Below are 115,343 nucleotides of genomic sequence, written 5' to 3'. Positions count from 1 at the left end.
TCAAGATTTTCAATAATTTTGCTCAAAACAATCACCACTTTTTTTGAATAGTTTAACTTACAATTATTCATTTTATACACATAGAAATTAAAAAACCCCCACTTAAATGAGCGGGGGACAGTAATAGTATTATTAATTTGTTCTCGCTTTATAATTTCTGATAATGATTTTGGTATAGCTTATTCTGAAAGATAAGATTTGGAGGTAAACATTTTGTTAGACTAATTATTATAACAAATCTCTGTCACCTAATATGCAAGACTACTCAGTTAAAAACCTCACAAAAACATTCCTTAAATTTAGCTCAGACAAGTAAAAGTGATCAAAATGTGGTCAAATTAATTGTAACCTCTCTACAAAATAATTACATCACACGCTTAAACATTTTCTCCATTTCATAAGTAGAATAATGCACAATAATCGGTCTACCATGCGGACAGGTAAATGGATCGGATGTTGTTCGAAGTTCGTCCAATAAACTTTGAATCTCATCATTTCGCAAATGGCGATTTGCTTTAATGGATCCCTTGCAGCTCATCATGATGGCAGCTTCTTCTCGTAAAAGCTTGATATCTACTTTTCGCATCGAGAGTACTTGTTCAATCATTTCTTCGATTGTTTCTTTTTCTTCTCCTTTAGGGAACCATTGTGGATGGGAGCGTACTAAGTAGCTTTGCTGGCCAAATGGTTCGAGAAATACGCCGACTTTTTCGAGCTCAGCTTTATTTTCTTCTATTTTCATCCATTCATCTAAGGAATAATCTAATGTTAATGGGATAAGCATTTCTTGTAATTCCTTATGGACTTCGCCAACCTTTTCCCGGAAAAATTCGTATTTGATTCGTTCTTGAGCTGCATGCTGGTCGATAATATATAGGCCTCTTTCGTTTTGTGCAAAAATATAAGTTCCATGCATTTGCCCAATTGGATAAAGGGGCGGAACTCTCGGACCCTCTGCCACGTCAGCTATTTCTTCCTCTTCCCATGTTTCCTCTATCTCTTCTTCTGTTGCAGGAGGGATACTACTATTCCCTTCCTGTCCAAAGAAAAAGGCTGTGCCATCTGTTATGGTTGATTCTTCTTCACTTTCTCCAGATGGCCAACTGCTTGGTGTGTCTTCAAGAGGTTCGCTCCAACTCGGCTTTTCTACCTGTTCTGTTGTTGGATTGGAAAAAGTAGGCTCCATTTTGGGAACAGATACTGGCATTGCCGATTCGCGAATCGTATCAAAGCTAAAGGCCGCTTGCTCTTCTTTCGGAGCTGGCTTTTTCTCGCGGATAAGTCCTGCTGGAATAAGCTCCTTTTTCTTAAATGCCGATTTAATCGTATTACTGACAAGTTCGTATAATTCTTGTTCTTTGCTAAAGCGCACTTCCATTTTCGATGGATGAACGTTAACATCAACAAGGATTGGATCCATTTCAACATTTAAAAGAACAATCGGATATCTGCCAATAGGCAATAACGTATGATAGCCTTCCTGAATACTGCGGACAAGAGAATAGTTCTTAATAAAGCGGCCATTAATCATTGTGGAAATATAGTTCCGTGATGCCCGCGTAATTTCTGGCAGCGCCATATAGCCGCTTAGTTTAAAATCAAGAGTACTTGCTGAAATTGGTATCATTTTTTTGGCTATATTTAAGCCATAAATACCCGCAAGTACTTGTCTTACATCCCCATTACCATTTGTATGAAGGAGCTTGCGGTCGTTATGCACTAAGCGAAAACTAATATCAGGATGCGCAAGGGCAAGGCGGTTGACGATATCGGTAATATTACCTAGCTCTGTATGAATCGATTTCATATATTTCAATCTTGCTGGCGTATTGAAGAACAAATCGCTGACAATGATCTCTGTTCCCCTTCTTCCCGGCGCTCCTTCCTGTTTCACTAAATGTCCGCCTTTAAGCTCTACTGTTGTCCCTTTTTCTCCGGTAGAAGTGGTCAAGGTGACTTGAGAGACAGAGGCAATACTCGGTAGTGCCTCGCCTCTAAATCCAAGGGTACGGATTCGAAATAAGTCATTTTCGTCTTTTATTTTACTTGTTGCATGTCTGGAAAAAGCAGTTAAAACATCCTCTTCGTCAATTCCTTGTCCATTATCAAGAATACGAATGCTTTGTAAACCAGCTTCTTCGATAAAAATTTCAATTGAAGTACTTTTTGCATCGATACTATTTTCTACTAATTCTTTTACAACAGAGGCTGGCCGCTCAACAACTTCACCTGCAGCAATTTTATTCGAAAGTGCATCATCCAGTTGAATAATCTTTGCCATTTTTTCTCCTCTTTTCTTTCTTACTTTTTTCTGTTTTCATGTGTTGGGCAGTGTATCAGCTGAAATGGTCGAATTTGTAGCTATCTTCTTGCCTATGAACACCGTTTTTTCTAGCGCTTCTTGGTGTTTCGGCTTTCATCCTGCTTATGAACACCGTTTTTTCCAACGTTCCTTGGTTTCATGGCTTTCACTCTCTTTATGAACACCACTTTTTCCAATGTTCCTAGATTTTTCGACTTTCATTCTCCTTATGAACACCATTTTCCCCCAACGTATTTCCATTTCTATGCGTTCATACCACTGACTGTACACTCTATCACCCTAACCCACTTTATCGATCATTTCGGACTTTTTTATGAAGTTCATATAATGTATTTAATGCCTGCATTGGCGTCATTTCTAATATATCTAAGTCTTTTAGTTTATTGACGATTTGCTTTTCTTTCGTAGAAATCGCCTTTTGCGGTTTTTTCTCTTCTGTTTCAAAGAAGGATAATTGTGCCTCTTCTTCGGCTATTTCAGCTTTCACAACCGGTTTTTCGATTACTGCCACTGCTGTTTCTCCAGCAAATTGATCCTTTTGCTCAAGGCTTGTTAATAGCTCTTGTGCTCGTTCAATCAATGCTTCTGGCAATTCAGCAAGCTGTGCAACGTGAATCCCGTAACTCTTGTCTGCTGCGCCCTCTTTTATTTTATGCAGGAAAACAACTTTTCCGTTTTGCTCCATTGCACTGACGTGAACATTGCTTAATGATGGAAGTTCGTCTGCAAGCACAGTCAGCTCATGATAGTGAGTAGAGAATAAAGTCTTTGCGCCAACTTCATGATGAATGTACTCGATAATCGCTTGGGCCAGTGCCATTCCATCATATGTGCTTGTGCCCCGACCAATTTCATCGAATAAAATTAAACTATTATTAGTAGCATGCAGGAGTGCGTTTCTTGCTTCCAGCATCTCCACCATAAACGTACTTTGGCCAGAAATAAGATCATCTGCCGCTCCTATTCTCGTAAATACTTGGTCAAATAACGGCAGCACTGCATCATCTGCTGGTACAAAGCAGCCGATTTGCGCTAAAATGCTTGTTAAGGCAATTTGGCGCATATACGTACTTTTACCAGACATATTTGGTCCAGTAATTAACAGCAATTCTCTATCTTTATGCATGGTGCAGTCATTTGCTACATAGCTTTGCGCGTTCATTACCTTTTCTACTACAGGATGTCGGCCATTTTTGACAGAGAGCGTACGATCATTTGAAAAGACAGGCTTCACATAGCGGCGGTCCTCACTTACTGTTGCGAAACATTGGAGCACATCTAGTGTGCTTACAGTTTTTGCAAGGTTTTGTAAGCGTGGAATATACTCTTTAATGGTCTCCCGGATGGTTGTAAAAATCTCGTATTCTAATTCAACCATTTTTTCTTCAGCTTGCAGAATTAGACTTTCTTTTTCTTTTAATTCTGGCGTGATATAACGCTCCGCATTAGCAAGGGTTTGTTTACGCTCATACTGTCCTTCTTGTAAAAGATGGACGTTTGCTCTTGTTACTTCTATATAGTAGCCGAATACACGATTATAGCCGATTTTCAGCGATTTAATGCCTGTTTTTTCCCGTTCTTCTCTTTCTAGCTGAGCAATCCATGTTTTGCCGTTTCGACTTGCATCGCGGTAACTGTCTAATTCAGGATGGTAGCCGTCTAAAATAATATTTCCTTCTTTAATAGACAACGGTGGATTTTCAACAATAGCTCGCTCCAGTAAATCAGTGATATCTTCACAAGGATCTAGGTCTTCAGCCAATTTTATAGCTTCCTTTGAACCAAACGATGCAACAATTTGCTGAATAATCGGTACTTGTTGTAACGATTTTTTTAGCTGGACAAGATCTCTCGCATTAACATTTCCAAAAGCAACTCGTCCTGCTAAACGTTCTAAATCATATACTTCTTTTAATTTTTCCCGCAAATCTTGGCGTTCAAAGTAATGTCCGATCATCGTCTCGACGAGATTTTGGCGATATTTAATCTCTTCCTTATTTAAGAGTGGACGATCAATCCACTGTTTTAAAAGTCGTCCGCCCATCGCGGTTTTCGTTTCATCCAATAACCAAAGAAGTGATCCTTTTTTTCCTTTTGAGCGAATCGTTTCCGTTAATTCTAAGTTCCGCTTAGAAAAATAATCAATCTTCATAAATTGATCAATCACATAGATCGAAACCGGTTGTAAGTGATCCAAGCTTCTCTTTTGTGTGCGATATAGATAATTAAACAAGCGGACAACCGTATTTCTTAACTGCTGTTCTTGAATACCTTGCAATAATGGCAGATGCACATCTTTTTCATCCAGCTCATTTTCAATCGAAAGAGTTAACGTACCTCTTTCCTGTAACCGTTTCTGATACTCTTTCGAGAAATCATCAGAAATTACTACTTCTTTTGCTCCCGATAAGGATAGTTCATTTAATAGAGAGTCTATTCCCTTAAGAAGAGTTGCTTTGCTTTCTCCTGTCGATAAATCGCTATAAGCAAAGCCAAATTGCTCTTCTGCAAATAAAGAGATAGTGGCAATATAGTTATTTTCTTTATCGGAAAGGTTCTTTCCTTCCATCATCGTTCCAGGGGTAATCAGCTGAACGACCTCTCTTTTCACAACTCCCTTTGCTTGTTTCGGGTCTTCTGTTTGTTCACAAATAGCCACTTTATAGCCGCGTTCGACTAGCTGTTCAATATAGTTGGCAGCAGAATGATGCGGAACACCGCACATGGGAATTCGCTCTGCTCCTCCGCCTTCTCTGCTTGTTAAAGTGATTTCAAGCTCCTGTGATGCTTTGATGGCGTCATCAAAGAACATTTCATAAAAGTCTCCTAAACGAAAAAATAAAAAGGCATCCTGATAATCTGCCTTCACTTGTAAGTATTGTTGTATCATGGGCGTATATGTTGTCATAACTTCCTCCAAAATCCTGTCCAAATCTATTATTCTCCCATTATAACATAAAGAAATAGAATATTTCAGTGGGTGGTATTGGGAAAAGACTATGAATATCTCTGAAAAAACACTTGCTTTTTTGTATGAAGTTAGATGTGATAACTAGTTCATTCCATTGTGCTCCATTCCAGTATTATTTTTAAAAATAATACTAGTAATTCGCGGGCAAATCTTTTATAATTTAGCTTGCAATAAAAGTTAATTTTAGGAAAAGGAGCAATTATCTTGAAACGTATTCTATCTATTCTTTTAACAATTGTTCTTATGGTCAGTTTTATGCCACATTCAAGTGCTGAAGCAAAAACGAAGGTTAAAACGTATAAAAATTGTACAGCCCTAAACAAAGATTATAAGGGTGGCGTTGCTAAATCCAAAAGCACCAAAAATAAGGGTGGAAAAACAAAGTACAAACCGTATGTATCTAAAGCCTTATATAACGCAAACAAAAAAAAGGACCGTGATAAAGACGGAATTGCTTGTGAAAGATAATCTTCCTGCCTTTTTCTTATGCGAATTGGAAAAAGGCTTTTCTATTATTGATTATTAATGAATCATTAATAGAAAAAAAGACTAGGAAAAGCTCCTAGCCTTTACTCTTCTTCCCCGCCTACAAGGAAGTCTGGATTTAATTCCTCAAATTCTTCATCTTCTACTTCATCTTTAAACCAGGCATCGTCATCTTCCTTGCCACATTCGTCTGTGCAAACCTCCACACAGATTTTTGTTTCTCCGATAACTTCCACGATAAATTCTTTTTCTACATGGACAATGATTTTATTGCCATTTGGCGAAATCACTGCTTCAATGCAGTTTGGTTGTTGCAAAACGCGTGCAATAACATCATGGTCTTCTAAGCAGTCAGGATCACGATATTTTAATTTAATGACATCTGTATATTTCACACGCTCTGTTACTACTTCCGTTTGTGTATTATCATTATAAGAATACCAAACGTTAATATCAAAGTATCCACAAATTTCTACTGTTTTACCAACCTTTTCTGCTTCATACGTATGGTTGATAATCCAGCAGCCCAAGATACTTGATGGGCTGTTGTCTGGGCAGATAGTATGATTGGATTTTGTAAATTTACGTCCTTTCGCTACGACTGCCTTTGTAATAATCTCTCTATATTCTCCCATGTTCGAGCGAAACCTCCTCATTCATTTTCATTTCATCCTATGCGGGATAGGAGTCTAGTGTGCGACAATTTTTAAAGACGATAAGTAATGCTTAAATCTACTTCATTGTATGTAAAACTTGGGTAAGTGTGCCGATATTAGCCATTTTTCTAGACATCTATCCTTCTTTTTATCAATTCTAAAAAGCACTTTCCTTATTTCTTTATTAATAAAAAAAACCTTATCTATTCAGCTCTTTTTTTTGCTTTTAAAAAAATATGCGTTTGTATTAATACATTCGCGGATACAGCTTGTTCTAATCTCTATATACTGTAGTATACGGTAAGGGGGTGAGGAAGTTGGCAGGGTTATTTAATAAAAACGATCAGTTTGATTTTAAATTCAATGTTAATGGTAAAGAGGTTACTGGCGAGGACAGAGCTAAATACGCACAAGAATTAATTACTAAATTATCTTCAGAGATGGGTGGATTAGTCCAAAAGTTAACCAAAGGTGTTTCTGAGAATGTAGCTGGAACTACAATGGATGCAATGAAGGAGAAAGTTGCAAGTACGGTTGATTTAGATTCAATTAAAGAAAAAGTAAAACCACATCTTAATCCTGAAACGCTAAAAAGCATTGTAAGTGAAGACACCCTAAGCAAGCTACAAGAGAAATTACCTGTCATTGATGCTTCAAATGATGATGGGAACCTTAAATTAAATGTTAACGGCAAGCCTATTTTTTCACTAGATCTTTCAGATTTTATCAAAAAATAAGTAATCAATCTTTTCTTTGAAAGGAGGTGAAGTCAAATGTTGTCTAAATGCACATCTGATTGTCACAAAGGTAACGGTTCTGGCGTTGCTGGTACTGATGTTACTGCTAAAGGTAAAGGCATTGGAAACAAAGGAGCAGAACTTCGCGGATTTACTAATGCTACTCAAGGTAACGGTAACCTAGCTAACCAATTTTCTGCTTCTGGTGCTGCTGGTGGTGCTGCTGTAGGTGTTAACTTATTAAACTTCTTTGTTGGTGGTATTTTAGTTAATGCTAACGTTGCTGGTGCTGCTACTGCTGTATCTTTCAACCAAAATAGCCCTGAAATGGTGAACGAAGGTTAATCACCTTTAAAATAAGCACTCCTATAAGTGATAAGCATATAATAAAGGGCAACATCTTCTTGATGATTGCCCTTTTCTTTTACATACCTAATAGAAGGAGGCTAAAGAATGGCTAAAGATAAAAATATTGGGTTAACTGCTGAGAAACTAAAAGAGCTTGGGGTACCAGAGGAGCTTATTGATAAAATTCTAGAAACGGGAGGTCCTTCTGTTAACACCCATGCAGAAGGAGGAAACGGTGGAAGTGCCGTCAGCTTAACTTATGTAGACAATTACTCTGTCTTATTTCTTGTTTATACATTTCTATTGCAAACAGTTAATAACGGAAATGCCAAAGATAAAGAAACAAAGCAGCTTAATAAAGCATTGCTTTCAACCTTGCAAACAGCTATGAAGGAACAACAGGAATATCGGAAAGCATTCTTACGAGCGATCAATATTTTAAACAATCAAAACAAGTAAAACCAAGCAAAGATATGCTTGGTTTTTACTTGTTTACATTCTATTTAAAAAATATGCTACCCATTGCATTACACCACAAGGAAGCTTTACGATCGCTCGTTCTTGGATCTCAGCCTCTTATTGTTCTTTCTTCTTCTCAACGGAAGAAAGGATTTCTGTTTCTACTGTGTCTGCGATCGTTTTTGTTACCATTTGCAGCATATCGTTAACAATTTCTTGTGATTCTTTAAATTCACTGACAATTGGCAGTTCATCGATTTCTTTTTGTAAGGCATCAATTTTTGCTTCAGTATCTTTTAAAGCAGCAATTTTGCCATAGTGCTGAAGATTAACTGCTTGTTTTTGAAGCTTTTTAATCTGGGCAATTCGATCATTTACTTTTTGGTTTTGATTGATTTGTTTTTCTGCTCGTTGGTAAAATTCCACTTCTTCTGTCTCACGAATCATTTTGGCAAGCTGCTCTGTTCGTTCGATAATTTCTTCTCGTGTGAATTTCGCCATTAGTTTGCCTCAACAGCTTCTGCTTCTAATACCTCAATCATTTCTCCGTTTAATGACCATGTTTTTGCATCGGTAATTTTCACAGAAACAAGTTTGCCAATAGCCGATTTTGGTCCGACAAAGTTTACTAGCTTGTTTTTACGTGTATAACCAGCAAGCACATCTGGGTTATTCTTGCTTTCTCCTTCTACAAGAACCTCTACCGTTTGGCCTTGATAATTCTTCATGGAATTAGCAGAATACTCATTAACTAAAGCATTTAGGCGCTGTAAGCGTTCCTTTTTGACTTCCATCGGAACATTATCTTTCATTCGTGCTGCAGGTGTTCCTTCACGTGGAGAATAGATGAATGTATAAGCAGCTTCAAAACCAACCTCTTTATAAAGAGATAATGTTTCTTCAAATTGCTCATCTGTTTCATTTGGATAACCAACAATAATATCTGTTGTAAGAGTTAAATTAGGAATAGCCGCTTTCATTTTGCGAACTAATTCTAAATACTGCTCTCTTGTATATTTACGTGCCATAATTTTCAACACATCAGATGAACCCGACTGAACTGGTAAATGGATATGTTCCACTAAGTTACCGCCTTTAGCAAGCACCTCAATTAAATGATCATCGAAATCACGTGGGTGACTTGTTGTGAAACGAACACGCGGAATATCAATTTTGCGCATTTCTTCCATTAAATCTCCGAAACGGAAATCAATATCTGTAAAGTCTTTTCCATAGGCGTTTACGTTTTGACCAAGCAATGTAATTTCTTTATACCCTTGTGCTGCTAAATGACGCACTTCTTGGATAATATCTTCTGGACGGCGGCTTCGCTCTTTTCCGCGAGTATATGGAACAATACAATAGGTACAAAACTTATCACAGCCATACATAATGTTTACCCATGCTTTAATTTTTCCATTACGTACTTTAGGAAGGTTCTCGATCACATCCCCTTCTTTAGACCAAACTTCTACGACCATTTCTTTTGACATATATGCTTCGTGAAGAATATTTGGTAAACGGTGAATATTATGTGTACCGAAAATCATATCTACTTGTGTGTATGTTTTTAAGATTTTGTTTACGACAGATTCTTCTTGTGACATACATCCACAAACACCTATTAAAAGGTCTGGCTTTTCCGTTTTTAAATGCTTTAAATGTCCTAATTCACCAAATACTTTATTTTCTGCATTTTCACGAATCGCACAAGTATTAAGAAGAATAACATTGGCGTCATCGACTGAATCTGTTGCCTCATAGCCTAAAGCTAAGAAAATCCCTGCCATTACTTCTGTGTCATGTTCATTCATTTGACAGCCATATGTACGAATGTAGAATTTACGCCCTTCACCCATTCCGCGGAACTGCTCGGAAATGGAGAAATCCTTCTCATAGCGGACTTCCTCTTTTCCTCGTCTTTTGGCATCTTTTAAAGAAGGGGCTTTGTATACTGTTTCGAAATATTTGCTATAATCCTTTTCGGATTTTTTGTCCGAAGAATTATTGCTTCCGATTTGCTGTCCTTCTAAACGTTGGTTTTCGTTCATTTCAACTACTCCTCTCTTATCGATGATTTTGGTTTCATCCATAAGTTTGTTAATATACATGTTTAGGCTTCTTATAGATTGGTGTTTTCTCCCCACCATCGATTCAAATTGAACCGATAAAAACTACTTTGACAAGAAAAACATCCATCCATATAATAGCTGCTTTTTCATATGTACTATTCTTTATAGACATATTTTCATTATTCTAGTATAAGCCTTTCATCTTTTGAAAACAATAGCAACGTCTTAAAGATATCATTCTACTATTTTCTTGTTGTTTAACTAAAAAGATACTTTCTCCCTCTTCCGCAAAGGAAAGAAGATAGATGATCTTCTTTATTTCGGAAACCTTTTTGTCATATTCGTATATAAGAATTTCTCTACTTGCGTACTTGTATAATATCTTGTTAGCTCATTTATTAGATTAGGATAATCGACAGCGGAAGCTAGACCTTTTACCGTTTGGTCGATTCCATCAAAATCAGAACCAAAGCCGACATGATCTTCACCTCCAAGCGAACATATATAATCAAGATGGCGTAGAATATCTGTAATAGTTGCTGTGTTGGTTCCACTTAAAAACTGTGGCACAAAAGTAATGCCGATTACACTGTCTGCTTCTATCATTGCTTTAATTTGGTCGTCGCGTAAATTACGAGGATTTGGACAAAGATTATATGTATTCGAGTGTGATGCATATGGATACTCTGCATGCTCCATAACATCCCAGAAGGCATTTTCCGATAAGTGGGAAACATCTACCCAAATTGCTTGCTTATTCAAAAGCTTCACTGTTTCCCTTCCGAATAAAGATAAACCAGCACCTCTAGGTTCTAGTGCTCCATCCGCAACAGCATTCGCATAGTTCCAAGTAAGTCCTACTGCTGAAACACCTAATCGAAGCAATGTTTTTAATTTTAGCAAATCTCCTCCAATCGCATCACAGCCTTCTAATGTTAGGAGTGCACCAATTTCACCATTTTTTAATTCCTTTATATCTTTTTGTGAGCGTATAAATTTTAAATCTGCATTCGGCTGTAAGATTTTATCATAAAAGATAGTTGCCATGGATAAAGCTGCTTCAAACCGTATATCAGGATGGACAGATTCTGGAACATAAATAGCAAAACATTGAATCTTTGCCCCCCCTTTTTGTAAATTACTCTTAGTGACATGAAGTTTATCACTATTCTGAAAATTTATCGTTTTATCTATAAACATTTTATATAATACATCACAATGACCATCGAAGTAATTCAAACCATTCACTCCCCTACAAATATGTTTTTTATGTAAATCTTGTGGCTATTTCTCTCCCTCAAGATATCACTTGACTATAGTTATAAAAAAAGGATGCCTCACTCATTTGGTTTATTCTCCACAGTTTCAAGTTAATAGCGGGAGAAAAGTTCATTCTCCAACTTAATTTTTTCTGTGGGACCTAAACCTATTGAGGAGACATCCTCCTTCTTTTTTTAAGGTTTGCTCTATTCAGTTTCCAAAAGATCAAAGGAACACAAACAAGCATACCAATCTCAGAAGGAATACAGTGAAACTAAGTCAGAGAAGATTTTTTTCTTCTCCATTTATCTTAGTTAATCATTCAGTCCTATACAGACAGCTGACTTCACATCTGCTTCTACAAATATCCAAAAGTTCTACCGCCATACTGTCCAATTAAGATCAAAACAAATGGAAAAGCATGTAATTACATGCTTTTCTACTTTTTATCAAATCTTGTTTTCTCTTTATCTAGGCTCCACAATGAGCTTGATGGCCGTTCGTTCCTCACCGTCAATGACGATATCAGTGAAGGCAGGAATACAAATTAAATCCACTCCGCTAGGTGCTACAAACCCTCTTGCGATAGCAACTGCTTTAACCGCTTGATTTAATGCACCTGCACCAATAGCCTGGATTTCTGCTCCACCTCTTTCACGTAGAACACCTGCAAGCGCACCAGCTACAGAATTGGGACTAGACTTTGCTGAAACCTTTAATATCTCCATTTCTAGCTCCTCCTTGTTTAACCCCCCCGCATGTTACATTAAATAATAATGAACATATCAGGATATATATCATTCCAATGTTACTATATTCCAAGTTTCATACACATATTCCAGCTTGGACATAAAAAATTAGAAAATATTTGTTTATACAAGATAGCTATATCCTCAAATAATTATCCTTTTATTACGAGAAAAATGGATGATCATCATTGATTAATATACGTTCTATTTTCTTTGCTTTCCCAGTCTTTTTATCTACTTCAATTAAACAGCCGCTTAATTGTGCTCTCCCACTTTTTGGCGGCTCGAAACGTGTTGGCAAATTGGTTAAGAAACGATTCAATACTAATTCCTTTTGCATTCCAAGAATCGCATCATATGGCCCTGTCATCCCAACATCGGCCATAAAGGCAGTTCCATTTGGAAGGATACGGTTATCAGCTGTTTGCACATGCGTATGTGTTCCCACAACAGCTGTTACTTTTCCATCTAAATACCATCCCATTGCTTGCTTTTCACTTGTCGCCTCTCCGTGGAAATCAACAAAAATAATATCAGTACGTTTTTTTGCTTCCTCCACTAAGCCATCAATCACAATAAATGGATCATCACTCGGATTCATAAATGTTCGCCCTTGTAAATTGATGACAGCTACTTCTATATCATTAATTTTAACAAACACCATGCCTTTTCCTGGATTATTTTCGGGAAAATTTGCAGGTCGTACTAAGTATTTTGCCTGATCGATGAATTCAAATATTTCGCGATTATCCCATGTATGGTTTCCCATTGTTATTGCTTGAGCACCAATTTCTAAAAAGCTTCGATAGATTTTTTCGGTGATACCTTTTCCGCCAGCAGCATTTTCGCCATTTATTATCGTCATCTGCGGACGGTATTTCTCCTTTAGCTTTGGTACGTACTCTTTAATCATATCTCGACCCATAGAGCCTACGACATCTCCAACAAATAAAATATGCATGTCTTTTTTCCTACTTTCTAATCTTCACTATGTAACAGTGTAACATATAATTGCCTGCGTTCCTAACTCGATTTTCCTTCTAAAAACTTTTGGAAGATAATGTTGCCAAACATAAAAAAACGGTGCAAACGCACCGTTTTTATTTTGCATATTCAACCGCTCTTGTTTCACGAATGACGGTTACTTTGATATGACCTGGATAATCTAATTCCTCTTCGATTTTCTTACGAATATCACGAGCTAATCGATGAGATTCTAAATCATCCACAAGATCAGGTTTCACCATGATTCGAATCTCACGACCTGCTTGAATAGCGAATGATTTCTCTACTCCATCATAAGACTCTGAAATTTCTTCTAATTTCTCAAGTCGGCGAATATAGTTTTCTAATGTTTCTCTTCGCGCTCCTGGTCTTGCAGCTGAAAGTGCGTCAGCAGCGGCTACTAGTACAGCGATAATTGAAGTTGGTTCTGTATCACCATGATGGGATGCGATACTATTGATCACAACTGGATGTTCTTTATACTTGGTAGCAAGTTCGACACCAATTTCCACATGGCTTCCTTCGACTTCATGGTCAATTGCTTTCCCTATATCATGAAGTAAGCCAGCTCTGCGGGCAAGAGTTTGATCCTCACCAAGTTCAGCAGCTAAAATTCCTGATAATTGTGCCACTTCCATACTATGCTTTAATACATTTTGTCCATAGCTTGTACGGAATTTTAGACGGCCGAGAATTTTAATTAAATCTGGATGTAATCCATGAACTCCGACCTCAAACGTAGTTTGTTCTCCGATCTCACGAATATGTTCATCCACTTCTCGACGAGCTTTATCAACCATTTCTTCAATACGAGCTGGATGAATACGTCCATCCTGGACGAGCTTATCTAACGCAAGTCTAGCAGTTTCACGTCTTATTGGATCAAAACCAGATAAAATTACTGCTTCTGGTGTATCATCAATAATTAAGTCAATTCCTGTTAATGTTTCAAGCGTTCGAATATTTCGCCCCTCACGGCCGATAATTCGCCCTTTCATTTCATCATTTGGAAGGTTAACAACGGAAACTGTAGTTTCTGCAACATGATCAGCTGCACAACGTTGGATTGCAAGTGACAAAATTTCTTTAGCCTTTTTATCTGCTTCTTCTTTCGCTCTAGTGTCACTTTCTTTAATCATTATCGCAATATCATGAGCAACTTCTTGCTCTGTACGCTCTAAAATGATGGATTTCGCCTCTTCTCGAGTTAATCCAGAAATGCGCTCTAGTTCTGTTTGCTGCTTGCGAACCATCTCGTCCACTTTGCTTTCCATCTCTTCCATATGCTGTTGTCTTTTATTAAGAGAATCGTCCCTCTTTTCTAACACTGATTCACGTTTATCTAACGCTTCTCCCTTGCGATCAAGATTTTCCTCTTTTTGCAATAAACGATTTTCTTGTTTTTGTAGTTCATTTCTTCGATCACGAACTTCTAGTTCTGCTTCACTACGAAGCTTGTGAATCTCATCCTTTGCTTCTAACAAAGCTTCTTTTTTCAATGCGTCTGCTTCACGCTTTGCATTCTCCATAATTTGTTCAGCAGTCAACGTTGCATTGCTAATTTTTGCATTAGCATTGGACTTTCGAATAAAATATACAACAAAGCCAACAACGGCAATAACGATTAGAATAAGCAAAATGGAGATGATTTTTATTAAATCCATCATTTTCACCTCCTCTTGCTATCAAATTGTGTTTGTTACGATTTTAAAAGTATTGGCTTAAAATGTTCCTTTTTTCAATCGAAATTTCCCTAGTCTTATAAAATGTTTTCTAGGTTTTCATACTTATAAAAATGTAAAATATACAATTTAATTGTATAGTTGTACCAATTTATTGTCAAGGCTTTGAACTAGTAGGATTAACCTAATTCTCATTGGCTATCTCCGTTATCATCTTCCTCTAACAATTGCTCTTTACTTCCTATATATGTATGAAATATCACCTTATTTAAAGCTAAACCTAACCTATCATCCGTATTATAGTCAGAAACTAAGCTTATTAAACCTAGGAAGTCCTTTATCCCACAGCCTCTTTTAAATACTTAAGTGGATTGAGAAGATTTTTTTACTTTCCAGATTACTAGATGGACAATAATTGCGTTTTTTGGGATCAGTCAGCTTGGAGCACCCAAAGAACGCTATCGAATACTTTTATAGAATAGCAACAAAAAAGATGGCAAACGGAAAAACCCGTCTCCCATCTTTCTTAACGATTAATCGATTAATTCAAATTGTTCATTCTCATCATTTTCAGGCTTTAATGTAACTTCTTTATCCAGCCCGTAATGATCGCGAATTTTCTTTTGAATTTCTAGGCGCATTTCTGGATTTTCTTTCAAGAATTGCTTCGCATTTTCACGGCCTTGCCCTAATCTTTCGTCATTGTAAGAATACCAAGCACCACTTTTTTGAACAATATCAAGTTCAGAACCAAGGTCAATGATCTCTCCTTCTTTTGAGATACCTTCACCATACATGATATCGACTTCTGCTACTTTGAAAGGTGGTGCTACTTTATTTTTTACCACTTTGATTTTTGTTTTGTTTCCTACCATATCTGTTCCTTGTTTTAACGTTTCAGCACGACGAACTTCTAGTCGGACAGATGAATAGAATTTTAGCGCACGTCCACCAGGAGTTGTCTCAGGATTTCCGAACATTACTCCAACTTTTTCACGAATTTGGTTAATGAAAATAGCAATCGTTTTTGATTTATTAATAGCACCAGATAACTTGCGAAGTGCCTGTGACATTAAACGCGCTTGAAGTCCAACGTGAGAATCTCCCATTTCGCCTTCAATTTCTGCTTTTGGTACAAGTGCTGCTACAGAGTCAATAACTAAAATATCAACTGCACCACTTCGTACTAATGCTTCCGCGATTTCTAACGCTTGTTCTCCGGTATCTGGTTGAGAAAGTAATAATTCATCAATATTAACGCCAAGCTTTTGGGCATAAACCGGATCCAATGCATGCTCTGCATCAATAAATGCTGCTTGTCCGCCATTTGCCTGAACCTCAGCAATAGCATGAAGCGCTACTGTTGTTTTCCCTGAACTTTCAGGACCATAAATTTCTACAATACGACCTCTTGGATATCCACCAACACCTAGGGCTGCATCTAAAGCTAAAGATCCACTTGGACTAGTAGAAATGACTCTATCTGCTTGCTCTCCCAGCTTCATGATACTACCTTTACCGAATTGCTTTTCTATTTGTTTTAACGCCATTTCTAATGCAGCTTGACGATCACTCAAATACGTTCTCCTCCTTATATAAAAAATGAATCTCACCAATCATGATTCATTCGTTGTTTAAAAGATTATATACTTAATATACCTTTTTTCCTTTCATTTGTACAGTAAAAAATCGAACATTCATTCGTTTTTTTATTTTCCAGCTGAAAGCAACCTTTCAAGGAAAAGATATCCTATTATTTATCTTCTAACATTTTCAATAAGAAATATTGACCGTATCTCACACTTCTAACTCGATTACCAGCTCTTGTTCCACTTAATGCTAACTTCTCTACTTTTGTCGGTTCACCGCTTTTAGCAATCCCAATATAAACGGTACCTACTGGGTTTCCTTCTAATTCATTTGGGCCTGCAACTCCTGTGAAGCTTATCCCAATGTCAGCTTTTAATAGACGTGCAACATTCTCCGCAAGTTCTTTCGCACATTGCTCGCTTACGACACCATGTTCTTTGATCGTCGACTCTTTTACTTGCAAGATTTGATGCTTTACTTCATTTGTATAGCAAACAATTCCGCCTTTAAAAATATTCCCAGCGCCTGGAATTCCTGTTATCTCTTGCTGAAACAGTCCTCCTGTCAGACTCTCTGCGGCTGCTAATGTTAAATTTTTCTTTAATAAAATATGAGAAAGCTCATTCATTAAAGTAGTGTCCTCATACCCATAGAAAAATTCTCCTACACGTGCGAATATTTCTTCTTCTGTTTTTACAATCAATTTATCTGCTTCTTCTATAGAATCATGCTTACATGTGATACGTAATGTTACCTCTCCATCTCCTGCGAGCGGGGCAATAGTCGGATTGGTCTGGGCATCAATTAAATCTTCTATTTTTGTTTCTAGCAGGGACTCCCCAATGCCAAAGAAGCGAAGCACGCGTGAAACAATGACATCTTTGCTTGTCATTTGCTTTTGTATTGCAGGAAATCCATATTTAACAAACATTGGCTGAATTTCTTTCGGTGGTCCTGGTAAAAGCATGTAAAAGCGACTGTCTTTTTTTAAAAACATCCCCGGTGCCATACCATGGTCATTTGGAAGAACGTCGCTTCCTTCTAATACTAATGCTTGCTTTTTATTATTTTCCGTCATCGTGCGTTTCGTTTTGACAAAATAGTCTTCAATGGAATCTAAAGCTGTTTTATCAAAAACCAACTCTTTCCCTATATGCTTGGCAATCGTTTCTTTCGTTAAATCGTCCTTTGTTGGACCTAATCCACCGGAGAAAATAAGCAATTGTGCTCGGCTTTCAGCGACTTTTATTGCTTCCTCTAAGCGAGCTGCATTATCTCCAACAACTGTATGATAATAAACATTTACTCCTAAGTCGGCTAAATGCTTGGATATAAATTGAGCATTTGTATTAGCAATTTGTCCAAGTAATAATTCTGAGCCAACAGCAATAATCTCTGCATTCATATAATGCTCCCCCTTTTTGTCTGTTCATAAAGAAAGGACGTCTCTTTATAAAGCAATATACGCTTGTCATAAATAGATGTCCTTATTTTTATTCCTCTATTTTATTTGGATGAAACAAAAGCCTGTTTATTTTTTGCAAAATAATCCCAGCCAGACCAAATCGTAAAGATCAAGGCAACCCATAGGGCAAGGATATCAAAAGGCAGTGAAATAAGTTCAAAAATCATATTATGTAATAAAAGCGCAGAAATCGCAACTATTTGGGCCCACGTTTTAATTTTCCCAAGCATATTTGCTGCAACTACCTCTCCGCCGCCAGCTAATATTAAACGTAAACCGGTTACTGCGAATTCTCTGCTAATAATAACAATCGTAATCCACGCAGGTGCCATCTGCAATCCTACTAAAACAATTAATGCAGATGAAACTAATAATTTATCTGCTAAAGGATCTAAAAACTTCCCTAAATCGGTTACTAGATTATACTTTCTCGCAAAGTGTCCATCAATCCAATCCGTTGTCGATGCTAGGATAAAAATCAAGGCACCGATAAAATGTGTCATCGGTAAGGTAACACCTAAAAATGTTAGTTCTCCCCATTGAAAGTCCACTAGCATGATGACTAGAAAGACGGGGATTAATAAAATTCTTGCTACGGTAATCTTATTTGGCAAATTCATCTTACATCCTCCATTACCATGACGTTAATCGCCACTTTCATTAAAAATAAATTAAAAACATTAGTATTATAACCTAAATACGATATAATAGCGAAAAATAGTCATCGAATCGATGACTATTCTTCTTTTATATTTTTAATAACAAGATCTTGTCTAGAAGATGAATCACCAAGGTCTATTTTTTCATCGTTGACAAAAACATCTACTTGGCTGTTTCCAATTACAATACGTGCTTCTGTCTCTTTTGATAAATCTTCTTCGTGTGATTCAGTTCCATCTTTTTCAAGGATACCTTGGAAAAAGGAATAGTTTTTGCCATTTTGGATATCAACCCAAACTTTTCCTGTTGCTACAAGCTTAACAACAAACTTCTCTGCATTTTTCACTTCATATGTTGTCTTTTTTCCAACTGTTTCTTTTTTGGTAATCTCTTGTTTTGGTGCCTCTTCTTCTACTTTCTTCTCTTCTTCTTCTACTACTTGTTCTTTCTCTTTATTAGCATCCTTATCAGTTACCTTTTCTTTTTCCTTTTTATTTAATGCATCTGATTTCATATAAACAGAATTCTGTTCCGCACCGCTATTAGACTGTTTTTCTGGATTTGAATCTTTCGCATACACAAAATACCAAACCAGAAAAGCAACAGCCAATACAAGAATAGCAATAAGAATAGTTGGCAAGATATCGAATACCTTTGAAGTGGCTCCGTCTATTGCGCTTCTTGAATTCACTCTCGATAAATTTTGCGGCAACTCATCATTTACCGTTGTTGGTACCTCAGCTTTATACTCTTCAAATATTTCTTCTGGAACCAAATCTACCGCTTCTGCGTATTGTTTGATAAATGCCCGTGTATAAAATTTACCTGGCATCATACTATAATTACCTTCTTCAATGCCAACTAAATAACGGACTTGAATTTTGGTAATCTCTTGTAATTCTTCTAACGTTAGTCCTTTAGCTTCTCTAGCTTCTTTTAATCGATTTCCTAATTCACTCACAAGATAACACCTTCCAACTTACTAAAAATCAAAACCCTCGAATTCACTTTCTAAGGCAAGAGTATTCTTTTTATGAACATCATAAAGAATCTCCTCGTCTGGCTCATGTCTTAGCTCAATAATATAATCAAAATCATCTAAAGTGTATTCTGTATTATGTACAAAGGCATCGGGATGTTCTACTACTTTTATACATGGCAGGCGCATCACTTCTCGAACAACCGCCCAATGTCGCTCATTAATCTGTTTGGAAGAAACAATACCATCAATGATAAATAAATTATTTTCATTATATTCTCCCTGCATTAAAGAATGGCGGATAGTCTGCTTTAGCAAAGTAGAACTCACTAAAAGCCATCTCTTATTTGCACAAACGCTTGCAGCCACTATGGACTCCGTTTTGCCTACCCGCGGCATCCCTCTAATACCTATTAATTTATGGCCTTCTGTCTTAAATAATTCCGCCATAAAATCTACTAGCAATCCAAGCTCATAACGAACAAAGCGAAATGTTTTTTTGTCATCTGCATCTCTTTGAATATAACGACCATGTCTTACTGCAAGTTTATCTCTTAAAGAAGGTTCTCTAAGCTTGATTACTTTTATTGTGTCCATTGTATAGAGAATAGATTCTAACCTTTTTATTTGTTCCTTATTTTTCGCTAACATTAATAAGCCGCGCCGTCCATCGTCTACCCCATTAATGGTGATAATATTAATTGAAAGCATTCCTAGTAATGAGGAAATCTCCCCTAGTAGGCCAGGTCGGTTTTTTTGAATTTCGTATTCTAAATACCATTCCTTCTGTTCCAAAAAAATCCTCCTACAACTAGCAAGTGAAATTTTCTAGTCTTTTAACTTCTATCATATAGGAATAGTATAAATAATCAAGAAAAAAGGGGTCAAAATAGAAAAAAAGATGGACTTTTTATAAGAAGGGTGCATTCTAGGAAAATAAAGCATTCATTTTAATCTAAAATCATTGTTTCAAAGCTATTTTTACTTGATTTATTTGCATGCTGCTTATGTTTGATCCGCCTCTTTTCTTCTACACTTTCTTGCTTTTGGTCACAGACAGGCTTCCCTTCTATTATCTAGATGCTCTTTTTCGAAGCACGTCATCACATTTTGGAATATTTTTCTGTTCCGAAAGGAAAGAAGCTCAATAAATAGCTTTTCTATTTATCGAGCTTCTTTGATTGCCACTAATAATTATTTTGTTCCGTTATTATGCACTAATTTTACCATCATATTTGCAATCGCATGTTGTTCTTTTTCATCTGCAACTGACCATAAATCGGATAAAATCTTTTCTTGTTCATTTTTAGGCTGAACTTGATTAGACAGATAATCTCCAATTTGAAAAGCAAGATCTCCTATTGCTTCTTGGTTCATTCCTTCATTTTCGGCATGATGAAGACGATCTGCTAAAAAGTCTTTCCATTGATCCCAATTTTCTAAAATAGACATCATGAATTACTCCTTCCATTGCTTAAGTGAATTACATCATTATTTTGGTTCGTTCGATGTAATAATATGCATGAAAATCTTTTGGAAAAGCTATCTATACATACCATCCCCCATTAAGAGAAAGGACTTGTCCTGTCATATAAGAAGATTTTTCCGATAATAGAAAGGCTACACTTTCTGCTACTTCTTGGGGACTTCCCAATCTCCCCATTGGGATTTCCTCTGCCATCAGCTGCATTTCTTCAGGCGAAAAAGATTGAAGCATGTTCGTTTCAATAGCGCCAGGAGCTACTGCATTCACCCGAATACCATTAAAGGCTACCTCTTTACTTAAGGCCTTCACAAAGCTAATTTGGGCACCCTTTACAGTAGAATAGGCAACTTCCATTGCTGCTCCTACTTGACCCCATATACTTGTGATCACAATAATATTACCATATTGTCTCGAAAGCATTTTTGGTAATAAAGCTTTTGTTATACACATTAATGAATGGATATGGACATTCCATAGGGCTTTCATTTCTCCCTCTTCCATATCTGTAAATAAACCATATGTACTTATGCCACTTGCGTGAACAATTCCATCTATTGTGAAAATACTTTCGAGAATTTTTTGGTAGTCATTTTCTTGTTGTAATTCTGCTTGTATGGGTAAGTATTCTCCCCCATTCACTGCTAGCACTTCTAACAGTTCCTTTATTGCTTTTTCATTTTGATGATAGTGTAAGTAAAGCGAATAGCCTTCTTTTGCTAATTGTTTTGCAATCGCTTGTCCAATTCCACCAGATGCACCGGTAATTAAAATCCATTTCCCCATTGTCTTTTTCACTCCATTTACTTTTACCTATAAACCTAAACAGCAACAGACACAAAGAAATAAATTTCTTTGTGTCTACTTATCATTATTTCGGCACTACTTGGCAAGATGTTATTCTTTCTTCTGCTAATAATTTATTAGCCGCATTTTTTATATCCTCAACTGTAATTTCTTCAACTGCAGGTACCACATCAAATAAATTCATTTCATTGAAAGCATAGCGTGTAAATTGGTTAGCGATATATTCTGGTGAATTAATCGCACGTAAGAAAGCGCCAATTTTCTTTTTCTTCGTTCTTTCTAACGTCTCGCTGGCGAAATCGGTTGTTTTAGCTTTCATTAAAATTTCTTTAATTGCCGTTTCTAACCGATCAGGATCACTCGTATCTCCGCCAATCATCGCAAATCCAAATCCGTGTTCCTGTGTGTAATCATAAGAAAAAGTATCATCAATTAAGCCTTCTTGGAAAAGATTTTGGTAGTTTTCAGAGCTTTCACTAAATAGGAAATCTAATAATAAATTGATGCTCCACTCTTGTTTCATCATTTCCTTTCCGGAATGCTCTACATCGATTCCTTTTATTCCAACAAGACATTTAGAAGTGTGGACATTCATTTTTAGTACTTGCTTGTCCTTATTAACATGTGCAGGTTCTTCTTTAAATTTGCGTTGAATTTCACTGTGATTTGTATAATCTTTTTTGCTTTGATTTTCTCTTATCTGAGCCATATACTCTTCTGGATCAACTGGTCCCACAATGAAAAGAAGCATATTGCTTGGGTGGTAGAAAGTATTATAGCACTCATATAACATATCTTTTGTGATATGTGAGATGGATTCAATCGTTCCAGCAATATCAATTTTCACAGGATGATGGACATACATATTTTCAATTAGTCCAAAATATAGACGCCAATCTGGATTATCATCATACATCGTAATTTCTTGCCCGATAATTCCTTTTTCTTTTTCTACCGTTTTTTCCGTAAAGTATGGTTCCTGTACAAAATTAATAAGTGTTTCCAGATTATTAGCTACATTAGAGGTACTAGAGAACAAATAGGCTGTTCTTGTAAAAGACGTAAAAGCGTTAGCGCTTGCCCCCTGTTTACTAAAATCTTGAAAAACATCACCGTCTTCTTTTTCAAAAAGCTTATGCTCTAAGAAATGAGCAATTCCATCAGGAACTTGAGTGAATTCAGATCCCTCAAGAGGAATAAAGGTGTTATCTACAGAACCATAATTTGTTGTGAATGTACAAAACGTCTTATTAAACCCTTTTTTCGGCAAAATATATACCTTTAAGCCATTTGCTAATTTTTCATAATATAGTTCTTCTTGCAATTGAGCAAATTCTATTTTTTCCATTATGCATTCCCCTCCGATCCCGTTAAGAAATAAATGGTGTCTAGTTCGATCTTCTTAGCGGCAGCAATGATTTCCTCTCGGGAAACTTTACTCATATATTGAAGCCAATCGCCCATCTCTACATAATTATCACTTACGCTATTATGGTAGAACAGTTCAATCATGCCACGGGAAGTATCTAATGTTTCCAGCATTTGATTATGAATCACCGCTTTTGTCTGCATTATTTCTTGATCGGAAAATTCGCCTTTTTTCATTAACTCCATTTGTTCCTTAATAATCTTAACTGCCTTATCGTAATTGTTATTATCTATTCCTGACATTACTAAAAGCAACCCTTTATGACTTTCTAAACGACTTGCTGCATAATAGGCAAGGCTTTCTTTTTCCCTGACATTAATAAATAGCTTGGAATGCGAGAACCCGCCATAAATGCCATTGAGTACTTGAAGGGCAAAATATTCTGGATCTCCATAAACAATATTTGTGCGAAATCCCATATTTAGTTTTCCCTGTTTAATATCTTGTACTTCACGAACTTCTTTTACTTTCTTAGTTTCATATGATTTTCTACGATCAATTGATTGTGCCGTTCTTTCTTTAAATGGAAATAATTCCTCAATATAGGCTCCTACCTCTTCTTCTTTAATATCGCCGACCATATACAAATCAATCTGATCTTCTGCTAACGCTTTTGTATAATAGTCGTAAAGGGATTGTGGGGTAATGCTATCAACCTCGTCTTTTTCACCGTAAACACTTAGTGCATAAGGCTCGTTTTCACACATAACATCAATTACTCGTTGATTCGAATATCGCATTTTATCATCATAGATGGATTGAATTCTTTGCTTTAATGCACGTTTTTCATTATCTATGACATTCTGGTCAAAACCACTTTCTGATACATTTGGCTGAAAGATAACCTCCGATAAAAATTCCAACCCTTTTTTTAATAAAGGAGCTGGGTCTGAGAGAAACTTTTCGTTTGCAATTTCTAAAGAGAAAGAAACAATGTGGTATTCCCCTTTTTTAGCAAGATCGATAAAAAAAGTAGCTCCATACAATTCTTCTATAAAGGAACGAAGCTTTGCCGTTGTCGGAAATTTCTTCGTACTATTTTGCATCACATAAGGAAGAAGAGCCCTGTGTGTTGAATTTTCTTTTGTAATAGGGGTTCGCCATTTCATCACAATCGTATTCGTTTTAAATTTTTCTGTCTTTACTGTATGTAATTGAAAGCCGCTATATTTTGTAATTTTTTCCGTTGCTACACTCATAACATACCTCCTCATATACTTACACTCATCATACACTACTTACTAGTATTTACTCTATTTATAAGGTTATTCTCATAAAGTCTAGATTAGGTGATTTTCCTTTAAACTTACATCATCTCCTTTGCTTATTTCTATTCCTTCTTTATTGTATAACCTAAACTCATACTGATAGGATTTCGCCTCTATTTCTGAAAGTCTTTCATCAAACGTTTCCATTGAAAATTTGTTTAAAGATACCTTTTTTCTCTCCTTCCAGTCATTATTTATGATTAAGTCAATCGAACATACACTTCACTTGTCCCATCTGATAGGAAAAGAAAAAGTGGTGTGCGCTCATCCTCTATCGGAACAGTGTAGGTAGTAACTCCATAAGATAGGTATAGTTCCCTTTGGAATCTTTTTCAAACTTAATAATTCCCTGTCCCTCCCCATTTGTAAAAGCAGCGATTCTAGTCTTTTCTATATCAAAAATATCAATAATTTTAATATTAGTTTTCTCTTGCAATAAGTCACTTTTCATAATCAACTTTGTAATAGAAGCTTCATCATTGCCATAAACAGGACGATTATTCCATAATAGTCCGATTACAAGCATAAGCAATACACTACTAAATAAAATTAATAGATTCTTTATGCTCATTTATTTTCCTGGCTTTATAAAAAATTCTCATTATTATCAAAATATCATTCAAAAGAAGCTTATTCAATAAAAAACAAGAAAATAATTCCAGATTATACTTTTTCCTTTAAAGAGACGATTATTTCTCATGAAAACAGGAAAAAAATAAAGAAAAGAAGAAAGGGAGAGGTGCACAATGCCAAAACTTGTTTTGATTCGCCATGGAGAAAGTCTTTGGAATGTGGAAAATCGTTTTACTGGTTGGACAGATATTGAACTGTCAGAAAAAGGGTTAACAGAAGCAAGGGAAGCTGGAATTATTCTCCATCATAACGGCTACACATTTGATATTGCATATACATCCTATTTAAAAAGAGCAATTCGGACATTATGGATTATTCTCGATGAAATGGACAGTATGTGGATTCCTATACATAAAACGTGGAAATTAAATGAACGTCATTATGGTGCTTTGCAAGGACTCAATAAAAAAGAAACAGCTGATCAATATGGGCTTGACCAAGTTCAAAAATGGAGAAGATCCATGGATATCAGACCGCCAGCTTTAAATAAAGATGATCCCCGTTACAATATCGACGATCCAAGGTATCAACAGCTCGAAGAAGGCGACTTTCCTTTAACGGAAAGTCTTGCCGATACGGAGAAAAGAGTCTTAACTTTCTGGGATCAAGAAATTGCACCTATGTTACGCAACAATAAAAAAATAATAATTGCAGCGCATGGTAATACAATTCGCGCTATTATTCATTATTTAGATAACGTTTCACCAGATGGGATTGCGTCTTTAAACATTCCAACAAGCATTCCATTAGTATATGAATTAGATGATAACTCTTTAAATCCTATGCGCCATTATTATTTAGATATGAATGGCGAAGTTCCTGCAGATGTGATTCCTAAACATATTCCAATTGAATTATTAGATAAAGAATTTAAAACCAAGGCAATTAATACACATGAAGAATAAGAAGCATCAGGTAAATTACTAAGTGAAATGAATAAATAAAAAGAGACTCCACTTGTGCTGCACCCTAAAAAGTCAGAATTGGTTCGTCTAACTTTTGGGGTGCACATCAGCTTGAAGTCTCTTTTTCATTTCCTAAAGGATTATCTGCTACCTTTAATATAAGGAACACCAGAAGCTTTTGGTGCATCTGCACGACCGATAAAGCCTGTTAATGCAACAATAGTTAATACATATGGGGCAATTAACAAGTAAACGCTCGGAATGTTTTCTAAGAACGGTAGGCTGCTTCCAACAATACTTAAGCTTTGAGCAAAACCGAAGAAAATCGCAGCTCCCATTGCTCCAAGCGGATTCCATTTTCCGAAGATCAGGGCGGCAAGTGCCATGAACCCTTGTCCGCTAATGGTCGCATGGGTAAAATCATTTGTAATCGACTGGGCAAAAACACCGCCGCCTATTCCACCAAATGCACCAGAGAGAATAACTGCAACATACCGCATTTTAGTTACGTTAATACCCATTGTATCTGCAGCCATCGGGTGTTCTCCAACAGAACGAAGGCGTAACCCGAATGGCGTTTTATACATAACAAACCAAACAATAATAGCAACAACAATAGCTAAGTAAGAAGTCCAATAAGTATTAGAGAAAAATAAGTCTCCAATCACAGGGATGTCCTTTAATAGCGGAATATCAATTTTCTTAAAGCTATAACGAATGGTACCTGTTTGTCCCTTTCCATCATAGATTAATTTCACTAAGAACATAGCAAGACCAGCTGCTAGTAGGTTAATCGCTACACCAGAAACCGTTTGGTCGGCACGGAATGTAATACTTGCCACCGCATGAAGGATGGAAAATAAAGCTCCCACAACCATTGCGACAAGTAAAGAAACCCAAGGTGTCCAAGCGCCCAGACTATCAGCAAATGTTAAATTAAAAACAATGGAGGAGAAAGCTCCCATTACCATTAAACCTTCTAATCCAATATTAACTACCCCTGCTCTTTCAGAAAAGTTCCCGCCAAGTGCAGTAAAAATTAGTGGAGCAGCAAACAATAGCGAAGAAGGTATGACAATTAATAATACGTCCATTAATCCCATTTACTTCTCCCCCTTTTTACTTTTATTTTTACTTAATCGTTCTAAAAATAAGCGAATCATATAGCTTGAAGCAACAAAGAATACGATTAAAGCAATAATGATATCAACCATCTCATTCGGTACTCCAGCTTCAAGCGGCATATTTAATGCCCCTACTTTTAAGAAACCGAACAAGCATGCAGCAAGCAAGATTCCGACTGGGCCATTTGCTCCAAGTAAAGCAACGGCAATCCCATCAAATCCAACCCCTGTAAATCCACCTTTATTACTCACATATTCAAATGTTCCTAAACCTTCCATCGCTCCTGCAAGACCCGCAAAAGCACCAGAAATGACCATGGAAAGAATAATATTACGGTTAACATTCATACCAGCATATTGGGAGGCATTCTGATTAAATCCAACAGCCTTTAATTCATATCCTTTTACTGTTTTTTCTAAAATAATCCACATAAGAATAGCGCATCCAATTGCGATTAAGATTCCCCAGTGCATCCGGGAATAGTCTGTTAAGCTTTCTAAGAACCCAGAACGCAGACTAGCAGTGGGCGCAATATTTTCTGTACGGTCTGCTTTATCTGTAAGCACATTTCGGATTAAATAGTTGGATACATGTAATGCGACATAGTTCATCATAATACTTACGATAACTTCATGTACTCTAAATCGTGCCTTTAAAAAGCCTGGTACAAATGCCCACAGCGCACCAGCCGCAGCAGCAGCTAATACAGCAAGTGGTAAATGAATAATTTTGGGTAAATCAAAGGAAATCCCTACCCAAACTGCAGCAAGCCAGCCAACAATTAATTGCCCTTCAACCCCAATATTGAATAATCCAGTACGAAAAGCGAAGGCAACTGCAAGACCTGCAAGAATTAACGGAGTAATTTGGCGTACTACTTCTCCAGTAAAATAAATATCACCAAATGCTCCATTCCAAAGGGCTGTATATGCATCCGCAGGATTATAACCTGTTGCAAACATGATAATCGTCCCAACAATAACCCCTAATAATACGGCAATAATTGGAATACTAATTTTCTTTATTGTATTAGACATTATTCTCCACACCCACTTTTTTAGCTTTCGATCCTGCCATTAATAAACCTAGCTCTTGTTCTGTTGTTGTTTTTGGATCCACTGTTGCAATAATTTCTCCATCAAAAATAACAGCAATGCGGTCACTAACATTTAAAATTTCATCTAATTCAAAGGAAATCAACAATACCGCTTTTCCTTTATCTCTTTGTTCGATTAATCGTCGATGAATAAATTCAATCGCCCCTACATCCAGTCCCCTAGTAGGCTGGGCTGCGATAAGCAAATCAGGGTCACGATCTACTTCTCTACCAATGATTGCCTTCTGCTGGTTCCCCCCAGATAGAGCTCTCGCTGGTGTGTGAATACTTGGTGTTCGAACATCAAATTCTTCGATTAATTTACTCGCTTTTTTCTCAATTTCGCCTTGGTTCAAAAAGCCATATTTAGAAAATGGGGTTTTGTAATAGGTCTGTAAAGCCATATTTTGTCCAATCGAAAAGTCAAGAACTAAACCGTGTTTATGGCGATCCTGCGGAATATGACCAATCCCACTTTCCGTAATTTTTCTTGGAGAAAGAACACTGATTTCTTTGCCGTTAAGTGTAATGCTTCCACTGTTTTTCTTCATTAAACCAGTAATCGCCTCAATCAGCTCTGATTGACCATTGCCATCTACCCCAGCAATCCCGACAATTTCACCTGCTTTAACATCTAGGTTAAGAGAGTTGACTACATGGACACCACGACTATCTTTTACAGTTAAATCAGAAATTTTTAATACTGTTTCTTTCGGATTTGGTGCTTTCTTTTCTGTTTTAAAGGAAACTTCACGACCAACCATTAAGTTCGCAAGTTCATTTGGGTTTGTATCTTTTACATTATAAGTGCCAATACCTTCCCCTTTTCTGATAACCGTAACACGATCACATACTTCCATAATTTCTTTTAATTTATGGGTAATAAGGATAATGGACTTGCCCTCTTGAATTAACTTACGGAAGATACCAATTAATTCGGCAATTTCCTGTGGAGTTAAAACAGCTGTTGGCTCATCAAAAATCAAAATTTCCGCTCCGCGATATAACGTTTTTAAGATCTCTACTCTCTGTTGCATTCCAACAGAAATATTTGCAATCTTCGCCTTCGGATCAACTGCCAATCCATAACGCTCTGAAATTTCCTGTACTTCTCTTTCTGCTTTTTTTAAATCAATTTTTCCTTTGCTGACTGTTTCTTTTCCCAAAATAATATTTTCTGTCACGGTAAAGGTATCAATTAACATAAAATGCTGATGAACCATTCCGATTCCTAAATCATTCGCAATATTTGGATTAGAAATATTTACGACCTTCCCACGCGCACGAATTTCCCCTTTTTCTGGCTGATATAAGCCAAAAAGAACGTTCATTAGCGTAGATTTTCCTGCACCATTTTCCCCTAAAAGTGCGTGAATCTCACCTTTTTTTACTTGAAGGGTAATATTGTTGTTGGCAACAATACCAGGGAATTCTTTACGAATATTTAACATCTCGATTACATATTCCATCTAATCCACTCCTTCTTACTTACCTTACAAGATAAATGTTTTAAAGCTTAAAATACACGTATGATGTCAAAGAAATTTATTTTCTAAAACAATCCACAAAGGAAATTATGTAATTTTTATATTACGATAATTTCGACATATAAAATTTTTAATAAAGACTAGAATAAACTTCTACTCTTTAGTTAAAATTCTATTTTTTGTCGTAAAAAAGGAATAAGTGTTTGCCATGCAAACCACTTATTCCTGGAAAATTAGCAATTGCTATTTACTTAACAGTATCAGGAACAGTGTACTCACCGTTTTTAATTTTAGCAGTCCATTCTTTAACAGCTGCATCAATTTCTGCTTTCTTTTTAACTTCTTCATTAATTGGTGCAAGACCTACACCATCTTCTTTTAAACCATAAACAGTAGTTTCTCCACCTGGGAATTTACCGTCTTTTGCTTTAGTAGAAATATCTTGTACCGCTGTGGAAACACCTTTTAATGCAGAAGTTAACACAATGTTATGATCTCCTACAACACCTTCTGCTACCTGATCAGAGTCAACACCGATTGCCCAAATATATTTTGAAGGGTCTTTTTCTTTTAAATCACGAGCTTCAGAGAATAATCCAGCACCAGTACCACCAGAAGCATGGAATACTACATCCGCGCCTGAAGAATACATTTTGCTTGCAATTGTTTTACCAAGTTCAGGTTTATCAAATGCACCAGCATATTGTACGTCTACCTTAATATTAGGGTCTACCGCTTTAACACCATCAACAAATCCAGCTTCGAAGCGTCCAATTACATCTCCTTCAACCCCGCCAATAAATCCAATTTTTTTAGATTCCGTTGCATGAGCCGCTGCAACACCAGCTAAGAAAGAAGCTTCTTGTTCTTTAAAAGTAATGCTTGCTACATTAGGTTGGTCAACTACAGCATCAACAATTGCAAAATGTGCATCTTTTTGTTGTTGAGAAATTTCTGAAATTGCACCTTCCATTAAAAATCCGATTCCAAATACCAAATTATAGCCTTGACGAGATAAGTTATTTAAATTAGTAGCATAATCTGAATCTGACTGTGATTGTTGGTAATCAATACCATTACCTTTTGATAAGCCATTCTCTTTACCAAATGCTTGTAAACCTTCCCAAGCTGATTGGTTAAATGATTTATCATCAACACCACCGACATCTGTTACCATTGCAACTTTAAATGAGTCTTTCTCTTTATTTCCATCTGCTGCTTTATCGTTATCCTTGTCATTACTTCCACAAGCACTTAATACAGTTCCAGCAGCTAGTACTAAAGATAGTGCTAAGCCAAATTTACGCTTCTTCAAAGCTTGTACCCCCTAGACTTTTTTGTTATTTAGTTAAACTTTTTACGATTAGTTTGTTCAGCTTCTACGAGTAAATTCGTTTTCTTAAAACTTGAAAGCTAAACTTATCGGATCGAAAATAATTTACTGAATAAAGAATCGGTTCATCCTTCTCATCATAATGCATCTGTTTTAAAACAAGCAGTGCAGTTTCTGGTTCACATTGCAGAATGGGAGATACTTTATCGTGATATCCTATCGGCTCGATTTGTGCAACAGCGTATGTAATATGTCTTTGGCTATCCGATTCCAAGAATTGAAAAATTGATTCTTGATCGTATGAAAATCGTTCAGGCAAAATTTTCTGTGGCAATTTATCCATACAATATACAACCGGTTCGCCATTAGCTGTTCGAACTCTTTCGATAACAAGCATTTCCTCCCCTTGTGATGCAGAGAAGCGTGTCGAGTCTTCTTCAGTAGCGAACATCGTATTTGAGCTTAGAAATATGGTGCCTGGATTCATACCTGCCTGCTTAATCATATTCGTGACACTATTCAATTGTTCTATGCCAGAATTAAACAATGGTTTACAGTTAACAAAAGTGCCAACACCGTGTCTTCTGACAATGACATTTTCTTCTTCCAATGTGCGTAGTGCCTCTCTTAAAGTGGCCCGACTCACACCTAAAGTTTTTGCAAGTTCGAATTCTGAGGGGAATTTTTCTTTTTCTTTATAAATTCCTAACTCAATATCTTTTTTTAGACGATCTACTACTTGCAAATATAAATGTCTCGTATCCGATTTAATTAGCATATGATGTTCCTCCAAACATTTCTAAGACATCAGACCTCTGATGTTCAATCATTCCTACTAATCGAAAATACTATAACACTTTTTTCCTAATAAATAAATAGACTTTTAAGAATTTCGTCGAAAAAATACAGAAATGAGTAATTGTTCGGAAATCAACCGTTTTCTTTTGTATATTATTGTAAAAATAATACTTAATTTTGCTATTTTTCTTATACACCCTGAATGAATGTTTTGAATATACGCTAAAAAAGGACTTAAAATAGGTTATACTATTTCAAGTCCTCTTTTAAAAAATTGATTATTTTTCCGCATAACTGAATCGTTTTGTGTCCTTTATGGCGGATGATATCGATTCATCCATACTATTGACCATACTACTGCATATTTATTTCTTCGGAACCTTTTGGCACAAGAACTGTTCTTGGTTTGCTGCCCTCATATGGTCCAACCACACCGCGGGCTTCCATTTCATCGATTAATCTTGCTGCTCTCGTATAACCGATGCGGAACCTTCTTTGTAACATACTAACGGAAGCTGTTTGCATTTCGACAATTAATTCAACTGCTTCATGATACAGTTCGTCTTCTACAGCTCCAGTAACTTCCACAATTTCATCTGGAATCATTTCCTCTTGGTATTGTGCTTTTTGCTGGCCAATAACAAAATCAACCACTTCCTCTACCTCTTCATCGGACAAGAACGCCCCTTGTACTCGCACAGGTTTGCTTGCCCCATAAGGGAAGAATAGCATATCTCCTCTTCCTAATAGCTTTTCTGCTCCTCCCATATCTAATATGGTACGAGAATCAGTCTGAGAGGAAACTGCGAACGCAATTCGCGATGGAATATTTGCTTTAATGACTCCTGTAATAACATCAACAGAAGGTCGCTGAGTGGCAATAATTAGATGAATTCCGGCTGCACGGGCCATTTGTGCAAGGCGTGTAATGGCATCCTCTACATCAGATGATGCCACCATCATTAAGTCAGCAAGCTCGTCTACAATCACCACGATAAATGGCAGTAATGGCTGCTTCTCTTGTTCCTCTGCATTTATTCGTTTAATATACTCATTATACCCTTCTATATTTCTTGTCCCTGTATGGGAGAATAAATCGTATCTTCTCTCCATTTCACTAACAACCTTCATTAATGCCTGTGATGCTTTTTTCGGATTTGTGACAACTGGAGCAAGCAGATGAGGAACACCATTATATACATTTAATTCAACCATTTTTGGATCAATCATCATTAGCTTTACTTCATGAGGCTTAGCTCTCATTAATATACTTGTAATAATCCCGTTAATACAGACAGATTTTCCGCTACCTGTTGCTCCGGCAACAAGTAAATGGGGCATTTTATTTAATTCTGCGCACACTGCTTCCCCTGTAATATCTCGTCCAAACGCAATCATCAGCTTCGAATCTGGCTTATCATTTTTACTTGATTCCAATACTTCTCTAAGTGACACAACAGCGACTTCTGAGTTTGGAACTTCAATCCCGATTGCTGATTTCCCAGGAATAGGAGCTTCAATGCGAATATCCTTTGCTGCAAGAGCTAAAGCTAAATCGTCGCTTAAATTAACAATTTTACTTACTTTGACTCCTTCACTTGGATGAACTTCATACTTCGTTACCGCAGGTCCTAAATGAACCTCTGTTACTCTAGCTTTTACGCCAAAGCTATGAAAAGTTCGTTCTAGTTTAGCAGCGTTTGCGTGAATTTGCTCATATTCCCCACTCTGATCTGCCTTTCTCGGTAACTTTAATAGCTTTAAAGGTGGGAGTTCATAATCCTTATTTTCTACTTCTGTAAAAGTTATTGGCACGACATCACCTAAATCGGTTTGTTCCTCTGGCGAATCTGCCATCAAGTCTTCCTGAATGGCTTCCTCCTGATAGGCTCTTTCGGCAAAGGTGTTGATAATTGGCTCTTGTATGTATGGCTCGTCCTCTTGAGGCGGAGTGTTCACAATAATAGAAGCATTCGTATTTTCCTCAGACTGCTGATTTTCGCGTCTTGCTTGTTTTTCGGCCTTCCGCTTTTCTTTATTTTTTTGGATCGATTCTTTCCAATCTTTCATATCTTGCTTAAACGCTTCCCATTGATCTTGGAAAAAACTCCAGATACTTGATATAACTTTTTTAAAAGCACCACTTAACGTTTTACCAGTAAGCAAGATAAAGCCTATTATAATCACGATAAAGCTGATAATCTGTGTACCTACCGTATCGAATAAATAATGGAATAATGCAAATAAAACGGCACCAATCATGCCACCGCCTAAATCAACATTAGTAGCCTCTTTCTTGACTTCCATCCAAAATAATTCCCATGTATTTAATATAACACTAGGGTTTTGAAAAGCACCTTGACTTGCTAGCAACTTAAATAGTGTTACATGGCTAAGTAATAAAATAGCACTAACAATTAAATAAATTCCATTCAATTTCGTATGAAACATATAAGGCTTTTCTCTTTTCCACATTAAATAACCACTGTATACGATAAGGCCTATTAGGCAAAGCATATACCACTCTCCGAAAAAGAACCGGAAAAAAGAAACCATTGTTTTCCCAACCGCACCGAGTTGTAAAATAGAGATAAAACTCAATGCCATAAGGAGCAAAGCTACAAGTTCATATTGTATCGTTAATTTAAGATGTTGTTTTTTTCTTGTTTTTCTTTTTTTCCTTTTTGCCATTTGATCACCTAATATTTAAAAATTATCTTTCTCTTTTGTAGTAAAGAAGCAGCCTTAGGCTGCTTCTTTATTGTTCCTATATTATAACATAGTTTATAAAGGGAAACTTCTATCCGAAGGTTTTTTTATCCTTTGCTGTTTTTATAGAAAAAGGTATGCTTTTTGGTTTGGCTGATTTGTTGTGTGCTTTGGCTGATATTTCGCTCGTTTGGCTGATTTGCTGTCTACTTTGGCTGATTCTCCGCTCAGTTTGGCTGATATCCTGCCTACTTTGGCTCCTTTGGCTGATTCTCCACTCAATTTGGATGATATCCTGCCTACTTTGGCTGATTCTCCGCTCAGTTTGGCTGATATCCTGCCTACTTTGGCTGATTCTCCGCTCAGTTTGGCTGATATCCTGCCTACTTTGGCTGATTCTCCGCTCAGTTTGGCTGATATCCTGCCTACTTTGGCTGATTCTCCACTCAGTTTGGCTGATATCCTGCCTACTTTGGCTGATTCTCCGCTCAATTTGGCTGATATCCTGCCTACTTTGGCTGATTCTCCACTCAGTTTGGCTGATATCCTGCCTACTTTGGCTGATTCTCCGCTCAATTTGGCTGATATCCTGCCTACTTTGGCTGATTTGCCGCTCAATTTGGCTGATATCCTGCCTACTTTGGCTGATTCTCCGCTCAATTTGGCTGATATCCTGCCTACTTTGGCTGATTTGCCGCCAACTCTAACTTAAAAATCATAATACTAGACAAGTTTTTTCCCTTATCATTCCCTTTTATCAACTTTTTTAGTAAAAAGCAATTAAAGGGTTGGAATTTTTGCTCCTGGCTGCATATCTGTCTGGAGAAAATGATTGGGATCGGTGCTAAGTATTCTTATGACTTCATATTCATTTGACTCATTTCTCGCAACTAATAAAGGAATGCCATTATAATGAATAACTTGGTGTTTTTCATAGATGTCTTGGCTCATTGGAAAAATCAATTCTTCTGGCATCATTGTATACATAATCATTGGATAATCCCTTCATTCTGTTCTTTATTGACATCAATCAACTCGTTGAGCTTTTTCATCGCATCCCCGACTCCGCCAACAGAGTCAATAAGTCCAGAAGTAACGGCATCATTTCCAATTACATTCGTTCCAATATCTCTCGTTAAATTTCCTTTTGCAAACATCAGATCTTTAAAATTTTCTTCTGTAATTTTAGAATGCTTGGTCACAAAATTAACAACTCGCTCTTGCATTTTATCTAAGTATTCAAAGGTCTGCGGTACTCCAATAACCAGACCTGTTAAACGAATAGGATGGATTGTCATTGTTGCTGTTTCTGCAATATAGGAATAATCACAGGAAACAGCAATTGGAACACCAATTGAGTGTCCACCTCCTAAAACAAGGGAAACAGTTGGTTTAGACAGAGAAGCAAGCATTTCAGAAATAGCTAATCCTGCTTCTACATCCCCTCCTACTGTATTCAAAATGACAAGCACCCCTTCAATCTTAGGATTTTGTTCAATTGCTACAATTTGTGGAATCAGATGCTCATATTTCGTTGTTTTATTTTGAGGCGGTAATTGTAAATGGCCTTCGATTTGACCAACAATGGTTAAACAATGTATTTTTGAATCTTGAGAGAGCTGAGGTACATTAGTTTGTCCCAGCTGTTGAATTTTTTCCATTAAGCTTGATGGTTTATCCTCATTCGGCTTTTCATCTGGCTGATTATTATTGTTAACTGAAACCATATAGTTCTCCCTTCCTAAAACCATAATAATCTTAGTATGAAGCGAGATACACTATTTCATGCGGCGAAATTGAAAAGTCAATAAGTCACTTTTACATCCAGAATAAATTGAAAACATTTCGGAAAATTTCTTGCCAATCATGCTTTCACGCTAAGCCACAGAGCCTGCGGTTCATCTAAATCCCAAGGAATCTTCTCCTTTATCAATTCCAACGCTCCAGAAGTTTTTCCCAAACAAACGAAAAGCCCCCTTATCTTAAGGAGGCTCTCACTTTTATCTTCTAACTGGCTTAACTTCCATTATAATTGGCAAGATCATTGGTCTACGTCTTGTTTTTTCATATAAGAACTGGTTTAGCGTATCTCTAATATCTTGCTTAATTCCAGTCCAATCAAAGCTGTCCTTACTAATACTTTTCTCTACAATATCTCTTACACGGTCAGCTGCTTCTTCTAGCAATTTCTCGGACTCGCGAACATATACAAAACCTCTTGTAATGATTTCGGGACCAGCAGAAATCTTTCTTTCCGCTTTATTTAATGTTACGACAACTGTTAAAATTCCGTCTTGTGATAATAACTTCCGGTCTCTTAAAACAATATTTCCAACGTCACCAACACCGCTGCCATCAATTAATACATTCCCAGCTGGAATTTTTCCGCCTACACGGAGGGTATCTTCTTTAAATTCAAGCACCTCTCCTTGTTCTGGAAGGTAGATATTTTGCGGTGGTACGCCACATTCAATCGCAATTTTTTCATGTGCCTTTAACACGCGATACTCGCCATGGATCGGCAAAAAGAATTTAGGCTTCATCATATTAATCATAAATTTTAATTCTTCTTGACTGCCATGATTGGAGCTGTTAAAGGTTTTATAGCCTGCTAGAAGTGTTGCACCTGCTCTGTATAATTTATCAATTGTTTTTCCAACAAATACTTCACTGCCTAGGAAAGAAGATGCTGCGAATAAAACGGTATCTCCTTCCATGATGCTTACTTGCTTATGATTTTTTTTGACCATTTTTTGCAGTGCTTCAATTGGTTCGCCTTTTGTACCAGTAGTAATAATTACCATTTGATCTTGTGTATATCCTTGAAGCTCGTTATAGGTAACGATCGTTTCTTCATCAACATCTAAATAATTGTGTTTTAACGCAATTTGCAACACTCTTTGTAAATTCTTGCCGATAATCGCGACTTTTCGATTTGTTTTTTCAGCTGCATCAATAATATGTTGAATTCTATTTAAGTCAGTTGCAAAACATGCTGCAATAATCCGACCCTTTGTGTGTAAAAACGCCTCAATTAAGCTTTGAGTTACAACAAAATCTGTTGTAGAATAACCTGGTTTATCTGCATTCGTACTGTCAGATAATAACGCTAATACTCCCTCTTCCCCGATTTTTGCCATCTCGCCATAATCTGGCTTGTAAAGATCACTGGCTGTTTGATCGAATTTGAAGTCGCCAGTATGTACGATTGCACCTTCTGATGTATGAATAACAATCCCAATGCTATCAGGGATACTATGATTTGTTTTAAAGAAGGACACTTTTGAGGAAGCAAATGTTAGAACGGATTTCGATGTCACAATTTCGAATTGTGCTTGTCCTTTGAAATCTTGCTCTTTCATCTTTTCCTTTGTTAGTTCAGCTGTTAATAAAGTCGTATAAACCGGTACATCTAAGTCTCTTAAAATATAAGATAAACCTCCGATATGATCTTCATGTGCATGTGTTAAGAAAATTCCTTTTACTTTTTCTTTATTTTGCTTTAAATACGCGATATCTGGAATAACAATATCGATCCCGAGCATTTCATTTTGCGGGTACATTAAACCAGCATCAATTACAAATATATCTTCGTCTACTTCGACTACAAACATATTTTTACCGTTCTCGCCCACTCCGCCGAGTGCGACAAGCTTTATTTTGTCATTTTTCATCAATTTTTGTTTCCTCCTATGTTGAGTTAAGCCGACCATTGATCAGTTATGATTATTATACTTGATGTTTAAAAATGTTTACAACCAATTTTATGAAATCTTCCTTTTTCAGATCCATTTCATAACGATATCAGGAGGTATTTTTCTTTAGTTTGCCTAGCTTTTCAACCCTTTTTTCCTATAATAAAAATTTTTACCGTTTATTCGATTTAAACTTAAATATAGAGATAGCTATTACAGCAAAAAAGCAAATTAAACATGCTAGTATACTAATTCGATTTGCCTCATCAAATAAGAAACTAATGCTGATGATCCCTAAGCAGGTTACAGTAAATATCGGAATATATGGATACCCCCATATTTTAAAACTTGGCTGAAGAGGATATTGTTTTCTAAGCTTTAGCTGTGCTAGACAAATCATAATCCATACAACCGATACGACAAATCCAGGGAATGCCATAAGTAAAGAAAAGACTTGATCTTGTTTAAATAAAGCAATCATTGATCCGGCAATTAAGATTATACCTGTAACCATTAAACTATAAATCGGCACTCCATTGTGGTTTACTCTACTAAAGGCTTTTGGTCCTTCACCCTCCGTTGAAAGTGAGTACATCATTCTGGTACATCCATATATACCCGAATTTGCAGCAGATAACACAGCAATAATTAAGACAAAATTCATAATGTGTGCCGCTCCAGATAATCCAGAAATCGAAAGTACTTGGACAAAAGGACTGGATTCTTCTGTTAACTCATTCCAGGGAATTAGTCCACAAATAATTAAAATAGGCAATGTATAAAATAAAACAATACGAAATATAAAGCTTTTAATAACTTTTGGCAATACTTTTTCTGCATTCTTCGTTTCCGTTACCGATACACCAATGAGCTCGGAGCCACCATAGGAAAACATAACAATTAATAAGGCAGAAAAGACAGATGTCCATCCATTTGGGAAAAAGCCGCCATGCTCTGTGTAATTTTGTAGATAGTTTGTTTGCCCAGATGGAATAAGTTCAAATAAAACAGCGGCTCCTAATATAATAAATATAATAATCATGCCAATTTTAATACCAGCAAACCAAAATTCAAATTCTCCATAATTTTTCACATTCATTGTATTAACGACAATTAAACCTACTGCGCACAGAATACTTAATATCCATAATGGCACATCTGGTAGCCAAAACTGCAGAAAGCTTCCTGCTACAACTACTTCAATCACACATACCGCAAGCCATAAAATGCAGTACATCCAGCCAATAACGAATGCTGTCTGGTTCCCAAAAGCCTTCCCAATAAAGCCCTTCATGTTTGTATTTGGATAAACAATAGCCATTTCCGCAATACTGCCCATCACTACTAGTAATAAAAGTCCTGCAAATATGTATGTAAAAATAACACCTGGACCTGCAATGGAAACTGTTTCTCCACTACCTTTAAATATCCCTGTCCCAATAGCTCCTCCCATGGCCATTAAACTTATATGTCTTGGCAATAAGTTTTTTTGCAGCTGATTTTTCGCCATGACTTCTCCTCCTTACATTTAACCTTATCAAAATGTTCTTGCGTCTTACTAACCATTGTCCAAACCACAATTTTTCGATTGAGAAACTGGGAAGACAGTTTGCATTTTTCAAATGTGAACTTCCACCAAACAAAAAATTCGCAAGACGATATAGCTAAACACTCATCTACCTTCAAAAACTTCTAGTTTCTTATATGTTGAAACTTATGTTTGCCCTATTTAAAAATATGATGATGTATCCAATCATAATCAAAAACTAGTTTAGAAACAAGTTTTTCTTAGTAAAGATGTGAGATAAAAAAGACAGAAGAGCTAGTTATCTCAGGACGAATAAACCATTTTTGCTTTGGTTTATCCGTCGTAATAAGAGATAGCTAAACTCTTCTGACACGTAAACATTTATTAAAACTAGCAAAAAAGAAGCAAATAAACTGTTATCATTAGTCCTTGTGGATATACGATATCCTTCTAATTCCTTAAATAAATTTCGCTAACTCGATTCGTTCTTCCTCTGTTAATGGCACTAAAGGTAAACGAACAGAACCTACGTCAAATCCTCTTAATTGTAATGCTGTTTTTACTGGAACAGGGTTTGGAGCTTTAAATAGAATTAACATAAGAGGAAGTAATTGTTGATGCATTTTAGATGCTTCCTCAACCTTTCCATCTAAGAAAGAAGTCACCATTTCTTTCATTTCTTTACCAATAATATGCGAAGCTACAGAAATCACTCCTGTTGCTCCTACAGATAAAAGTGGTAAAGTTAAGCTGTCATCACCACTGTATACATAAAAATCAGCTGGTGTTGATGCAATAATTTTCGTGATATTATTTAAATTTCCACTAGCCTCTTTTACAGCTACAATATTATCAATTTCTGACAAACGAATAATAGTTTCTGGTTCAATATTAACAACAGAACGACCTGGAATATTATATATCATAACGGGTAGTTTTGTAGATTCTGCAACTGCTTTAATATGTTGATATAACCCCTCTTGGTTCGGCTTGTTATAGTATGGTCCAACTACCATAACAGCGTCCACACCTGCAAGTTCTGCTTGTTTCGTTAATTCGATGGACTCATATGTGTTATAACTACCTGTTCCTGCAATGATTGGAACTCTCTTTTCCACTACCTTTACCACATGTTTAAATAAAGCAATCTTCTCTTGTTTGGATAATGTGGGCGATTCTCCAGTAGTACCAGCTACTACTAAAGAATCTGTTCCGTTTTCAAGTAAATGATTAATTAACTGTGTTGTTTTTGGAAAATCTATATGTCCCTTGGCATCAAATGGTGTAATCATGGCCGTTGACACCCTACCAAATAAACCCATCGTTCCACTCCTATTCTCATTTCGATCTCGTTGTATCTATTTTTTTATTCTATTTCTTTTTCTAACTCAAACGCATCGTGTAATACATTAACTGCACTTACTAAATCATCCTGTTTCACCAGCACCCAGATAGTTGCATGGCTATCAGCTGATTGGAGGATACGAATTCCTTTATTTGAGAGTGCAGTAACAATTTTAAATGTCACCCCAGGTACACCGGCCATTCCAGCACCAACCACGGATACTTTTGCACATTCTTTTTCGATAACTGGTTCATATCCCATATTTTCAAGAACGGCAATTGCTTTGTTTGTCATCTCATTTGTTACAGTATATACGACACTGTTAGGTGAAATATTGATAAAGTCTACACTGATTTCTTCATTTGCCATCGCTTTAAAGACTTGCGATTGTAAGTCGTACTGATCTTTTTTTGCAAAAACTTTAATTTGAGTTACGTTTGCTACATGAGCAATTCCTGTTACAGGTCTTTCTTTTATGTCACTGCCTCGACTTTCCGCATTACTCGAGGTGACAAGTGTACCAGTCCCCTTAGAATACGTTGAGCGTATTCTAATCGGTACTTTTGCTTGCATTGCTATTTCCACTGCTCGTGGATGAATAACTTTTGCTCCTTGATAAGCCATATTGCAAACTTCTGAATAGGTAACAACAGATAGCGGACGAGCATTTTCTGCAATTCTTGGATCTGCCGTCATAATACCTTCTACATCAGTAAAAATGTCAATATATTCTGCTTGAAGTGCCGATCCTAAAGCAGCCGCAGACGTATCACTTCCGCCTCTTCCTAAAGTCGTTGTATCTCCATTTGGCGCTGCCCCTTGGAAACCAGCTACAACAACAACATCGTGATTTTTTAATTCCTCAAGAACACGACTGCAATCCATTTCCATAATTCTGGCATTGGTAAAATCATTATTTGTCTTAAATCCAGCTTGAGCACCTGTTAATGCAGTTGCTGAAATTTGATTTTCTAGTAATAGTTGTGTAAACACAACACTAGAAATAATTTCGCCACATGACATTAATAAGTCGTTTTCTCTTCTGCTGATACTTGATTCTGATCCGCCGACTAAAGACAACAATGTATCTGTTGCATAAGGTTCTCCTTTTCGTCCCATCGCAGAAACAATTACTACTACTTTATATCCTTCATTTAATGCATCTTTAATATGATCTTTTGCTTGAATTCGGCTTTTTTCATCTCTAACAGATGTTCCGCCAAATTTTTGAACCATGATTTTCACAATAAACACCTCTGAACACTTTCTTAAAAGAGTGTAATATAAGGGTGCCTTTTCTAAAACAAATTTGGGGAATCTAGTTCTAAAAAGATTACCCCTTTCATCATTTTACTAGGAGGATCCCTTGTTGTTTTAACTTTGATGATTTTTTCCAACCAAAATGAGCACACTTATTTAAATGATTCCCTAAATAGGATTCTATTTAAGGAATCATTTCATAATAAGAAAGACAAGATTTTGGCACCATTATTTAGGCTTGTGTCCAAACTTGTACTTCCTGTATGTAGAATAAAATAGAAATCTACTTACAGGTAATTTTCCTGCATACTAAACCTCTACAGTCTTGCCTTTCTTCACTAGTCCATTAAACTAGCCCTAATTTAATTAGACTTTCAGCAATTTGTACAGAGTTCCATGCTGCACCTTTTAATAGATTATCGGAAACGACCCACATATGGAAACCGTTTTTCACATCTAAATCTTGGCGAATACGGCCGACAAATACATCATTGCTTCCTACGCAATCTGCAGGCATTGGGTAAACTTGATTACTTGGATCGTCTTGAAGCACAATGCCAGGAGCATCAGCTAACAAGGATTTAATTTCTTCCACTGATACTTGATCGTTATCTAATTCAAAATAAACAGATTCAGAATGACCGGTTGCTACTGGAATGCGGACACAAGTCGCTGCAACCTTTAAGTCATCTGCATGCATTATTTTCTTTGTTTCATTGATCATTTTCATTTCTTCGTAAGTGAATCCATTATCAGTAAATACATCAATTTGCGGGACTGCATTGAATGCGATTTGGTAATGCTTTTTATCACTCTTTACTGGTAGAATCTTCGGCTCAAATGCTTCTTTATTAAGAATTGCTTGTGTCTGACTGTTCAACTCTTCTACAGCTGCAGCACCCGATCCAGATACAGCTTGATAAGTGGATACTAATACTTTCGAAAGACCAAATTTCTCCTTTAATGGCTGTAAAGCAACCACCATTTGAATAGTGGAACAGTTTGGATTTGCAATAATTCCATTGTGCTCACGAAGATCTTCTTCGTTTACTTCCGGAACTACTAATGGCACGTCTTTGTCCATACGGAATGCGCTTGTATTATCAACAACAATTGCTCCATGTCTTACTGCATGTGGTGCAAGTTCTTTCGATACACCTCCGCCAGCGCTGAATAATGCGATATCAATTCCTTTAAAGCTCTCCGGAGTTGCTTCTTGTACGACAATTTCTTTATCTTTATACTGAACCTTTGTTCCTGCTGAACGTTTAGAGGACAAAAGTGTTAAAGTCGAAATCGGAAAATCTCTGCTCTCTAATGTTTTAATCATTTGTTGACCAACAGCCCCTGTTGCTCCAACTACTGCTACGTTAAATCCTTTTAATTGCTCCATTTAAGGTTCTCCTTCCAAAGGCTTTCTCTTAATAATAATAGGTAAGCGTTACGCTCCGCCTTAAATAATATTATCTATTTTAACATATTCAAGCAGCAATAAAAGAAACTTTTATCAGATTCTTTCAAAAAACACCGAATGGCGCTATAAAGTTCCTTGTGGAAGTCGACAAGCGCCTTTTTACGGTGCGTTTTCTTATCAGTCTACCATTCTTTTTCAAAGAACGTGATTTATATGCCTTATTAAATAATCATGTGCTTTCCTGTTAATCTAAATATTTTTCCACTATTACTGGTTGAATCTGTTTATATTCTAATGCTGCTTCAATTGTTTCTGCAAGCATAGACATTCTTGCAACCATAGAATTCGGCTTTTTCTCAGGATCATCTTGACCGAATGGAATAAAGAAAATATTCTTTGTTGCCATTAAACGCATCAAATTAATCCCATTTAATCCTAAAGCATCATTAGTAGAGATTCCCAATACAACAGGCTTTTGGTTTCTTAATGTCGCTTTTGCTGCCATCAAAACTGCATTATCAGTCATCGCATTTGCGAATTTACTCATACTATTTCCTGTTAATGGGGCAATTACCATACAATCAAGAGGTGCTTTCGGTCCAAGCGGCTCTGCAGCTACAATACTATCGATTATTTTCTGTCCTGTTATTTCTTCTATTTTACTAACCCAATCTTTCCCCTTCCCAAAACGAGTATCCGTATTTTTTACATTTCCTGTTACAACTGGTACAACTTCCGCTCCCTGTGCGACTAACTTTTCTACTTGTGGCACCACTTCCTCATACGTACAGTGAGAACCTGAAATGCCAAACCCTATTCTTTTTCCTTGTAAACTCATGATTCATATTCTCCTCTCATTGCCTGCTATTGTTCATCTAGTAATTGTGCTAAGACATCTGCCAATATATTTCCCGCTGTTTTCGGAGCTACAATCCCCGGTAAACTCGGCGCAAGCAATGCCTTAACTCCTCTTTTTTCTGCGTATTGAAAATCTGTTCCGCCTGGTTTAGATGCCAAATCAATTACCAATGTGTGCAATGGCATTTTTTCAATGACATCAGAAGTTACGACAAGATGGGGAATTGTATTTATACAAATATCAATATCATCGACTGCAATCTGTAAATCATCTAAATGTACTGGGATTAATCCCATTTCGATAATGCGAGCAATATGTTCACTTTGACTTGCTGCGACCTTTACTTTCGCTCCTAGGGCATGAAAAGTACGTGCAACACTCATGCCTACACGACCTAGCCCAAGCACAATAACATTTGAGCCATGAATCGTTGTGTCTGTATGTTGAATTGCCATCATTATTGTACCTTCGACAGTTGGAATAGAATTTAAAATTGCTACATCATCTCGGTTAAATAATTGAACTAATGATCGGTTCGTTTCTTTAATAAGCAAATTTAAATAATCATTCGTTATTCCTGAATATATGATGCAATGCTCAGGGGTTTTTTCTACTATTTTTTTCGTTAAAAAAACCTTCTCATTCGAAAAGATTGTATCAACTTGCCCATTTAGGTCTGTTCCTCGAACGGGTAAGATAATAGCATCTATTTTCGAAAAATCTACGTTATCGATTTTTTCTTTTGTAGCTCCAGTGAATGCATGGTCCAATTGCTCGAAGCCAATTAATGAAAGGATTGCTTGTTGTTCTGTTAATTTACGAACAATTTCAAGCTGCCTTGCATCACCGCCGATAATCGCGATTTCCATCCCTTTCAGCATGAATATTTCACCTTCTTTTTTTAAAGATCCTGTTTTTCATAGCTCGCTACTTCAACATCTTATGTGATTACCTATTATTAGGTGAGTTGTTTACTGCATTTCCTTAAAAAGATGGTTTCTTTCCTTATCTAGAATATAAATAACGATGCTCGGAACAAGTTTTGGTTGAAGTCTCCTCTTCGTGGACAGGGATTTTTCAGAAGTGAGTTATGGCAACTCCTTTATAAAGGGGAAAGCAAGAAAATATTTTTAGAAGTGCTCAAACAAAAAAAACTAGGATTCAGAAGGGAATTCTGTTTCCTAGCTCTTTATTATATATGTAGCTTTTTATTGAAGTGCTTTTGGTAATTGTCCGTCTGGGCTGATTAGAGAGACCGAGAATGTGTCAGTGAATATATCATTTGCCATTTGATCAACTTCTTCTTTGGTGACACGATCAATATCGGCAATGATATCATCTAAGGAGCGATGTTTACCTAATAACAGTTCATTTTTTCCATTTCTGCTCATACGGCTATTTGTGCTCTCTAAGCTTAGCATCAAGCTGCCTTTTAGCTGCTCTTTACTATTTAGAAGTTCCTTTTCGGTAATTCCTTCTTTTTTCAAGAGGGCAAGCGTATTTTGAATAGTATCAAATAATTCATCTAACTGCTTAGCTCCTGTACCACCATAGATTGTCACTATTCCACTGTCTTGGTATGCGGAGTGATAAGAGAATACCGAATAAGCTAAACCCTTTTCTTCGCGTACATCTTGGAATAATCGACTACTCATACTGCCACCAAGAATATTATTTAAAGATACAAGTGTATACATTTTATCATGTCCCACCTGTAACCCATTAAAACCTAAGCATAGATGTGCTTGCTCTGTTTCCTTTTTGCGTGAAAAATTATTGGCATGGAAAGAAGGCTTTACTAGTTCTATTTCGGATTTACCGGCTTCAAATGACCCAAAATATTTTTCTACTTCTGAAATAAATGCTTCGGTAATGTTTCCTGCGATCGAAATAACCGTATTCTCTGGTGTATAATGATTAAACATATACTCTCTTAGCGTATCTCCATTAAACGTAGCCAGTGTCTCTTCAGTTCCTAAAATCGGATAGCCAAGTGGATGTTTATCATAAATTGCCTGACTCAATAAATCATGAACAATATCATCAGGTGTATCATCATACATTTTAATCTCTTCACAGACAACATTTTTCTCTTTCTTTAATTCTTCCTCATCAAATGTCGAGTTAAAATACATATCTGCTAACACTTCTAACGCCATATCAGCATGTGTATCTAAAACCTTTGCGTAATAACAGGTATATTCTTTTGAAGTAAAGGCATTTACCTGGCCGCCAATACTATCAAATGATTCTGCAATTTCTCTCGCACTACGTGTTTTTGTTCCTTTAAAAAACATATGCTCTAAAAAGTGAGATACCCCATTGTTCTTTTCATCTTCTTTACGAGATCCTGTACCAATCCATACGCCAATAGCAACGGAACGTACTGTTGGAATGTTTTCCAATACAATTCTTACTCCATTTTGGCAAGTATATCTTTTGATCAATTATGTTCCTCCTGTTCTTCTACCAAGTTGCAAAAAGTAGCTGCGACTGCTAGTATATCTTATTCCTCTTATTTTTTCCAAAATATTGTTTTAATATAATGATAACATATATCCATTTTAAAAATGAATAGCGATTAGTTCCCTTTTAAAAGGAAGACTGGCTTCATTTGCCATGTCCTTTCTTATAGATGTTGTTTTTCTTCTATAAGAAGCAAGACTATAATAAAACGTTTTCTCTTTATAGAATACTATAAGATGAATCGAACTACTATTTTTTTGTTTTTATGCTTTCTCGTTCTTCACTAAGCATGTCACTAACTGAATCGATTTTATATCCTTTATTTTTGATTTCGATAATTAAATGTTCAAGGCTATTTGTAGTAACTTCTGTTGGATGCATAAGGATTAGAGCCCCATTATGGATCTTCCCTGTAACTCTTTTAAGCAATGTATCAGGACTTGGTTTTTGCCAATCAATCGTATCCACAGACCATATTACTGTTTTAAGCTTTTGTTGAGCGGCAATTTTCACTACTTCATTATTAAAATACCCACTTGGTGGCGCTAATAATGTGACTTGCTTACCAGTTGTCGCTTCGATGACATCATTTGTTTTTACGATTTCCTCATGAATTTTACTACTGCTAATTTTACTCATATCTGGATGGGTATAGGAATGATTTCCGAGTTCATGCCCTGCTTCTGCAATCATTTTAGCAAGATCTGGGTTTTTCTGAACCCATCTGCCTTCCAAGAAAAAACTCGCCTTGACATGATGCTTTTTTAAGGTTGATAGTATGTCAGGTAAAAATTCATTTCCCCATGCTACGTTTATAATAAAGCTTACCATTTCTTTTTCTGGATTCCCTTTATAAATAGGAGCAGGTGGCAAATCATTTAGTGTAATTTTTGGTTTCACTTGCTTAAAAACCAATCTTTGTTCATTGAATTTCTTTTCTTTTTTCATATTCTTGTAAGAAGCATCAATATCCACTGTCACCCCATTTAATCCAGGAATAGCTTTCCATACAGGATCAAGCTTGGCATCAATCGGCTTCTTTTCATAGTCTTTCGCTTTCTCGCTTATCGTCGTATATAAAGAGTTAGTTGCTGTCACTGAGACAGCGTTTTCTTGTAAAGTACTTACATATGTATCAGCCCAAGGATTATTAACTAAAAACCAAGAGATGGCTAGTATTCCTATAAGTGAAACTGTTTTCTTCATCACCTTTTCCCCCCCAGTTACTACCATATGATAGGAAAGGACAAGGTAGAACGCTTAATGACGGACTTAACTTATCCTTTTCTCCTATTATTTTGTTCAAAACGTTCCTTTTCATTCCACAAAAAAATACCCGCTAAAAAACATAAGTAGTTTTTTAGCGGGTACCCTTGATTTCAATTTTATTAGTTTTTTGCATTCTCAGCTTGTTCTTTTTGTTCTTTCAAAACAGCTTTACGAGATAAATTTACTCTTCCTTGTTTATCAATTTCTGTTACTTTCACAAGGATTTCATCACCGATTGCTACTACATCTTCTACCTTGCCAATTCTTTCTTCAGCAAGCTCTGAAATATGAACAAGTCCATCTTTTCCGTTGAAAATTTCAACGAACGCACCGAATTTCTCGATTCGTTTTACTTTACCAAGATACATTTGTCCAACAACAACTTCACGAACGATATCTTCGATAATTTGTTTTGCTTTGTTATTCATTTCATCATCAACAGAAGAAATAAATACAGTACCATCTTGCTCGATATCAATTTTAACGCCAGTTTCTTCGATAATTTTATTGATTTGTTTACCACTTGGTCCAATAACATCGCGAATTTTGTCTGGGTTGATAGACATCATTAAAATTTTTGGCGCATAAGAAGATAGTGATTCTCTAGGTGTATTGATTGTTGCCAACATGGATTCAAGAATTTGCATACGGCCAATCTTAGCTTGCTGTAATGCTTCTTCTAAAATTTCACGTGATAATCCATCAATTTTTATATCCATTTGAAGTGCCGTTACCCCTTTAGAAGTACCAGCTACTTTAAAGTCCATATCTCCTAGATGATCTTCCATCCCTTGAATATCTGTTAAAATACTATAATGTTCACCAGATTTAATCAGCCCCATTGCAATACCAGCAACTGGTGCTTTAATTGGCACACCAGCATCCATCATAGCAAGGGTACTTGCACAAATACTAGCCTGTGAAGTGGAACCATTGGATTCTAATACTTCTGATACAAGGCGAATTGTATATGGGAAGTCTTTTTCAGAAGGAATAATTGGTTCTAATGCTCTTTCCCCTAGCGCACCATGACCGATTTCTCTTCGTCCAGGTCCACGCATTGGTCCAGTTTCACCAACACTGAAATTAGGGAAATTATAGTGATGCATAAATCGTTTTTCTTCTTCTACCCCAAGGCCATCCAATATTTGCACATCTCCTAAAGCACCTAATGTACAAATACTTAATGCTTGAGTTTGTCCACGAGTAAATAATCCTGACCCGTGTGTTCTCGGTAATAAATGCACTTCAGAAGACAGTGGGCGAATTTCTTCTAAGCCACGTCCATCTGGACGAACTTTATCTTCAGTGATGAGACGACGTACTTCATTTTTCACTAATTTATCTAAAATAGCTTTCACTTGTTTTAAATCTTCTTCTTCTGCTTCTTCTGCTTCATATTTTGCAATGACAGAATCTTTTACTTCTTTAATAGCTGCTTCGCGAGCATGCTTTTCTTGTACACGAATAGCATCTAGCATTTCGCTTTCACATAATGCACGCACATCTGCTTCGATGTCTTTATTCAATTCGTATAGTACAACTTCCATTTTTTCTTTGCCAATCTCTGCTGCAATTTTTTCTTGGAATGCAATTAGGCGTTTAATCTCATCATGTCCAAACATAATTGCTTCAAGCATTACTTCTTCTGGTACTTCATCGGCACCAGCTTCAACCATATTGATTGCATCTTTTGTACCTGCCACAGCAAGGTTAATATCACTTTTTTCTGCTTGTTCAACCGTTGGATTGATGACAAATTTTCCATCGATTCTTCCAACATAAACACCAGCAATTGGTCCTCCAAATGGAATATCAGAAACAGATAATGCTAATGAAGATCCAAACATAGCGGCCATTTCTGACGTACAATCTTGATCCACGCTCATTACTAAGCTGACAACTTGTACTTCATTACGGAAGCCATCTGCAAATAATGGGCGAATTGGTCGATCAATTAAGCGGCTTGCAAGTATTGCTCTTTCACTTGGGCGTCCTTCTCTTTTGATGAAACCGCCAGGAATTTTCCCAACCGCATATAGACGCTCTTCATAATTTACTGTTAATGGAAAGAAGTCTAAGTTCTTTGGTTCTTTTGAAGCAGTTGCTGTGCTTAATACAGCTGTATCCCCGTATCGTACAAGTACTGCACCATTTGCCTGTTTTGCTAATTGTCCAATTTCAACTGTAAGCTTTCTTCCAGCCCAGTCAATGGAATAGACATGCTTATCTTGTCCCATTCATAAACCCCTCTCTACTCATTCACTTCATGGAAGTTTCCGGTTAAGAACTACCTAAAACCTGCGTTATTTTATAAAATAAAGAATACTATCCTTAAATTTCTCTTCTACTAGTATACACATTTTATGTAACTAAAAAACGAAATTAATTTATGTAATCTATACTAATCATATGTTAGATTCGCATTTATTTACAATAAAAAAGCGGGAAAAATATCCCGCTTTTTTTAACTATCTACGTAGACCAAGTTTGTTAATTAAAACACGGTAACGTTGAACGTCTTTATTACGTAGGTAAGTTAAAAGATTACGACGTCTACCTACCATTTTCAAAAGACCACGACGTGAGTGATGATCCTTTTTATGTGTACGTAAATGTTCATTCAAATTATTGATTGACTCAGTAAGGACAGCGATTTGAACTTCTGGAGATCCAGTATCGTTCTCATGCGTTTTGTACTCATTGATAAGTTCGTTTTTACGTTCTTGAGTGATTGCCATCCTGTTTCACCTCCTAATTCTATTACACTAATCCCCAATTACCGAGCAAAACGTTGGTGATTCGATTTTGCCAAGCAAAGGTTGTTTTTAGTACGTCTTTAAGAATAACTGTTTTCTTTGGAAAAATCAAGACATAACCTTTTATTTTTTTATAAACAAAGAACATAAAAATAAAATCCAAAAAAAATTGACTACTATTGTAAGTCTTAGGGTATTTCTAGTCAGTCCTGCTAAAAATCACACTAGAAAACACTAGTTTCTTTCCATTATTTAGTTGGGATATATTTTTCAGTATATCCCAATCTAGTTAGAAGTATTCAGGTTGCTTTTCTTTTTCTTATTGTGCCTTTTCATAAAAGTATTGTAAGGCGGTTTGCTTGTCTTTTTCAATTTGGGCTACTAGTTCGTCGATGCCATTGAATTTTTGTTCGCTTCTAATTCGTTTATGCCATTCAACGATTACGGAATGGCCATAAATATCTTGATGAAAGTCAAAAATATGGACTTCGATACTAATCTTTTTCTCATCGGGCTGAAAGGTCGGTTTTGTACCGAGGTTACAGACTCCTTCATACCATTTTTCATTGACAAAGAATCGAACTGCATATACACCTAGCGGAGGTAAAATGACATCGCTAGTTGATTTCACATTTGCTGTAGGAAAACCAATCGTTCTTCCGCGTTTGTCGCCATGGATAACCGTCCCATTTACTGAATAGTGTCTACCTAAAAGAGCAGGCACCTTTTCCATTTCACCATTATTTATAAGAGAGCGAATTAAAGTAGAACTTACTTTCTCGCCCCCAAAAGTCTCTTTGCCAATAATCGTTGTTTCATATTTACCACGTGAATGCTTAGAAAGAGTCTCGGCTGTGCCCTGAGCTTTCTTTCCATAAGTATAATCAAAACCGGCTACTACATGTTTCACATTTAAATCAATTAAATACAAATCAACGAATTCTTGAGGAGGCAAGCTAGCAAATTCAATCGTAAAATCGACAATAAATAAATAATCGATCCCTAAGTTTGCTAATTGTTCTACTTTTGCTTCAAAAGATGTTAAGTAATCTACTTTTTTTGTTTTTCCACCTAATACGATTGAAGGATGGGGGTCAAATGTCATCACCGCGCTGCTCCATCCATTTTCATCTGCCACTCTTTTCGCTTCGCCAATTACCTTTTGATGGCCAAGATGAACTCCGTCAAAGGAACCTAACGCAATGGAAATTGGCGGATTATCATGCTCTTTATTTCGTTCTGAATGGTTTATTCTAACTATCTTCACTGTGCTACTCACCTTTTCTAACAAATTTCTTTTTTTCTCATTTGTCGTTAAACTTTCTTTCAAGGTGAACGAGAGCATCAATGGTTACTCCAAGATTTTTAATATTTTGGACGGTTTGATTAATCCTTGTTTTGTTGGATGCTGAACATATATAGCTAACGCTTCACCTGTTGTTGTTTGAATGACAATTGGTTCCTGTTCATCTAGTAGATAAGCAGGAGTTTCTAATACCGTTCCGTTTCGTACCTTCATTGCTAATGTATCATTTATTTCATATTTCGGCAAATGTAAAAGCGCGTCTTCCAGTGGATAAATATAGTTTTCCAGCTTCCCATTTTCTACATATTTCTCTAGTTCTTCAAATGTTACACACTCTTGTTTCGTAAAGGCGGCAGAACGAGTTCGGCACAAGTCTGACATATGGGCAGGATACCCTAATTTTTCGCCGATCATAACAGCAAGTGTGCGAATATAGGTGCCTTTACTACAGCTCACTCTAAAACGGAAGGATACAGTGTCTCCCTGTAACACTTGCCATTCGTCGATTAAATCTAAGGAGTAAATGTTTACTTGCCTAGAAGGACGGTCAATCTCAATCCCTTGTCTAGCATATTCATAAAGCCTTTTCCCATTTACTTTAACAGCTGAATACATTGGTGGTGTTTGTGTAATTTCCCCTGTTAGTTCTCGTAAAATCGCTTCTATTCTATCTCGCGTAATGATTTCCGCTACTTTTTTCTCCTCGACCTTTTCGCCAGAACGATCCTCCGTTGTCGTAGAGTACCCTATCGTTACTTCTCCTACATATTCTTTTCCTGCGTCTGTTATATATTCAGCTACTTTTGTTGCTCTTCCTAAACAAATTGGTAATACACCAGTTACATCCGGATCCAATGTTCCAGTATGACCGATTCGTTTCATATGTAAAATCTTCCGCAAACGAAAAACACAATCATGGGAAGTAAGCCCCTTGGGCTTCCATAATGGTAAAATCCCTTCCATATACCTCATCCTTTATTCATTTTATGAAAAAAACTCTTAATCTTGAGTCCTCAATTGTAATATAATTTAAAAGTCTTGTTAATGCGGCGGAGGAAATTTGACTCCTGCCGGATTTGAGGGAAAACCACAAGGATATGCCGAGGAGGCTCCTCCGTCCAGCAGAAAGCAAGTTCCTAGAGCGGAATTCAATGGGCTCCATTTCCACCGCTTATAAAAAAACTCCTATCGTCCATCCATAAGTATCATGGAAAAAGTCCGATAGGAGCAAGTTTATGTTACATCATTTTCTTTCGTCATCACTGGACGGATTTTCTTTTGCGATTTGATGCAATAATGTATCAATTCTATTTCCGTAATCTATCGACTCATCAAATTCAAACGTAATTTCAGGAGTTTTGCGTAAACGAATTCTTTGTCCGATTTCAGAACGGATAAATCCTTTCGCTTTTGCTAGTCCTTTTAGTGTATTTTCCCGTTGTTCTTGGTCGCCAAGTACAGAAATATACACAGTTGCTTGTTGAAGGTCACCAGTAACATTAACGTCTGTAACCGTTACGAAACCAATGCGAGGATCTTTTATCTTACGGCTAATAATCTCGCCTAGTTCCTTCTTCATTTGTTCACCAACACGATTTGGTCTTAGACTCATCGCGCAATTCACCTCATTTTTTTAAAGCCATTCTATATCTGTTATGGTTCTCTCTATTTCAGGAAAAGAATCAATAAACTGTTGTGTCTGTTGCAGCACACCTTCAGCCGAAACTCGCGCAGAAGCAACGGTAACAACAGCAATTTTTGTTCTTTGCCAAGTATCTTGATACCCGACTTCTGAAATAGAGATATTAAATTTTTGCTTTAAGCGGGTCATAATTCTTTGCAGAACCGCCCGCTTTTCTTTTAATGAGTGGGCATCATAAATAATGCATTCCACTGACATTAATCCAACAATCATTTACGCTCAATTTCTTCCATTACATATGCTTCGATAATATCGCCTTCTTTAACATCGTTAAAGTTTTTGATGGTAATACCACATTCGTAACCTTGAGCTACTTCTTTTGCATCGTCCTTGAAACGTTTTAATGCATCAATTTCCCCTTCGAAAATAACAACACCATCACGGATTAAACGAATACCGCTGTCTCTTGTAATTTTCCCGTCCGTTACATAAGAGCCTGCAATGGTACCGATTTTAGAAACCTTGAAAGTTTGACGAATTTCCGCTTGACCAATAATCTTTTCTTGGAACTCAGGATCAAGCATCCCTTTCATCGCTGCTTCAATTTCTTCGATAACTTTATAGATAATACGGTGTAAGCGTACATCTACTTCTTCAGCATCTGCCGCTCTTTTCGCGTTTACGTCAGGACGTACATTAAATCCAATTACAATCGCATTTGATGCTGCAGCAAGGGTAATATCTGATTCATTAATCGCCCCTACACCTGTATGGATGATTTTTACGTTTACGCCTTCTACTTCGATTTTATAAAGAGCAGCTGCTAACGCTTCTGCTGAACCTTGAACATCGGCTTTAAGAACGATATTAATATCTTTCATTTCCCCTTGTTTCATATGTTCAAACAGGTTGTCTAAGCTGATTCTTGTTTTTTCAGATCTTTGCGCTTGAATCGCTTGTGTGGAACGAGCTTCTCCAATTTGTCTTGCAGTTTTCTCGTCTTTGAAAACAACAAAGCGATCACCAGCTTGAGGAACATCGTTTAACCCAGTGATTTCCACTGGCGTTGATGGTCCTGCTGTTTTAACTCGGCGGCCAAGATCATTAACCATTGCACGCACACGACCAAATGTGTTCCCAACAACAATCGGATCCCCTATATGCAATGTACCATTTTGTACAAGCAATGTTGCTACCGAACCTTTTCCTTTATCTAATTGTGCTTCAATAACAGTACCAACTGCATTACGGTCTGGATTTGCTTTATACTCTTCTACTTCTCCTACTAAAAGAATCATTTCAAGCAGAGAGTCAATACCTTCACCAGTTAAAGCGGAAAGTGGAACAAAGATAGTATCCCCACCCCAAGCTTCTGGTACTAATCCATGTTCTGTTAATTCTTGCATTACGCGATCTGGATTAGCGGTTGGTTTATCCATTTTATTAACAGCAACGATAATTGGAACCTCAGCTGCTTTTGCATGGTTAATTGCTTCAATTGTTTGTGGCATAACACCATCATCAGCAGCAACAACAAGAATTGTGATATCAGTGATTTTCGCACCACGTGCACGCATTGTAGTAAAGGCCGCATGTCCAGGTGTATCAAGGAAAGTAATTTTCTTGCCATTCTCCTCAATTTGGTATGCACCAATATGCTGAGTAATACCACCAGCTTCTCCTGCTGTTACTTTCGTATTACGTATGCTGTCAAGCAATGTTGTTTTCCCGTGGTCAACGTGTCCCATTATGGTAACAACAGATGGACGTTCTACTAATTCTACGCCTTCTTCATCTGCAAAGTATACTTCTAGATCTGTCGTATCAATTTGGATTTCCTCTTCGACCTCTACACCATAATCTGTACAGATTAATTCAATTGCATCTTTATCTAATTCTTGGTTGATGGTTGCCATCACACCAAGAAGGAATAATTTTTTGATGATTTCAGATGGTTCTCGGTGCAATTTTTTTGCTAATTCAGCAACGGTTAACGATTCACTGAATGTAATTTTCTCTGGTAATTCTTTTTCTTTTTTCGGAGCTGGCGGTGCAGCTGGAGCAGTATTTTGCTTCCCTTTACGATTGTTATTTCTATTCTTATTGTTATTATTATTATTTTTTGGTTTGTTAAAACCTGGCTTATTATCTTTAGTATTTTTCACAGATTGATTTACTTTCCCCTTTTCAGCCATTTCATCGCTTTCTTTTTCATACTCGTCGGCGATATTTTTAGCCGCCACTTTCGCAGCTGGCGCTTTTGGCTTATTTTCTTCATTCTTTTTATTATATATACTATCTAATTTTTTGACTGTATCCTCTTCCAATGTAGTCATATGGTTTGAGACTTCTATATTCATCTCTTTTAATTTTGCAATAACATCCTTGCTTGAAATGTTATATTTTTTTGCGTATTCGTATACTCGCACTTTACTCATCATTTCACCCCCGCTAGAATTAATCGAGCAGCGTTAAAAGTTTTTTTGCAAATCCATTATCCAAAACAGCGACAACCACTCGTTGTTCTTTCCCTATTGCTTTACCTAGGATTTCCCTATTTGAAACAAGCTTCACTGGTACTTTATAGGAACGACATTTATCAGTGATTTTCTTTGTCGTGTTTTGTGACGCATCTTCCGACAATAATATTAGCTTTGCATTACCGCTTCTAATTTCTTTAACGGTCAATTCCTCACCTGAGGTTATTTTCCGTGCTCGATTTGCTAAGCCAAGTAATGACATCCACTTGTTATCGTTCATTTGGATTGTCTTTGCTCCTTATCTATTAGTTCTAACAGCTCGTCATAAACTGTATCATCTACAGTAACTTCAAGCTGGCTAGAAAGAATATTCTTCTTCTTGGCTAATAGTACTGCTTCTTTATCCAATGAGAGATATGCTCCTCGACCAGATTTTTTTCCCGTTAAATCGACGGATACAATCCCTTCTTTGGAACGAACGATGCGAACTAGTTCTTTCTTCGGCTTCATTTCACCGGTAGCAACACATTTACGCATTGGTACTTTTCTTGGTTTGTTCACACACATTCACCTCTATCATTCGAAATCTTCTGTGTTTAAGCGGAAATCATCCTCTTCTACTTCATCATCAAACTTAATCAATGAATTTTCAGTAGGATAAATTCCAGCTTCTCTTGCTTCTGACTCGGATTTGATATCAATTTTCCAGCCTGTTAGCTTTGCAGCCAGACGTGCATTTTGGCCTCGCTTTCCGATAGCCAGCGACAATTGATAATCGGGAACAATAACCGTTGTTGCTTTATCTTCTTCGTTTACAATAACTTCTAATACCTTTGAAGGACTAAGAGCATTTGCAACGAAAACAGTAGGATCACTTGACCACTTAACAATATCAATCTTTTCCCCTTTTAACTCATTAACAATCGTCTGTACACGAGTTCCTTTTGGGCCTACACATGAACCTACCGGATCTACCTCTTCGTTCTCAGAATGAACAGAAATCTTAGAGCGATCTCCCGCTTCACGAGCAACTGATTTTATTTCAACTGTACCATCATAAATTTCAGGTACTTCCATCTCAAATAATCTTTTAAGTAGCCCAGGATGTGTTCTAGACACAAAGATTTGGGGACCTTTTGTTGTCTTTTCCACTTTTGTCAGGAAAACTTTAATACGATCATGCGGTTTATAATGCTCATTAGGCATTTGTTCATTTGTTGGTAAAATCGCTTCAATTTTGCCTAAGCTGACGTAAATAAATTTACTGTCTTGGCGTTGAACAATTCCTGTCATGATATCTTCTTCGCGATCAATAAATTCAGAATAAATAATTCCTCTTTCTGCTTCGCGAACTCTTTGTGTTACTACTTGTTTAGCAGTTTGGGCAGCAATTCTACCAAAGTCTTTTGGCGTTACTTCCAACTCCACTACATCTTCCACTTCATAGTTTGGATTAATTCTTTGTGCATCTTCTAAAGAAATTTCAAGACGTGGGTCAAACACCTCATCTACTACTTCTTTTCTAGCAAATACACGCATAGATCCAGCACCTAAATTCAAATCAATTCGTACATTTTGTGCTTGGTTAAAATTACGACGGTAAGCGGAGATCAAAGCTGCTTCCATGGCATCCATGATCACTTCACGTGATATTCCTTTTTCTTTTTCAAGTAACACTAGAGCATCAACTAATTCACTGCTCATGAGCGTTTATCCCCCTTTATTCTCTTTTATGAAAAATTATAATGATCGATTACAAAAGACATTTTATCGATTCTTTATACATTATGAAAAACTAACTGCAAGTCTTGCTTTTGCCACTTTTTCGTATGGAATCTCAATCGTTTTCTTTCTTGTTTTAATTTTCACTTCAACTGTTACTGTTTTACCATCAAAAGCTGTTAAGACTCCTTCGAATGTTTTTTCCTTTTCAATCGGTTCATATGTTTTAATATAGACATTTTTTCCAATCGCTTTTTCAAAGTCTTTGTCTTTTTTTAATGGTCGCTCTGCTCCAGGTGAAGAAACCTCAAGAAAATAGTTTTCTGAAATCGGATCGACTTCATCTAACTTCTCACTAAGTTTTTCACTAACGACTGCACATTCATCAATATCTACACCTGTATCTTTGTCAATATATACCCGTAAAAACCAGTTTGGTCCCTCTTTTACATATTCGACATCTACTAATTCTAAGTGTAGTTCATCTAAAATAGGATGTACCATTTCTTCGACTATTTCTGTTACTTTGCTCAAAATTTTTCCCTCCTTAAGCAAGGAACCTTATTATGTTTTTAGAGTCAACTTAGCAGCCTGAAATATGTACTCTTTGTTGCTCATCCATCAAATCAGCGATACCCTTTCCTTTGATTTTAGGAAAAAAAACCCTAATACAAACAGGAAAGAGTGGGTTGCCCCACTCTCCATTCGCGAAAGTTATCCTTAGTATTTCCAAATAAACTATACCATAACCACTTCATTTATGCAAATGAAAGTCCGTAGTTTCAAGGTTTCTTCTCTTATTAAGAAAGAGTTTTAGAATAAAGAAAGCTGGTTTTGATCTGGCATATCAGCTAAGCACCCATGATTCTCTAGATATTGCATAATTGTTTTTGATACTTTTCCACGCTGCTGTAAATCCTCTTTCGATAAGAATTCACCATCTTTTCTTGCTTCTACAATATTAATGGCAGCATTTGTCCCAAGTCCAGGAATACTGTTAAACGGAGGGATAAGAGAGTTTCCTTCAATAATAAATTCAGTAGCACTTGATTTATATAAGTCCACTTTCTTAAATGTGTATCCTCTTTCTACCATTTCAAAAGCAAGCTCCATTACCGTTAATAAGTTTTTCTCTTTCGTTGATGCATCTAATCCTTTTGCTGTAATTTCATCAATTACTGCTTTAATACTATGGGATCCTTTTACCATTGCATCAATATCAAAATCATCGGCGCGAACGGTAAAATAAGCTGCATAATATAATAGGGCATGATGCACTTTAAAATAGGCAATTCTTACTGCCATTAAGACATATGCAGCAGCATGGGCTTTAGGAAACATGTATTTTATTTTTTTACAAGAATCAATATACCATTCTGGTACTTCATTCTTTCTCATTTCCTCTTCCATTTCATCTGTCAGGCCTTTTCCTTTACGCACGCTTTCCATAATCTTGAAAGCAAAACTTGGATCAAGACCTTGATATATCAAATAAACCATAATATCATCACGACATCCGATTACTTCACTTAAGTTACAAATATTATTATGAATAAGTTCTTGTGCATTTCCTAACCATACATCTGTACCATGGGACAAGCCAGAAATCTGTACTAATTCAGAAAAAGTTGTCGGCTTTGTATCTTCTAACATTTGTCGAACAAATTTTGTTCCAAATTCAGGGATACCAAATGTTCCCGTTTTGCAATAAATTTGTTCTGGTGTTACTCCAAGGGACTCGGTACCACTGAATATTTTCATTACTTCAGGATCATCTGTTGGAATGGTCTTTGGATCAATTCCACTTAAATCTTGAAGCATTCTAATAACAGTTGGATCATCGTGCCCTAGAATATCAAGCTTTAGAACATTATCATGGATGGAATGGAAATCAAAATGGGTTGTTTTCCATTCAGAATTCCGATCATCTGCCGGAAATTGAATTGGCGTAAAATCGTACACATCCATATAGTCGGGGATTACAATGATTCCCCCTGGATGCTGACCGGTTGTACGTTTAACCCCAGTACATCCAGATGCTAATCGATCAATTTCTGCACCGCGAATTTGTAAATTATTATCATTTTGATATGCCTTTACATAGCCATATGCTGTTTTATCCGCAACTGTACCAATTGTACCTGCGCGATACACATACTCTTCACCAAAGAGCACTTTTGTATAGTTATGCGCTTTTGGCTGATATTCACCAGAAAAGTTCAAATCAATATCGGGAACCTTATCTCCTTTAAATCCTAGGAAAGTTTCAAATGGAATATCGTGACCATCTTTCTTCAAGCGAGCCCCACAGTTAGGACAATTTTTATCTGGCAAGTCAAAGCCAGATCCAACCGAACCATCGTTAAAAAACTCCGAGTATTTACATTCCGCACAAATATAATGTGGCGGCAATGGATTAACCTCGGTTATCTCTGTCATGGTAGCTACAAAGGAAGAACCAACGGATCCACGCGAACCTACTAAGTATCCGTCATCTAACGACTTTTTCACGAGCTTATGGGAAATCAAGTAAATTACGGCAAATCCATGACCAATAATACTTTTTAGTTCCTTTTCTAAGCGTGCTTCTACGATTTCTGGTAACTCATCACCATAAATACGTCTAGCCATGCCATAGCTCATTTCCCGCATCTCTTCTTCTGATCCTTCAATTTTCGGTGTATAAAGATCGTCTTTGATTGGTTTAATAACATCAATCATATCGGCAATTTTATTAGTATTTGTTACGACTATTTCTTTTGCCTTTTCTTTTCCAAGGAAACTGAAGCAGTCCAGCATTTCATTTGTTGTACGAAAATGGACATCTGGAAGCTTATGGCGATTAAGCGGATTCGCTCCACCTTGTGAACCAACTAGAATTTCTCGATAGATTTTATCGTTAGGATTTTGATAGTGCACATTCCCTGTAGCAACAACTGGTATATCTAACTTATCCCCAAGTTTTACGATATTCCCGATTATTTCTTCTAATGCTTTTTCATCTTGTACTAGCTCCATTTCAATTAAATGAGCGTACACCTCTTTTGGCATTACTTCTAAATAATCATAAAATGGCGCAATATCTTCTACTTCTTCTGGAGCCTTTTGCATCATTGCTTCAAAGACTTCCCCTTTATCACAAGCTGATCCTACTAATAAACCTTCTCGATATTTTTGCAAGACTGATCTCGGAATACGAGGAACACGATAGAAGTAATTAATATGTGCAATCGAAACGAGTTTAAAGAGATTTTTAAGACCTACCTCATTTTGTGCGAGCACTGTACAGTGATAAGGCCGTGCCCTTTGGTAAGCATTTCCTTGTCCCATATTATCATTTAATTGATTATGATTCGTGATGCCCTTTTCAGCAGCATCTTTTAACATTTTTAAAGCGAGATATCCAGTAGCTTCAGCATCATAAATGGCGCGGTGATGCTGAGTTAATTCGATATCGAATTTCTTCGCGAGTGTATTTAAACGATGATTTTTCATTTCTGGGTATAAAAATCTCCCCAGTTCCAATGTATCAATGACCGCATTTGTCGATTTAGGCAGCCCTGCCTTCTGATAGCCGACATTCAAAAAGCCAACATCAAAGGAGGCATTATGAGCAACTAAGATACTATCGCCTGTCCAATCTGCAAACTTGCGTAAGACGATATCAATTTCTGGTGCACTTTCTACCATATCATCAGTAATACCGGTTAAATTAATGGTTGTCGCAGAAAGACGATGATGCGGATTGGCAAAAGATTCAAACCGATCGATAATTTCTCCATTATGAATTTTAACTGCAGCCAGTTCAATAATCGTGTTATATACAGCCGAAAGTCCAGTTGTCTCCACGTCGAATACTACATAGGTCGCATCCTCTAACTCGATATCCTTTGGATTATAAGCTATTGGTACACCGTCATCTACCAGATTCATTTCGACGCCATAAAGAATTTTAACGTCATTTTTCTTTCCAGCACCAAAAGCTTCCGGGAATGATTGCGCAACAGCATGATCCGTGATAGCAATTGCTTTATGTCCCCATTTTTTCGCTTGGCCCACAAGAGTTGCGACAGATGAAACAGCATCCATTTGACTCATTGGTGTATGAAGATGCAGCTCAACTCGTTTTTCATCCTCTTTAGCGGTATCCTTCCGCTCAACAGGCTTAATTTCATTTAAATCATTTCCTATCATCACTAAATCGCGAACGAATGTATCATTTTGAATGCTTCCCCGTGCTCTAAGCCACATTCCTTTTTTGACCAATTGGAAAAGAGCTGCATCCTCTTTATCACGAGAGAACATTTTGACAAGGATAGAGCTTGTATAATCTGTTATTTTAAAGGTTAATAGCGTTCGCCCACTGCGCAGCTCTTTTGTTTCTGCAAAGAAGACATATCCTTGAACTGTAACACGTCTTTCTTCATCGACAATCTCTTCCATACGACGATAATCGCTATCATCTTTGATCGTTAAGCCGATTGTTAATGGACCACTTGGAATTGGCGAATCACCAGCTTCTTTTTCAGCTTCCATCTTCTGGATATCTAATAAAGCTTGTTTTCCTCTTTCTTCATCCTCTTTTTGCTTCGCAAGCAAGAATTGTTCATACTCTGAATTTGATTTTTCTGCAACTATTTCTGTGTCTAAACTCATTGCAGGGAAACCAAAATATTGATAGGCGTCTGTTATTAAATTAGCGTATTTACGCTTAATCGCTAAGCCTTCCATTTCATTTCTAACTTGAATTGTCAGCTTATTTCCATTTAATTGCGGCACTTGTTCATTTAATAGTTTTAATAGCGGTGGAGAAATTCCTTGCATCTCCTCTATACATGCAGACCAATAGTCTCGAATTAATACATCTGTAACGATTCCATTTCTTACTCGAATATCATACGTAATAGTAGCAATATGAGAAAAACTACTTTTTAACTTGGCAGTAAATAATTGATAGATTTGAAATGGAATGATATCATCAAACAAAAAATGAAAATGCCACTTTTTGGACCGTTTTTCGACAACAATTTTTTCTATACTTGCGTTGCGAAAATGGGAAATATATGAATCCTCCGTTAATTGCAATTGTTGCAGCAAAATCTGGAAACGATCTACTTTCCCCTGTATATCACTCATTTATGTCGCTCCTTCCAATCTTGCTTATTTTCTATAAAAAATATTATATCACAGAAATAAACTGTTCTTTTCCTTAATGCAGTTTAGCATACAATCTAATCTACAAAAAGAAAAAGATTTAGCCAATTGCTAAACCTTTTTCTTTTATCCTGTTTGTGCTCACCCTTCTACTTGTGTTAAGCGAAGAATCGTAGCAGCAAGTTCACTTTCATGTACTTCTAGCATTTCTCCTGTACTTCTGACTTTTACTTCTACGATACCTTCAGCTGCTTTTTTACCAACTGTTATGCGAATTGGAAGTCCGATTAAATCAGAATCAGCAAATTTTACACCTGCGCGCTCAGCACGGTCATCTACTAATACATCAAAACGATTAGCCTTTAATGTTGCATATAATTTTTCGGATAACTCATTTTGTGTGTCATCTTTTGTATTTACAGTAATTAAATGAATATCAAATGGCGCTACAGCATTTGGCCATACAATCCCTCTGTCATCATTAAATTGCTCCACTATCGCTGCCATTGTTCTTGACACACCAATTCCATAGCAACCCATAATAAGTGCTTGGCTTCTGCCATTTTCATCTAAATAGGTCGCGCCCATTGCTTCACTATATCGAGTACCAAGCTTAAAGACATGGCCTACTTCAATTCCTTTAGCAAAAGTAATCGTACCTTTTCCATCTGGTGATAGGTCACCTTCTTGAATAAAACGGATATCTGCATATTGATCGACAGCAAAATCACGGTCTGGATTTACATTCACATAATGGTAATGCTCTTCATTTGCCCCACAAACACCATTTACAATTGCTTTCACAGCGTGATCTGCAATTACTTCTACCTCTTTCACGTTAATTGGACCTATTGAACCAACTTTGCTTCCTAATACTTGTTCCGTATCTGCCTGATCTGCTAATTCTACTACATTTGCTTCTAAAAGATTCTTCACCTTAATATCATTTACTTCGTGGTCACCGCGAACTAATACTAGAACAAACCTTTCATCAACTTTAAATAAAAGAGATTTAATGCATTTTTCTGCTGCTACATTTAAGAAAGAAGAAACTTCTTCAATAGTTTTTTGTTCTTTTGTTTCTACTTTTTCTAATTTTTTAGCAGGCTCGTCCGATTTATCATAGGAATTAATAACAGGTGCCATTTCAATATTTGCAGCATAATTAGATTCCGTTGAATACGCAATCGTATCTTCTCCAACATCAGATAACACCATGAATTCATGCGTATCCTTTCCGCCCATTGCTCCACTATCTGCAATAACTGCCCGATAATTTAAGCCGCAGCGCTCAAAAATATTGCAATATGCTTGGAAAATTGAGTCATAAACCTCCCCTAAGCTTTCATGCGTCGAATGGAAGCTGTAGGCATCTTTCATAATAAACTCTCTGCCGCGTAAAATTCCAAAACGGGGTCTTTTCTCATCTCTGAATTTCGTTTGGATTTGATAAAGCGTTAATGGTAAACGCTTATAGGATTTTACCTCATCACGAACTAGGCTAGTTATCACTTCTTCATGTGTGGCACCTAAAGCAAATTCTCTACTATTACGGTCTTTTAGGCGCATTAATTCAGGTCCGTAAGTAAACCATCTGCCGGATTCTTGCCATAATTCTGCTTGCTGCAATGCAGGCATTAATAACTCCACTCCACCAGCTGCATCCATTTCTTCACGAATAATTTGTTCAATTTTCTTTATTACTTTGTTTGCTAGTGGTAAATAAGAATAGATACCACTTGCGTTTTGTCTAATATAGCCTGCTCTTAATAAAAGCTGATGGCTTTTAATATCTGCATCTGCTGGTACTTCTCTTAATGTTGGAATTAACATTTTACTTTGCTTCATCTATCATTGCACCTCTATTATTTATGTTGTTATTAAGTTGTTACGGGATATATTACGTATTTAAGTCTAGTATCTTGTACTGCAGTCAACCGTCTCATACCTATTATCAAAAAAAGATTTTCCTGACAAAACAACATTCCCCTTACAATAAGGGGAATGAAAAGTATCCTACTGTATAAAAAATCGTTGGATATCATTCCAAGTGACGACAATCATCAATAACATGAGCAAGGCGAATCCAATAAAATGAACGATGCCCTCTTTTTGCCGGTCAATTGGTTTACCACGAACTGCTTCAATTGCAAAGAACAATAGTCGCCCACCGTCTAATGCAGGTAACGGAAGAAGATTCATAATACCTAAGTTAATACTTAAAACAGCCGCCCAATTCATTAAGGAATAGACACCTGATTGAGCAACCGTATCGGTTGATTGATAAATGGCTACAGGTCCACCTAAAGCATCAATCGAAAATTGGCCAGTTACTAGTTTACCAACTGCACCAAAAATTTCCTTTGTCCAATTATAGGTTTGTGTTGCACCAAATTGGATAGACTTTAATGGTGATTTCTCCATTGGGCTGTATACACCAACTAACCCAATTGTTTTTCCATCTACTTCCGATTCTTTAGGCGTTACCTCAATCGTCATTTCTTTTCCATTACGATCGATTAAAAATTCTAGGTTCTCTCCAGGACTTTTTTGAATAATGGTAACAACTTCTTCCCAAGAACCTACAGATTGTCCGTCAATACTAATGACATTATCACCTTCATGCAGTCCTGCACTAATTGCAACTCCATCATCTGTTAACTTACCAAGCTTTGCTTCATTTGAAGGAATTCCTTGTAATAAGGCAATCACAATAAAAATAAGAAAAGCTAACACAAAGTTCATGGCCGGACCTGCAAAAATAGCAAGTGTGCGCTGCCATAGTGACTTACTGGCAAATTGGCGATCATATGGTGCAATTTGTGTTTCGATTCCATTTTCAACAAAAACTGCATCCTTTTTCACAGGAAAAACGAGAAGATTATCTTCATTGTCTTCCTCAACATATCCTTTCACAAAAAGCTTATGCTCTAAATCAGCATCCTCTACATTAATAACACGAGCATTCGGATACTTTTCTTTATTGTTTATAATAATTTTCGTTACTTCTTCTTTATCATTAAGGATTAAGCCGATGCGATGACCAGGTTTTATATCAACCATTTCAGGATCTTCTCCAGCCATCCGCACATAACCCCCAATTGGCAGAAGGCGAATCGTATAAACAGTTTCTCCCTTTTTTAAAGAAAGAACTTTAGGTCCCATTCCAATTGCGAATTCACGACATAAAATGCCTGCACGTTTAGCTAATACGAAATGCCCTAATTCGTGGAAAAAAACTAACGCACCAAAAATGATGATAAAAGCTATAACTGTATACAAAATTTTTAACCACCTTTTTATAGAAGTGTGCTTACTCTTTTTCTTGTTTCTAAGTCAATCTCTTGGATCACTTCAAGACTAGGGTTTAGTATATTCTGATGACTATTTAGTGCTTTTTCAATTAAATCTTCAATTTGCAGAAAGCTAATTTCTTGTTTTAAAAATTTTTGTACTGCCACTTCATTAGCTGCATTTAATACTGTTGGTAAAGTTCCACCTGCTTTTCCAGCCTCAAAGGCTAAATGAAGACATCTAAATCTCTCTAAGTCCATATGCTGAAAATGCAACTTTCCCATCGCAGCTAAATCTAATCTTTTCCCATTCGCAGCTGGAAGACGCTCTGGAAACGAAAGAGCATATTGAATGGGTATTCGCATATCTGGAGTACCTAATTGAGCGATTACACTACTATCATGGAATTCTACCATTGAATGAATGATACTTTCTTTATGTAGTAATACATCTATTTTCTCATATGGAAGTCCAAATAACCAGTGTGCCTCAATTACTTCTAACCCCTTATTCATCATTGTCGCCGAATCAATCGTAATTTTTGCACCCATTGACCAATTTGGATGATTTAAAGCATCATCCACTGTCACCTGCTCTAACTCTTTTCTACTAAGGTCGCGGAAGCTTCCTCCAGAGGCAGTAATAATGAGGCGCTCAATATTTTTCGGGTTTTCCCCTTGTAAACATTGAAAAATAGCAGAATGCTCACTATCAACTGGTAATACAGGAACATTATATTTTGCCGCTGCATCCATCACAATATGTCCAGCAGTAACCAATGTCTCCTTATTCGCAATCGCTATAACTTTTCCCGCTTCAATTGCTTGTAATGTTGGATGTAACCCAACACTACCGATTACTGCATTTACCAGTATATCTGCTTTATCAAAAACGGCTACTTCTATCAATCCATCCATTCCATAGCTAAAATGGATATCTGGGAAGATTTGTTTTAATTGCTCATAATCTTTTTTTTCTGCAACAGATACAAGCAGCGGACGAAATTCTTGAATGATCTTTTTTGTTAATTCTATATTTTTTCCTGATGAAAAGGCAACTAATTCAAACCTATCTGAATGACTTTTAATAACATCCAAGGTTTGCATTCCAATCGATCCTGTCGCCCCTAGCAAACTAATATTCTTCACTACCTCACTCCTACACCCAATTTTTCTACTATTTATTCTAAATTAAATGAAGAAAACGTTCAAAGATAAAATAAAGCAGTGGCCAGACAAAAATAAGACTGTCAAACCGATCAAGAATTCCGCCATGCCCTGGTAATAACTTTCCTGAGTCCTTCACATCATAGTGACGTTTTAACGCAGATTCTGTTAAATCACCAATTTGTCCAAAAATAGATAAGATGATGGTAGTAAAAGCAAAACCTATAGACCATTCTATGTATCCAAACACACTAAATAGAACTCCTACTACTAAAGCACTGACAATCCCGCCAATAAATCCTTCAACTGTTTTATTTGGACTTATTTCTGGCCATAATTTTCGTTTTCCAATTGCTCTTCCGATGAAGTATGCACCAGAATCAGTTGCCCAAATGATAAATAGCGAATAAATAAGAAAAGCTAAATCGGTTTCTCTAATTTCAATAAAGAAATGGAATCCTGTTCCAATGTAGATGACAGCTAATATAGTAAAAGCAACATCATCAAATGTAAATTTATTTTTAGAAAAAACCATATACGTTAAATAAAATAAAACAGCAATTAAGCCCAATTCTATTTTATTCATATTCCATGAACTTATATAATGATTCGGCAGGACAATCATCCATGCGGTAACTAATGAAATAAACCCTGGAATAGAAAAGAACGAAATTTTTCTCATTCTAAACATTTCAAATACACCAATTCCAACTAATAGAAAAGTAAAAAGAACTAATGGTAGTTTTCCAATTAATACAAATGGTAAAAAAACGGCTATTGCAATAATTGCTGTAATGATTCTTTGCTTCATCTCTAAACCAACTCTCTTCAGACTCCGCCAAAACGGCGTTGTCTGTTTTGAAATTCTTCTATTGCTTCGAATAAATGTAGTTCATTAAAATCTGGCCATAGTACATTTGTAAAGTACAGTTCAGAATAAGCTATTTGCCAAAGCATGAAGTTGCTTATTCTTACTTCCCCACTTGTACGAATTAATAAATCTGGCTCGATTATATCTTCTGTCATCAAATAAGAGGAAAATACTTCTTCTGTTATGTTATCTATTTCTATTTTTCCCGTTTGACTGTCTTTTACAACATTTTTAACAGCATCTATGATTTCGGCCCGAGAACCATAATTTAAGGCAAAGTTTAAATGAAGACCTGTATTATGCTTTGTTTGTTCTACTGCTCGATTTAGGGCATTCAAAGTAGATTCTGGTAATCCTTCTGTATAGCCAATGGCTGTTACGCGAACATTTTTTTCAATTAATTCAGGCAAAAATGTACTAAGAAATTGTTCTGGAAGGGACAGAATGTAATCAACTTCCGATTTTGGCCTTTTCCAATTTTCTGTGGAAAACGCATATAAAGTTAACACTTTGATTCCAAGATCATTTGCAATAGCTGTAATTCGCTTTACACATTTCATTCCTTCATGATGGCCTGCAATTCTAGGCAACGTTCTCTTTTTCGCCCATCTTCCATTTCCATCCATGATAATTGCAACATGCTCTGGAATTTGTCGCATTTTAAGTGCTGATATTCGGTCTTGGAAAGTAGAAGAAACAGTTTTCTTCTTCCATAACCTTATTTTGTTAAACATAAAATAGCTCCTCCAAAATAGATCCCTTTTGTAACTCTCTATTCACAGTGATTATGTATATGGTAAATACTATTATCTATATCTGTTTATATTATCTACTAATTAGGATAATCATCATGATAACGATATTGCATAAACTACTAATGGTAAGGATCCACTTTTCTATTAAATTCTTTTCCATGAACCTATCCAACAAAAAGATAATCAAATAAGTTCCCTTTCTATATTATAGGAAAATAGTCAACCTAAGCAACTATCAATTAAAAAACTCATTGGTTTTCACTATTTTATGTACAAAGAAATAATATTTCGAGCAATATTTCAATCCTTATTTTTGCTAACATGAAGAAAAAAACCCCCTATAAAGTAGAGGGTTTAACTCAAGAATAGTAAACATCCTATTCAATTGAAATGTAGAAATATCCACTAAAATACGTTTAGATTATACTTCTAAAATTTCTTTTTCTTTTTCTTTTGTTAAAGCATCGACTTTATTGATGTACTCATCTGTTAATTTTTGAATGTCATCATTGTAGCCGCGAAGATCATCTTCTGTGATTTCTCCATTTTTCTCTAACTTTTTCAAATCATCATTGCCGTCACGGCGAATATTTCGAATAGCAATTTTTGCTTCTTCTGATTCTTTTTTCACATTCTTCACTAATTCCTTACGACGCTCTTCTGTTAACATTGGAATAGAAAGACGGATAACACTACCATCATTAGAAGGATTTAAACCTATATCAGATTTAAGAATAGCTTTTTCAATATCTCCAAGAACGGTTTTATCGTACGGCTGAATAACAAGTAATCTAGCCTCTGGTACACTGATACCTGCAAGTTGGTTAACCGGTGTTGGAGCACCATAATAATCAACTGTAATACGGTCTAATAAGGAAGCATTTGCTCTTCCAGCACGAATACTTGCAAGCTCGCGCGAGTAGCTTTGAATTGCTTTATCCATTCTGTCCTTTGTATTAGCGATAACTTGTTTAGGCATTATTTTTCCCCCTCACTATTGTTCCAATTGTTTCTCCCATTACAGCTCTCTTAATATTGCCATTTTCCGTAATAGAGAATACAATTAACGGAATATCATTGTCCATACATAATGATGAAGCGGTTGAATCCATTACAGCAAGACCATCTTTAATCACATCAAAATAAGTAAGTTCCTCGTATTTCGTAGCAGTTTTATCCACTTTCGGATCTGCAGAATATACGCCATCCACATTATTCTTCGCCATTAGTATAACGTCTGCTTCTATTTCAGCAGCTCGTAAGGCAGCTGTTGTATCTGTTGAGAAATAAGGGTTTCCTGTTCCCGCTGCAAAAATCACAACACGTTTTTTCTCAAGATGTCGAATTGCACGTCTTCTAATATATGGCTCAGCTACCTGTCTCATTTCGATAGAAGATTGAACACGTGTTTCAATGCCCATTTGCTCTAAACTATCTTGAAGGGCTAATGAATTCATTACTGTAGCGAGCATTCCCATGTAATCAGCGTTTGCACGGTCCATTCCCATTTCTTCCCCAATTTTACCACGCCAAATATTTCCACCGCCGACTACTACAGCTGCTTCCACACCAAGATCAGCAACTTCCTTTACTTGCTGTGCTACGTTTTTAATGATACTTGGATTTATACCAAATCCAGCCTCACCAGCTAATGCTTCGCCACTTAATTTCAGAACAACACGTTTATATTTTGGATTACTACTCATGGAAACCTCCGCTTTATTTGTAATATCTTGAAAAATAGGGAACACCATGGTGCCCCCTATGAAAACATTAATCGCTCATTTATTATTTCTTGTTTACTTGGTTCATAACTTCTTCAGCAAAGTTATCTTCACGTTTTTCGATTCCTTCTCCTACTTCGTAACGAACGAATTCACGTAAAGTTGCACCCTTAGATTCTACGAATTGGCGAACCTTTTGATCTGGGTTTTTAACAAATGATTGATCAAGTGCACATACATCTTCAAAATATTTACCTAAGCGGCCTTCAACCATTTTTTCAACAATGTTAGCTGGTTTTCCTTCGTTAAGTGCTTGTTGTGTTAATACTTCTCTCTCATGTGCCACTTCTTCTTGAGAAACTTGGTCACGAGAAATATATTTAGGGTTTAATGCAGCAATGTGCATTGCAACATCTTTAGCAGCTGATTCATCAGTAGTTCCTTCTAATACAGTTAGAACACCAATGCGTCCACCCATATGAAGGTATGCACCGAAAGCATCATTATCCGTTTTTGTTTTGATTTCAAAACGACGTAAAGATAATTTTTCGCCAATTTTAGCGATTGCAGCATTGATGTGTGCTTCAACAGTAGTTCCTTCTGTAATATTAGAAGTATGTGCTTCTTCAACACTTGCAGGTTTAGTAGCTAAGAGATGGGAAGCAAGTTCTTTAACCAAAGTTTGGAAACCTTCGTTTTTCGCAACGAAATCTGTTTCAGAGTTAACTTCAAGAATTACTGCTTCATTACCTTCTACCGCGATGAAAGTTGAACCTTCAGCTGCTACACGATCTGCTTTCTTTGCAGCACTTGAAATCCCTTTTTCACGTAAGAAGTCAATCGCTTTATCTAAATCACCATTTGTTTCAGTAAGTGCTTTTTTACAATCCATCATTCCAGCACCAGTTTTTTCACGTAGTTCTTTTACCATTTGAGCTGTAACAGCCATAGTAATTTGCCTCCTTAAGGTTTATGTATTATTTTTTTATCCAATTTATCTCCCTTTTAAGCAGGACGCTTGAAAAAAAGGTGATAAGAGGGATGCTCTTTATCACCTTTTCCACAAGTCCCTAACAATTACTTATTATCCATTTTAGTTTATCAATTGATCCAAAACTATTTTGTATAACAAGTCATTCGGTTCTAATTAAGCAGTTGTTACTTCTTCGCCTTGTTTAGCTTCAAGAATAGCATCTGCCATTTTCGCAGTTAATAATTTAACAGCACGGATTGCATCATCATTCGCAGGAATAACAACGTCAATTTCGTCTGGATCACAGTTAGTATCAACAATACCAACGATTGGAATATTTAATTTATGAGCTTCTGCTACTGCAATACGTTCTTTACGTGGATCTACGATGAATAGGCAGTCAGGAATTTTTTTCATATCTTTAATTCCGCCTAGGAATTTTTCTAAACGCTCAAGCTCTTTGTTTAATTGAACTACTTCTTTTTTAGGAAGTACGTCGAATGTACCGTCTTCAGCCATTCTTTCAATATCTTTCAAACGAGCAATACGTTTTTGAATTGTTTCAAAGTTAGTTAAAGTTCCACCTAACCAGCGTTGGTTAACATAATATTGACCAGAACGGATAGCTTCCTCTTTAACTGAATCTTGTGCTTGCTTTTTAGTACCAACGAAAAGAACTGTACCGCCGTTTCCAGCTAATTCTTTCACATAGTTATAAGCTTCTTCAACCTTTTTAACTGTTTTTTGAAGGTCGATGATGTAGATGCCGTTACGCTCTGTGAAAATATATTTTTTCATTTTTGGGTTCCAACGGCGAGTTTGGTGACCGAAATGTACACCAGCTTCAAGTAATTGTTTCATTGAAATAACTGACATGTTTTTTTCCTCCTAATGGTTTTGATTTCCTCCGCTTTTATCATTTTTAATCAAAACTGTAAAGTTTACAGCACCAATGATTAAATCCAAAAGCGTGTGTATTAACACCATTTGTTAATATAGCATATGTACTGTGCACAATCAAGTACATTTACGAATTTTGTCTAAATTTAAGCAATAGTTCCATCTCTGTCTTGCCTTTATTTAATGCTTTTGCTATATCCTCGATGCTTTTCCCTTCCGCCTGCATCTCTTTTGCTACTTCTACTATTGACTTTTCTTTCTGCTTTTTTTCTGGTGGCAAGATTAAATTTAATAGTTCGTTGACATCTTCCTTCTCCAACCGATCCTCTGTTAAACTATTTTCTTGTATAGAATCCGTCACATTTTTATAAGCATTCAGCATCGCTTTATTGCCTTTTATCTCTCTCGGCTTATATTCCAAACTTTCAGCTTTACCCTTATTGTCTTCTACTTTCTTACCTAGTAGATCCTCATTAGGATCAAAGCTAGTAAGTCTATTTAAAAACTGTTCATTTTCTACTTTTATTTCTGTAATAAAAGTAGAAATCACTTCTTCCATTTCTTCTAAATTCTTTCTCTGATCCTTTTCAAGATTTACAAAGCGATTTTGTCTGACATACAAAATAACGATGCAAAGTATAGCAATTAAATTTAAAGTAATACTTAAAAAAAGTAAAAAATTAACCATTTCATCCCTCTATCCACTAAAGTCGATACTTTTTCCTTTATAAGGATGTATCGTTTGTATTCTCTCTAAATCGTCTAATTCCTTTTCATCTTTCCTCATCTCTGTTTCGAAAAACTGCTTATCCCTTTTTTTCTTGGAAGTAACTTTACCGTTCCCTTCCCCCTTAATAACCGTTGTTCGCTTTCTTTCTTCCTCCTTACCGGTTTCTTGAGCAGCGAAGGTGTACATTTGCTGATGTTTTTGATCCTGTTGTTCTTGAAGCTTCCCTGCATCATAAGTTCGTGGTAATGCAACTTGCATTTCTAATGCTTTTAAACTCATGTGCACTCATCCTTTTTCGTTATATTACTTTTTCTAATGAATGTCTTAATTTAAATATAGCTTTGGAGTGAATTTGAGATATGCGAGAAGTAGATAAATTCATTACTTGTCCAATTTCCGTTAATGTTAATTCTTCCTTATAAAACAAACTAATTACAAGCTGCTCCTTTTCATTAAGCTCTTTAATTTTTGCGGCCATCTCTTGGACTAGTTCATCCTTTACGACTTTTTCCTCTGGAATAACCGTTTTATCATCACGAATCGAGAAACTCTGTGCTTCTTTCTCTTCTCCTTCATTCATCTGCTCATCAATAGATAATATATTTGCAAAAAAATGTTCATTCATTGTTGCATATACTTCGTCAACACTAGTCTCTAACTCATCAGCAATTTCTTGAACAGTAATATTTCTCATTAATTTCTGTTCGAGTTTTTCAATAGCCGCCTCAATTTTTTTTGACTTTTCTCTCGTGCCTCTAGATAACCAGTCTTCTTTACGAAGTCCATCAATAATACTGCCTCTAATTCGAAAGGAGGCATATGTATCAAACTTTAAGTCCCTATTTGGATCAAAGCGTTGTAAGGCATCATATAGTCCCATCATTCCAAGACTTGTTAGTTCATCTCGTGAAACACTTTTTGGTAACCCTATCGAAATTCTTTGAACATGAAAACTCACTAAAGGCATATATTTTTTAATTAATTGATTACCTGCTTCCTGATCTCTCGTACTAGTCCACATTTCCCACGCTTGCTTCTCTTCTGTTGTTGATTCCTTTGCCATTAAATTATTTCCCTCCTCTATAAACAATGAACCCCATACACGCATATAACTAGTTCTATCTATATAAGTAACAACTTGAAAAGGATATAAGTATATTTCTTCCCTATCTATATCCCCTAAATCCAGCAAAAAAATCAATATTTTTGTATTCATTACCATATAAGGAGCTTGTCTGCATATTTTATTTTTAGCATTTATATTCCTATCCATTCAGTTTAAAAATAGATTTGATAGGAAAGGAAGATATACCTATCCATTTATTTATGTATATATTTCACTATTGATTTTAGCAGAAGATGTGAATTATTAGCTATTCTTTCTAATACCTCATTTAAAATTAGGTAATAAGAACTACCAACTGTAATTATCCGTTCTTTTTTAGTGAAATTCCCAAGAAAAATAAATAAAAAGACTATCTCTTAATAAAAGAATACATTCCAAAGTCCCAACCATGGATTCTTTAAATTAGAGGTAGTCTTATTTCACTGCTTTTAAAAGTATTGCTATACACTATATAATATGAATCCCTTTATTCACCGTTCGAATTGTTAATTCATGGGTAGCAGGACAGAACTCAATTGTTCTACCACTATTTCCACCCACATCTTCACTTACCAATTTAATCCTTAAAGATTGTAGTGTATTTTTAACCGCTTCAACATTTCGAGGTCCTATTCTCATAACATCGCTTGTCCCAGTAAACTGAAACATTTGAGCTCCTCCGGCAATTTTTGCTAACAACGTACTTCTCTTTATTCCTAATCCTTCTAAACGCTCTACTAGTTCTACAATGGCTGTATCTGCGAATTTAGCTTTATTAAGAGTTCCGGATTTAGATATGGATGCTTCTGGAAGCATAATATGTGCTAAACCAGCAATTGGTTTTAGGGAGCTATATAATACAATACCCACACATGAACCAAGTCCAGAAGTCCGAATTGTATTAGGAGACTCTACCACATTCATATCAGCAATCCCAACTTTTATTACTGTAATTTGGTCAGTCACCATCCTTCACTCCCAATGATTGAAATAAAGCGGCAAAAGAATCAGGGTCAGGCAGCAAAAAGAAATGGCCATTTACAGTGTCGGCTAATGTGATTTCTTCTCCATTTAACTCCGTATTGATGACAATCGCATAATCACTTACTTGAGAATGTTCAACTAATCCATATGTAACAATTGCACCAACCATATCAATTGCGAGTGCTGGCACGGATGGATACAAAGATAACTTCGTAAAATCAGATAAAGAGGACAAATAAGAACCGGATAATATATTGCCTAGTTCTTGTAATGCAGACATAGATAACTCATCATATGGCGGTTTAGCTAAGTTAACAGACGGGTCACCAATCATATCTTGAACCAATTTAGTAGCTTGCTCTAAAGGAAGTATAAAAAACATACTTCCTGGAACATCTCCTTCAATTCGTAAAAACACCCCAGCAACAATATTATCAGCACCGCCTGCCATTTCCATCATCTCATCAAATGTCACAATTTGAACATCCGGAACCTTCATATCAATCTTTTTATTCAGAAGCTTAGATAAAGAAGTTGCAGCATGTCCTGCTCCAATATTACCAATTTCTCTTAGTACATCAAGCTTTAAGGAATTTATATCATTAATATACCCCATACTTACTCATCACTTTTAGTATTAGCATAATTTCTTAATATATTTCGATCAAACACTTTTTCTAAATCAACAAGAATTAATAAACGTTTATCAAGCTTTACTACACCTTTTATATAATCGACTTCATCGCCATTGATTGTCTCTGGAGCAGGCTCATAAAGAGAAGTATCGACATCTACGACATCATTAGCAGAATCAACAATTATACCTACTTCCATATCTTCCAACATAATAATGATAATTCTTGTGCTATCCGTGTATGGAATTTCTTCCAAATTAAAACGAAGTCGCAAATCAATAATGGGAGTTACTACTCCCCTTAAATTAATCACGCCTTTAACAAAAGGAGCGATATTTGGAATTCTAGTAATATGCATGTTTTTCTCTATCGACATTACTTCATTGACAGAAATAGCATATTCTTTTCCCTTCAATTCAAATATTATTAATTTCTCTTCTGTTGAAACTGCATCGCTCATTTCCTTTTCATCCCTCTCACATAACCTATCTGCAATTTATAAAGCGCAAGATCATTATTCCCCCATTTATAAACAAATTCTGACAAGTAGTAATTCTGCTTAATGAGTTTATTCCAAGGTAAAGCCACTTGCGCTAACATCTATTAATCCTTGTACAGGTTATTACTTAATTAAAGCATTACAATCCATAATTAAAGCTACTTGTCCGTCTCCTAAGATAGTTGCGCCAGATATAGCATACGCACTAGAAAGGTAAGTACCTAGTGATTTTAAAACCACTTCTTGCTGACCGATAAATCCATCTACAACAAGACCAGCTAATTTATCTCCTTTTCTTACGATAACGACAGAATAATAGTCACTCTCGATTCCTGCTGATGGCACATCAAAAATATCCTTTAAGAATAATAATGGCACCACTTTGCCACGGAAATCGATAACTGTTTGATCATGGGCATGCATTAAATCATTCTTATTGACAATAGCTGTCTCAATAATAGATGACAATGGGATAGCATACTTTTCTGCTTGAATTTCAACTAGCATAACAGAAATAATCGATAAGGTTAATGGTAATTGGATAGAAAATAACGATCCTTTTCCTTCCTCTGATTCGATTGTAATCGAACCACCTAGTGATTCAATTGTATTTTTCACTACATCCAGCCCTACTCCACGTCCTGAAATATCAGAAATTTGATCAGCAGTAGAAAAACCAGAAGCAAAAATAAGTTCAGCGATTTGATTATTCGTTAATGTTTTAGCTACTTCTTTTGAAATAATTCCTTTATTAATTGCTTTAGAAAGGACTTTTTCTTTATTAATTCCTGCTCCATCATCTTCCAACTCAATAAAAACATGGTTTCCGCTATGATATGCACGAAGAACAACTGTTCCTTCTTCGCTTTTATTATTCGCTCGTCTTACTTCTGGTGTTTCGACTCCATGGTCAAGAGCATTTCGAATTAAATGAACTAATGGATCACCAATCTCATCTATAACGGTGCGATCAAGCTCTGTTTCTGCACCAACAATTTGTAAATCAATCTTCTTATTTAAATCACGCGCAAGCTGCCTAACCATTCTTGGGAAACGATTAAATACAGTCTCGACAGGAACCATGCGCATATTTAGGATAATATTCTGAAGATCACCAGTAACTCTTGACATTCTTTCTACCGTTTCATGAAGCTCTTGATCTTTAAGGGTGGAAGAAATTTGTTCCAATCTTCCTCTGTCGATAACAAGTTCCTCAAATAGATTCATTAGAATATCTAAACGCTCAATATTAACGCGAATGGTTTTATTAGATACTTTAGTCCCTGTTTGTTTCTCAGTCTGTTTAGTCTCAGCCGGAGTGCTATTTTCTGTAACAGATGTATTATCCGTTTTTGCTTGTACTGCTTCTACAACCGGAGTTTCTACTATCGTTTGCTGCTTAGCAGACTGACTATTTGCAAAGAATTCCCTTACAGCTACCTTTTCTACCTCTGAAACTTTCATAACAGACGCTTCAATTTTATCTGCTGCCTCTTTTGATATAAGGGTTGCCATAAAATCATAGTCGAATTTTTCTTCTTCAAGCTCTTCCACTGGAGGAATAGACTTAACAACCTCTCCTAATGATTCTAGAGCTTCAAATATCATATAAACTCTTGCAGCTTTTAATAAGCAGTCACTTTTTAATGTAATATTGATTTCATAAGTAAAAAAGCCTTGATCGGATGATTGCTGTAATACAGTTGTTTCAAATTCATCATATTGATTTTGCTTTGCAGGAGCATCCTCTATGGCAGTTACTGCAACCTCTGCTTCTGCTGTATTTTGGTTTAAAGGAAGTCCTTTTTCAATTTGTATAAGCTTTTCAACTACTGCTTCTACATTTCTTTTTCCATCTCCACCACTAGCGATTGACTCTACCATTGCATCAAGATCATCGACAGCTAAGAAAATGACATCCAATATTTCTGGAGAAAAAATAATTTTCTTATTCCTTATAGCATCGAGTACATTTTCCATTTGATGGGTTAGACTTGCCAAATCTTCATACCCCATTGTTGCAGACATACCTTTTAAAGTATGAGCTGCACGGAAAATTTCATTTACTATTTGTAAATTTTCAGGATCCTTTTCTAACTCTAATAAATGTTCGTTACATGCTTGTAAATGTTCTTTACTCTCTTCAATAAAAACTTCTAAATACTGACTCATTTCCACTTGCTTCACATCCCTTGACGTTATACATATTTCATAATAGTTTCAGCAATATGATCTACCTTTTGAATTTCATCAATATAATTCGTGGCAATAGCTGTTTTAGGCATTCCGTAAACAATACATGTCTCCTGTGACTCAGCAATAGCTTTTACGTTACCTTTTTTTGCTAATTTTATTAAACCATCTGTGCCATCTGATCCCATCCCAGTCATAATAACTGCTATTTTTGCATAGGCTTTCAAATCGCTGACAGATTCAAACATAATATCAACAGATGGCCTATGACCATTTATAGGGGCAGTTTGATCCAGATCAATTGCTGTATGGACACCAACTGTTTTTACCTTTAAATGCTGACCTCCTGGAGCAATATAGGCAACTCCATTACGGATGATCTCCCCATGCTCCGCTTCCTTTACCGTAATAGCGGATAACGTGTTTAGACGATTTGCAAGGGATCGGGTAAATCCTGCTGGCATATGTTGAACGATTAAAATAGGTGCTTCAATATCACTTGGTAAATTAGTTAGGACTTTCTGCAATGCCCTTGGGCCACCAGTTGAGGTTCCAATTATGACAATCTTTTTCATGGAGTTCATCCAATTACTGATGGATTCTATCTTTTGTACTATTCTTTTATTCTCTTCTCTTGGTTCTATTTTACTATAAGAAGATTGTGAAGTAATAGTCTTTTTTCCTTCATTTGAAAGATTTAATAATGTTTTTGGTTTTACTTTACTAGCTAAAATAACTTTTTCTACCAATTCCTGCTTAACTTTATATAAATCTAGTGAAATAGACCCAGAAGGCTTTGTGATAAAGTCAATTGCCCCTGCTTGCATTGCCTGAATCGTACTTTCTGCTCCAACCTTTGTTATGCTTGATAGCATAAGAACTCGTACAGGATGCTCTAACATAATTCTCTTTAAAGCACTTAAACCGTCTAAGACTGGCATTTCGACATCAAGCGTTACAACATCAGGAGCTAATTGCTTAATTTTCTTTATTCCGTCTTCACCATTTCTGGCTGTACCAATAACGGTTATTCTCGAGTCTTCGGAGAGAAAATCTGTAATTAGCTTACGCATAAATGCAGAATCATCAATAACAAGAACCTTTATTTTCTCCACTTTAAACTCAACTACCTTTCAAACAAAAACCTTTTTAATTTAGACACGAAATTATGTCTATTAGCTGGATAGGGTTCTGTAAACTGTTGTTTACCATATCTATCGGCAATTTCGCGCAAAGCTTTAGCCGCTTCTGATTTTTCATTAAAAAAAACAAAAGGAATTTGTTTTCGTACAGCTTGTGCTACATTTGTGTCATCTGGTATATAGCCAAGATTAATAAGATCCCGCTGCAAAAATTTTTTTACAACTTGCTGAAGTTTTTGTAACGTTTCTGCCCCATCTTTTTTCTCCATTGTTCGATTAACGACAAGGTATAACGGAAGTACTGCATTTTTTGTATGAATAAATTTCATTGCAGCATATGCATCTGTTATAGAAGTAGGTTCAGGTGTTGTGATGACGATACAATCATCAACAGATAGAATAAACTTTAAAGAATCCGTACTAATTCCAGCTCCCATATCAAATAAAATATAGTCATAGTGATTTAATATCCTTTGAAAATGCTGAAAAAAGCTCTCTAGTTTTTCTTCTTCCATATCGACAAAATCACTTAGTCCAGAACCACCTGCAATATAGTCTAATCCATCAAATCCTTTAGAAATAATATACTCAAAATTAATATCATTTCTAAAAAAGTCAACGATCGTAAAGCGAGACTGTGTCCCCATTAGAATATCAATATTCCCCATTCCAATATCCATATCAATCAGTAAAGTACGATATCCTCTTTTTTGAAGAGTGAGCGCAAAGTTAAGCGAAAAATTCGACTTTCCCACACCGCCCTTTCCACTGATAATCGCCAATGTTTTGTGATTGGAGTCCCTTTTGTTTGCATTTAATTGTTCAATTTTTTTTCGTAAGATAGAAGCTTGATCGTTCATTCTTCAACTACCTCAAATAGCTTATTTACTAACTCCTCTGGGGTTGCTGGAACTATATCATCAGGAACATTCTGACCTGTTGTAATATAAGCAGCACCTTTTTTACAAGCAACAATTAAATTAATCATTGCCCCGTACGAAGATGTTTCATCTAATTTTGTGAACACGAAAGCATCAATCTTGATTGCGGAAAATTGTTGATAAATCTCTTCTAAGTCATCTTGCTTTGCTGTCATAGATAAAACAAGTAACGTTTCCATTTCTCTTTTATAATCGACCACTTGCATTAAATCTTCTACATATTTTTTATTTCTGAAATTTCTTCCTGCTGTATCAATTAAAATAACATCGCATTCTTCCAGTTTTTTCGTAGCATGCTCAAAATCTTCCAGAGAATAACAAACCTCTAAGGGTACATCTAAAATATTCGCATATGTTTTAAGTTGTTCGATTGCCCCAATCCTATATGTATCTGTTGTAATAAATCCTACTGATTTTTGCTGTCTTAAAATGATATTGGCAGCAATTTTGGCTAAAGTTGTTGTTTTTCCCACCCCTGTTGGCCCAATGACATTAATATATTTTTTGGCTAAAGAGATTTCCCCAAATGAATAAGGGGAAATCTCCGCTAATAGAAATTGCCGTGCCCACTCAGAAACCTGAGACTCTAAAACGTCTTCGCCTGCTGCGTACCATTTAGCTACTAATTCTTTCACTAATCCTGTCTTAATGTCTTCATCTATCCCTTGTTTATCTAATTGATTTACTATGTTAGTTATAGGAGAAGGAATAGAAAATGTCATACTTTTATTCGCTTTTACATTTTGATTAATTTCATTTAAATGCTTTACTATCTCTGGATAATCAGATATTCTCTTTCCCTCTTTTAAACTTATATTATTAGTTGAATTATCTGCATCAGCCCTAAAAGCCGGTTCTTTAATTAAAACAGGACTGCGCATTTCTCGCTTTTTTGTTTGCTTAGAAATTGTTGTCTCTGAAATGCTCGGATCAATAGCTGCGAGTACTTCGATATTTCTTTTTTTAAATAAGCCTAAGAAGCCGCCTGTATAAATTACTTTTGAATGAAGAATGACAGCATCATTCCCTAATTCCGCTCGAATCTTTTTCATTGCTTCTGGCATATCCCGTGCTACGTATTTTTGGATTTTCATTCGATATTCACAACTCCCACACTTTGAACTTCTACATTTGCTTCTAATTCATTGTACGATAATACTGGAACTTGTGGAAAATAACGTTCTGTCAATTGTCTTACATACATACGAACAGCTGGCGAACATAAAAGAATTGGCATCTGTTCCATTACAGATAATTGTTCAATTTGCCCAGCAATACTCTCTAAAATTGATTGGGAAATATTTGGATCTAATGCTAAGAAGTTTCCATGCTCTGTTTGCTGAATATTATCCGCTATTAGTTTTTCCACTTTTCCTGACAAAGTTACCACTTTTAAAGAGTCATTTTGATTCGTGTATTGGGTAGTTATTTGACGGGCTAAGGATTGTCTAACATATTCAACTAATAAATCTGTATCAGCTGTCATTTTTCCAAAATCAGCTAATGTTTCGAAAATGACTGGTAAATTACGAATAGAAACATTTTCCCTTAAAAGTTTTGCTAAAACCTTTTGAATTTCTCCAATCGACAACGGACTTGGTGTTACTTCTTCGATTAAAATCGGATAGCTTTCTTTTACATGATCCACTAATTGTTTCGTTTCTTGTCTTCCTAATAACTCATGGGCATTTGCCTTAATTACCTCTGTAATATGGGTAGAAACAACGGAGGGTGGATCAACCACGGTATAACCAAAGATTTCGGCTTGTTCCTTCGTACTTTCTGTTATCCATTTAGCCGGCAGGCCAAAAGATGGTTCAATCGTATCAATTCCCTCAATGGAATCATCGTCCATCCCAGGACTCATCGCTAAGTAATGATCCAGAAGCAGTTCCCCGCTTGCTCTCTCATTTCCCTTTATCTTTAATCGGTATTCATTTGGCTGTAATTGAATATTATCGCGAATCCGAACAACAGGAATGACAAGACCTAACTCTATCGCTAGCTGTCTTCTGATCATGACCACCCTATCTAATAGATCCCCTCCTTGATTGGCATCGGCTAAAGGAATAAGACCATAACCAAACTCAAATTCAATTGGATCCACACTTAGTAAACTAACTACACTTTCAGGACTTTTTAGCTCATCTGTTTGGATATCTTCCTCAAGCTCCTGCATTTGTTCTAAATTTTGCTTTGGCTTTCTTGATAAATAATAAGCTCCAAATATTAGAAGTCCCGCAATAGGAATTGTTAAAAAATCATCAATTGGCGTAAAAAGACCTAATAAAAAGATTGTTCCTCCTGCTACATAAAGCATTTTTGGGTATGACAATAACTGCGAAGTGATATCGGAGCCAAGGTTTCCTTCTGAAGCAGCTCTTGTTACAACAATCCCTGTTGCTGTTGAAATTAGTAATGCAGGTATTTGACTGACAATCCCGTCCCCAACGGATAATAAGGAAAAATGCTGGGCAGCATCTCCTGCTGCCATACCAAGCTGAGTCATCCCAATGACGATTCCAAAAATCAAGTTAATAAAAACAATTATGATTCCAGCAATGGCATCTCCTTTGACAAATTTACTTGCCCCATCCATCGAACCATAGAAATCAGCTTCTCTACCAACTTTTTCACGCCGTTGTCTTGCCTCTTGCTCGGAAATAATCCCCGCATTTAAATCAGCATCAATACTCATTTGCTTACCTGGCATTGCATCTAATGTAAAACGTGCAGCAACCTCTGATACACGCTCAGACCCTTTGGTGATAACAATAAATTGAATGATGACAAGAATTAGAAAGACTACTAACCCAACAACAATATTGCCGCCAATTACGAATGTTCCAAAGGTATGTACTACCCCACCTGCATCCCCTTTTGATAAAATAGCTCTAGTGGTGGATACATTGAGACCAAGGCGAAATAGGGTCGTTAACAACAAAAGTGAAGGGAAAATAGAAAACTCTAAAGCCTCACTCATATTCATAGTTAATAATAAGATAAGTAATGCCAACGTAATATTAAGCAAAATTAACACACTTAATAACCATGTTGGAAATGGGATAATCAACATTGCAATAATGAGGATTACCCCAATCACTACGATTAAGTCTCTCCTTGCCATTTCTTCCGCTCCTTAAAAAAACACGTTTATGTCTATATTATTTACAATAAATTCTTTACTAAAAATGCTATTATTTATCTCTAGTTTGATAGACGAAAGCCAGAATCTCTGCAACAGCCTTATAAAATTCTTCCGGAACTAAATCACCTATTTCTACTTGGCTGTACATTGCCCTTGCCAATGGTCGATTCTCTACCATAACAACATTATTTTCTTTTGCCACTAATTTTATTTTTTGGGCAACAAAATCGACCCCTTTTGCCACAACATAAGGTGCGTCATACTTATCTTCATCATATTTCAGACAGATCGCATAATGAGTTGGATTCGTAATGACAACATCAGCGGTAGGCACATCCTGCATCATTCTGTGCATTGCCATTTCTCTCTGCTTCTGCTTAATTTTGGACTTTATTAAGGGGTCACCTTCCATGTTTTTATATTCGTCTTTAATATCTTGTTTTGACATTCGAATATTCTTTTCATAATCATATCGCTGATACATATAATCCATGAGTGCTATCACTAACAGCGCAATCGAAGCATAAAGCCCCATCTGTACGGTTAACTTAGCAATTGTAACAGCAATAGAACCAATAGATTTATGAGAGAGGATTAGGATTTCGTTCATTTTTCCCCATAAAACAGAAAATACAACAATACCAATCACTGTAATTTTCAACAATGACTTCAACAATTCTACAATCGAACGTAGTGAAAACAATCTCTTAAATCCCGAAATTGGATTTATTTTTTCTAATTTAAATTTAATTGCTTCCGGAGAAAATAAAACACCGACCTGCATATAATTGGCAATTAGTCCCCCAGCAAGAGCAGCAATTAAAATAGGACTTAATAAAAGTGCCACTTCCTTAAGAATATCTAAAAACAAACCTTGTATCGAATTGATTGAAAGATTAATGCCCATAAAATCACTAAAGGTAAAGGTGAAAAGAGACAGTAATCCATCTAAAAGGTATTCCCCTGTGAAACTTAAAACACCAAAAACAACTAAAAGAACAAGCGCTGTATTAACATCCTGACTTTTTGCCACTTGTCCTTTTTTTCTCGTGTCTTGCCTTTTCTTTGGAGTGGCCTTTTCCGTTTTTTCGCCTGCAAAAAACTGAAGATCTAATGATAGAAGCTTCATTAACCAACCCCCCCTATAATGTTCATCATTCCTCTCATCGTTGTAACAATGGAAGAGAACAAATGGGTTACAGAGGTCATTAGTACACCCATAACTATAAAAAGAATAATTAGTCCTGCAATAATTTTGATAGGAACACCCACAACAAAAATATTTAATTGAGGGACAGTTCTTGCTACAATCCCTAATCCAACATCCACTAAGAAGATGCTTCCCACAACAGGAATAGACATCTGAAAAGCAATCATAAACATTAAACTAAATGTTTTAATAAGAAACTCCGCTAACTCGCCATTTCCAAATTTAATCCAAGGCTGTTCAAGCGGAATAAATTGATAGCTATAATAAATACCGTCTAATAGCAAATGATGACCATTAGATGCCAATAAAAAAAACATAGCGATAATGGTTAAATATTGACCAGTCAGCGGACTTTGCGATCCTGTTTGAGGATCTATCACGTTTGCAATTGCAAACCCCATTTGAAAATCAATAAATCCTCCCGCAATTTGAATAGCAGAAAATAACATATATGCGACAAATCCAATGGAAAGCCCCACTAAAGCCTCTTTGAGAATAAGAAAATAGTAACCTGTATCAATGGTTAATGTAGGTACATCCATCCCCCAAAACATAACTAGCGATAAAAAAAATCCTAAACCCACTTTAAAAGTCGTAGGGATCGTCCGATAAGAGAATAAAGGTAGCATTAAAAAAAACGAAGTAACTCGAACAAGGATTAATAAAAATGCTGGAAAATTTGATAAAAGTTCATCCATCATCCTTCTATCCAATAAACCTTGTTAGATTTGAAAATATATCTTTCGTATAAGAAAGCATATGACTCAGCATCCATGATCCAAAAAAAACAAGTCCAACAAGAACCGCTACAATTTTTGGGACAAACGCCAAAGTCTGCTCTTGGATTTGTGTCGTTGCTTGAAAAATACTGATGATTAGTCCAACTGCCAACGCAATAATTAACAGTGGACCGCTGATAATTAATACTGTAAGTACGCCTTTCTCTGCTATGGAAATAACCATTTCCTGTGACATTCTTTCACCTTCTTAAAAACTTTCTAACAGTGATTTTACAACTAAATACCAACCATCCACCATAATGAATAATAATATCTTAAATGGTAAGGAAATCATTACTGGCGGTAGCATCATCATCCCCATTGACATTAAAATACTGGCAACAACCATATCAATAACTAAAAACGGAATAAAGATCATAAATCCGATTTGAAAAGCTGTTTTTAATTCACTAATTGCAAAAGCGGGTACCAACGTCGTTAATGGAATATCCTCAATAGATTCTGGTGCTTCTGCTTTTGAATAATTTAAAAATAATGCTAAATCCTTCTGCCTCGTATGTTTGCTCATAAATTCCTTAAGTGGCAAAGAGGCATTATCATAGGCTTCCTCTAATGTTATTTCTTCATTAAACAATGGTGTTAAAGCCTTATCGTTTACTTCCTGAAAAGTAGGAGCCATAATAAAGAATGTTAAAAACAATGCTAGCCCTACAATGACTTGGTTAGGGGGCATTTGTTGGGTTGCAAGCGCCGTTCTGACAAAGGAAAGAACAATCACTATTCTTGTAAAGCTAGTTAGTAATATGATGATACTAGGTGCTAAAGAAAGGACGGTTAATAATAATAACAATTGGACAGAAGTAGAAACATTACCTGGGTCATTGTTATTAAAAAACTGCATAAACTCATTCATTTTTTTCTGACGATCCTTTCTTTTTCTTCTCTAGTACGTCCAACTTTTCCTTACGTTCACTTGATATTCTTTCTAATTCTTTTGATAAACGAATAGAAAAAGATTCTTTTGTCTTCGGAGCAGAATGACTAGAAGATATTACATTCTTCACCTTTGTCACAATATCGCTTGGTTGTACTAGTTGATCTAATTTCTGATTATATTCTGCTAATATTTCTTTATACTCTTGTTCATCCTCAATCTCTTTGATTAATTGAATACTATCTCCCACACCTACTATTAATAACCGCTTCCCTACTTTTATTAATTGAATGGAGCGATTTGCACCTAACGCTGTACCACCAATATTTTCAATAATTTGCGAATTTTTATAACCATGATTTCTTTTGTTTATAAAACGCAAGATAAAATATATTAAGAAAACAACAAATATTGTTGCAAAAATCATTTTCACGAAATCCCAAATAGTAACCCCGATGGAACGTGGTTCATCTGAATTTGTTTCTTCTAAAAGTAAATCAGATTGCTCCTTAGTCTGATTGTCATTTTTAGAATTCTGCTCTGTTGTCATCTCTTTCTTTGTATCGTCTTGTGCTTTATTCTTTTCTGATTCGTTCTGTAAGATATCATATACACTTTTATCAATTTGTTCTGCGTAGGCTTGATTACCAAAGCCTAGCAGAACAATGATGAGCAGTGAACAACGAATTAATAAATTTACTTTATTCACATTCGGCACCCTCTAATATAATTTTTAGCCTAATGTTTTACTGATAGCTTCCAATACACGGTCTGCCTGGAATGGCTTAACAATAAAATCTTTTGCACCAGCCTGGATTGCATCAATAACCATTGCTTGTTGTCCCATTGCTGAACACATAATAACTTTCGCATTTGGATTAATATTTTTAATTTCTTTTAAGGCAGTAATTCCATCCATTTCTGGCATGGTAATATCCATTGTTACTAAGTCTGGTTGTGTTTCCTTATATTTTTCGATTGCTTGCATACCATCTGCAGCTTCTCCTACGATTTCATACCCATTCTTCGATAATATATCCTTAATCATCATTCGCATAAAAGCGGCGTCATCAACGATTAATATTTTCTGTGCCATATTCCTCAAAACCCCCAAAAATTATTTTAAATTTTTTAATCGATCCTTTTGACTAACAATATCAGTTACACGCACACCGAAATTCTCATCAATTACCACTACTTCTCCTTGTGCAACCAATCGGTTATTTACAAGAATATCAACAGGTTCTCCTGCTAACTTGTCTAATTCAATAATAGAGCCTGAAGACAACTCTAGAATTTCCTTAACTGATCGCTTCGTTCTGCCAAGCTCAACCGTTACTTGTAATGGTATATCTAGTAACATATCCAAATTCTTTGTTTCTGTAACGGTTGAAGTCGGTGTATCAAAACTAGAAAATCCTGCAGGCTGCACATTTGGTGGTGGACCTTGTGTATGATTTCCTGAACCAAAATATTGCTGCTGCGTCACATTTGCTGGCTGAGAATTAGTATTAACAGGATTATTCGCCATTGGATTTGAAGCTGTTTGGTAATTAGCCGTTGCATGTGACTCTTGCATTGGTTCTTTTGGCTCATATACTGAATTATAATCCACTTCGGGAATATTGGAAACTTCTTCTTCTCTATTATTAGGATTTATTAACCCTTCCACTAACTTTTTCGCAAAAGAAAGCTGTAATACTTGCATGATCTTTGAATCAATTAAATCCCCAATCTTAATTCGAAAAGAAATTTTAGCTAAGACATCTTCATCCGGAATCGACTCCGTTCCTTCTCCATCATGAATGTTTAAAATATCGATACTTGGTGGAGAAATATCTACTTTTTTGCTAAAAATGGTAGACATGGATGTTGCAGCAGATCCCATCATTTGGTTCATCGCTTCTTGCACTGCGCTTAGCTGGATTTCTCCTAACATTTCAGGATTTGTATTCAATCCATCTCCCCCAAGCATCAAATCAGCAATAACAGCTGCATCTGCTTGTTCAATAACAAGTAAATTCATGCCCGAAAATCCTTCTGTATAATTAACCCTTATTGCGACATAAGGTTGGGGAAACTCATCTGCCAGCATATTCTTGCATATTACGCTTACGGTAGGTGTCGTAATATCTACTTTCTGATTTAATAACGTAGACAGAGCTGTCGCTGAGCTACCAAAGGATATATTTCCGATTTCTCCTAACGTATCTTTCTCTATATCTGATAAATACTTTTCTGCATCCATTTCTGAACTATCATTTGTATCACTATCTCCCCTTAAGAGAGCATCTATTTCATCTTGTGAAAGCATATCCTTACTCACCATCTTCCTTCCCCTCCTCTAAAGTTCCTAATACTTGAACAGCCATTTTTTTATTTAATTTACCAGGTTGTCCAATAAATTTAGGGATATCTCCAACTTTAATGATTAAGGGCTGTTGTATCGTTTGATTCATTTCAATAACATCTCCAATGTCCAACATTAAAAAATCCTGGATGGAAATATCAGAAGTTCCAAGTTCAGCGACAACCGGCACAATCGATTGCTGAATATTTTCTTCTAAACGAGCAGTAAATTCAGGTAATCTCTCCTTTTTCTCTGCCTGCATCCAATAATGCCCGGATAGCTTCGGAATAATCGGCTCTAGCACCACATGCGGAATACAAATATTTATCATTCCACTTGTTTCCCCAATTGTAGTACTTAAGGAAATTACTACAACCGTTTCATTAGGAGAAACCATTTGTAAAAACTGTGGATTTACTTCGAATTCAGCAAGACTTGGTTCAATATCCACTAAATCTTCCATTGCCTCTCTAAAATGATCAAAGGCACTTTCGAATGTATTTGACATAATTTTCGTTTCAATTTCTGTCAAATTTTCCACTTTATTTAGACTGCTGCCTCTACCGCCCATCATTCGGTCCATCATAGCATAGGCAATATTAGGATTTACTTCCATCAAGATTCTGCCTTCTAGCGGCGGAACATCGAATACATTTAAAATAGTCATTTTCGGAATCGAACGAATGAACTCTTCGTATGGAATTTGATCTGCTGATGTAACAGATATTTGCACATATGTCCTTAATTGTGCAGAGAAAAAAGTTGTTAATAATCTAGCATAATTCTCATGAATTCTTGTTAAGCTTCGAATTTGATCCTTCGAAAACCGTAATGCTCTTTTAAAATCATATACCTTGACCTTTTTTTCCAGTTGTTCTTTTTTCAGCTCATCTGCATCCATTTCACCAGATGATAAAGCAGATAGCAGGGCATCTATTTCATTTTGGGATAAAATATCAGCTGACAAAATTACTCACCTCCATCTATTCTCTTTTATTTTATTGGAGTAGAGAGTTTACAATATAAACTTGGACTACTTTGCCTTCTTGCATCAGTTCATTAATTTTATCCTTAAGATCGTTCTCTAATTTAATTTGGCCATTTTTCCCTTTTAATTCTTCTGATTTTTTCTCAGATAATTCTTGAATAATAATATTCTTAACTTGAAAATCTCTCTTTTCTAATTCTTCCTTTGCTTCCTTACTATCTGTCTGGATCTTAAAGGATATTCGGATGAAATTATTAGAAGCTAAATTTGTCGTCATTTCCTCAATATCCACAGAAGATTCCAAGATTTCGTCAATCGAAGGTTCATTTGTCTTTTGCTCGCCAGTAAATTTCCAAATATAAATGAAAGCTCCTGCTCCTGCCAGTGTAATAACTAATAATAAAACGAGCATTATAATAATAACTTTATTATTCTTCATCGTCTTTCTCTCCCACATGTGGTAATCCGAAGAGGTTTACTTTTTGAAAAAAATGATTCATTTTCTCTAATACATCCTCTTCACTTTCTTTAACAACAAATTTATTTCCATTAGTTAAAGTTATCGTTGTATCAGGAAAAGATTCGACTGTTTCAATAAATAAAGCATTAAGTAAAAACTTTTTTCCATTTAGCCGAGTTAACTGTATCATTTTTTTATTAGGGGCTAACCTTACGAATAACCCCTGCCCCTCCAATTAAATTATCGTTTTAAATTAACTAATTCTTGAAGAATTTCATCTGAAGTTGTAATGATTTTTGTATTTGCCTGAAAACCTCTTTGAGAAACGATCATATCTGTAAATTCTTCTGATAAGTCAACATTTGACATTTCTAAGTAACTACTATTAACTGAACCAGTACCTGCTTGTCCAGGAGTAGTCAAAATAGGATCTCCAGAGTTATTAGAAACCTGAAAAATATTTCCGCCTACTTTCTCTAACCCTCCTGGATTATTAAACTTTGCAAGTACGATTTGTCCAGCATTTTGTGTTTCTCCATTTTCAGCAACATAAGTAACGGTTCCATCCGTACCTATGCTATAACTTTTTGCTGTGGCTGGAATAATACCTACACCAGACACTTTAAGTCCACTCGACGTAACGATATTTCGATCTTTATCAAAGTCAAAGTTCCCTGCTCTAGTATAAAATGAATTACCTTCTCCATCTTCTACAACAAAGTACCCCTCACCAGAAATTGCCAAATCAAGCCCTCTGCCTGTATACTGTGTAGGCCCTTGAGTATGAACCGTATCGATTGATGCAAGCTGAGATCCTAGCCCGATTTGCTTCGAATTCGTACCACCATTTCCATTTGCAGGAGCGGTTGCACCAGAAACCGTTTGACTAATCAAATCACTGAATGTCGCACGACCTTTTTTAAAACCATAAGTATTTACATTGGAGATATTATTCCCAATAACATCTAATTTTGTTTGAAAGTTTTTCATTCCGCTTATCCCTGAATATAATGAACGTAACATTTATATTATCTCCCTTCGAATGAACTGCGTCTATCACTCAGCAGTTTTTGGCCTCCAATTTTGGTCCAGCCTTTTAATTCATAATAATTGTTCCATTTATATTAGTAAAAATTTGATTTGTCGCTTCTTCACGGTCCATTGCTGTTATTACGGTATTATTTTTTGCACTAACAATTAAGGCTGCATTATTTAACAGTACTAACGATTCCTTTATTCCCATCTTCTTTGCCTCGGTAACTTTTTCCTCGATCGCTCTCCATTTAGCGGCCTCTATCTTAATTCCTCGCTCCTGAAGTCTTTCATTAGCATGTTTACTAATATTCAGCGTATTTAATGAAGAAATAGACTGTTGTAAATGAGTAGAAAATGATGGAATGTTTTGGGCTTTATGCAAAGTTGACTTAGTTTTAAGCGCCTCAATACCATTTTTAATTGCTGCATGTGATTTTATGGAAGGATAAACTGGCTTATCCATTTAATCACTTCCTATTCAATTTTTATAATTTGTCCTGAAGTAATTTTCGTTTCTGCATCATCACCTAAAGTCAGTTGAATTTGTCCATTTTTCAAGGACACAGATAGAACTTTATTACTTACTTCATCCCCATTCTCATTCAAATAAGAAACGTTTTTTCCAATCAGTTGACTTGCTAGCACAAGATTATTTTCCGAAGCATTTTTATTCATACTTGATATGTTAGCAGGCACAATTTTTGTTCCATCCTCCAATGTGAAGATCACACTGTCTTCTGAATAAGCAATCGAACTCACCTTTCCGGTACCAGAATATGTTTTGTCATTCCCAGCTTTATCAGTTACTACTTTGCTCCAATTTACTTCTTGACCAATAAATTGCCCGTATGAGATAAGATTCGACTGAGTTTGCAGAGAGATTAAATTAGTCATCGCAGTATTTAAATTTTGCATTTGTTCCAAACTTGAGAACTGAGCCATTTGTGCGATAAACTCTTTATCATCCATTGGACTTGTTGGATCTTGGTTTTGTAATTGTGTAATTAAAAGCTTCAAGAAAGCATCTTTTCCTAGCGATGAGCTGCCTGTGGAAGTATTAGATTTCGATTTCTGATATTCTGATAAAGAGAGAGAAGGGTCATTTATTGTATTTGCCATCGGTACTTGCTCCTCTATACTTCAATATTTAATAACTCCTCAATAAAAGAAGCTTTTTGTTTATTCTCATCATCATTTTCATCTTTCTTTTCTCTTTGCTGATGTGGATGTTGCTGTTCTTGCTGCTGATCTCTTTGCAACCTATCTTGAGGTTGTGGAGAAACAACAATATCCACTTTATCAACTTGTAAATTCTGCGCGGTTAAACCATGTTTCAAACTAGTAAGTTGTTTTTCTAATACGTCTTTCGCCTCAGTATTCGCAGTAATAATTCGAGCAATCATATTTCCTTCATTCTGAGTTATCTCAATTCGAATAGATCCTAAATGATCTGGCGCTAGTCGAATAGTTAGCTTTTGCATATCGCTCGTTTTAGTAAATGTACTATTTGCCAAAATTTTTACAAATTGTTCTTCTACCCTTTTCGAATGGATCGCTTCTCCTGAATCACTTAGGAGCATAAGCGGGTCTTGCTTCAGAAAAGTAGTTGGAATAGATGATAATATTTTTGTGTCTGTATCTCCTTCACCAACTTCAACGTTTCCCTTTATTTCTGTATTTGACCCTAATAACTCTCCTGACTTTCTTAAGGAGCTTACCATAATGGGGTTAACTATTTTTGGTAGAATCGTATTCTTTTCGACTAATTGCTTATCTAATTTTCCAAGAATAGAAGATATAATTGTCTTTAGCTCCGTTGTCGCTGCGATTACATGATTTTCTGTTTCCGCTTCTTGGTTAAGATAAGCTTGTGTTGTTCTTTTCTGCTCACAACCAATTATATTTTTATTTTCTTGCAACAAACTATTTTGCAATGCCAACAGTTTTGTATCGAACTTGGAAAAAACATTCGGAAAATCTTCCATATTATGATTAATTACGCTTTCGATATTCTTTGTTTTGGCTATGTCCTCTGAAAGGGAGTTCCCAGTACTATTTTTTAAAATTCCATTATTCACTACTTTTTGATTTTCTATCTCTTTGACAATGGAAGCTCCAGATACCAAGTTTTCCTTACCAGAGATAGCCTCACTTGTAATCATAGTATAGGCAGCTACTTTCTTTCGTTCACGCTCACCCTCTACAAAAGGTTCCACGTTTTGTTCAGCGCTTTGCACCGTACCTGCTATGCTTTCATTAGAGTACATATTTTGTTCTAAAAAATTGTTTAAGGAAAGAATAAATCCTTGTAAATCTTCTACGGTTTCAGCAATTTTTTCATTGATAGTAAGATCAGGTAAACTTTTTACTGTTTTCTCAAGCAGCTTTAAATCAGAAAATAAATCTGGTAACTCTGTATGATTAAACATTTCTGGAGTTATCCTCGAATTTTGTCCTTCTATTAATACTTGAGTAATCTTGTTTTCAATCTTAATAAATGTTGCAGCTATGATACCTTCCATATCGGTCGCTTCTAAATCATTGATACCACTTTGATCTGAAATATCATAGTAAGTATTCCATAGCTTTTCTAGACTCATAGAAATTTCTTCATTGGGAATTTCTTTTGATGAACTAGACAATAATGCTAAAAGCTGATTTAAGCCTTCTTTCTGTTGATCTTGAGCAACTTTTGGACTTGATTTTTCTTGTTGATTAGTTGTTTGTAAAGAATTTATCAGCAATAAAAACTTTCCGCCAAGTTTTTCGTTTAGCATCCCTTTGTTTCCACTAGCTACTTCCACTTTTCGCAATGAATTTATCAGTTCTAATTGCAATTTTTCACCCCCTTTCTAGCCACTTTAAGTTTTATTGACTTGCTTTTGCTGATTTTGATAGCAGCTCTGTATATTTGGAAGCAACAGCTGGCTCCATTTTCTCTAATACCGAAGCAAGTTTTGCTGGTTTAAGTTCTCCCAAAATTTTCATTGCTTCCTTTTCGCTCATTTCTGATAAAATAGCCGCTGCATTTTTCGGAGACATTGTTTCATATGTTTTAACAATCTCATTCATAGCTTTCTTTGTTTCCTCTTGGGCTGACTGGAGAGATTGTAACTCACTCTGCAGCTTCTCTTTTTCCGAATTAGCAGATTGAAATCTATTTTCACTATTTTCTAATTGTGACTCTAGTGACTTTATTTCTTTATCTCGTTCTTTTAGTTTTGTTTGTAAAGAGCTAATTGTATTTTTATTATTTTCCAGTAATTTATCGGTAGATTTTTTTTCTTCACTCAGAAAAGGAATTGCATTTAATAACTCTTTTCCTTTCTCTGCAACATCTGCTCCTGAATACATAAGCAAAAGGACGAGAACGATGATTGCAAATATTGTCGGAATGACTGCAACCATAAGAAATCGTTGAAAAATATTAAATGGCTTCTTTTTTTCTTCCCATGAATTTTCCATTTAGCCACCTACCTTTTCATGGTGCATGTATTGTTGAAGAGAAATATCATCCATTTGCTTGGCCTCTTCCGCTCTTGCTATTGCTAAATAATTCGAATGGTCTTTTTCTTTTATTTTCACAAACTTTTTTACTTCAAGGTTTTTTTCAAGCATTTTCTCTTGAAAATAAACCATTGAATTCCGTGCATTTTGCACCATTTTTTGGGCATGTTCAATTGTTTTTGCTAAATTGCCCACGAATTGCTGATGGTGTCTAATTTCTTGAACCGATAATCCGGACATCATTTTTTCTGCTTGATATGCTTCCAGATCTTCTTTTCTTTTCAACAGCTCATAGAGATTTTCAGCCGCTTCTTCAAATCTGTTTACCGATTGATTGTAAGCAGAGCTTGCTTCCTCTTTTTCTCTTTCGCGAATCGTTAAAATTTTTTCGAATTTAAATTGATAGCTCATCTTTTTATCCCTCTGTTCCAACTAAAGTTAATAAGGAATGAAGGCTCTCCTCAATTGAAACCTTTTCATCTGTTTCCTGCTTTATATAAGATAGGATGCTAGGATATAACCTAATTGCTGTATCAATCTCTTTAGAAGAACCTTTTTTATAGGCACCTATGTTGATTAAATCTTCCGAATTCATATAAGTACTCAAAAGATCTCGTAATCGCTCGGCCGCTTTTACATGCTCTTTTGACACAACATGATTCATCACGCGGCTTACACTTTTTAAGACATTCACAGCAGGATATTGCCCTTTATTAGCAAGCTCACGGTCTAATACATAATGGCCATCTAAAATACCGCGTACGGTATCTGCGATCGGTTCATTCATATCATCCCCATCAACCAATACGGTATAAAAGGCTGTTATACTTCCAAATTCGTTTGTTCCCGTTCTTTCTAAGAGTTTTGGCAAGATAGCAAATACAGAAGGTGTATATCCTTTTGTGGTCGGCGGTTCACCAATAGCAAGTCCCACTTCTCTTTGCGCCATTGCAACCCGAGTAACAGAATCCATCATTAACATGACATTTAATCCTTTATCGCGAAAATATTCGGCAATAGCAGTAGCAGTATACGCACCCTTAATTCGCATTAAAGCTGGTTGATCAGATGTTGCAACAACAACAATCGATCGCTTCAGCCCCTCTGGCCCTAAGTCACGTTCAATAAATTCTCGTACTTCTCTACCGCGTTCCCCTATCAAGGCGATCACATTTAAATCTGCTTTTGTATTTCTGGCAATCATTCCTAGCAATGTACTTTTCCCAACACCACTACCTGCAAAAATCCCAAGTCTTTGTCCAGTGCCAACCGTTAAAAGTCCATCAATTAACCGAACTCCTACTTCCATCGATTGGGAAATAGGTGGTCTTGTCATTGGATTAGGAGGCTCTTGATCAATTGGAACAGACTTTAAGCCTTTTGGTAACATCGATCCGTCTAAAGGCATTCCTAAAGCATCAACCGCAGTACCTATTAATCCTGGTCCAACCTTAATTTCTAATGGCTCAGAAGAGGCTTCTACTAAACAGCCTGGTGAAATGTCTTGGACAGTTGTATATGGCATTAAAATGATATTCCCCTCATTAAACCCTACAACTTCTGCCTTGATAATTCGTTTATGCTTTGTACCAATGTGGATATTACATACATCACCAATAGAACTTTCCGGTCCCTGTGATTCAATCATTAACCCTACAACTTTATTCACACGGCCATATTGCTTATAAGTGTCAATGGACGAAATCGAGCTTAGTAACTCAAGTGCTTTCACCCTTCTTCACTCTCCAATATTTCAAGTAACTTATTTTTAATCATAAGCAATTGCGTATCAACACTTGCATCTAAACGCCCGTTTGCCGTTTCGATAATACAAGCATTTTCATCAATCGTTTCATCAGGGAAAATGAAAAGATTTGGCTTAATCGGAAATAGTTGTAACAATTCTTCTTTTTCTGCTATTACCATTTCATAATGGATAGGACTGACATGTAACTGTATTTCCTTCTGTTTCCTTACTTCTTTAAGAGCATTTTGTACAAGATAGAGGAAGTTTTCTTCCTCTTCTTTTATCTTGTTATTCATAATTTTTTCGGCAACTTCAATTGCAAGCTCCAATATAGTAGTTTCAGCAGATTGTAAGTATTTTTCGTAATCCTCTTTTGATGCAGTTACTGTGTCTTTCGCTTGTTGAATAAAACTTAACATTTCATTATATCCTACATTTTGACCTTCTTCGTAACCTGCTTGAAAACCATTTTTCCTCGCTTCTTCAATTAAATTCCCTTTTTCTATATCCCAGTTTTGTCTTTCTTCCATAAGCTGTGCTCGTATAAGTTCGGCTTCTTCCAAAGCTTGGGCTTTCATTTCATCTGCTTCTTTCCGAGCCGACTCTACTATTCTGTTATATTCCGTTTGTGTAACTTCCCTAGAAAGATCCACCTCAGCATTGAAGGTATCTATATACTTAATCGAAATAACTTTCTCATTAGCGTCCTCTGGCTTTGAATATCTTGACTTTATTAATCTAGACAATGATATCATCTCCTCCGCCTCGGGCAACTACGATTTCGCCAGCATCCTCAAGACGTCTGATAATACCAACAATTCTTGATTGTGCTTCTTCTACATCCTTCAAGCGTACAGGTCCCATAAATTCCATCTCTTCTTTAAAGGACTCAGCCATTCTAGTAGACATGTTGCCATAAACAATTTCTTTCACTTCATCACCAGATACCTTAAGTGCAAGCATAAGATCTTCATTTTCACAATCACGAATAATTCTTTGAATTGCTCTATTATCCAATGTAACGATATCTTCAAAGACAAACATTCTCTTTTTAATTTCTTCTGCTAATTCTGGATCTTGGATTTCGAGTGCGTCTAAAATAGTGCGCTCTGTTGCTCTATCGACTCCATTTAGTACTTCAACAACCGCTTCAATACCACCAGTTTGAGTATAATCTTGCGTAACAGTGCTCGATAATTTTCTTTCTAATATTTGCTCGACTTCGTTAATAATTTCAGGTGAAGTACTATCCATTACAGCAATTCTCTTCGCAATATCAGCTTGAACTTCCTGTGGAAGCTCAGACAGGATTAGACCTGCCTGAGTGGGATCCAAGTAAGATAAAATTAACGCAATCGTCTGCGGATGTTCATTTTGAATAAAATTTAATATTTGGTTTGGATCTGCTTTTCTCGCAAAATCAAAAGGTCTTACTTGCAGAGAAGAAGTAAGCCTATTTAAAATAATCGACGCTTGTTCTGTCCCAAGAGCCTTTTCTAACACCGTTTTTGCATACCCAATACCACCTTGTGAAATATAATCTTGAGCAAGCGCAATATTATGAAATTCTTCTAAAACACTTTCTTTAGAAGTATTCTCGACCTTTCTAACTCCTGATATTTCTAAAGATAGTTTCTCAATTTCTTCCTCACTCAAATGCTTATAAACCGAAGCTGCAACATCAGGACCTAGCGATATAAGGAGAATGGCCGCTTTCTGTTTCCCAGATAACTCATTTGATTCTTTTCTTGCCATCTACACCACCCCTTAATCTTCCGTAATCCATGTACGAAGTAATTTTGCAAATTCCTCTGGTTTTTCTTTCGCCATTTTTTCAAGCTGTTTTCGTCTTATTGTTCCTTCTGATTCTTGTTGTTCCTCATTAATATCTGCTACAGGAGCAACCGGCTGAATAATTTCTTCTATTTCTTCTTCCTGTTTTTTCTTTCTTGCTTTCATAACGAAGAAGATTAATAGAATAATAACTGCAAGCAAGCCTCCTCCAACAGCGTAAATCCACCATGGGATTGATGCTTTAACAACGTCTGCTGCTTGTTTTTTACCGTTAAACGGTTGTACAGACACAGCAATCTTACTTTGGATATCCTCATCTGTTAATTCTCCACCTGTTGATGTTTTATCAATTGAAGTTCTAACAATTGTCCCTAATATATTAGAAATATCATCGATACTTTCCTGTGGTAAGGAAGTAGAATCATTTGCATCAGGTGGCTCTACCATTACTTGAATACCTAAATCACGAACTTTATAAGGACTCTCCACAATTTGTTTTTTTATCCGATTTACTTCCCTATTAACGGTTTGATCGACTTTTTCATAGTTGCCATTTCCGGATCCTGTTTCTGAATTATAAGTAGTTACATCTGCATCGTCTTCTGCCTGCACAACTCCACCGGCAGCATTTTCACCTGTATATGTTTCTGTAATATTCTGTGCACTTATTTCAATTCCCGCCATATTTTCTTCATCAACTGGCGTAACTAGGTTTTCTTCTCTGTTTTCTTGGGTAAAGTCTATATCAGCAGTAACAGACACTACAACTTTATCTTGGCCCATCAACGTCCCTAGCATTGTTTGGACTTGTCTTTGAATATCACGTTCAATTTGCTTTTTCACATTATTTTGCGCAGTAAAAGTATCTGTCGCAGAATTATCTGAAGAATTTAAATCAAAATACTCAAAGTTTTGATTCGTAATGACGATATTATCTGTAGGAAGGTTTGGTACACTTTTGGACACGAGTGTATATAACCCTTCTATTTGATTTTCAGAGAAGTTATAGCCCGGCTTTGTATTTAATACAATCGAAGCTGTAGCTTCTCCCCCTTGATCTGAAACAAATACACTTTCTTCTGGTAATGTGATAACAACATTGGCATCATTAATTCCATCAACACCCTTTATTAAATTAGCAATTTCCGTCTGCAGGGCATCTAATTTTAATACATTAAATTCGTTATCTGTCATTCCAAAGCTTGCATTCTCACTAAAAAAGGAATAATCAATACTACCAGACTTAGGTATCCCTTCTGCCGCAAGTTGTACTTTTAATGTATCGACTACTTCCTCTGGAACACTAATCACGGTACCTCCACCTGATATTTCAGAAGTTATCCCTTTACTATCTAGATTCTCCTTAATAGCTCCCGTTTCAGAAGGTGTTAAATTGCTGTATAATGGCACTAACGTTACTCTTGTAAAAAAATAAGTCGCAAACACAGCAATTAGAATAAGCAAAAGTCCGCTACCTGTTATCACAGTCTTTTGCTTTTTAGAACGACTTTGCCAAAACTCTTTTAAAGGATTAAATATTTTATTTAGATTCTCTTTCATTCTCTTCCCCCGGCTACCGTAATTTGTATAGGTATAAACCGCCCATCTTTTATATTGACTGTCTTCTACTTAAATGGCATGGACACTTACTTGTCTATAGTAGAAGCAACTTCGCTTTCTTACTAAAAGTGTAATCTTTATAGAAAACAGTCTTACATTAAACTGACATTCGCATCATTTCTTGATAAGCTTCTACTGCCTTATTGCGAATTTCTAACGTAGCTTGCATGGTAATGCTTGCTTTTTGCGAGGCAATCATCACCTGAGATAAATCAACGTTTTCTCCTCTTGCTAACTTATTTGTTAGCATATCTGATTCGTTTTGCGCTTGATTTACATTGTTAATTGATTCTTTTAAAAACGAAGCAAATTTTTTTTGCGTATCTGCTACAGCTGTCTTATTACTCGTTGCCGAATTTGTTAACGGTAATGCAGATGATACGGATGAAAAATTAATTGGTTCCATTTAAGTACTCCTTTTTTTGTTTTATTTACCGATTTCTAATGTTTTCATTAACATACTTTTTGATGCATTTAAAACAGTCACATTTGCTTCATATGATCTTGATGCACTCATTAAATCAACCGTCTCTCGTAAAGGGTCCACATTGGGCATACGAACATATCCTGTTTCGTCCGCTTCTGGGTTCTCCGGATCGTACACCATTTCAAACGGTGTATCATCTTCTACAATGCGTGACACCTTCACTCCACCTGCAGTATTCGCGCTATTCCCTCTTGCAGCATTTAAATGAGAGGCAAATGATCCTTCTTGTTCTTGAAACACTACTTGTTTTCTTTTGTATGGCTCCCACTCACCATTTACTAATCTACCTCTTGTTGTATCAACATTTGCCATATTAGATGAAATTACATCCATTCTTAGCCGTTGTGCTGTTAAAGCAGAAGCAGTAGTATTCATACTAGTAAAAATGGTCATTTTTATTACTTACCTCCCCTAATTACATTTTCAAGGGAACTAAATTTTCCGCTAATTCGATCTACTAATGCATTGTAATAGATTTGGTTTGTCGCAAGGTCTGTCATCTCTTTTTCCATATCGACACTATTTCCGCTGTTATTGTAAGTAACTCTATTCTTTGTAATGACAGATGTTGAAGCAGTATTAGGAGCTGAAAACGGAATATGCTTACTATTCGTTACATTAGCTTCCATTGCACTAGATAACGAATCTTTAAAAGTCACTGTCTTTGCTTTATAATTCGGCGTGTCAACATTTGCAATATTTTGCGAGATTACTTTTTGCTTTTGATTCGAATAATTTATTGCATTTTCTAAGGTAGTTATTGTATTTGAGAAAAGTTTCACTTCATCACACCTCGAGCAGTCATTTTGAAAAAAATGTTGATTTTTGTTTTTTGATGACGATTTTTACATGATAGTTTTAATTTTAATTAATTTGTAATAATATGTCCATGGAAAAGAGGAATATTTTAGTGATTCTTTTTTCCTATTTTAGTTAATATTTGGTTTAAATTATCTTAAATCAGGGTAAAAAATGTTTTTTCACTATGCCGATGTTACTATTATCATAGTTATAACTTACTAATCGCTTCCCTTTTTCTGCTATGAGATTTAATATACCTTTTGCCATACTGTAATGTAAATGAAAAATAAATGGAAAATACGCGGTTTTTGTCGAATAATATGTACATAGCTTATTAGCTATTCGATTGATGATTTCAAAAAATCCTCTCTATTTTTGTCACATAAAAAAACCTTTTCTATTAAAGAAAAAGGTTTCAACTTGTTGACAAAAGGAATTTAGGAAATGCAAATGGAATTATTATGCATTGATTGGAGTGAAAGGGGTGAGACTCCTGTGGGATCTGCGAGACAGTCTGAGACCCTGCAGGCCTTTAGGCCGAAGCGGCTCAGCGCGAGCCCCACGGAAAGCGAACCCCTGCAACGGAAATTAACTCTTATTTAAAATAATGTATATTTATAAACTAAGACAAACTCCTAATTACCGAATTAGGAGTTTGTCGACAGTCTGAAACCTTTTCTATTAAAGAAAAAGGTTTTTTTTATAATGAATAATATTTTATCCTTATTTATTTGTTTTTAACTTTTCAAGTTCTAATAAGAATTTATCGTTAAGCACTTTTATATAAGTACCTTTCATTCCTAATGAACGAGACTCAATAACACCAGCACTTTCTAATTTACGCAATGCGTTGACAATTACAGATCTTGTAATTCCTACACGGTCTGCGATTTTAGAAGCTACTAATAAGCCTTCACTTCCGTTTAATTCTTCAAAAATATGCTCAATAGCTTCTAATTCACTATAGGATAGTGAACTGATTGCCATTTGAACAACCGCTTTACTTCTTGCTTCTTCTTCAATTTCTTCTGCTTTTTCACGAAGAATTTCCATACCAACAACAGTAGCACCGTATTCAGCAAGAATCAAATCATCGTCTTGGAATTGTTCTTGTAATCTTGCAAGAATTAATGTTCCTAATCTTTCTCCTCCACCAATAATTGGTACAATAGTTGTTAACCCTTTAGCAAATAATTCTTTATTTTCAACTGGGAAAGCAGTATATTCACTTTCAATTTCTAAATTACTAGAAGTTGATTGAATATTAAACAAGCTATTTGTGTATTCCTCAGGGAATTGACGATCTTCAAACATTTTTTTCATACGATCATTTTCGATTTGCTGATGAACTGCAAAACCTAATAATTTTCCTCTTCTGCTAACAACAAAGATATTTGCTTCGATAACATCACTTAATGTTTCAGACATTTCTTTGAAATTAACTGGTTTTCCAGCAGCTCTTTGTAACATTGCATTAATTTTTCTCGTTTTTGTTAATAAATCCATTTTTTATTCCTCCTGTTAACTAAAACCAACACTTGAAATAAATCTATGTCTACTTATACCTTTAACAATTCAGGAGTTTAAATTCCAATTGGCTTTCATTAGAGTATAAATTGACTTAAATCCTTATTTCTTGAGATGGCTCCTAACTTCTCCTCCACATACTTTGGAGTAATCGTTATTTTTTCCATTGTTATTTCTGGTGCTTCGAAAGACAGATCTTCCAATAATTTTTCGAGAATAGTATGCAGTCTTCGCGCACCGATATTGTCTGTATTTTGATTGACTTCATAAGCCACTTCAGCTATCTTACGAATAGCTTCGTCAGAAAATTCAATTTCTATACCTTCTGTATACAATAATGCTTGGTATTGCTTAATCAACGCATTATCTGGTTCCACAAGAATACGATAAAAATCATCCACTGTTAATTTAGTAAGTTCTACACGAATCGGAAATCTTCCTTGTAGCTCTGGAATTAAATCAGAAGGCTTTGACATATGAAATGCTCCAGCAGCAATAAACAATACATGGTCTGTTTTAACTGATCCATATTTTGTCACAACCGTTGATCCTTCTACTACAGGTAAAATATCTCGCTGCACACCTTCTCTGGAAACATCAGCTGAAGAACTACTGTTTGATTTGCTGGCAATTTTATCAATTTCATCGATAAATATCATTCCCATTTGCTCAGCACGAACGACTGCTTCTTGGGTAACCTCATCCATATCGATTAATTTTTGAGCTTCCTCGTTTGTTAATATTGTACGTGCTTCCCTAACTGTTAGTTTTCGCTTTTTCTTCTTTTTCGGCATAAAACTACTTAAAGCGTCCTGCATATTCATCCCCATTTGTTCCATACCAGAACCTTGGAGCATATCAAACATAGAAGGCTGTTGTTCTTCCACTTCTACAGAAACCACTTCATCTTCCAGTTCACCTAGAGCAAGCTTTTCTTTTACTATTTTTCTCTTTTCTGATTTACTAGTTTCTTCTACAGTAGGCTCTTCTTCCTCTGTGTCTGCCCCACCGCCGCCGAAAAGCATTTCCAGAGGGTTTTTATAACTGGATGTTTTCTTTGCAGCAGACGGAACTAATAATTCAACGAGACGATTATTTGCCGCAACTTCCGCTCTTTCTCTTACTTGAAACATCTTCTCTTCCTTTACCAAGCGTACAGATGTTTCGACAAGATCACGGACCATTGATTCTACATCACGGCCAACATATCCCACCTCTGTAAATTTAGTAGCTTCTACCTTAACAAATGGCGCATTAACAATTTTTGCAATTCTTCTGGCAATTTCCGTTTTTCCGACACCAGTAGGTCCAATCATCAAAATATTTTTCGGACTAATCTCATCTCTTAACTTTTCATCAAGAAGACTTCTGCGAAAACGGTTTCTTAAAGCGACAGCCACCGCTTTTTTTGCATCTTTTTGTCCGACAATATATTGATCAAGTCGTTCTACAATTTGCCGAGGTGTTAAACTAGCGCTTTTTTGCATATTAAAAATCCTCCCCTATAATTCTTCCACGATGATATTATTATTTGTATAGACACAAATCTCACCAGCAATCTCTAGAGCTGCTTTAGCGATATCATATGCAGAAAGATTATCTCCTGAGTAAGTTTTTAGTGCTCTGCCAGCTGCTAAAGCATAGTTTCCGCCAGATCCAATTGCAAGTATACCATCATCTGGTTCTATTACTTCTCCTGTTCCAGATACCAATAATAGATCCGTTTCATTCATTACGATCAGCATCGCTTCAAGTTTTCTAAGAACTTTATCACTGCGCCAGAGCTTCGCAAGCTCTACTGAAGCACGTTGTAGGTTCCCATTATACTCATCTAATTTTCCTTCAAATAGTTCAAAAAGAGTAAAGGCATCCGCAACTGATCCCGCAAATCCTGCAATTACTTTCCCATTAAAAAGCTTTCTAACCTTACGGGCTGTATGTTTCATCACAACAGCATTTCCAAGCGTGACTTGACCATCACCAGACATTGCTGATTTCCCTTTATGTTTAACTGCAAAAATTGTTGTTGCATGAAATTGTGGCATTTCAGACATGTTACTTCCTCCTTCTACCAATTGACTATGCCCTAGGATGATAAGACATATACGTCTTTTTTAGATACTCATTTGTGACATGCGTATATATTTGTGTTGACGTTAAAAATGCATGACCTAATAATTCCTGAACGGTTCTCATATCTGCACCATTAGCCAGTAAATGTGTGGCAAATGAATGTCTCAATTTATGGGGATGAATTTTCCCTTGTGAGGATGAAGTATTCATCATTTTATTTAAGATATCACGAACTCCGTTATCTGTTAAAATTCCTCCGCGATAATTAACAAACAGATAAGAATGATCTGTTGAGTTTTTCATCAACTGATTCCTACCCGCTTTTATGTACGCTTCCAGAGCATTATGAGCAAAACTACCAAACGGAACATATCTTTCCTTTTGGCCCTTTCCCCTAACTAACACAGTTGAGACACTAAAATCAATATCACTCAACTGAATTTTTGTGCATTCACCAACACGGATGCCGGTTGCATACAATAATTCAAGCAATGCTTTATTTCTTAGTCCAAGGGGCGTGTTCGTATCACATGATAAAAAGAGTTGCTGCAATTCTTCCTCGTAGAAAAAATCAGGTAATCTCTTTTCTAGCTTTGGGATTGATACAGCAGAAAACGGGTTATTTTCCACTATTTTTTCCCTAAGCAAAAAACGATAAAAACTTCTCAAACTAGAGATTTTTCGCGCAATTGTTTTTCTTGCTAATTGCATTGAAAAAAGCTCTGTTAAGTATATTCTTACATCAGATGGACTCACGTCTTCTAACTTGTCTATTACTTGATCTTTCATAAAGTGAAAGAATTGGTTAATATCTTGTGTATAAAATTCTATTGTATATGGTGAGTAATTTTTTTCAATCTGCAAATAGGCAATAAATGCTTGAACATGATTGTTTAATTCCTGTTTCATAACCTCACCTCACAATGGCTTCATCATATTATCATACTTTTTAGCTACAATCAATTAATTTACATATTTTTCACAAAGTTCCGAATTGTTCGCAATAATTCTTTCATGTCCTATTGTTTCTACATTCTTCCCTTTTGAGATTAGGACTAACCCTAAATGTTTATGGCACTTTCTTTTTAGAGTATATCGCTTTAAGCACAAAGGAATTAGAATAATACTACAAATGTAAATAAATTGTCATTTTTTATTCTGTTAAAAAGTATGGATGATGTTCACTCATAGCATTTTACTATACGATTGAAAGAATGAAAAGTTTCTACTTCAAGTGAATTAATATTTTTTTCGCAAACATCTATTTTTCTTCCATTATATATCTAATTTAGGAGAGAAAACTTCGACAGTAACGTGACAAGAGAGTGAGCATTTGCTCACCCTCATATAAATTTATTTATTCTAGCTATTTTTAGCTTTGTGGTTCTTCTTTGTAGTCACAGTTTACGCACTGTACTTGAACACCTTTTTTTAATTTTTTCTCCACTAACATATTTTCACATTTTGGACATGGTCTTTGTAGTGGTTTATCCCATGAAATGAAGTCACATTCTGGGAATCGATCACAACCATAAAAAATTCTACGTTTTTTACTTTTTCTTTCAATTATATTTCCTTCATGGCACTTCGGACATTTCACTCCAATATCCTTCACGATTGCTTTCGTATTTCTACACTCTGGAAAATTACTACATGCCATAAATTTCCCATAACGGCCCATTTTAAATACCATCGGGTGGCCACATTCTTCGCAATCCTCTCCAGCTGGCTCATCTTTGATTTCAATGGTTTGCATCTCTTGTTCTGCAACTTCCAGTCTTTTCTCGAACGTTTTATAAAAATCGTCGATAACCTTTACCCAATTGACCTTGCCCGCCTCAATATTATCCAAGTCTTGTTCCATATTGGCTGTAAACTCAATATTTAATATTTCCGGGAAAAATTCTAAAATTAACTCTAAAACAATTTCCCCAAGCTCCGTTGGAATAAATCGTTTGTTATCAAGGGCCACATAACCTCGTTTTTGAATCGTATCTAAGGTTGGTGCGAATGTAGATGGTCTTCCTATTCCCAATTCCTCTAGTGTTCTAACTAATCTTGCTTCTGTATAACGTGGAGGTGGCTGAGTGAAATGCTGCTTTGTATCAATATCCTTATTTAAGACAACATCTCCTTCTTTTAAATCTGGGAGTTGTCGATCTTTCTCATCAACGTTGTCATCTGTACCCTCCACATATACCTTCATAAAACCTGGGAACTTAATTTTTGAACCATTAGCACGAAAAAGTACGTTACCATTTGATAAATCCACACTCATTGTATCCATAACTGCCGGAGCCATTTGGCTGGCAATAAATCTTTCCCACACTAGCTTATACAATCGAAATTGATCTCGAGATAAATATTCCTTCATCTTACTCGGCTCACGACCAATGCTAGTTGGACGGACTGCTTCATGGGCATCTTGGACCTTTGGATTTTTCTTCTCTTGTTTCTTCTCTTCACGTGTATACTCTTTGCCATAATGACTATTTATATAGTCATATGCTTCACTTTGTGCAACCTCTGATATTCTAGTGGAATCCGTTCTCATATAGGTTATCAAACCCACTGTTCCTTCTTTACCAAGATCTATACCTTCATATAATTGCTGTGCTAACATCATTGTTTTCTTTGCTCGGAAATTCAATTTGCGGGCAGCTTCCTGCTGTAAAGAAGAAGTTGTAAATGGAACGGCAGGGTTTCTCTTCCGCTCTTTTTTACTCACTTTATCGACAGTAAACTTATTATCTTTTAACTGACTAGTAATTTTTTTCACTTCATCTTCTGAATGCAACTCGACTTTTTTTCCATTGATACCATAAAAAGATGCTTCAAAATTATTTTTTCCTTTTATAAAGCTTCCTTCAATGGACCAGTATTCTTCTGGTACAAATTCTTTAATTTCTTGTTCTCTTTCAATAATGAGACGTACTGCAACTGATTGTACTCTTCCCGCACTAAGCCCTTTTTTTACTTTTTTCCATAATAATGGACTGATATTATAACCCACTAAGCGGTCTAAAACTCTTCTAGCCTGCTGAGAATCTACTAAATCCATATTTATTGCACGAGGATGCTTAAATGATTCTTTGATGGCATCTTTTGTTATCTCATTGAAAACAACGCGGCAATCTGATTCGATATCCACATTTAAGCTATTTGCTAAATGCCAAGCAATTGCCTCTCCTTCACGATCCGGGTCAGCTGCTAAATAAATCTTTTTGGCTTTTTTTGCTGCTGTTTTCAGTTCTTTTAATACAGGGCCTTTTCCACGGATAGTTATGTACTTCGGCTCAAATTGTTTTTCTATATCAACACCCATTTGGCTTTTAGGCAAATCCCTAATGTGCCCCATTGATGCTTTCACTTTATATTTTTTTCCTAAATATCGTTCTATTGTCTTTGCTTTAGCTGGTGACTCAACGATTACTAAAAAATCTGACATTAACTGTCCTCCTTAAGAGGGATTTAAATATTCACTATTATTGTATACTATGTTTTGATTTGTCAAACATTCCGATAACTAGCAAACGTTTTCACTCTCTTTATTTACATCATTTTATCTTTTAAATATCTATACGTTGCAAAATGTATAACAAAATGATAAAAATAGCAACACTTTTTTTGAAGTTTCATGAAAAACTCCAAATTTATGGAATTTCTTACGCTTTGGTTTGGAGTAACGTTTTTACTTTCTTAACTGCCGCTAAATCCCCTCCGTTAAATTCTCATTAGAAGAGGTATTAGTCATACTGACCTTACAAAAAAAGATAATCCCTTATATAATTTGCTGCTTATAGCGTATCACTTTCCTTTTGTATTGCAAACTATTTTCATTTTACTATCTGTGAAAATGATTATTTTACTTAATATATTTGTATGCTAAGCTACTCTAGTTTTACTTTTTTTTACTCCGATATATGCTTCCATTCTTCTAGTATATCTTTTGCTTCAAGCACTGGCTTTGCGCCTTGTTGTATTAATTCATTTGGACCATCTGAATAGGGACTAAATATATTTCCTGGAACAGCAAATACATCCCGTCCTTCATTTACTGCGAAATTAGCAGTTATTAACGATCCACTTTTTTTCTTCGCTTCTACTACAAGTGTTCCATTGCTTAAACCGCTTATAATTCGATTTCTCATGGGAAATTGCCATTTTAGCGGCTTAGTTAGCGGAGGATATTCGGAGATGACTAAATGATGTTTCATCATATCTCCTGCTAACTGTATGCTTTCTTTTGGATAGATATGAAAAATACCTCCAGCAATAACACCGATGGTTTTGCCGCCATTTTCAATTGCCAGTTTATGGGCAATCGAATCAACCCCATGCGCAAGTCCACTTACAATGGTGATTTTCTCCTCTACTAGTTCTTTCATCAACCTCTTTATTACTTTAGTACTATAACTGGTAGCTAAGCGCGAACCTACAATTGCAAGCTTTCTCTTCGATTGTAGCAGCTCAAGATCTCCTTTTGCATAAAGAACCCAAGGTGGCTGATATATTTCTTTTAAAAACGGCGGATATAACGGATCAAAAAATGTAATTGGATGAATTTGATTATAACGATACTGGATTAATTGTTCTTCTACATGATGAGAATGGATTGTCTTTACTATTTCCTTTTCCATAGTAGGTGAAATAGAGGATATAAAGGAAGGGATTTTCTCCAACTGAAGAGTGGGATCTTCTTTTAGAAGACGATCGATCATTTTCCAGCTGATTCCTTGACAATGATGTAATTTCACTAATAATTTATTTATTATTTCCATCTTTTCTTCCTTTCGCTTTCTCCTTTTCACAAAGAAATTAGCTAAAAATACAAAAGAAAGAGAAACATAAATTAAGTAAGGAATTATCTTCCTTCATTATAATGAGTTTTCCTGAAAATTCCTAGCATTGTTATACTGTTTCCCTTGTAAATTAGTAGATTAGCTACATATGCCATCCTCTTGAAAAAAATCAAGAAAAAACCTAGCCTTATTTAGTAGAATAAGGCTAGATTAAGCTTTTCTCTATTTTGCTACTACTTCATGCGTCTTACATTTTTCGTATATCGACTGCTCTTTTAACACCTCAATTAGCGTTGCTCCCATATCAGATGGTGTTGGGGCTACTTTAATGCCGCATTCCGTTAGAACACTAATTTTTTCATCTGCTGTTCCTTTACCACCAGAGATTATTGCCCCCGCATGACCCATACGCTTTCCTGGAGGAGCTGTACGACCGCCGATAAATCCAACAACTGGCTTCGTCATATTTTCTTTCACCCAGCGGGCTGCTTCTTCTTCAGCCGTCCCGCCGATTTCCCCTATCATGATAACTGCATACGTATCTTCATCTTCATTAAATGCTTTTAACGTATCAATAAAATCTGTTCCATTGACTGGATCTCCACCAATTCCAACAGCTGTTGACTGACCAATCCCTGCTTGAGATAGTTGATGAACAGCCTCATATGTTAAAGTACCAGAACGAGAGACAACCCCTACATGCCCTTTCTTATGAATATATCCTGGCATAATGCCAATTTTACATTCTTCTGGGGTAATCACTCCTGGACAGTTTGGTCCTATTAATCTAGTCTTTTTCCCTTCCAAGTAGCGCTTAACTTTCACCATGTCCAGAACAGGAATATGTTCGGTAATACAGATTACTAAGTCTAGTTCAGCATCAACCGCTTCTAAAATAGCGTCTGCTGCAAATGGAGCTGGTACATAAATAACAGATGCATTTGCTTCGGTTACATCTACTGCATCTTTAACGGTATTAAATACAGGCACTCCCTCTACCGTTGTACCACCTTTCCCTGGTGTTACCCCGCCAACTATTTTCGTCCCATATTCAAGCATTTGCTTAGTATGAAATAGTGCTGTTGCACCTGTGATTCCTTGGACAAGGACTTTTGTATCTTTATTAATAAAAACACTCATTATGCATTCCCTCCTTGTTCTACTAGGGTTACAATTTTCTCAGCACCATCAGCCATCGATTCTGCTGCAACAATATCTACTCCAGATTCTCGAAGAATTTTTTTGCCAAGTTCCACATTTGTTCCTTCTAAGCGAACAACTAATGGCACATGAAGACTAACTTGCTTTGCAGCTTCCACAATTCCGGTCGCAATAACATCACATTTCATGATGCCACCAAAAATATTGACAAAAATCCCCTTCACGTTAGAATCAGATAGAATGATTTTAAATGCTTCCGTTACTTTTTCTGCTGTCGCGCCGCCCCCAACATCTAAGAAGTTGGCCGGTTCTCCGCCATAATGCTTAACAATATCCATTGTTGCCATAGCAAGTCCAGCACCATTTACCATACAGCCGATATTTCCATTTAACGCAATATAGCTTAAATCATATTTAGAAGCTTCTAATTCTTTTTCATTTTCTTCATCTAAATCCCTATATGCAACAATATCTTTATGTCTATACAATGCATTTGAATCAAAATTTAATTTTGCATCCAGTGCGATAATATTCCCATCTTCCGTTAAAACTAAGGGATTAATTTCGGCGATAGAGCAGTCTTTTTCAACAAATACTTTATATAATCCAGTCATAAAGGCAACTGCTTTATTAACTTGCTTGCTCGGAATGTTAATAGAGAAAGCAACTCGACGTGCTTGAAATGGAGTTAGACCAGTCACTGGATCAATAACTTCTTTTACGATCTTCTCTGGGTACTTTTCTGCAATTTCCTCAATTTCTGTGCCGCCTTCTTCAGAGGCCATCAATACGATTCTAGATGTTGCTCGATCCACGACAAATCCTATGTAATATTCCTTCTTGATTCGACAACCTTCTTCAATTAATAATCGTTTCACAACTTTTCCTTCGGGACCTGTTTGATGAGTTACTAATGTGCTCCCTAGAATATCTGAAGCATATGTTTGTACTTCATCTAAGCTTTTGGCAACTTTTACTCCTCCAGCCTTACCGCGACCACCTGCATGGATTTGCGCTTTCACTACCCATACATCACTATTTAATGTTTCCGCAGCTCGCACTGCCTCTTCTACTGTAAAAGCTACTTTTCCTTTTGGTACTGCGACGCCATTTAATTCTAAAATCTCTTTCCCCTGATATTCATGAATATTCAAGCTTCCACACCCCTTAATTTCCCTTTTTGTGTAAAATTGGAGACAACTGCATGATGACTTTCGTGAATGAATAACTTTTTCTCATCCATTTATTTGTTTTTTCCAAAACATAAGTATCGTTATCACTGTATTAATATTCTTTTCGAGAGCAAATTACGATTATTTTATGTATTTAGAAAAGACAAAAATATGTTCACGCTTTCATTTTAAAGGAAAAAACCTTTCTTTGTCTATAAAAAAGGCTTTTATCTTTAAATATTTTACAATTAAAAATATTTTTTCTTTCTTAGTTTGCTTTTTCCCCCTCTTTTTCCGTCGCTTCCTTCTCTAAAGAATAAATAAACGCAAACACTTCTGCCACAGCCATATATAAATCTTCAGGAATTTGTTCATTTATATTTAATTTACTTAAAAGCTCTACAAGAGAGGGATCTTCTTGAATTGGAATATTCTCTTTTTTGGCACGTTCCAGAATTTGTTCCGCAATCATACCCTTGCCTTTTGCAATAACGGTAGGTGCAGCGTGTTTTTGCTGTTCATAAGTTAATGCTATTGCTTCTTTCCTTTTTAAAGAATGGTGTTTATTCATATTTTTATATCCACCCCTTTATAGGCATTTCCTTTCACTGCTTGTTGGGAACTCCATACTGGCTTATGTTCTTTTGACAAGTCTTTTACATGTATAGACAGTAAAGTATAATCTAATTCCCGTAGTTTTTCTTTTAAGAGCTCCTCTGCCTGTTTAATTAAAGGCATTATTTCTGTTGACCGATCATTTAATACAATCATGTTCATGATTCTATTTTGAATATGGATATCAATAACTGTATCCTTTAAATTAGCCAGTTCTAAGTAAAAAAGAATTCGACAATAATTACTATCGACTTTTCCATCTGCTGTTTTTCTGCCATTATATTGCATTGTCACATCCACTTGTTGATTAAAAAAACGCAGAGGAATTTCCGTTACCATTTGCATCATTGGACCTGTTTGCTGACTGATAAGCTGATAACCTGTCACTTTATCAATTAGTTGACCTGCAGTTTCTTTTACCGCATCAGGGATGTCTTTTCCCATTAATCCTAGCAGTAGCGGTTTTAATATTTCTTGTGATGTTTGCTCCTCTATTTGTGCATGCTGTAACAGTCCCGCTTCAAATGAATAGCCAATTTTATGCAGGACAGCTTTTAGTGCAGCAAGCATATTATCTTGAACAAGCTTCCCCCCTTGACTAATCTCCGATAGGACATCCGCTACTTTTGGCTCTAGAATATGATAGGTAGACAACTGCTGCTGGAGTTCATTTAACAGCACACTAACACCTTTATTGGATTGCAAGGCCGAAATACTTGTAAATACTTCCTTCGTTAGAGGGAGCTGTCTTTCCATCATAAGACCGATAGTAGCAAGCTCTTGCTTCCCTATTGATTTTGGCAGCCATTCACCTATAGATCTTATCGCTTCTTTCGAAATTGGTAGATTATTAGATAGTAGAAAATGAAGGAGCAATTTATTTTCTTTCGTCTCGGTTAGATGTAGCTGCTGAAGCAGACCATTGATATTTCCGTTTTCAGCTGGAACTTCTGATGACTGCGGCAATACTTTTAGGACTGGTTTATTATCTGTAATGGAAACTTGAAACCAATAACTTCTATCAAGCGTTAACGGAATCGTTAGGTTTGCAAGCATTTTTTGTGAGCCTATTTGCACCTCTGCCATTTGTTGAGGAAAAAGCTTCGTCAATTTCCCATAAACTAGTTGTCCATCTCGTAATTCAAGACTTTTATTACTCATCACGTTTTCTTGAAATAAAGTTTGGACAATATGGTTAACATTCATCTTTCTCTTCCTCCTTCCTTCCATACAGATTGACCAAATTAGTTAGTTTCTACCATCTCTTTCACAGGAGAAAAACTTTTACGATGATGAATGGTAATTCCGTATTCTTTTAGGGCAGCCACATGTTCCTGTGTCCCATAGCCCATGTTTGTTGCAAAATGATAATCTGGATATTCTTGATGCAGCTCTTTCATCATACGATCTCTTGTCACTTTTGCTATTATGCTTGCTGCAGCAATAGAAACACTTTTACTGTCTCCTTTAATAAGAGATTGACTTGGATAAGGTGTCGTTAATTTCATTGCGTCAATTAGTAAGTATTCTGGTGTTTGTGAAAGTTCATTTATTGCTAGAAGCATCCCCTTTTTTGTTGCTTGATAAATATTTATGCGATCAATTTCAGCAGGTGAAATAATTCCCACTCCGATGGCGATTGCTTCTTTTTGGATTACCTCGTAAAATAGTTCTCTTTTTTTCTCAGATAATTTCTTTGAGTCATCGATACCTGGTAAATAGAAATCTTCTGGCAGGATGACAGCTGCTGTAACAACAGGACCTGCAAGCGGCCCTCTGCCAACCTCATCGATTCCTGCAATATATGTATATCCCTGCTTTCTAATCATTTGTTCATAGTAGTTCA

109 protein-coding genes (2 of these 109 running past the window's edge) are annotated in these 115,343 nt (G+C 36.1%); 5 read left to right on the top strand and 104 right to left on the bottom strand.

Translation table 11 applies throughout. The features are described 5' to 3' along the window. From NiCM35_RS01375 to mutS, 3 genes are all read right to left on the bottom strand, one after another. Positions 1-26 carry the beginning of a hypothetical protein gene (locus NiCM35_RS01375; protein WP_141231329.1) on the bottom strand. It extends 463 nt beyond the left edge of the window, so only the first 26 of its 489 coding nucleotides appear in the window; it begins with the start codon at positions 24-26; the stop codon falls past the left edge of the window. 338 nt (positions 27-364) lie between these two features. Then, on the bottom strand, positions 365-2,281 hold the full coding sequence (gene mutL, locus NiCM35_RS01370; RefSeq protein WP_123257487.1) for a DNA mismatch repair endonuclease MutL: 1,917 nt from the start codon (positions 2,279-2,281) through the stop codon (positions 365-367). Between the two features lie 331 nt (positions 2,282-2,612). After that, positions 2,613-5,231, bottom strand: coding sequence for a DNA mismatch repair protein MutS (gene mutS, locus NiCM35_RS01365; RefSeq protein ID WP_123259576.1), 2,619 nt, complete (start codon positions 5,229-5,231; stop codon positions 2,613-2,615). A 306-nt stretch (positions 5,232-5,537) separates the two neighbouring features. Here mutS and NiCM35_RS01360 point away from each other — a divergent pair, with 306 nt between their 5' ends. Beyond that, positions 5,538-5,762, top strand: a complete 225-nt coding sequence (locus NiCM35_RS01360) for an excalibur calcium-binding domain-containing protein (protein ID WP_371471315.1) — start codon at positions 5,538-5,540, stop codon at positions 5,760-5,762. 101 nt (positions 5,763-5,863) lie between these two features. On the opposite strand, the gene NiCM35_RS01355 is transcribed toward NiCM35_RS01360, so the two are convergent. Then, positions 5,864-6,415 (bottom strand): outer spore coat protein CotE, encoded by a 552-nt coding sequence (locus NiCM35_RS01355; protein WP_095329254.1) that lies wholly within the window; start codon positions 6,413-6,415, stop codon positions 5,864-5,866. A 338-nt stretch (positions 6,416-6,753) separates the two neighbouring features. On the opposite strand from NiCM35_RS01355, the gene NiCM35_RS01350 reads away from it, so the two are divergent. The 3 genes from NiCM35_RS01350 (at position 6,754) to NiCM35_RS01340 (ending at position 7,980) form a co-directional block, all read left to right on the top strand. Further along, entirely contained in the window at positions 6,754-7,173 is a 420-nt protein-coding gene (locus NiCM35_RS01350; RefSeq protein ID WP_095329253.1) for a hypothetical protein, read from the top strand. Between the two features lie 36 nt (positions 7,174-7,209). Then, on the top strand, positions 7,210-7,518 hold the full coding sequence (locus tag NiCM35_RS01345) for a hypothetical protein (RefSeq protein WP_095329252.1): 309 nt from the start codon (positions 7,210-7,212) through the stop codon (positions 7,516-7,518). Between the two features lie 108 nt (positions 7,519-7,626). Further along, positions 7,627-7,980 carry a hypothetical protein gene (locus NiCM35_RS01340; protein ID WP_095329251.1) on the top strand — a complete coding sequence of 118 codons (354 nt, stop codon included), beginning with the start codon at positions 7,627-7,629 and terminating at the stop codon, positions 7,978-7,980. 117 nt (positions 7,981-8,097) lie between these two features. Here NiCM35_RS01340 and NiCM35_RS01335 read toward each other — a convergent pair whose 3' ends face one another. The 16 genes from NiCM35_RS01335 to NiCM35_RS01260 all read right to left on the bottom strand — a co-directional run bounded on the left by NiCM35_RS01335 (position 8,098) and on the right by NiCM35_RS01260 (position 25,000). Then, complete coding sequence (locus NiCM35_RS01335) at positions 8,098-8,481, bottom strand: YlbF/YmcA family competence regulator (protein ID WP_123257485.1); 384 nt, start codon at positions 8,479-8,481, stop codon at positions 8,098-8,100. After that, positions 8,481-10,031, bottom strand: coding sequence for a tRNA (N6-isopentenyl adenosine(37)-C2)-methylthiotransferase MiaB (gene miaB, locus NiCM35_RS01330; RefSeq protein WP_095329319.1), 1,551 nt, complete (start codon positions 10,029-10,031; stop codon positions 8,481-8,483). Before miaB ends, NiCM35_RS01335 begins: the two co-directional genes overlap by 1 nt. Before the next feature lie 336 nt (positions 10,032-10,367). Further along, positions 10,368-11,291: a dipeptidase gene (locus NiCM35_RS01325; RefSeq protein WP_123259578.1), complete on the bottom strand. Its 924-nt coding sequence runs from the start codon at positions 11,289-11,291 to the stop codon at positions 10,368-10,370. Positions 11,292-11,779: 488 nt separating this feature from the next. After that, on the bottom strand, positions 11,780-12,040 hold the full coding sequence (spoVS, locus tag NiCM35_RS01320; protein ID WP_016201204.1) for a stage V sporulation protein SpoVS: 261 nt from the start codon (positions 12,038-12,040) through the stop codon (positions 11,780-11,782). 184 nt (positions 12,041-12,224) lie between these two features. Further along, the gene (locus NiCM35_RS01315; RefSeq protein ID WP_095329248.1) at positions 12,225-13,022 is read right to left on the bottom strand and encodes a TIGR00282 family metallophosphoesterase; all 798 of its coding nucleotides are present in this window, start codon (positions 13,020-13,022) and stop codon (positions 12,225-12,227) included. Positions 13,023-13,161: 139 nt separating this feature from the next. Beyond that, positions 13,162-14,730 (bottom strand): ribonuclease Y, encoded by a 1,569-nt coding sequence (rny, locus tag NiCM35_RS01310; RefSeq protein ID WP_047940071.1) that lies wholly within the window; start codon positions 14,728-14,730, stop codon positions 13,162-13,164. 551 nt (positions 14,731-15,281) lie between these two features. Beyond that, entirely contained in the window at positions 15,282-16,325 is a 1,044-nt protein-coding gene (gene recA, locus NiCM35_RS01305; protein WP_095329247.1) for a recombinase RecA, read from the bottom strand. Between the two features lie 176 nt (positions 16,326-16,501). Then, positions 16,502-17,743 (bottom strand): competence/damage-inducible protein A, encoded by a 1,242-nt coding sequence (locus NiCM35_RS01300; RefSeq protein ID WP_123257483.1) that lies wholly within the window; start codon positions 17,741-17,743, stop codon positions 16,502-16,504. A gap of 101 nt (positions 17,744-17,844) precedes the next feature. Further along, positions 17,845-18,423, bottom strand: a complete 579-nt coding sequence (pgsA, locus tag NiCM35_RS01295; protein ID WP_095329245.1) for a CDP-diacylglycerol--glycerol-3-phosphate 3-phosphatidyltransferase — start codon at positions 18,421-18,423, stop codon at positions 17,845-17,847. Positions 18,424-18,539: 116 nt separating this feature from the next. Beyond that, complete coding sequence (locus NiCM35_RS01290; protein WP_123259581.1) at positions 18,540-19,424, bottom strand: helix-turn-helix domain-containing protein; 885 nt, start codon at positions 19,422-19,424, stop codon at positions 18,540-18,542. Between the two features lie 21 nt (positions 19,425-19,445). Continuing rightward, positions 19,446-20,237, bottom strand: a complete 792-nt coding sequence (locus NiCM35_RS01285; protein WP_095329243.1) for a YmfK family protein — start codon at positions 20,235-20,237, stop codon at positions 19,446-19,448. A 399-nt stretch (positions 20,238-20,636) separates the two neighbouring features. Next, positions 20,637-20,894 carry a DUF3243 domain-containing protein gene (locus tag NiCM35_RS01280; protein ID WP_047940065.1) on the bottom strand — a complete coding sequence of 86 codons (258 nt, stop codon included), beginning with the start codon at positions 20,892-20,894 and terminating at the stop codon, positions 20,637-20,639. Between the two features lie 94 nt (positions 20,895-20,988). After that, positions 20,989-21,711, bottom strand: a complete 723-nt coding sequence (gene ymfI, locus NiCM35_RS01275) for an elongation factor P 5-aminopentanone reductase (protein WP_433778322.1) — start codon at positions 21,709-21,711, stop codon at positions 20,989-20,991. Between the two features lie 85 nt (positions 21,712-21,796). Next, complete coding sequence (gene yfmH, locus NiCM35_RS01270; RefSeq protein ID WP_433778320.1) at positions 21,797-23,080, bottom strand: EF-P 5-aminopentanol modification-associated protein YfmH; 1,284 nt, start codon at positions 23,078-23,080, stop codon at positions 21,797-21,799. Further along, entirely contained in the window at positions 23,080-24,360 is a 1,281-nt protein-coding gene (yfmF, locus tag NiCM35_RS01265) for an EF-P 5-aminopentanol modification-associated protein YfmF (RefSeq protein WP_123257480.1), read from the bottom strand. Before yfmF ends, yfmH begins: the two co-directional genes overlap by 1 nt. A gap of 340 nt (positions 24,361-24,700) precedes the next feature. Beyond that, entirely contained in the window at positions 24,701-25,000 is a 300-nt protein-coding gene (locus tag NiCM35_RS01260; protein WP_123257479.1) for a hypothetical protein, read from the bottom strand. 175 nt (positions 25,001-25,175) lie between these two features. Here NiCM35_RS01260 and gpmA point away from each other — a divergent pair, with 175 nt between their 5' ends. Beyond that, entirely contained in the window at positions 25,176-25,967 is a 792-nt protein-coding gene (gene gpmA, locus NiCM35_RS01255) for a 2,3-diphosphoglycerate-dependent phosphoglycerate mutase (protein ID WP_095329238.1), read from the top strand. A gap of 140 nt (positions 25,968-26,107) precedes the next feature. Here the strand turns inward: gpmA and NiCM35_RS01250 are convergent, their stop codons facing one another. The 84 genes from NiCM35_RS01250 to rnhB all read right to left on the bottom strand — a co-directional run. After that, positions 26,108-27,070, bottom strand: coding sequence for an ABC transporter permease (locus tag NiCM35_RS01250; RefSeq protein ID WP_095329237.1), 963 nt, complete (start codon positions 27,068-27,070; stop codon positions 26,108-26,110). Beyond that, complete coding sequence (locus tag NiCM35_RS01245) at positions 27,071-28,129, bottom strand: ABC transporter permease (protein WP_095329236.1); 1,059 nt, start codon at positions 28,127-28,129, stop codon at positions 27,071-27,073. It abuts the gene before it with no gap. Next, positions 28,122-29,657 (bottom strand): ABC transporter ATP-binding protein, encoded by a 1,536-nt coding sequence (locus tag NiCM35_RS01240; protein ID WP_123257477.1) that lies wholly within the window; start codon positions 29,655-29,657, stop codon positions 28,122-28,124. Before NiCM35_RS01240 ends, NiCM35_RS01245 begins: the two co-directional genes overlap by 8 nt. A 265-nt stretch (positions 29,658-29,922) precedes the next feature. Further along, positions 29,923-30,990, bottom strand: coding sequence for a BMP family lipoprotein (locus tag NiCM35_RS01235; protein WP_095329234.1), 1,068 nt, complete (start codon positions 30,988-30,990; stop codon positions 29,923-29,925). Positions 30,991-31,054: 64 nt separating this feature from the next. Beyond that, positions 31,055-31,786, bottom strand: coding sequence for a GntR family transcriptional regulator (locus NiCM35_RS01230; RefSeq protein ID WP_095329233.1), 732 nt, complete (start codon positions 31,784-31,786; stop codon positions 31,055-31,057). A 374-nt stretch (positions 31,787-32,160) separates the two neighbouring features. Then, complete coding sequence (locus tag NiCM35_RS01225; protein WP_123257476.1) at positions 32,161-34,497, bottom strand: DNA translocase FtsK; 2,337 nt, start codon at positions 34,495-34,497, stop codon at positions 32,161-32,163. Positions 34,498-34,638: 141 nt separating this feature from the next. After that, positions 34,639-35,175 carry a hypothetical protein gene (locus NiCM35_RS01220; RefSeq protein WP_433778315.1) on the bottom strand — a complete coding sequence of 179 codons (537 nt, stop codon included), beginning with the start codon at positions 35,173-35,175 and terminating at the stop codon, positions 34,639-34,641. 120 nt (positions 35,176-35,295) lie between these two features. Beyond that, positions 35,296-35,508: a YlzJ-like family protein gene (locus tag NiCM35_RS01215; RefSeq protein ID WP_095329231.1), complete on the bottom strand. Its 213-nt coding sequence runs from the start codon at positions 35,506-35,508 to the stop codon at positions 35,296-35,298. Beyond that, on the bottom strand, positions 35,505-36,242 hold the full coding sequence (locus NiCM35_RS01210; protein ID WP_047940052.1) for a ClpP family protease: 738 nt from the start codon (positions 36,240-36,242) through the stop codon (positions 35,505-35,507). The genes NiCM35_RS01215 and NiCM35_RS01210 overlap by 4 nt, the downstream gene beginning before the upstream one ends. 273 nt (positions 36,243-36,515) lie before the next feature. After that, positions 36,516-38,189, bottom strand: coding sequence for a ribonuclease J (locus tag NiCM35_RS01205; protein WP_123259103.1), 1,674 nt, complete (start codon positions 38,187-38,189; stop codon positions 36,516-36,518). A gap of 193 nt (positions 38,190-38,382) precedes the next feature. Then, positions 38,383-39,720, bottom strand: coding sequence for an amino acid permease (locus tag NiCM35_RS01200; protein WP_123257474.1), 1,338 nt, complete (start codon positions 39,718-39,720; stop codon positions 38,383-38,385). 476 nt (positions 39,721-40,196) lie between these two features. Beyond that, positions 40,197-41,060 carry a 4-hydroxy-tetrahydrodipicolinate synthase gene (gene dapA / locus NiCM35_RS01195; protein ID WP_095329229.1) on the bottom strand — a complete coding sequence of 288 codons (864 nt, stop codon included), beginning with the start codon at positions 41,058-41,060 and terminating at the stop codon, positions 40,197-40,199. 44 nt (positions 41,061-41,104) lie between these two features. Then, positions 41,105-42,328: an aspartate kinase gene (dapG, locus tag NiCM35_RS01190; protein WP_047940049.1), complete on the bottom strand. Its 1,224-nt coding sequence runs from the start codon at positions 42,326-42,328 to the stop codon at positions 41,105-41,107. A gap of 361 nt (positions 42,329-42,689) precedes the next feature. Beyond that, positions 42,690-43,736 carry an aspartate-semialdehyde dehydrogenase gene (gene asd, locus NiCM35_RS01185; protein ID WP_095329228.1) on the bottom strand — a complete coding sequence of 349 codons (1,047 nt, stop codon included), beginning with the start codon at positions 43,734-43,736 and terminating at the stop codon, positions 42,690-42,692. A 265-nt stretch (positions 43,737-44,001) separates the two neighbouring features. Then, entirely contained in the window at positions 44,002-44,595 is a 594-nt protein-coding gene (locus NiCM35_RS01180) for a dipicolinate synthase subunit B (protein WP_047940047.1), read from the bottom strand. 26 nt (positions 44,596-44,621) lie between these two features. After that, positions 44,622-45,497: a dipicolinic acid synthetase subunit A gene (gene dpaA, locus NiCM35_RS01175; RefSeq protein ID WP_123257472.1), complete on the bottom strand. Its 876-nt coding sequence runs from the start codon at positions 45,495-45,497 to the stop codon at positions 44,622-44,624. 327 nt (positions 45,498-45,824) lie between these two features. Next, on the bottom strand, positions 45,825-47,063 hold the full coding sequence (locus NiCM35_RS01170) for a M16 family metallopeptidase (RefSeq protein WP_123257471.1): 1,239 nt from the start codon (positions 47,061-47,063) through the stop codon (positions 45,825-45,827). Positions 47,064-47,331: 268 nt separating this feature from the next. Beyond that, positions 47,332-48,288: a polysaccharide deacetylase family protein gene (locus tag NiCM35_RS01165; RefSeq protein ID WP_123257470.1), complete on the bottom strand. Its 957-nt coding sequence runs from the start codon at positions 48,286-48,288 to the stop codon at positions 47,332-47,334. Positions 48,289-48,470: 182 nt separating this feature from the next. Further along, entirely contained in the window at positions 48,471-50,591 is a 2,121-nt protein-coding gene (pnp, locus tag NiCM35_RS01160) for a polyribonucleotide nucleotidyltransferase (protein ID WP_095329224.1), read from the bottom strand. A gap of 231 nt (positions 50,592-50,822) precedes the next feature. Beyond that, the gene (gene rpsO, locus NiCM35_RS01155; protein ID WP_016201171.1) at positions 50,823-51,092 is read right to left on the bottom strand and encodes a 30S ribosomal protein S15; all 270 of its coding nucleotides are present in this window, start codon (positions 51,090-51,092) and stop codon (positions 50,823-50,825) included. A 337-nt stretch (positions 51,093-51,429) separates the two neighbouring features. Then, positions 51,430-52,377 carry a bifunctional riboflavin kinase/FAD synthetase gene (ribF, locus tag NiCM35_RS01150; RefSeq protein WP_095329317.1) on the bottom strand — a complete coding sequence of 316 codons (948 nt, stop codon included), beginning with the start codon at positions 52,375-52,377 and terminating at the stop codon, positions 51,430-51,432. Positions 52,378-52,461: 84 nt separating this feature from the next. Then, a complete protein-coding gene (gene truB / locus NiCM35_RS01145; RefSeq protein WP_095329223.1) occupies positions 52,462-53,379 on the bottom strand; it encodes a tRNA pseudouridine(55) synthase TruB in 918 nt (305 codons plus the stop codon). Between the two features lie 280 nt (positions 53,380-53,659). Beyond that, complete coding sequence (gene rbfA, locus NiCM35_RS01140) at positions 53,660-54,028, bottom strand: 30S ribosome-binding factor RbfA (protein WP_095329222.1); 369 nt, start codon at positions 54,026-54,028, stop codon at positions 53,660-53,662. A 21-nt stretch (positions 54,029-54,049) separates the two neighbouring features. Further along, complete coding sequence (locus NiCM35_RS01135; RefSeq protein ID WP_095329221.1) at positions 54,050-54,331, bottom strand: DUF503 domain-containing protein; 282 nt, start codon at positions 54,329-54,331, stop codon at positions 54,050-54,052. Continuing rightward, entirely contained in the window at positions 54,328-56,496 is a 2,169-nt protein-coding gene (gene infB, locus NiCM35_RS01130) for a translation initiation factor IF-2 (protein ID WP_123257469.1), read from the bottom strand. The genes NiCM35_RS01135 and infB overlap by 4 nt, the downstream gene beginning before the upstream one ends. Before the next feature lie 19 nt (positions 56,497-56,515). Beyond that, complete coding sequence (locus NiCM35_RS01125) at positions 56,516-56,818, bottom strand: YlxQ family RNA-binding protein (RefSeq protein WP_016201165.1); 303 nt, start codon at positions 56,816-56,818, stop codon at positions 56,516-56,518. Further along, positions 56,815-57,099, bottom strand: a complete 285-nt coding sequence (gene rnpM, locus NiCM35_RS01120) for an RNase P modulator RnpM (protein WP_095329219.1) — start codon at positions 57,097-57,099, stop codon at positions 56,815-56,817. Before rnpM ends, NiCM35_RS01125 begins: the two co-directional genes overlap by 4 nt. A gap of 15 nt (positions 57,100-57,114) precedes the next feature. Then, positions 57,115-58,242 carry a transcription termination factor NusA gene (gene nusA / locus NiCM35_RS01115; protein ID WP_095329218.1) on the bottom strand — a complete coding sequence of 376 codons (1,128 nt, stop codon included), beginning with the start codon at positions 58,240-58,242 and terminating at the stop codon, positions 57,115-57,117. Between the two features lie 81 nt (positions 58,243-58,323). Continuing rightward, positions 58,324-58,797: a ribosome maturation factor RimP gene (rimP, locus tag NiCM35_RS01110; protein ID WP_171510308.1), complete on the bottom strand. Its 474-nt coding sequence runs from the start codon at positions 58,795-58,797 to the stop codon at positions 58,324-58,326. Between the two features lie 276 nt (positions 58,798-59,073). After that, positions 59,074-63,396, bottom strand: coding sequence for a PolC-type DNA polymerase III (locus NiCM35_RS01105; RefSeq protein WP_123259587.1), 4,323 nt, complete (start codon positions 63,394-63,396; stop codon positions 59,074-59,076). Positions 63,397-63,555: 159 nt separating this feature from the next. Beyond that, positions 63,556-65,262: a proline--tRNA ligase gene (locus NiCM35_RS01100; protein WP_123257466.1), complete on the bottom strand. Its 1,707-nt coding sequence runs from the start codon at positions 65,260-65,262 to the stop codon at positions 63,556-63,558. Positions 65,263-65,430: 168 nt separating this feature from the next. After that, complete coding sequence (gene rseP / locus NiCM35_RS01095; RefSeq protein ID WP_163185014.1) at positions 65,431-66,696, bottom strand: RIP metalloprotease RseP; 1,266 nt, start codon at positions 66,694-66,696, stop codon at positions 65,431-65,433. Positions 66,697-66,713: 17 nt separating this feature from the next. Then, positions 66,714-67,856, bottom strand: a complete 1,143-nt coding sequence (gene dxr / locus NiCM35_RS01090) for a 1-deoxy-D-xylulose-5-phosphate reductoisomerase (protein WP_123257464.1) — start codon at positions 67,854-67,856, stop codon at positions 66,714-66,716. A 37-nt stretch (positions 67,857-67,893) separates the two neighbouring features. Next, positions 67,894-68,685, bottom strand: coding sequence for a phosphatidate cytidylyltransferase (locus NiCM35_RS01085; protein WP_123259591.1), 792 nt, complete (start codon positions 68,683-68,685; stop codon positions 67,894-67,896). 17 nt (positions 68,686-68,702) lie between these two features. Continuing rightward, on the bottom strand, positions 68,703-69,479 hold the full coding sequence (gene uppS, locus NiCM35_RS01080; RefSeq protein ID WP_371471113.1) for an undecaprenyl pyrophosphate synthase: 777 nt from the start codon (positions 69,477-69,479) through the stop codon (positions 68,703-68,705). A 442-nt stretch (positions 69,480-69,921) separates the two neighbouring features. Then, entirely contained in the window at positions 69,922-70,479 is a 558-nt protein-coding gene (frr, locus tag NiCM35_RS01075; RefSeq protein WP_047940028.1) for a ribosome recycling factor, read from the bottom strand. Beyond that, on the bottom strand, positions 70,472-71,206 hold the full coding sequence (gene pyrH, locus NiCM35_RS01070) for a UMP kinase (protein WP_095329316.1): 735 nt from the start codon (positions 71,204-71,206) through the stop codon (positions 70,472-70,474). The genes frr and pyrH overlap by 8 nt, the downstream gene beginning before the upstream one ends. Before the next feature lie 82 nt (positions 71,207-71,288). Next, positions 71,289-72,173, bottom strand: a complete 885-nt coding sequence (gene tsf, locus NiCM35_RS01065; RefSeq protein WP_095329210.1) for a translation elongation factor Ts — start codon at positions 72,171-72,173, stop codon at positions 71,289-71,291. A gap of 198 nt (positions 72,174-72,371) precedes the next feature. Then, entirely contained in the window at positions 72,372-73,073 is a 702-nt protein-coding gene (gene rpsB, locus NiCM35_RS01060) for a 30S ribosomal protein S2 (RefSeq protein ID WP_016201151.1), read from the bottom strand. Between the two features lie 151 nt (positions 73,074-73,224). Further along, on the bottom strand, positions 73,225-73,785 hold the full coding sequence (locus NiCM35_RS01055; protein WP_095329209.1) for a hypothetical protein: 561 nt from the start codon (positions 73,783-73,785) through the stop codon (positions 73,225-73,227). Positions 73,786-73,794: 9 nt separating this feature from the next. After that, positions 73,795-74,106, bottom strand: a complete 312-nt coding sequence (locus tag NiCM35_RS01050; RefSeq protein ID WP_095329208.1) for a hypothetical protein — start codon at positions 74,104-74,106, stop codon at positions 73,795-73,797. A gap of 19 nt (positions 74,107-74,125) precedes the next feature. Further along, entirely contained in the window at positions 74,126-74,890 is a 765-nt protein-coding gene (locus tag NiCM35_RS01045; protein WP_095329207.1) for a FliA/WhiG family RNA polymerase sigma factor, read from the bottom strand. Positions 74,891-75,400: 510 nt separating this feature from the next. After that, a complete protein-coding gene (locus NiCM35_RS01040; RefSeq protein WP_123259102.1) occupies positions 75,401-75,898 on the bottom strand; it encodes a chemotaxis protein CheD in 498 nt (165 codons plus the stop codon). Beyond that, positions 75,891-76,532 (bottom strand): chemotaxis protein CheC, encoded by a 642-nt coding sequence (locus NiCM35_RS01035; RefSeq protein WP_095329206.1) that lies wholly within the window; start codon positions 76,530-76,532, stop codon positions 75,891-75,893. Before NiCM35_RS01035 ends, NiCM35_RS01040 begins: the two co-directional genes overlap by 8 nt. Before the next feature lie 2 nt (positions 76,533-76,534). Further along, positions 76,535-77,011 (bottom strand): chemotaxis protein CheW, encoded by a 477-nt coding sequence (locus tag NiCM35_RS01030; RefSeq protein ID WP_095329205.1) that lies wholly within the window; start codon positions 77,009-77,011, stop codon positions 76,535-76,537. 162 nt (positions 77,012-77,173) lie between these two features. Beyond that, the gene (locus NiCM35_RS01025; RefSeq protein WP_123259595.1) at positions 77,174-79,228 is read right to left on the bottom strand and encodes a chemotaxis protein CheA; all 2,055 of its coding nucleotides are present in this window, start codon (positions 79,226-79,228) and stop codon (positions 77,174-77,176) included. Between the two features lie 20 nt (positions 79,229-79,248). Continuing rightward, complete coding sequence (locus NiCM35_RS01020) at positions 79,249-80,358, bottom strand: protein-glutamate methylesterase/protein-glutamine glutaminase (protein ID WP_123259596.1); 1,110 nt, start codon at positions 80,356-80,358, stop codon at positions 79,249-79,251. An 11-nt stretch (positions 80,359-80,369) separates the two neighbouring features. Beyond that, positions 80,370-81,245: a MinD/ParA family protein gene (locus tag NiCM35_RS01015; protein WP_095329202.1), complete on the bottom strand. Its 876-nt coding sequence runs from the start codon at positions 81,243-81,245 to the stop codon at positions 80,370-80,372. Next, positions 81,242-82,420 carry a flagellar biosynthesis GTPase FlhF gene (gene flhF / locus NiCM35_RS01010; protein ID WP_163185008.1) on the bottom strand — a complete coding sequence of 393 codons (1,179 nt, stop codon included), beginning with the start codon at positions 82,418-82,420 and terminating at the stop codon, positions 81,242-81,244. The genes NiCM35_RS01015 and flhF overlap by 4 nt, the downstream gene beginning before the upstream one ends. Further along, positions 82,417-84,453: a flagellar biosynthesis protein FlhA gene (gene flhA, locus NiCM35_RS01005; RefSeq protein ID WP_095329200.1), complete on the bottom strand. Its 2,037-nt coding sequence runs from the start codon at positions 84,451-84,453 to the stop codon at positions 82,417-82,419. Before flhA ends, flhF begins: the two co-directional genes overlap by 4 nt. A gap of 70 nt (positions 84,454-84,523) precedes the next feature. After that, positions 84,524-85,603 carry a flagellar biosynthesis protein FlhB gene (gene flhB, locus NiCM35_RS01000; protein ID WP_095329199.1) on the bottom strand — a complete coding sequence of 360 codons (1,080 nt, stop codon included), beginning with the start codon at positions 85,601-85,603 and terminating at the stop codon, positions 84,524-84,526. Further along, positions 85,603-86,382, bottom strand: a complete 780-nt coding sequence (fliR, locus tag NiCM35_RS00995; protein WP_095329198.1) for a flagellar biosynthetic protein FliR — start codon at positions 86,380-86,382, stop codon at positions 85,603-85,605. Before fliR ends, flhB begins: the two co-directional genes overlap by 1 nt. A 7-nt stretch (positions 86,383-86,389) precedes the next feature. Continuing rightward, entirely contained in the window at positions 86,390-86,659 is a 270-nt protein-coding gene (fliQ, locus tag NiCM35_RS00990) for a flagellar biosynthesis protein FliQ (RefSeq protein WP_016201137.1), read from the bottom strand. Between the two features lie 12 nt (positions 86,660-86,671). Further along, a complete protein-coding gene (fliP, locus tag NiCM35_RS00985; RefSeq protein ID WP_095329197.1) occupies positions 86,672-87,337 on the bottom strand; it encodes a flagellar type III secretion system pore protein FliP in 666 nt (221 codons plus the stop codon). Then, entirely contained in the window at positions 87,330-88,067 is a 738-nt protein-coding gene (locus tag NiCM35_RS00980) for a flagellar biosynthetic protein FliO (protein WP_235850223.1), read from the bottom strand. The genes fliP and NiCM35_RS00980 overlap by 8 nt, the downstream gene beginning before the upstream one ends. Before the next feature lie 24 nt (positions 88,068-88,091). Then, positions 88,092-88,454 carry a response regulator gene (locus NiCM35_RS00975; protein ID WP_016201134.1) on the bottom strand — a complete coding sequence of 121 codons (363 nt, stop codon included), beginning with the start codon at positions 88,452-88,454 and terminating at the stop codon, positions 88,092-88,094. A gap of 21 nt (positions 88,455-88,475) precedes the next feature. After that, positions 88,476-89,687, bottom strand: a complete 1,212-nt coding sequence (fliY, locus tag NiCM35_RS00970) for a flagellar motor switch phosphatase FliY (RefSeq protein WP_163185005.1) — start codon at positions 89,685-89,687, stop codon at positions 88,476-88,478. Continuing rightward, the gene (gene fliM / locus NiCM35_RS00965) at positions 89,677-90,675 is read right to left on the bottom strand and encodes a flagellar motor switch protein FliM (protein ID WP_095329195.1); all 999 of its coding nucleotides are present in this window, start codon (positions 90,673-90,675) and stop codon (positions 89,677-89,679) included. The genes fliY and fliM overlap by 11 nt, the downstream gene beginning before the upstream one ends. A gap of 31 nt (positions 90,676-90,706) precedes the next feature. After that, positions 90,707-91,135 (bottom strand): flagellar basal body-associated protein FliL, encoded by a 429-nt coding sequence (gene fliL / locus NiCM35_RS00960; protein WP_095329194.1) that lies wholly within the window; start codon positions 91,133-91,135, stop codon positions 90,707-90,709. Further along, positions 91,125-91,346 (bottom strand): flagellar FlbD family protein, encoded by a 222-nt coding sequence (locus NiCM35_RS00955; RefSeq protein WP_095329193.1) that lies wholly within the window; start codon positions 91,344-91,346, stop codon positions 91,125-91,127. Before NiCM35_RS00955 ends, fliL begins: the two co-directional genes overlap by 11 nt. A gap of 50 nt (positions 91,347-91,396) precedes the next feature. Further along, positions 91,397-92,179: a flagellar basal body rod protein FlgG gene (gene flgG / locus NiCM35_RS00950; protein WP_095329192.1), complete on the bottom strand. Its 783-nt coding sequence runs from the start codon at positions 92,177-92,179 to the stop codon at positions 91,397-91,399. Between the two features lie 73 nt (positions 92,180-92,252). Then, positions 92,253-92,654 (bottom strand): TIGR02530 family flagellar biosynthesis protein, encoded by a 402-nt coding sequence (locus NiCM35_RS00945; RefSeq protein ID WP_095329191.1) that lies wholly within the window; start codon positions 92,652-92,654, stop codon positions 92,253-92,255. A gap of 11 nt (positions 92,655-92,665) precedes the next feature. Further along, a complete protein-coding gene (gene flgD / locus NiCM35_RS00940; protein WP_095329190.1) occupies positions 92,666-93,310 on the bottom strand; it encodes a flagellar hook assembly protein FlgD in 645 nt (214 codons plus the stop codon). Between the two features lie 14 nt (positions 93,311-93,324). Then, positions 93,325-95,028, bottom strand: coding sequence for a flagellar hook-length control protein FliK (locus tag NiCM35_RS00935; RefSeq protein ID WP_433778293.1), 1,704 nt, complete (start codon positions 95,026-95,028; stop codon positions 93,325-93,327). A gap of 31 nt (positions 95,029-95,059) precedes the next feature. After that, positions 95,060-95,656: a MotE family protein gene (locus NiCM35_RS00930; RefSeq protein WP_123259600.1), complete on the bottom strand. Its 597-nt coding sequence runs from the start codon at positions 95,654-95,656 to the stop codon at positions 95,060-95,062. Beyond that, positions 95,657-96,109, bottom strand: coding sequence for a flagellar export protein FliJ (gene fliJ, locus NiCM35_RS00925; RefSeq protein ID WP_123259601.1), 453 nt, complete (start codon positions 96,107-96,109; stop codon positions 95,657-95,659). A 4-nt stretch (positions 96,110-96,113) separates the two neighbouring features. Beyond that, positions 96,114-97,430 carry a flagellar protein export ATPase FliI gene (gene fliI / locus NiCM35_RS00920; protein ID WP_095329186.1) on the bottom strand — a complete coding sequence of 439 codons (1,317 nt, stop codon included), beginning with the start codon at positions 97,428-97,430 and terminating at the stop codon, positions 96,114-96,116. Further along, positions 97,427-98,191, bottom strand: a complete 765-nt coding sequence (gene fliH, locus NiCM35_RS00915) for a flagellar assembly protein FliH (protein ID WP_176474177.1) — start codon at positions 98,189-98,191, stop codon at positions 97,427-97,429. The genes fliI and fliH overlap by 4 nt, the downstream gene beginning before the upstream one ends. After that, positions 98,184-99,200: a flagellar motor switch protein FliG gene (gene fliG / locus NiCM35_RS00910; protein ID WP_095329184.1), complete on the bottom strand. Its 1,017-nt coding sequence runs from the start codon at positions 99,198-99,200 to the stop codon at positions 98,184-98,186. The genes fliH and fliG overlap by 8 nt, the downstream gene beginning before the upstream one ends. A gap of 12 nt (positions 99,201-99,212) precedes the next feature. After that, on the bottom strand, positions 99,213-100,799 hold the full coding sequence (gene fliF, locus NiCM35_RS00905; RefSeq protein ID WP_433778289.1) for a flagellar basal-body MS-ring/collar protein FliF: 1,587 nt from the start codon (positions 100,797-100,799) through the stop codon (positions 99,213-99,215). A 157-nt stretch (positions 100,800-100,956) separates the two neighbouring features. After that, entirely contained in the window at positions 100,957-101,265 is a 309-nt protein-coding gene (fliE, locus tag NiCM35_RS00900; RefSeq protein ID WP_095329182.1) for a flagellar hook-basal body complex protein FliE, read from the bottom strand. A 21-nt stretch (positions 101,266-101,286) separates the two neighbouring features. Then, positions 101,287-101,739 carry a flagellar basal body rod protein FlgC gene (gene flgC, locus NiCM35_RS00895; RefSeq protein WP_123257452.1) on the bottom strand — a complete coding sequence of 151 codons (453 nt, stop codon included), beginning with the start codon at positions 101,737-101,739 and terminating at the stop codon, positions 101,287-101,289. Between the two features lie 5 nt (positions 101,740-101,744). Further along, complete coding sequence (gene flgB, locus NiCM35_RS00890; protein ID WP_095329180.1) at positions 101,745-102,128, bottom strand: flagellar basal body rod protein FlgB; 384 nt, start codon at positions 102,126-102,128, stop codon at positions 101,745-101,747. Between the two features lie 742 nt (positions 102,129-102,870). Next, entirely contained in the window at positions 102,871-103,653 is a 783-nt protein-coding gene (gene codY / locus NiCM35_RS00885; protein WP_095329173.1) for a GTP-sensing pleiotropic transcriptional regulator CodY, read from the bottom strand. Between the two features lie 98 nt (positions 103,654-103,751). Beyond that, a complete protein-coding gene (hslU, locus tag NiCM35_RS00880) occupies positions 103,752-105,161 on the bottom strand; it encodes an ATP-dependent protease ATPase subunit HslU (RefSeq protein WP_095329172.1) in 1,410 nt (469 codons plus the stop codon). A 15-nt stretch (positions 105,162-105,176) separates the two neighbouring features. After that, positions 105,177-105,719, bottom strand: coding sequence for an ATP-dependent protease subunit HslV (gene hslV / locus NiCM35_RS00875; protein WP_016201113.1), 543 nt, complete (start codon positions 105,717-105,719; stop codon positions 105,177-105,179). A 34-nt stretch (positions 105,720-105,753) separates the two neighbouring features. Continuing rightward, positions 105,754-106,656, bottom strand: coding sequence for a tyrosine recombinase XerC (gene xerC, locus NiCM35_RS00870; protein ID WP_123257451.1), 903 nt, complete (start codon positions 106,654-106,656; stop codon positions 105,754-105,756). Positions 106,657-107,119: 463 nt separating this feature from the next. Next, a complete protein-coding gene (gene topA / locus NiCM35_RS00865; RefSeq protein ID WP_095329170.1) occupies positions 107,120-109,195 on the bottom strand; it encodes a type I DNA topoisomerase in 2,076 nt (691 codons plus the stop codon). 463 nt (positions 109,196-109,658) lie between these two features. Then, positions 109,659-110,528, bottom strand: coding sequence for a DNA-processing protein DprA (dprA, locus tag NiCM35_RS00860; protein WP_095329169.1), 870 nt, complete (start codon positions 110,526-110,528; stop codon positions 109,659-109,661). Between the two features lie 243 nt (positions 110,529-110,771). Continuing rightward, positions 110,772-111,689 (bottom strand): succinate--CoA ligase subunit alpha, encoded by a 918-nt coding sequence (sucD, locus tag NiCM35_RS00855; RefSeq protein WP_095329168.1) that lies wholly within the window; start codon positions 111,687-111,689, stop codon positions 110,772-110,774. Then, complete coding sequence (gene sucC, locus NiCM35_RS00850) at positions 111,689-112,864, bottom strand: ADP-forming succinate--CoA ligase subunit beta (protein WP_047939991.1); 1,176 nt, start codon at positions 112,862-112,864, stop codon at positions 111,689-111,691. The genes sucD and sucC overlap by 1 nt, the downstream gene beginning before the upstream one ends. A gap of 286 nt (positions 112,865-113,150) precedes the next feature. Next, on the bottom strand, positions 113,151-113,453 hold the full coding sequence (locus tag NiCM35_RS00845) for an EscU/YscU/HrcU family type III secretion system export apparatus switch protein (RefSeq protein ID WP_095329167.1): 303 nt from the start codon (positions 113,451-113,453) through the stop codon (positions 113,151-113,153). After that, complete coding sequence (locus NiCM35_RS00840) at positions 113,450-114,703, bottom strand: TP0910 N-terminal domain-containing protein (protein WP_433778284.1); 1,254 nt, start codon at positions 114,701-114,703, stop codon at positions 113,450-113,452. Before NiCM35_RS00840 ends, NiCM35_RS00845 begins: the two co-directional genes overlap by 4 nt. 38 nt (positions 114,704-114,741) lie before the next feature. After that, positions 114,742-115,343: the 3' portion of a ribonuclease HII gene (rnhB, locus tag NiCM35_RS00835; RefSeq protein ID WP_341122782.1), read on the bottom strand. 175 nt of this gene lie beyond the right edge of the window; the window shows 602 of its 777 coding nt (coding positions 176-777); its start codon lies beyond the right edge, outside the window; it ends in the stop codon at positions 114,742-114,744.

The organism is Niallia sp. M35, from assembly GCF_050971705.1.
GTDB classification, from domain to species: Bacteria; Bacillota; Bacilli; order Bacillales; family Cytobacillaceae; genus Niallia; species Niallia circulans_A.
Note: the sequence above shows the minus strand (reverse complement) of the source record. Positions and strands in the feature narration are given on the sequence as shown.

Excerpts from the sequence above, each read along its gene's own strand:
- sucD (WP_095329168.1), bottom strand. The coding sequence starts at position 111,689 with ATGAGTGTTTTTATTAATAAAGATACAAAAGTCCTTGTCCAAGGAATC.
- rbfA (WP_095329222.1), bottom strand. The coding sequence starts at position 54,028 with ATGAGTCTAAGACCAAATCGTGTTGGTGAACAAATGAAGAAGGAACTA.
- NiCM35_RS00845 (WP_095329167.1), bottom strand. The coding sequence starts at position 113,453 with ATGAATAAACACCATTCTTTAAAAAGGAAAGAAGCAATAGCATTAACT.
- pnp (WP_095329224.1), bottom strand. The coding sequence starts at position 50,591 with ATGGGACAAGATAAGCATGTCTATTCCATTGACTGGGCTGGAAGAAAG.
- NiCM35_RS01125 (WP_016201165.1), bottom strand. The coding sequence starts at position 56,818 with ATGAACGATAACAAGTGGATGTCATTACTTGGCTTAGCAAATCGAGCA.
- hslU (WP_095329172.1), bottom strand. The coding sequence starts at position 105,161 with ATGCAAAAAAGCGCTAGTTTAACACCTCGGCAAATTGTAGAACGACTT.
- NiCM35_RS01335 (WP_123257485.1), bottom strand. The coding sequence starts at position 8,481 with ATGGCGAAATTCACACGAGAAGAAATTATCGAACGAACAGAGCAGCTT.
- NiCM35_RS01215 (WP_095329231.1), bottom strand. The coding sequence starts at position 35,508 with ATGATTATGTATACAATGATGCCAGAAGAATTGATTTTTCCAATGAGC.
- truB (WP_095329223.1), bottom strand. The coding sequence starts at position 53,379 with ATGGAAGGGATTTTACCATTATGGAAGCCCAAGGGGCTTACTTCCCAT.
- NiCM35_RS00945 (WP_095329191.1), bottom strand. The coding sequence starts at position 92,654 with ATGGATAAGCCAGTTTATCCTTCCATAAAATCACATGCAGCAATTAAA.
- dprA (WP_095329169.1), bottom strand. The coding sequence starts at position 110,528 with ATGGAAATAATAAATAAATTATTAGTGAAATTACATCATTGTCAAGGA.
- NiCM35_RS01200 (WP_123257474.1), bottom strand. The coding sequence starts at position 39,720 with ATGGCGAAAAATCAGCTGCAAAAAAACTTATTGCCAAGACATATAAGT.
- NiCM35_RS01245 (WP_095329236.1), bottom strand. The coding sequence starts at position 28,129 with ATGTCTAATACAATAAAGAAAATTAGTATTCCAATTATTGCCGTATTA.
- NiCM35_RS01225 (WP_123257476.1), bottom strand. The coding sequence starts at position 34,497 with ATGGCAAAAAGGAAAAAAAGAAAAACAAGAAAAAAACAACATCTTAAA.
- NiCM35_RS01135 (WP_095329221.1), bottom strand. The coding sequence starts at position 54,331 with ATGATTGTTGGATTAATGTCAGTGGAATGCATTATTTATGATGCCCAC.
- NiCM35_RS01050 (WP_095329208.1), bottom strand. The coding sequence starts at position 74,106 with ATGAGTTTAAAAGCATTAGAAATGCAAGTTGCATTACCACGAACTTAT.
- pyrH (WP_095329316.1), bottom strand. The coding sequence starts at position 71,206 with ATGAGTAGTAATCCAAAATATAAACGTGTTGTTCTGAAATTAAGTGGC.
- dpaA (WP_123257472.1), bottom strand. The coding sequence starts at position 45,497 with ATGCTGAAAGGGATGGAAATCGCGATTATCGGCGGTGATGCAAGGCAG.
- NiCM35_RS01100 (WP_123257466.1), bottom strand. The coding sequence starts at position 65,262 with ATGAAGCAAAGTAAAATGTTAATTCCAACATTAAGAGAAGTACCAGCA.
- NiCM35_RS01165 (WP_123257470.1), bottom strand. The coding sequence starts at position 48,288 with ATGAAGAAAACAGTTTCACTTATAGGAATACTAGCCATCTCTTGGTTT.
- NiCM35_RS01045 (WP_095329207.1), bottom strand. The coding sequence starts at position 74,890 with ATGGCAAAGGAATCAACAACAGAAGAGAAGCAAGCGTGGGAAATGTGG.
- mutL (WP_123257487.1), bottom strand. The coding sequence starts at position 2,281 with ATGGCAAAGATTATTCAACTGGATGATGCACTTTCGAATAAAATTGCT.
- NiCM35_RS01055 (WP_095329209.1), bottom strand. The coding sequence starts at position 73,785 with ATGGTTAATTTTTTACTTTTTTTAAGTATTACTTTAAATTTAATTGCT.
- NiCM35_RS00955 (WP_095329193.1), bottom strand. The coding sequence starts at position 91,346 with ATGATACAGTTAACTCGGCTAAATGGAAAAAAGTTTTTACTTAATGCT.
- NiCM35_RS01180 (WP_047940047.1), bottom strand. The coding sequence starts at position 44,595 with ATGAGTTTACAAGGAAAAAGAATAGGGTTTGGCATTTCAGGTTCTCAC.
- fliG (WP_095329184.1), bottom strand. The coding sequence starts at position 99,200 with ATGGCAAGAAAAGAATCAAATGAGTTATCTGGGAAACAGAAAGCGGCC.
- NiCM35_RS01315 (WP_095329248.1), bottom strand. The coding sequence starts at position 13,022 with ATGCATATTTTATTTGTTGGAGATGTCGTAGGCTCTATGGGTCGAGAT.
- ymfI (WP_433778322.1), bottom strand. The coding sequence starts at position 21,711 with ATGGGGAAATGGATTTTAATTACCGGTGCATCTGGTGGAATTGGACAA.
- hslV (WP_016201113.1), bottom strand. The coding sequence starts at position 105,719 with ATGCCACAATTTCATGCAACAACAATTTTTGCAGTTAAACATAAAGGG.
- fliQ (WP_016201137.1), bottom strand. The coding sequence starts at position 86,659 with ATGTCACAGGAAATGGTTATTTCCATAGCAGAGAAAGGCGTACTTACA.
- flgG (WP_095329192.1), bottom strand. The coding sequence starts at position 92,179 with ATGTTACGTTCATTATATTCAGGGATAAGCGGAATGAAAAACTTTCAA.
- pgsA (WP_095329245.1), bottom strand. The coding sequence starts at position 18,423 with ATGAATTTGCCAAATAAGATTACCGTAGCAAGAATTTTATTAATCCCC.
- NiCM35_RS01210 (WP_047940052.1), bottom strand. The coding sequence starts at position 36,242 with ATGGTTTCAGTTAACAATAATAATCAGCCAGATGAAAAGCCGAATGAG.
- NiCM35_RS01300 (WP_123257483.1), bottom strand. The coding sequence starts at position 17,743 with ATGAATGCAGAGATTATTGCTGTTGGCTCAGAATTATTACTTGGACAA.
- frr (WP_047940028.1), bottom strand. The coding sequence starts at position 70,479 with ATGCCTAAACAAGTTATCGCTAATACAAAGGACAGAATGGATAAAGCA.
- NiCM35_RS01260 (WP_123257479.1), bottom strand. The coding sequence starts at position 25,000 with ATGAGCATAAAGAATCTATTAATTTTATTTAGTAGTGTATTGCTTATG.
- rny (WP_047940071.1), bottom strand. The coding sequence starts at position 14,730 with ATGGATTTAATAAAAATCATCTCCATTTTGCTTATTCTAATCGTTATT.
- NiCM35_RS01345 (WP_095329252.1), top strand. The coding sequence starts at position 7,210 with ATGTTGTCTAAATGCACATCTGATTGTCACAAAGGTAACGGTTCTGGC.
- miaB (WP_095329319.1), bottom strand. The coding sequence starts at position 10,031 with ATGAACGAAAACCAACGTTTAGAAGGACAGCAAATCGGAAGCAATAAT.
- flhB (WP_095329199.1), bottom strand. The coding sequence starts at position 85,603 with ATGAAGCTTCTATCATTAGATCTTCAGTTTTTTGCAGGCGAAAAAACG.
- flhA (WP_095329200.1), bottom strand. The coding sequence starts at position 84,453 with ATGGCAAGGAGAGACTTAATCGTAGTGATTGGGGTAATCCTCATTATT.
- topA (WP_095329170.1), bottom strand. The coding sequence starts at position 109,195 with ATGTCAGATTTTTTAGTAATCGTTGAGTCACCAGCTAAAGCAAAGACA.
- spoVS (WP_016201204.1), bottom strand. The coding sequence starts at position 12,040 with ATGGAGATATTAAAGGTTTCAGCAAAGTCTAGTCCCAATTCTGTAGCT.
- NiCM35_RS00840 (WP_433778284.1), bottom strand. The coding sequence starts at position 114,703 with ATGAATGTTAACCATATTGTCCAAACTTTATTTCAAGAAAACGTGATG.
- NiCM35_RS01360 (WP_371471315.1), top strand. The coding sequence starts at position 5,538 with ATGGTCAGTTTTATGCCACATTCAAGTGCTGAAGCAAAAACGAAGGTT.
- flhF (WP_163185008.1), bottom strand. The coding sequence starts at position 82,420 with ATGAAAATCCAAAAATACGTAGCACGGGATATGCCAGAAGCAATGAAA.
- fliR (WP_095329198.1), bottom strand. The coding sequence starts at position 86,382 with ATGGATGAACTTTTATCAAATTTTCCAGCATTTTTATTAATCCTTGTT.
- NiCM35_RS01340 (WP_095329251.1), top strand. The coding sequence starts at position 7,627 with ATGGCTAAAGATAAAAATATTGGGTTAACTGCTGAGAAACTAAAAGAG.
- dapA (WP_095329229.1), bottom strand. The coding sequence starts at position 41,060 with ATGGGTTTATTTGGTAGGGTGTCAACGGCCATGATTACACCATTTGAT.
- rpsO (WP_016201171.1), bottom strand. The coding sequence starts at position 51,092 with ATGGCAATCACTCAAGAACGTAAAAACGAACTTATCAATGAGTACAAA.
- uppS (WP_371471113.1), bottom strand. The coding sequence starts at position 69,479 with ATGTTTAACAAAATAAGGTTATGGAAGAAGAAAACTGTTTCTTCTACT.
- nusA (WP_095329218.1), bottom strand. The coding sequence starts at position 58,242 with ATGAGCAGTGAATTAGTTGATGCTCTAGTGTTACTTGAAAAAGAAAAA.
- infB (WP_123257469.1), bottom strand. The coding sequence starts at position 56,496 with ATGAGTAAAGTGCGAGTATACGAATACGCAAAAAAATATAACATTTCA.
- fliJ (WP_123259601.1), bottom strand. The coding sequence starts at position 96,109 with ATGAGCTATCAATTTAAATTCGAAAAAATTTTAACGATTCGCGAAAGA.
- fliE (WP_095329182.1), bottom strand. The coding sequence starts at position 101,265 with ATGGAACCAATTAATTTTTCATCCGTATCATCTGCATTACCGTTAACA.
- NiCM35_RS01250 (WP_095329237.1), bottom strand. The coding sequence starts at position 27,070 with ATGGGATTAATGGACGTATTATTAATTGTCATACCTTCTTCGCTATTG.
- flgD (WP_095329190.1), bottom strand. The coding sequence starts at position 93,310 with ATGGCAAATACAATAAATGACCCTTCTCTCTCTTTATCAGAATATCAG.
- NiCM35_RS01230 (WP_095329233.1), bottom strand. The coding sequence starts at position 31,786 with ATGCTAATTAAATCGGATACGAGACATTTATATTTGCAAGTAGTAGAT.
- NiCM35_RS01015 (WP_095329202.1), bottom strand. The coding sequence starts at position 81,245 with ATGAACGATCAAGCTTCTATCTTACGAAAAAAAATTGAACAATTAAAT.
- yfmF (WP_123257480.1), bottom strand. The coding sequence starts at position 24,360 with ATGAGTGTAGCAACGGAAAAAATTACAAAATATAGCGGCTTTCAATTA.
- NiCM35_RS01035 (WP_095329206.1), bottom strand. The coding sequence starts at position 76,532 with ATGGGGTATATTAATGATATAAATTCCTTAAAGCTTGATGTACTAAGA.
- gpmA (WP_095329238.1), top strand. The coding sequence starts at position 25,176 with ATGCCAAAACTTGTTTTGATTCGCCATGGAGAAAGTCTTTGGAATGTG.
- NiCM35_RS01085 (WP_123259591.1), bottom strand. The coding sequence starts at position 68,685 with ATGAAGCAAAGAATCATTACAGCAATTATTGCAATAGCCGTTTTTTTA.
- fliF (WP_433778289.1), bottom strand. The coding sequence starts at position 100,799 with ATGAAAGAGAATCTAAATAAAATATTTAATCCTTTAAAAGAGTTTTGG.
- NiCM35_RS01240 (WP_123257477.1), bottom strand. The coding sequence starts at position 29,657 with ATGGAATATGTAATCGAGATGTTAAATATTCGTAAAGAATTCCCTGGT.
- codY (WP_095329173.1), bottom strand. The coding sequence starts at position 103,653 with ATGGATTTATTAACAAAAACGAGAAAAATTAATGCAATGTTACAAAGA.
- mutS (WP_123259576.1), bottom strand. The coding sequence starts at position 5,231 with ATGACAACATATACGCCCATGATACAACAATACTTACAAGTGAAGGCA.
- NiCM35_RS01205 (WP_123259103.1), bottom strand. The coding sequence starts at position 38,189 with ATGAAAAATGACAAAATAAAGCTTGTCGCACTCGGCGGAGTGGGCGAG.
- asd (WP_095329228.1), bottom strand. The coding sequence starts at position 43,736 with ATGGAGCAATTAAAAGGATTTAACGTAGCAGTAGTTGGAGCAACAGGG.
- NiCM35_RS01355 (WP_095329254.1), bottom strand. The coding sequence starts at position 6,415 with ATGGGAGAATATAGAGAGATTATTACAAAGGCAGTCGTAGCGAAAGGA.
- rpsB (WP_016201151.1), bottom strand. The coding sequence starts at position 73,073 with ATGTCAGTTATTTCAATGAAACAATTACTTGAAGCTGGTGTACATTTC.
- fliP (WP_095329197.1), bottom strand. The coding sequence starts at position 87,337 with ATGAATGAGTTTATGCAGTTTTTTAATAACAATGACCCAGGTAATGTT.
- NiCM35_RS00930 (WP_123259600.1), bottom strand. The coding sequence starts at position 95,656 with ATGGAAAATTCATGGGAAGAAAAAAAGAAGCCATTTAATATTTTTCAA.
- NiCM35_RS01105 (WP_123259587.1), bottom strand. The coding sequence starts at position 63,396 with ATGAGTGATATACAGGGGAAAGTAGATCGTTTCCAGATTTTGCTGCAA.
- NiCM35_RS00975 (WP_016201134.1), bottom strand. The coding sequence starts at position 88,454 with ATGGCACAGAAAATATTAATCGTTGATGACGCCGCTTTTATGCGAATG.
- NiCM35_RS01280 (WP_047940065.1), bottom strand. The coding sequence starts at position 20,894 with ATGTCTATTTTAGAAAATTGGGATCAATGGAAAGACTTTTTAGCAGAT.
- yfmH (WP_433778320.1), bottom strand. The coding sequence starts at position 23,080 with ATGGAAAAAATAGAATTTGCTCAATTGCAAGAAGAACTATATTATGAA.
- flgC (WP_123257452.1), bottom strand. The coding sequence starts at position 101,739 with ATGACCATTTTTACTAGTATGAATACTACTGCTTCTGCTTTAACAGCA.
- fliL (WP_095329194.1), bottom strand. The coding sequence starts at position 91,135 with ATGAAGAATAATAAAGTTATTATTATAATGCTCGTTTTATTATTAGTT.
- fliY (WP_163185005.1), bottom strand. The coding sequence starts at position 89,687 with ATGGTGAGTAAGGATATGCTTTCACAAGATGAAATAGATGCTCTCTTA.
- tsf (WP_095329210.1), bottom strand. The coding sequence starts at position 72,173 with ATGGCTGTTACAGCTCAAATGGTAAAAGAACTACGTGAAAAAACTGGT.
- xerC (WP_123257451.1), bottom strand. The coding sequence starts at position 106,656 with ATGAAACAGGAATTAAACAATCATGTTCAAGCATTTATTGCCTATTTG.
- NiCM35_RS01030 (WP_095329205.1), bottom strand. The coding sequence starts at position 77,011 with ATGAGCGATGCAGTTTCAACAGAAGAGAAATTAATAATATTTGAATTG.